This is a genomic window from Dongia sp., from assembly GCF_041909655.1.
Taxonomy (GTDB): Bacteria; Pseudomonadota; Alphaproteobacteria; order Dongiales; family Dongiaceae; genus Dongia.
On the sequence record NZ_JAYRDA010000013.1, the window covers coordinates 1 to 82,876 of the forward strand.

An 82,876-nucleotide genomic window follows, 5' to 3' on the forward strand; every position below is an offset into this window, starting at 1 on the left:
AAGCTTGGAGCGACTTCCTATTTCCCCCTACTTCCATATCCCCTCCCCCTTCAGGGGGAGGGTTAGGGTGGGGGCATGGTAGTGATGAACGGCCGTAGCTATTCTCACCCGACCTTGATCGTGATCTCGCCGATCCCGTCGACGCCGCCGACCATGACGTCGCCCTTCTTCACGGCACCGACACCGGCCGGTGTTCCTGAATAGATGAGATCGCCGGCCTTGAGTTCGAACAAGCCCGAGAGATAGGAGATCATCTCCGGCACCTTCCAGATGAGCTGGTCGAGATCGCCCTTCTGCTTCTCGGCACCATTGACCTTCAGCCAGACGGCACCCTTGGCCGGATGGCCAATCTCACTCGCCGGTACGATCTCGGTGCAGGGGGCCGAATATTCGAACGCCTTGCCGATCTCCCAGGGGCGGCCCGCTTTCTTGGCCTCGCTTTGCAGGTCGCGCCGGGTCATGTCGAGCCCGACCGCATAGCCGAAGACATGATCCAGGGCCTTCTCGACCGGAATGTCCTTGCCGCCGGATTTCAGCGCCACGACCATCTCGAGCTCGTGATGGACGTCATTCGACTTGTCCGGATACGGGAACACCCCGCCCGAGAGCACCAAAGTGTCCGGGTTCTTTTGAAAGAAGAACGGCGCCTCGCGGTTGGGATCATGGCCCATCTCGATCGCATGGTCGGCGTAATTGCGCCCCACGCAATAGATCCGGTGCACCGGGAAGACGCTCCCTGAATTGCGGATCGGCAGATGCGGGACCGCGTGCGGCGGAAAGGCATAGCTGACAGTGGGATTCATCGCGGTCATTGTCTTACTCCTGCGTAATATTCGACGTGGTTATCAAGAAAATCCGTTGGGCGACATCCGCTATCTTTTCGCCGCGTAATAGGCGACGCGGCGCTCGAGATAAGCGAGAAATTCAGAGATGGAGAAGGCCATGGCGAACAGCACCACCAGCACGGCCCAGAAATGTGACATCAGGAAGTTCGAGGAATAGAGCTCGAACAGCGCGCCGAAGCCGACGATCGAAATCAGCAGCTGACCGATAATGACGCCCTTCACCGCGCGGATGACACCGATGCGCACCCCGCCCAGGATTTCCGGCAACGCCGCCCAGAAATAGATCTTGAAGAAGGCTTCCAGCGGCTTCGCCCCGAAGCTGCGGGCCATTTCGACCATGGACCGGTTTATCTGCATGACGCCCGCCCTTGTGTTGAGGATGATGATCCAGATCGCAAACAGCGTCGTCGTGATGATGATCGAGGTCATGCCGAAGCCGAAGAGGACCATCAGCACCGGCACCAGCGCCGTCAGCGGGGCGCTGAGGAAGATGTTGACCCAGGGCAGGATCATTTCGTCGAGCAGGCGGCTCTTGCCAATGAGGATGCCGACGGGAATACCGATCACGATCGATGCAACGACACCGCCGAAGAAGGCATAAGCGGTTTCGGACAATGCCTTCATGAAGGCCGGCGTGCCGATAATCTCGAACAGCGTGACGATCACATGGGACAGGGGCGGGATGAAGAAGGTCAGGTCCATGCGGCCGATGATTTCCCACAGCAACGCCCAAATGACGAGCGACGACATCGCTGGCAGTCTCAGTCCAAATGCTGTCATCTCGTCCTCTACTCGACGTAATTGCGCAGCGACGCCCAGATCCGGTCGATGATATCCAGGTATTCCGGGTCCCGGCGGATGTTGGCGGCATCCTTGTTGCGGAAACTCGTGGGACGGATCACTTCCGATACGCGGCTCGGGCGGGGTAGCAGGACCGCGATCTGATCGGACACATAGACCGCTTCCTCGATGGAATGGGTCACGAAGATGAAGGTCTTCTTCTCGTTCTGGACCAGGGCCAGCATGTCTTCCTGGAATTTGCGGCGGTTCTGCTCGTCGACGGCCGAGAAGGGTTCATCCAGCAGCAGGACCTGTGCGTCCACGGCCAGTGCCCGCGCCAGACCGACGCGCTGGCGCATGCCGCCCGAGAGTTCATGGGGATAGCTTCGCTCAAATCCGGCAAGGCCGACATTGTTGATATATCTCTCGGCAATGGCTTCGCGTTCCGATTTTGCGGTCCCGCGCAGTTCCAGGCCGAAAGCGACATTGCGCATGACATTGGCCCAGGGCAGCAAAGCGAAATCCTGGAAGACGAAGGCCCGGTCCGGGCCAGGCCCTTCGACCCTGACACCATTGACCTCGACCTCACCCGCATTCGCCTTGATCAGTCCGGCGATGATTTTGAGAAGTGTGGTCTTGCCGCAACCTGATGGCCCCAGCAGCGAGGTCAATTGCCCGCGCGGAAATTCAAGCGACAGATTGCGTAGCGCTTCGGTATTGCCATAGCTCTTGGACACGTTGCGCACGGAAACGGCGCTCTCCGGAACGACCACCTGCAGATTTCCGAAGGATTTTTCAGTCTGATGCATAACCACGGTTGTTTCCTGCAAACAAGAAGTTTTCGAATCGCTCAAGCACGTTCAGAAATACGACAGCCAGAGCGATGATCGAGAAAATCGCTGCATACATGCTGGGGTAGTCTGCGATCGAGCGGCTATAGGTGATGATGTCGCCGACGCCTGTGGGTGTGATCTTCAATTCAGCCAGGATCGCCCCGATGAATCCGGCCGAAATGCCCAGCCTTAACCCTGAGAAAATGACCGGGGACGCGGCGGGAATGATGATCTTGAGGATGACGTCCCGATCCCTGGCCAGGAATGACGTCGCCATTTCCTTGATCGATGACGGCGTGTTGCGCACGGCCCCGCTGGTATTGAGGACGATGACCGGCATAGCCATGATGCAGACGACGAAGACCTTCGACGTCAAGCCGATGCCGTAGGCCATTACCAGCAGAGGAATGAGGGCGGCGAGAGGTGCCGCCTGCATGACGATGAAGACCGGCGAGAACAGCCAGTCGAACCGCGCGCTCAAGCCGATCCAGAGTCCCAGGGCGATACCGAAGATCGCGGAGATCGCAATGCCGACCACCAACGGCTTCAGCGTCTCGCCATAGGCGACGAAGATCCTGCCGTCCAAGGTCATGGCAAGGAGGGCCTGCATCGATTCAAGAAATGTCGGAAACGCGAAGCTGACGGGAATTCTGCCCGCAATCTCCCAGGCCCCGAACACCAGCAGTGCCGAGAGGAGCTTGAGGAACAGTGATCTGTGTTTCATGCGTGAGCCAACCTTGTCTTCTGGAAATAGCGGCGGCCATTCCGGCAAAGAAGCCGGTGATGGCCGCCGTTTGTTGCCTACTTCAGCGCGGCATCAAGCGGCGCGAAGTACCAGAAGTCATCGATGTTGAGCGTCTTCGGATCGCCATCGAGTTGGCCGGCGCGGGTATACCATTCGAGATCCGCCGTGGCCGCTTTCCGACCGCCGCCATTGGGGTCATAGAGACCGCCTTCGACGGCTTCCGCATAGAAACCGTCGAGTTCATCCAGGACTTCCTTGGGCAATTGGCCAATGGGACCGTCCGGGTTGGTTTCGCGGCTGATGATGGTGGGATCCTTCGCCATGTCCTGCCAGACGCTGACCAGGGCCTTCACCAGGATATTCACCTGCTCTTCGTTCGACTGGATCCAGTCGAGATTGGCGAACAATGCCTCGTCGCTGGCATCGACATCGAACATCGGCAGGGCATGGAACCGGTCCGGCGCTTCCTTGATGATTTTGTTCTTGTTGGAGATGTCGAGGATGGTTGCCTCGCCCTGACCCGCCAGCAAGGCGGCGACGCGATTGCCGGAGCCCGGCACATAGGAGCGTTCGCCGAACTTGATGCCTTCGCGCTCTTCAATGACGTTGGCGATGGAATCAGTGCCGCCGCCGCGCGAATGCAGCATGATCGGCTCGCCGTTCATGTCCTTCAGCGTGCTGTACTTCATTGTCGTGACCGGGAAGAATTTCAGCTTCGAGAGCTGGAACACGATCCGGACCGGTGCCTTGGAACGCTGCATGATGGCATAGGGCGTGCCGAACCCGATATTCATCTGCCCGCTGAGAACGGCCTGAATGGCCAGTTCCTCATCGGCAAAGGCCGTCCATTCGTAATCCAGTCCATTGGCCTTTGCCCGATCGAGGGCCACAAAGAACGCCGCCATCTCGTCCGACGGCGTTTCCGCCAAAGCGATCCTCAATGTTTCGGCATGCGCCGACGACACCATCAATCCGACCGCAAGCGTGGCCAGACTGACGAACCCCGTGAATTTCTTCAGTAGTCTCTTCATGTTGTCCTCCCGTGGGTGAATTGTTTGTTTTTTTCTTCTCAACTTCCGAATTCGTCATTTTACGAATCCGGCCTTATACGCGCGCCCCTCCCCGGCTCCCCTGCCGGGGTCCGCATCAAGTGCCTCCGAAAAGCCGCTTCGATACCGAATGCAGGTGATTGCTCATGGCCTCATACGCCGCATGTGGATCGCGGGCGCAGATGGCTTCGGCAATTCTTTCATGCTCGATAAAGCTGGAATGATCGGCGGGCGGCTTCGCGTTCTGCCGCTTGACGTTGCCCCAGGCGACCGCGCGGCGGACCAGGTTGAGCTGGTCATGCAAAGCCAGCAGCAACAGATTGTCGCTGGCCTCGGCGATGGCGCGGTGGAAGATATCGTCCTCGACTTCATATGCCTGCCAGCTCGAGGCCGAGCGCGTGCGCTCCATCGCCACCTTCATATGCGTGAGGGCGGCGCTGGATGCGTTGATCGCGGCTTCCTTGGCAATCGCCGGCTCGATCGCAAAACGCGCGCGCATCATGCGGAAAGGGGTGATCTGCTGGCTGATCTCGCTCAGCAAGGTGCCGCTCAGCAACGTGCCGGCAAGCTCCGGGTTGTCGGCCGGTCCGGAAACGAACGTGCCCTTGCCGACATGGCGCCAGATCGTGCCTTCGCGCTCCAGTGATTCCAGCGCCTTGCGCAAGGTATTGCGGGTCATGCCGAGCTGGTCGGTGAGCTCGCGCTCCGCCGGCAATCTCGCCCCTGATTTCAGGCCCTTTTCGGCCACATAGGCCCGCAGCCGCGAAACGGCTTCCACATCTTCCAAAGGTTCTCTTCGCGCCAGCATATGAGCGTCACCCAGCGTTGCGGATCTTGTCGTAAGCCTTCAACCAATCTAGATTGGTTTTACAAAGGCGGCAATAGTCGAATTGATTGCGGTTGATATTGGCGGGTGACTGGCATACCAAATCGGCTGATTTCACCCCATTACGAGGTTCCCATGTCCGGTTTTGTGATTCAGCAGCCACCCATCGTGTCGATACCGGTTGCTGGCGGCGGGGCCTTCCCCGTGCGCCGGGTCTATTGCATTGGTCGCAATTACGCCGCCCATTCCGTGGAGATGGGCGGGGATCCGAATCGGGAAACGCCGTTCTTCTTCCAGAAGAACCCGAACAACCTCGATCCCACCGGCGAATTCCCCTACCCGGCCAATACATCGGATGTGCATCACGAGGTCGAGCTGGTCGTCGCCCTCAAATCCGGCGGCGTCAATATCCCGGTCGAGAAGGCATTGGACCATGTCTGGGGTTACGCGCCCGCACTCGACATGACGCGGCGCGACCTGCAGAACGACGCCAAGAAGGCCGGTCGTCCCTGGGAGATCAGCAAGGCGTTCGAGCGCTCCGGTCCCGTCGGCCTGCTGCATCCCGTTGCTCAGGTCGGTCATCTCGATCGAGGCCGGATCGAGCTGAAGGTCAATGGCAATGTCAGGCAGACCGCCGACATCAACCAGATGATCTGGAAGGTGCCGGAGATGATCGCCTATTTGTCGGAATATTTCGAACTGGCGGCCGGCGACGTCATTTTTTCGGGCACGCCGTCGGGTGTCGGCCCGGTTTCTCGCGGCGACAGGATGGAAGTCAACATCGACGGATTGAAGGGCTTCACCGTCACGGTTGTTTGAACGGCGACATCCGAGGATAGCAAGCGATGCGCGAAACCATGTACCGGGACTGGATCTTGTGAACGTCGCGGCCGCGAGCCCGCGCGACGACAAGAGCGCCCTCGCGCAGCTCCGCGCCTATCTTGCCCGCATGGCGCTCCCCCTCGACAGCCGCCTGCCGCCGGAACGCGATCTCGCCCGGGCGATCGGGGTGAGCCGCGCCGAGCTCAGGAAGGCATTGGCTATTCTGGAATCCGAGGGCCAGCTCTGGCGCCATGTCGGCAAGGGCACCTTCGTCGGCAGCCGGCCGATCGACGACCTCGCCGATATCGCCGCCATGACCCGGCGCACCAATCCGACCGAGGTCATGAAGACCCGCCTGCTGCTGGAGCCGGAAGTGGCGCGCATGGCGGCCCTGATGGCGACCGCCGGGCAGATCGCCGAGATGCGCAATTGCCTCACCAAGATGCGCAGCGCCCAGACCTGGCGCCAATACGAGGCTTGGGACAACCATTTCCATCGGGTCATCGCGGAATCGACCCAGAACGCGCTGCTGCTGGCCCTGCTCGACTCGCTCACGGCCGTGCGCCGCGCGGTGGCCTGGGGACGGCTTCGCGCCGACAAGGTGAAGCCCGATTCCGATCACCACAGCTTCGCCGAACATGACGCCATCCTGGCCGCGATCGAAGCCCGCGACATGGACCGCGCGGCGCAGGAAATGCGCCGGCATCTGGCAAGCGTCGAGCGGAAACTACTGCAAAATCGCGGCGACGACGCCATCTCCGCGAACGATCACGACGAAGGACTGGATTTCGCGGCGCGCTGAACTACGCCGCAGCACCCTTGGCGGCCTTGCCGGCTTCTTCTTTCATCCGCTCGGCGCGTTTCAGCCCGGCGCTCATCATGCTGGAAAGCTTCGCCGCCTGGCCGAGGCGCTTGTCGATCTCGGCCATCGTATGGGCCAGATCCGCACTCTCGTCGCGGGCCCAAGCGCGCAATCCCGCCAGATAGATCGCGATCAACCCCTGCAGGCGCAGATGACCCTTGAGGCCCGAGGCGCTGATCCCCGCCGTTTCCAGCATTAGGCGCAGCGAGCGGCGCATCTGGCAACCCATCGCGGCGGCTTCCAGAGGCGTTTGCGGCAATTCATGCAGCAAGGTCAGATAGGCATCGCGCTGCTGCTGCAAATGATCGAAGCGCCGCATCAACAGGTCGAACAGCCGGTCCTTGGACGTACCGTCCAGCGGATCGTCCCGGAGCGAGGTGAGGATCGCCGCATCGACCGCCCGCGCCAGGCCAACGAGGATCGCCGCTTTGGTGGGATAGGTCGCATGCGCGGCGGCCATGTCGAGCCCAGCCGCCTCGGCAATCTCGGCCAGCGACAGGTCGCGCCAGCCTTGGGTGCCGCAGAGGTCGAGGAGGGCCGCGCGCATCGCTGCGGCGGCATCCGCCGGCGCTGCTTTCCGCGGACCTGCTGGCTTGCCGGTGCCGCCTTTCCTGGCGGCGGATTTGGCGCGTCTCGGTGCCGGCTTCTTGGCAGTCTTGGCCATCGCTCTGCCCTCCCGATATCGTTCTTTCACGCTTCTTTCATCGCCATGATATAGGCCCGCCCCCGACAGCGACAAGCTTCCTACGATGCCGGAATGCGGATGGATTGACTCTCCCCGGCAAAGGGTTCAAACAAACCCCGTTCGCCGCCATTTCTTTACGCTTGGCCTGTCATGACACATTTCCGTCACACCTCCAGCCAGCCACCGAGTAGTACCTGCGACGGCGGGTTCTGCCACGCCGTCCGGAACCTTTAGCGCCGGCCCGACCCAGCGCCCCGGTTCCGCTCAAGCCCTCCCTCATCTTGAGATCGCGACCCGCGGGGTGCCCCATGATCACCGCCTACCGGCATAACGGCCAAAGCTTCGAAAAAATCATCGTCTCCGGCGCGCCCAATCTCGCCGCCGCCGAGCAGCGCCCGCCGGCCGAGATGCTGCCCAGCCATATCCAGGCGGAAAGCGAGATGGCGGCAAGCTTGCTGCCGCCTGACGCGATCTGGATCGACCTCACCATGCCCAAGGCGGCCGAGATCGCGGCCATCGAGCGCGCCTTCGCGATCGAGATTCCTACCCGCGAGGAGATGCACGAGATCGAGGCCTCAAGCCGCCTCTATGCCGATCACGGCGCCCTCTTCATGACGACGCCGGTCCTGCACCGCGCCGCGACCGACGTGCCGGAAAGTGGTGCTGCGACCTTCGTGCTGCTGCCCGACCGGCTCATCACCGTGCGCTTCATCGATCCGCTGCCCTTTGCGACCTTCAGCCGCCGCGCCGAACGCGATCCCGCCATCGCCGCCACGCCGCAGATGATCCTGCTGGGGATTCTCGAAGGGGTGGCCGACCGCCTCGCCGACATCCTCGAAGTGGCGGCGGCCGACATGGAACGGGTCTCGCGCGATGTCTTCCGCAGCACGCCGGCCGGCCATCACCGCCGCGGGCGGCATGCCGAGACGCGGCATTCCAGCCGCCATCTGCAGCAGGTGCTCTTCCGCGTCGCGCGCTGCGGCGATATCGGCACCAAGGCCCGGGATTCGCTCCTCGGCCTGTCGCGTCTGGTGCTCTTTCTCACCGCCCAGGCCGATCTCAAGAAGGACAGCAAGCTGCGCTTGAAGACGCTCACCCGCGACATCGCCTCGATCACCGATCACGCCAATTTCCTTGGCGGCAAGGTGAACTTCCTCCTGGATGCGACCCTGGGCCTCATCAATATCGAGCAGAACGCGATCATCAAGATCTTCACCGTGGCGGCGGTGGCCTTCCTGCCGCCCACCCTGATCGCCAGCGTCTACGGCATGAATTTCAAATTCATGCCGGAGCTCGACTGGCATTTCGGCTATCCCTTCGCGATCGTCCTGATGGTGCTTTCCGCCTTGCTGCCCATCTGGTATTTCCGCCGCCGAGGCTGGCTGTAACGCGCTACTGCGCCGTTACATAGGCGCCTTCGACGCGCCGCGGCGCGCGCGGCTCCTGCGTCTCAACCAGCAGCGCTTTCATGAAGCGTGTCTCCTCGACCGGCGAGCGGCCGAACAGGCGCTTGAACTCGCGGCTGAATTGCGAGGCGCTTTCGTAACCGACCCGCGTCGCCGCCACGGCGGCATTGAGACCGTCCTGCACCATCATCAGGCGCGCGCGGTGAAGCCGCGTCGTCTTCAGATACTGGATCGGCGAGGTCTGCGTCACCGCCTTGAAATGCGCATGGAAGGCGGCCGGGCTCATACCCGCTTCCGAGGCCAGGGCCGCCACGTCGAGATCGTCGTTGAATTCGTGATGGATGCGGCGCAGGGCCTTTGCCACCTTGCCGAACTGGCTGTGATGGGCAAGGGCCGCGCGCAGGGCGCCGCCTTGCGATCCGGTGAGGACGCGGAAATAGATCTCGCGCATGATGGATGGACCAAGCAGCTTGGCCTCGACCGCCGGCCCTGCCAGCACTTCTAGGAGCCGCTGCACCGCATCGCCCAGGCAATCGTCGAGCGGTGTCGCATAGATTCCCTTCGGCATGACTTGGGCATAGGAGCCGGCCTGGTCGAGGGCCATCAGCAATTCCGCGACCACGCTGAGGTCGATGCGGATCGCCATGCCCAGAAGCGGCTCCTTCTCGCTGGCCTCGGTCTCGCTCTCGAAGGGCAGCGGCACCGAGAGCACCAGATATTGCTGGGCGTCATAGACGAACATCTCGTCACCGAGATAGCCGCGCTTCCTGCCCTGCACGATGACGCAGATGCTGGGCTCGTACATGACCGGCGTCCGCGGCATGGATTGGTTGGCGCGCATGAACTTGACGCCGTCGAGCGGCGCCAGGGTAAAGCCAGGATTCGGGGCGAGCTGCCCGATGAGTTCGATCATGCGCTTCTGGCGCGCATCCCAGGAAGGACTTGCGGGGACGGGGCTCGGCATATTCATGTTACATACTCCTTTACCAATCCAACGCAGTATTAGGTTAGCATTCGAGGGTCATAATACTCGTGAAATCGTGCCCGATAGAGGAATAGGCAAAGATATTCCAGCTTCCGACATGGCCGGGTCATGCTTGGGGGCATTGCGTGGCCTGGTGTGGGAGGTCGCTCCATTGCGGTGCCGGGCTGGGCCCCCTACCTATGTCCCTGGATAGAGGCGATCGTTTGAGGGGCAGGGCGGCATGGCATTCTGGAACAACCGGGCGGTTCCCGGCCATACGGGCAATGCCCGCCTTGCCAACGCCATCGCCGCCGAGGAACAGGCCGGCCTCGCTTTTGCCTTCATGGCCCGGACGATCGCCGTCGTCATCGTTGCCATCTGGCTGCCCTTCATCGTTGAGGGTCCGCGCACCTATTACTATCTCGGCCTCGTGGGCGCCTTTTTCCTGCTGGGACTCATCCCCCATCTGTTGCGGCGCTGGCGCCATGCCGAACCGCTCAAATTCGCCTTCATCTTGCTCGACGTTGCGCTCATCACCGCCACCATCATGATGCAGCCGCCCGACCACATCGCCTATGACTGGCCGGTGCAGATGCGCATCCGCTTTGTCGAGTTCCTCTATCTCATGCTGCTGCTGATCGGCTCCGCTCTTTCATACCGGCCCAGTCATGTGGTCTGGACCGGCATCTGCATCATCGTGGTCTGGTCGGCGGGTGTGCTCACCCTTTACAATCTTCCCGACACGGTCCGCTTCTCGGAGACTGGCGGCGAACTGGCGCCGGCCGAGGTCATGGCCGTCATTCTCGATCCACATTATGTCGGCATCTCCAATCTGCTTACCCAGAACGTGCTGACCGCGATCGCGACGGGTCTCCTGGCGGCGGCGGTGGCGCGCTCGCGTCACATGCTCCTGCGCCAGACTCGCGCCGAAGTGGCGCGCGCCGATCTCCGCCGCTACGTCTCGCCCGACGTCGCCGATGCCATGCTGGCCGATGCGCCCGATACCTTCGGCCAGCCGGCGACGCGGCATGTGGCGGTGCTCTTTGCCGATATCTGGCAGTTCACCACCCTGGTCGAGAAGCTGGAGCCGGATCGCGTGGTCTCGCTCCTGCGCAGTTTTCAGGTGCGCGCCACCGCGATCGTGTTCCGCCATGGCGGCACGCTCGACAAATATCTCGGCGACGGCTTCATGGCGACTTTCGGCGCCCTCGACGGCGGCGATGACGGCAAGGTCGCGCAGCGCGCTTTGGCCTGTGCCCTCGATCTGCAGCGGGAAATGGATCGCTGGTGTGAAAAGCGTGCGGCGCGCGGCACGTTCCCCGTGCGTCTCGGCATCGGCCTCCATTACGGCCCGGCCGTCGTCGGCAATGTCGGCAGCGATCAGCGCATGGAATTCACCGTCGTCGGCGATGCCGCCAATGTGGCCTCCAGGATCGAACGGCTGACGCGGAAATTCGATTGCCGCATCGCGGTATCGGATGCCTGTCTGGCTGCAGCGCGCAACGACATCGTCGATCTCCCGGCCTTCGCCGATCTCGGCCTCACGGCCTTGCGTGGTCGCATCGAACCGGTGCGGCTTCACGTCTGGCCGGTTCCGCAAGCGGCGATGTGATCTTCCTCCCATTCCTGGGCGCCTCACCTCGTCACCCTGTGACAATGGGCATATCCTTTAGTAGCACCCCCCAATAGATTTGACATTTCGGTTTGCAAACGGTCGAATTGATCTCGGTTAAGCGATGCATGGAGCATGCGACGCGATCGTGACAGTCCCCCCCGCCGACACGCCGCCTGGCGAATCCGATGACGACCAGGACCAGCCACAGCCGATCGGCGGCGTCGCTGCGCGCATGGCGGAACTCATCCGGCTCAATACCGCCCACCGCCAGAGCGAAGCGCGCTTTCGCCGCGTGGTCGACGCCTCGCCCAGCGCCATGGTGATGATCGGCGATGACGGCCGCATTGAAATGGTCAACACACAGGCCGAGCGATTGTTCGGTCATCCCCGCGCCGAGATGATGGGCCAGCCCGTCGAGATGCTGATACCGGCGCGGTTCCGCGGCCATCATCCGGCGCTGCGACATGGCTTCTCCGCCGAGCCGCGGGCAAGGCCGATGGGGGCCGGGCGCGAGCTGTTCGGCCTGCATCGCGACGGCACCGAATTCCCGATCGAAATCGGGCTCAATCCGATCGAGACCGAAGAGGGCATCAAAGTGCTCTCGGCGATCGTCGACATCACCGCGCGGCGCCGCTCCGAGGAACGCTTCCGCCGTGTCGTCGAAGCGGCACCCAACGCCATGGTGATGATCAATGGCCGGGGCATCATCGAAATGGTGAACGCTCAGGCCGAACTCGTCTTCGGCTATGACCGCACCGAATTGCTGGGGCAGCCGATCGAGGTGTTGGTGCCGGCACGCTTTCGCCCCCAGCATCCCGCTTTGCGCGGGCATTTCTTCTCGGCGCCCGATTCCAGGCCCATGGGGGCCGGGCGCGATCTCTATGGGCTGCGCAAGGATGGCAGCGAATTTCCGGTCGAGATCGGGTTGAATCCGATCGAAACCGATGACGGCCCCATGGTGCTCTCGGCCATCGTCGATATCTCCGATCGCAAGCAGAAGGAAGAAAGCATCCGCCAGGCGCTGCGCGAAAAGGACGTGCTCCTGAGCGAGGTCCATCACCGCGTGAAGAACAATCTGCAGATCATCCATTCCCTGCTCGATCTGCAATCCGGCCAGATATCGGACGAAACCGTGATCGCCATGCTGCGGGAAAGCCAGAACCGCATACGCTCGATGTCACTCATCCACCAGACGCTCTATCAGTCGAAGGATTTTGCGCGCGTTGACTTCTCGAACTTCCTCGATTCCCTGCTGCCCACGCTGATGACATCCTACAGCGTCGCCGCCGACAGGATCGCGCTCGACGTCAAAATCGAGGATGTACATCTGCCACTCAATCAAGCCATACCGTGTGGGCTTATTGTCAATGAATTAATCTCAAATGCCCTGAAGCATGCCTTTCCGGGCGATCGCGGCGGCAGCATCAAGGTGGAATCCCGCTTGCGCTCGGGCGAGGACGTCATACTCTCGGTCAGCGATGACGGCATCGGCATCAGCGAGCAACTGGATTTGGCGAGCACCGCAACCTTGGGCTTGACTCTGGTCCAGCTCCTGGCGGCACAATTGCATGGTCAGATCTATATCCAGCGCGCCCGGCCGACGCGGTTTGAGCTGACCTTCCCCATCGCTTCGGGATGAACACATGAATATGCCGACAACACGCGTGATGGTCGTCGAGGATGAGGGTGTTGTCGCCTTCAATCTTTGCCAGCGCCTGAAAAAGCTCGGCTATGACGTGCCCGTCGTCGTCTCCTCGGGCAAGGCGGCCCTGGCCGAAATTGAAGAGAAGCGGCCCGATATCATTCTCATGGACATCCATATCGACGGCGACATCGACGGCATCGAGACGGCAAGCCGCATCCCCGCGGAGATGATGGTGCCGATCATCTATCTCACCGCCTATTCCGAGGAAACCACGCTCGACCGCGCCCGGGCGACGCGCCCCTATGGCTATCTCCTGAAGCCCTTCTCGGAACGCGAGTTGCACGCCACCATCAAGATGGCACTCGAACGCCGCGCCAGCGACGTCGCGGTGCGCGACAGCGAGGAGCGGCTGCGTCTGGCCCTGGCCGCGGCCGAGATGGGCTCCTGGGAGTTTGATCCAGAATCGGAAATGATCGCGCATCAGCCTTATCGCGGCTGGTTCTCCGCGAATACAGAGGGGCCCGTCACCAAGAGCTTCCGCGATTTTCTGGCCAGGGTTCACGACGATGACCGCGATGCGGTGCAAGCGGCGTTCAAGCAGGTGACCAATAGCGATCAGCTCCGAGAGATCGAATTCCGACAGCAGGTGGATGGCGGAGATACGCGCTGGCTGCGCGTGGTCGGGCGCTCGTTCCGCGAGCCGCCGGACCGGCGCCTGCGCATTGTCGGCGTGGTGCGCGACATCACCGCCCAGAAACTCGCCGAAGCAACGCATCGTTCGTCGGAACAGAGTTATCGCGACATCATCGCCACCATCGACGGCATCGTCTGGGAGGCGGATCGCGACCAGAACCGCGTCACCTATATCAGCGACAGCGTCGAGCGGATTCTGGGCTACACGCCACAACAATGGCTGCGCGACTCGACTTTCTGGGAGGATCACATCCTGCCAGAAGACGCGCCGCTCGCTTTGGCCACCTATGAGCGCGCGATCGCCTCGGGCCGCTCCTACGATACCAGCTACCGCATGATTGCCGCCGATGGTCGGCCGGTCTGGATTCACGAAGTAGTCTCGATGATCCTGCGCGACAACCGCACCAAACTCATTCGCGGCGTCATGGTCGACATCACCAGGCAGAAGGAAATCGAAGCGGAATATCAACTGGCTTCCGAACAATACGCCGAGAGCGAAAGCCGCCTCAAGGCCATCCTCGACACCGCGGCCATAGGCATCGTCACCGTCGACAGCCGTTTCCGCATCACGCGCTTCAACCGCGAGGCCGAACGAATCTTCGGCTACAGCGCCGCCGAGATGATGGGAACCAGCCTCGACCGCCTGATTCCGGACGATCTGCGCAGCCGGCATGGCGAGCACCTTCGGCAATTCGCTGCCGGCGAGATGCGCAGCCTGGCAATCGGCGATTGGCGCACGATCAACGGCCTCACTGCGGATGGCCGCACCATTCCGCTCGACATCGTCATCTCGAAAGTGGCGGTTGGCGGCAAGACCACGCTGACCGCCATCATGCGCGACATGAGCGACACCAAGAGCCGGGAAGAGAAATTGCAGCAACTCCTCGACGAACGGGAGACGGCCTTGCTCCATGCCGAAAATGCCAACAAGGCGAAATCGAGTTTTCTTGCCGTGATGAGTCATGAATTGCGCACACCGCTCAACGCCATCATCGGCTTTTCGGATTTGATGAAGCGCGAGATTTTCGGCCCGATGAGCAATGACCGCTACAAACAATACGCGATCGACATCAACGAGAGCGGCGCCTTGCTGCTCACCATCGTCAATTCCATCCTCGATCTCTCGCGGATCGAATCCGGCCGGCAGGACCTCAAGATCGCGCCGATCTCCTTCGACGATTCATGGACCTCGATCGCCCATGCCCTGGAGGCGCTCGCGGCTCAGAAGGAAATCCGGCTCGATATCGCAGCTCCCAGCGCGCCGCATCGGTTCCAGGGCGATCGCCATGCGGTGGCCCAGGTGCTGACGAACCTCATCTCCAACGCGATCAAATTCACCCCCAATGGCGGGATGGTGGGCGTCTCGATCGCACCCTCCGGCGATTGTTCGGAAATAATCCTCAGCGTGCGCGACACCGGCCGCGGCATTCCCGAAGACCGCCTCGTCGATGTGTTCAAGCCTTTCGTCCAGGTTTCCGATTCCTACGCCCGCGACGTGGGCGGCGTTGGATTGGGCCTCGCCATCTGCAAATCTCTTGTGGAAGCCATGTCGGGCCGGATTGAGATCGAAAGCGAGATCGGGCGCGGCACCTTGGTTCGCATCGCCTTGCCCGCCGCCTAAACCTTCACATCCACCACCTGCCCGCCGGTCACGCGCAGGAGGTCGGCGGGAGTCAGGCGGAAGACCGCATTGGGCGCCCCGGCGGCCGCCCAGATTTCCGCAAACGACAGCAGATCCGCGTCGATCAGCACCGTGACCGGGCCGCTATGGGCGATGGGGGCGACGCCACCGATGGCAAAACCGGTGCGGTCGCGCACGAAGGCGGCATCCGCCTTGCCGATGCTCTCACCCAGCGCCGCCGCCACTTTTGCCTCGTCGATCCGGTTGGCGCCGCTGGCGATGATCAAAACGGCCCTGTCGGTTTCGGTGCCGCGAAAGATCAGCGATTTCGCGATCTCGGCGACCTTGCAGCCGATCGCCGCCGCGGCATCGGCTGCGGTCCGCGTCGAGGCGTCGAATTCCTTGATCTCGGCCACGAGGCCCGCAGCCGCGAGTGCCGCGCGGACGCGGGCGACGCTGCCGCTCTCGATACTCACCCGGCCAGTTCCCGCGAACGATGCGTGGCGGCGGCGATCGCCTTGTTCATCAAAGGCTGGATGCCGTCCGCCGCCATCAGCACCGCGATCGCCTGTTCGGTGGTGCCCTTGGGACTCATCACCGCCTTCCGGAGATCGGCCGCGGGTTCGCTGGCCTGATGGGCAAGCTCCCCCGAGCCACAAACGGTCGAGCGCGCGAGACGCATGGAGAGATCGGCCGGGAGGCCAGCCACACGTCCGGCTTCCGCCAGCGCCTCGATCAGCAGAAAGACATAAGCAGGACCGCCGCCCGAAACCGCGGTCACCTGATGCATCAGCTCTTCGTCATCGACCCAGGCCACCTCGCCTACCGCCGCGAGCAGTGCTCCGCAGAGATCGAGGGTCTTTGCCGGCACGGATGCATCGCGGAAAATGACGCTCATGCCGCGCCCCACCGCTGCCGGCGTGTTCGGCATGGCGCGCACGACATGGACCTGGGTCCCCAGCGATTTCTTGAAATAGGCGACGTTCTTCCCGGCGGCGATGGAAAGGAAGGTGACTCCAGGCTGGGCCAGCATCTCGAGATTCTCGAGCGCCTCGTCCATGAATTGCGGCTTTACCGCCAGAAGAACCAGCGCCGGGATGAGATCGTCCGGCACATCCTCGTAATGGGTAAAGATGGTGACGCCGGCCGCCTTGACGTCGTCGAGGCCCTTGGGCGCCGGATCGATCACGAAGACATCGCTGCCGGCGACACCTTGCGCCAGCCAGCCGCGCAGCAACGCGCCACCCATTTTGCCGCAGCCGACCAGCAGCAGCTTGCCCGGTAATTCCAGTTTGGTCATCTCGGCTCCCGCCCTTTGCAGTGAGGGCGGTCGCCGATTGACTTCAGGCCGTGCCGACTGTTTCCAGCAGCGCCGCCTCGACCGCCTCCTGCGGCTTCTTACCGCCCCAGAGCAGGAATTGGAAGGCGGGGTAGAAACGCTCGCATTCGTTGATCGCCGCTTCCATCAGATCCTCGAGCTGCTCGGAGGTGACCCCGGCCGTACCGCGCAGCAGAATCGTGTGCCGGAACATCGGTGCCCCCTCATCGGAGCAGAGGTCGAAATGGCCGAGCCAGAGGCGTTCGTTGATATGTGCCAGCAATTCGGAGAACTGGGCGCGCTTTGCGAGGGCGATCTTGGTGTCGAAGAGGCAGGAGAAATACATTGCCCCCAGATCTTCCTGCCAGACGAAGAACATGCGGTATTCGCACCACTGGCCGGTGAATTCGACGATCATCTCCTCATCGGTCGAACGGTCGTAACGCCATTCATTGGCGTTGACCAATTCTTCCATCATGTCGAGGGGATTAGCGGTCGGGGCCAGGGTCGACTCTTGGGTAAGCTGCATCGAAAGCGCCCTCCATGCGGGTGGCAACCGGGGCTAACCGGTCGCCAGTAATCGACCAGACTAGAGTGCCGTCGGGGCTCGCCACGCTTGGGGGTGCGCGACCCCTAAGGCTTGATGTGAAACGTTAATTTCCCACCAGATTTAGAGTCGCAAATTTGCGACTCTGGCGCAAGCGACATTTACATTCCTTAACAAAAATATCTCGCGAGTGCGGGAAGGACGGGAAACCCTCACTTTCTTCCCTCCCCCTTCAGGGGGGGGGGGGGGGGGGGGCACGCAAGTGACGGGTCGTGCGAACCCATGCCCCCCTCCCGACCTCCCCCCTGAAGGGGGGAGGTGTAAGGACGGGAAACCCTCACAAATTGGGCTTGTCCGGCATCTCATGGGCCGGGCGGGCGGCGGGTTCGGCGTCTTCGGCCAGCTTCGCTTCGAGGGCGGCGAGGCGCCGGGCGAGCTTGATCTGTTCGGCGCGGGCTTCCTGGGCCACCGCCTTCATGGTGTCGAATTCCTCGCGGCTCACCAGATTCATGCGGCCCAGAAGGCGTTCCAGATGCTGCTGCACCTTGCCCTCGATTTCCTGCTTCAATCCCGTGAGCGAGCCCAGGGCACCGGTCGCCACCTTGGCCATGTCGTCGAGAATCCGGTTGTCGCTCTGCATGGCGGTTTCGTCCCTATGCTTGTGGTCACTATCCTGGGGCTTATATAACCGGTCCGCGCCCGGTTTTCGAGGGCGCCTATCGGCGCAGGCCGAATCAACGCCGATCAATACGGGGCAAACCAGGGCGAATCATGATTTCCGATACCGGCTATTATATCTATCCGGGCTTCGACCCGGTCGCCCTCGATCTGGGTATCCTCCAGATCCGCTGGTATGCGCTCGCTTATATCGCCGGGATTCTGCTGGCCTGGCGCTACATGGTCTATCTCGCCAAGAAGCCGCCTGCCCGGGTGGAGCCCCGCCATTGCGAGGACATGATCACCTGGGGAACCATCGGCATCATCCTGGGCGGGCGCCTCGGCCATGTCCTCCTCTGGAATCCCGGCTACTACCTCTCGAACCCGATCGAGATCCTGAAGATCTGGGAAGGCGGCATGGCCTTCCATGGCGGCCTCATCGGCGTCATCGTGGCGATGCTGCTTTATACGCGGCGCGTGGGGATACCCTTCTTCGCTCTGGCCGATCTCGCCGCCGCGGCGACCCCGATCGGCCTTTTCCTCGGCCGTGTCGCCAATTACATCAATGGCGAATTGGTGGGCCGCGTCACCGATGTACCCTGGGCCATCATCTTCCCCCATGTCGACGGACTCCCACGCCATCCCAGCCAGATCTACGAGGCCCTCACCGAAGGTGTCCTGCTTTTCACCATTCTCGCTTTCTTCGCGCACCGGCAGAAGATCCGCGAACGCTTCGGCACGCTCTCCGGCATCTTCCTCATCGGCTATGGCTGCGCCCGCGTCGTCTCGGAGATGTTCCGCGAGCCGGAGGCCTTCACCGACAGCCTCGTCGCCACCACCTGGGGCCAGTGGCTGAGCGCGCCGATGATCCTCTACGGCCTTTATCTCATCTGGCGCGGCCGGCGCCTCAAGCCAGCCTGATGCAGCAGATCGCGGAAAGCCTCCGGCGCCGCTTGGCCCTCGAAGGCGGCCTCACCATTGCCGCCTATATGGAAACCGTGCTGGCTGGTGCCGGCGGCTATTACCGCGAGAACGATCCCCTGGGCGAAGCCGGCGATTTTATCACCGCGCCGGAAATCTCGCAGATGTTCGGCGAGATCCTGGGGCTTTGGTGCGTCGATACCTGGACGCGCCTCGGCTCGCCCGAAGCGTTCCATCTGGTCGAGATGGGGCCGGGGCGCGGCACGCTGATGCAGGATGCCCTGCGCGCCGCCCGCGTTTCCTCCGCTTTCCTCGCGGCCAAGCAATTGCATCTCGTCGAGATCAATGAAGAGCTCAAGCGCCAGCAGGCCCTGCGCCTCGCCGATCATCAACCCCAATGGCACGCATCGCTTGCGACTTTGCCGCCGGGGCCTGTGCTGCTCCTCGCCAACGAATTCCTCGACGCGCTGCCGATCCATCAATTCATCATGACCGAAAGCGGCTGGCGCGAACGCGTGGTGGTACAGCAGGGTGACAGCTTTGCCTTCGCTCATGCCGCCCCCGGCCCGGCCCTCGCCTTGCTGCGGCCCGCCCATCAAGGCGCCGTCCTCGGCGAGATCGCGGAAGTATCACCCGCCGCGATCGCCCTCATCGACAGCCTCGCCCGCCGCCTCAAAGCGGAGGGGGGTGCCGCCCTCTTCATCGATTACGGCCCGGCGGAAAGCGGACTTGGCGATTCCTTCCAGGCCCTGAAGCGCCACCAGTTTCATGACCCTCTCGCAGATCCCGGCGAGGCCGACCTCACCGCCCATGTCGATTTTGCGAGCCTTGCCGAAGCAGCCCGCCAGGCCGGTGTTCATGCCTATGGCCCCGTCACCCAGGGCGATTTCCTGCGCTCCCTCGGGCTTGAACTCCGTACCGACATGCTGGCCGCCAAAGCCGACGCGGAGACGGCCGAGATTCTCAGGCGCCAGTGCCGGCGCTTGATTGCGCCCGACGAAATGGGCAGGCTGTTCAAAGTGCTTGCCCTCACGGGCGCCGATCTCGAGGAACTGGCCGGCATATGATTGTCACCACTGAATCACTTTCCCGCCTCCCCGGCATCGGCCACGGCTTTCTCACGCGCCGCGGCGGTGTTTCCGACGGCATCTATGATTCCTTGAATTGCGGCCTCGGCACCGAGGACGCAAAGGCGCGCGTGATGGAAAACCGCGCCCGCGCCGTAAAGGCGGCGGGCCTCCGCGCCGAACCCCTCAACACCGCCTATCAGGTCCACGGCAAGAACGTGCTGGTGGTGGAAACGCCCCTCGATCAGGAGAACCGACCCCAGGCCGACGGCCTCGTCACCAGGACGCCCGGCATCAATCTCGGCATCCTCACCGCCGATTGCGGCCCGCTTCTCTTCGCCGATGCCGAGGCACGCGTGGTCGGCGCCTGCCATGCCGGCTGGAAAGGCGCCGTCGGCGGCATCATCGAGGCGACCGTGGAGGCGATGGAAGGATTGGGCGCCAGGCGCGCCGACATCGTCGCCGTCCTTGGCCCCTGCATCGGCCAGGAATCCTACGAGGTCGGCACCGAATTCCCGACACCCTTCATCGACCAGGACCCCGCGAATGCCCGCTTCTTCGCCGCCAATGCCTGCAGGAAGTTCCAGTTCGATCTTCCCGGCTATATCGCCGCGCGCCTCGCGCATCTCGGCCTCGCCGAGGTGAACGTGACCGGCCACGACACCTGCGCACTCGAAGATGATTTCTTCTCCTACCGCCGCAAGACCAAACGTGGCGAACCCGATTACGGCCGGCAAGTCTCGGTGATCGGCCTTACCTGACTCGAAAAGGGAAACGACATGGCGCACCCGTCACCAGACAAGGCACGCTTCACCGGCGAAAAGGGCCGCAAGGTCATCAATATCCGCGAGACGCCCATGGTGCCCTATGACATGGACGGGCCGCTGCAGCACGACATGTCGCTCATCGAGCTTTCCTATGAGCGCGACAACAAACAGGGCGCCTATCTCATCCGCATGGAACCCGGCGCCCAGACCATCGCCCACGAACATCCCTTCCGCGAGGAATTCATCATCCTGGAAGGCGAACTCATCGAAAGCGACGGCACCATCCTGAAGACCGGCGATTACGTCATCTACGAAGCCGGCACCTATCACAACAGCCGCACCGAAAAAGGCTGCCTGCTGCTGGGCATCGATTGGCAGCGGCGGAAGTGACGGCTGAACTGGCTTGGTCAACTCGATTGTCATCCCCGCGAAGGCGGGGATCCACGAGTTTCTTTCTTTAGTCTCAGACAAACTCGTGGATGGTCGGCCTGCGCCGACCATGACACCGAGAGGGTGACAGATGGACGACTTCCTCCCTTATGTCGGCTGGACGGTGGCGACGCTTCTGCCCATCATCAACCCGATCTCGGCCGCCGGCATGTTGATCGGCATCACCGGCAACCTCACCAATGCCGAGCGCAACCGCCAGATCACCATGGCCTGCATCTACATGACCGGCATCCTGCTCAGCTTCCTGCTGGCGGGTGTCCTCATCATGGATCTCTTCGGCATTTCGATCCCGGGCCTCCGCATCGCCGGCGGCATGATCGTCGCCTTCCTCGGCTTCTCCATGCTGTTCCCGCGCGAGTCGCCCTTGGATTCCGATTCCGACATGGAGGCGCGCGCCAAGCTCGACATCTCGTTTACGCCCTTGGCCATGCCGGGGCTTTCCGGTCCGGGCTCCATCGCCCTCGTCATCACCATGTCGACCAGCGTGCAACAATCGGGCGAACTCTCGACGCCGATGACCTATCTGGTGATCTCGGTCGGCATCGTGGTGACCGCGATCATCATCTGGTTCTGCCTGCGTGCGGCCGGCCTCCTCAACCGCCTGCTGGGTGCCAATGGCATCGCCGCCATTTCGCGCATCATGGGCTTCCTGATGGTCTGCATCGGCGTGCAATTCGTCATCAATGGCGTGCAGGATCTCATCCACGATCCCGCCTTCTGGCCGAAATAGATTATTTGCGACCGCGATCCAATGTGGTCGCGACGACGCCGGCGACGATGATCAACCCGCCGCCCCAGGTGAGGAGCGCGTAACGCTCGCCGAGGAACAGCGTGCCGATGACGAGGCTGGTCGCCGCCGCCACATAACCGATCTGCGAAAGATAGACCGGCCCGCCCACGATCTGCAGGCGGAAGAAGAGGGCGAACATCACCGCCGAGACCGCGATCTGGCCGAGCGTGAGGATGGGCGCTTCGCCGAGCATCGCGAAAGGCATCGCACCATCCCAGAACAAGGTCGCCACGAACAGGCACAAGGCTGCCGCCGCGTTGCTGCCCATGGCAAGCACCAGCGGCTTGCCGTTCGCCGGCCAGTCGAGGGTGCGATAGACATTGCCGCTGGCAAGGCTGAGGGGAATGAAGAGCGCCGCGATCAGCCAGACGAGATCGCCGCCGCCAACCTCACCCTTCGAGAGGATGATGGTGAGAGCACCGAGGCAGCCCAAAGCAATACCGGCAAAGCCCAGGAGACCCGGCTTCTTGATCCCCATCAGAATCGAGATCGTGAGCGTCATGATCGGCGAGAGGGTGAGGTAGATCGCGGTCAAGCCCGCCCCCAAACGCGGGATCGCCGCATAGATGAGGAGATTGGGGAGCACATAGGAGAGCAGACCGGCGATCAGGTAATAGCGCAGATGCCGCGCATCCCAGGCGATCCGCATCTTGCGCGCGAGGATGATGCCGAAAATCACCAGCGCACCGCCACCCGAAATCGCGAACGACCAGGCCGGCGGCGAAATCCCTGCCCCATGCGCAAGCTTGCCCAGCGGAAAACTCAGCCCGATCAGAAACCCGGTCGAGACGAGGAGGGAGAGGGCGGTGGTGCGGTTGGGGGGCATGCTCGTGAACTCTTCCGTTCCTTAAAACGTCATGGTCCGCGTAGGCGGACCATCCACGAGTTTGGTGGTTACCCAAAGAAAGAAACTCGTGGATCCTCCGCCTTCGCGGAGGATGACGACATGGAAGACGGTCAGATCACTCACCTGAACGCCGCCAGCACTTCAAGAAAATCGGCACCGTAGCGTTTCAGCTTGCGCTCGCCAATTCCCGGGATGGCGAGGAAATCGTGGAGGGTCGCAGGTTTTCTTTGTGCGATCTCACGCAAGGTGGCGTCGTGGAAGATCACGTAAGGCGGCACGTTCTGCGCACTTGCGAGATCCCGGCGCCGCGCCCGCAGGGCGTCGAACAGCTTGGGGTCGATATCCCCCAACGCTGCCGCCGCCAGGAGCGGATCGCGCTTCCTGCGGTCACGGCGCGAAACCGCGATGGTCGGGCGCCGCAGCATCAGCTTGGTCTCGCCCTTGAGGAGCGGCCGGGCGCCTTCGGCGACACCCAGCGTGTTGAATTCGTCGTTCTGCACAAAGAGATAGCCCAGCGACAGCAATTGCCGCGCGAGGCTCTTCCAGGCATTGGCATCAAGATCGCCGCCAATGCCGAAAACCGGCAATTGCTGGTGGCTGAATCGCAACACCTTCTCCGTGCCCTCGCCCCGCAGCACGTCGATCACATGGGCGATGCCGAAACGCTGGCCCGTGCGCCAGCAGGCCGAGAGCAGTTTCTGTGCCGGCAGGGTCGCGTCCCAGGTCTCCCCCGGCTCCAGGCAGATATCGCAATTGCCGCAAGGCTGCGAGTCCTCGCCGAGATAACGCAGCAATGCCATGCGGCGGCAGTCGGTCGCCTCGCAGAAGGAAAGTAGCGCGTCGAGCTTGCGGCGGCTCACCACCTTGCGCTGTTCGGTCAAATCCGAATCCTCGATGCGGCGCCTGAGCAGCACCACGTCCTGGAGTCCGAAAGCGAGCCAGGCTTCCGCCGGCGCGCCGTCGCGCCCGGCGCGGCCGGTCTCCTGGTAATAGGCCTCGATCGAGGAGGGGAGATCGAGATGCGCCACGAAACGCACATCCGGCTTGTCGATCCCCATGCCGAAGGCGATCGTCGCCACCATGACGATGCCATCTTCGTTGATGAAGCGGTGCTGGTTGTGGGCGCGGGCCTTCTGCTCCATCCCCGCGTGATAGGGCAAAGCCGTCACCCCGCGCGCTTGCAGCCAGGCCGCCACATCCTCGACGCGCTTTCGCGACTGGCAATAGACGATCCCCGCCTCGCCTTTCTGCTCGGCCTCGATGAGCGCCAGCAATTGCTTCTTCGCGTCATGGCGTTCGACCACCTTGTAGCGGATGTTCGGCCGATCGAAGGAGGTGAGATAGACCTCTGCCTCTTCCAGTGCCAGGCGCTCCCTGATCTCGGCGCGCGTCTCCCGGTCCGCCGTCGCGGTCAAGGCGATGCGCGGCACCTCCGGGAATTGTTCATGGAGTGCCGAGAGCTGGATATATTCCGGGCGGAAATCATGGCCCCATTGCGAGACGCAATGCGCCTCGTCGATGGCGAAGAGGGCGATCTTCACTTGGCGCAGCAGATTGAGAAAGAAAGGGGTCAGCAGGCGCTCCGGCGCCACATAAAGCAGCTTCAGCTCGCCCCGCCGCATCTGGCCTTCGATCACCCGCATCTCATCGAGTGAAAGCGATGAATTGAGGCAGGCCGCCGCCACACCCATCTGCTGCAGCGCCGCGACCTGATCCTGCATCAGGGCAATGAGCGGCGAGACGATGATGCCGACACCTTGGCGCAGCATCGCGGGGATCTGATAGCAGACCGATTTGCCCCCGCCGGTCGGCATCAAGACAAGGGCATCGCCCCCGGCAGTCACATGGTCGATGATCGCGGCTTGCGGGCCGCGGAAGGCGGCATGGCCATAGACCCGGCGCAGAATCTCCAGCGCCCGATCTTCTACCGCTGCCAAGCCATCAGCCACCATTAAATCTACTTCCCCGAATCGAAACGGGCGGCAGCCGAGGCCGCCGCCCGTCATTCATTTCAATGCGCTCAAAGCACCTTCAGCACGGCTTCGGCGCTGGATACCTCGAAGGCGCCCGGCGCCTCGACATTCAAGGCCTTGACCACGCCGTTATCGACCACCATCGCATAGCGGCAGGCGCGGGTCCCCATGCCATAGCCGCTGCCATCCATGGTGAGGCCGACCGCCTTCGAGAAATCGGCATTGCCGTCGGCCAGCATCAGCACATTGTCGCCGACATTCTGCGACTTGCCCCAGGCATCCATGACGAAGGCGTCATTCACGGAAAGGCAGGCGATGGTATCGACGCCCTTGCCCTTGAGCGCCGCGGCATTCTGCACGAAGCCCGGCAGGTGCTTCGCGGAACAAGTCGGCGTGAAAGCGCCGGGCAGGGCGAACAGCACCACCTTCTTGCCCTTGAAAATATCGTCGGTCGACAGCGTCTGCATGCCGTCCTTATCCATAGTCTTCAGCGAGACGCTGGGGATCTTGTCGCCAACCTTGATGGTCATGGTGCGTTTCCTTTCCTGGCCTGTCCAAGCGGGTCCTGCCCAACCGGCAAGGCCGCTTTTGCGCTTCTGGGGAATCGTTCTGGGTAGGGCCTAGATATACGGCCTCATCTGGGTCTTTGCCAAGGCGGCAAAGGCCGCGGCCCTATTATGACATTGCCACGTAAGCGGTTATTTCGCCGCTTTGAGGGCATCCATCACAGCCTCGGATGTCAGCAATTCCGGCAGCAGAATGCCCTCCGGCGCCCCCGGCCCATAGACCACGTTCATCGGAATGCCGTAGCGGCCGAACCCGGCGAGATAGGACGAGATGGCGGGATCGGGATCGGTCCAATCGGCCAGCATCGGCGTGACATTCGCCGCGCCCAGCGCGCTCAGCACCGGATCGCGCTTCAGCACGAATTCCTTGTTGGCGCGGCAGGTGAGGCACCAGGCGGCGGTGACGTCGACGAAGACCACCTGTCCCTTCGCCACCTCCGCCGCGATGGCGCTCTCCTCGAACGGCACCCAGGCGATGCCATCGTCATCGGCCTCGCGCTGCCACCAGCCCATCTGCTGGCCCAGCACGAAAAGCAGCCACAAGGCCGTGCCGAGGAGCGACAGGCCGAGGATGCGTTTCAGCCAGCGCATCCACGGTCCCGGCCGCGGCAGCCAGCCAACCAGCGCCGGAAAGGCGGCGATGGCGAGATAGGGTGTGGCGAGGCCCAGCCCCAAGGCGATGAAGATGAACGCGATCTCGAACGGCCCCTGTGCCAGCGCAAAGCCCACGGCGCTGCCGACAAATGGCGCCGAGCAGGGTGTCGCCAGCACCGTCGCCAGCACCCCTTGCAGGAAGGCCGCGCGGCGCGGGCGTTTCGTTTCCGCGCGGTCCGCGGCGGCGGCGATGCCGCCGGCGAAGGCCGGGACCGGCACCTGGAACCAGCCCCAGACATTGGCAGCGAAGACCAGGCAGATCGCCGCCAGAACGCCCAGGAAAACCGGCTGCTGGAACTGGATGCCCCAGCCGATCCCCTGACCGCTCAATTTCAAGCCGATCAGGATCGCGGCCAATATTGCAAAGGCACTGACGATGCCGGCGGCGCTGGCGACGAAACTCGCGCGGAGATCACGTCGCGCTTCACCCGCTTTCTCCAGCACCGAACTCAGCTTCAGGATGAGCACCGGCAACACGCAAGGCATGACGTTGAGAATGAGCCCGCCCAGCCAGGCGATGAGCAGCATTGGCCAAATTGTCGGCAACGCCGGCATCCCGCCTGCCACCCCGACGAAATTTGCCGGCACGACACGCTGCTCCAGCCCATGCGCGCCATCGACCATTGTGAAGACGAGTTCGCTGGTGGCGACATCCGGCGCCTGACCCACGCGCTCGACCGGCAGATCGAAGCGCACCTCATGCCCGCCGCCGGCGATGCGTGTCTCGGGCTTGCCGAACAGCAAACCGCTTGGGCCTTCGACCAGCAGATCGGGTGCCGCAAAGGCATCGCCTTCGCTCCGCGCCGCGACCGAGAGCGTCTCGCCCACGATCTTTACATCGGTCAAGCGCCAGCGCGCGCGCGATCCGTCATCGGGCACCAGAGCTTGCGCCTCGCTGATCGCCGCCGCGTCTTCGCTCAAGGCTGGCGAGCCCGCCGGCAAGGCTAGATCGAGATCGTGTTCATAGGGGATGCAGATCTGCTCGCAGACCAGATAACGGAGATGCGCCTTCAAGTTGACCGCCTCGCCCGGCCGCTGCGGTGTCACGCGCAGAGGGAACACGACCTTCTCGCCATAGCCGAAAGTCTGCAGCCCGAAGAGCTCGAAGCGGTGCGGTGCCGGGAATGCCAGTTCCGCCGCCGCCACATTTTCCGAACCCGCGATCTCCACGCTGGGTGGAAAGCCGGCATCGCCGGGGCTGCGCCAATAGGTCTTCCAGCCGGGCTGCAGAACGATCTCGATTCCGAAGGGCAGGACCGAATCGCTCCCCGCCGCCGTGACCGCCGACATCAGGCGCACGGCGGTCTGGTCGGTCTGCGCGAAATCCCTGGCCACAGCCGGCGCAGGCAGCGCCAGGAGGCCGAATCCCGCCAGAATCAAGGCCTTCAGAAGTCCCGCTCTCGGCCCTGTGATATGTGATCCGCGATTCATCATTTGCCAACTTTCGGGACCAATTATACCTTTGTTACGCGGCGTTCGCCGTCACGAAGTCGTTTCGACCCGGGCGGAATTTCCCGCCTGCGTCATTACGCCGCCCGTTTTGCCGCGCCTCAAGATCCGGATGGTACCAATGAAACAAGGGCTATTACATCAGGGCTTCATGACCGGGCAATTGCTCGTCGCCATGCCGCAGATGCGCGATGCCCGTTTCACCCGCACCGTGATCTATCTCTGCGCCCATACCGATGACGGCGCCATGGGCCTGGTGGTGAACCGCCTGGTGGGCGCCCTTACCTTTCCGGACCTTCTCTCTCAGCTCGGCATCGACACGGCGGGGAATACCGAACATATCCGCATCCGTTCCGGCGGCCCGGTCGAGACCGGTCGCGGCTTCGTGCTGCATTCGACCGATTACGTCGATGACGCCACCTTGCAGGTGGGCGGCGAGATCGGCCTTACGGCGACGCTCGACATCCTGCGTGACATCGCCGAGGGCCACGGCCCCCGCCGCTCGTTGCTGGCTTTGGGTTATGCCGGCTGGGGTCCCGGGCAATTGGATGCCGAGATGCAGGCCAATGCCTGGCTCAACGTGCCGCCCGACGAGGAGCTCGTCTTCGACGACAATCTCAACGACAAATGGGAACGCTGCATCGGCAAATTGGGCGTCAGCCTCACCACCCTCTCTGGCGAGATCGGCCACGCGTAGAATCGACCTCTCACCCCGCCACGAAATCCGCCCGCGACATCGCCGCATTGGCGACGAAATCCTCCGCCAGCATCTGGTGGCAGACATGGTCGCGCCATTGTCCGTTGATCTTGAGGTAAGCTGGCGCCAGGCCGATCTCGTGAAAGCCCATCCGCGCCAATAGCTGGCGGCTGCGGTCGTTCTCGGGAATGCAGGCGGCATCAATACGGTGAAGGCCCAGGCCCCAGCCGGGGCTGACCTGGGCCGGGCTGCCGCCCTCGCCTTCCTCATGGGAAGCAAAGGCAAACGGCAGCAGCAGATTAAGCGCCTCGCGCATCAGCCCCTGACCCGCATAGGGTGCCCCCATCCAATAGCCCAGACTCGCCGATTGCGCCGAGAGGCGCCGCACCTGGTTGAGGTTGATCCCGCCCAGGACCTCGCCGCGCGCGGCGCCGACATGGCCCCTGCCCGTAGCGACGAGGTGAAAGGCATAGCCCTGGTCGCCGTTCCATTCCCGCACCATGCGCGTGAGGCGCGCGCGATAGGTCCGGCGCGAAAGCGCATCGGCGCCCCATTGCGGCTCCCAGGGTTCCAGAAAGGAGCGGCTCACCCGCCTGAGATCGGCCCAGGAAAAATAGTCGATCATCAGGGGCGGGCGCAGGCGCACCCTCTCGCCCACCAGAGGCGGCGGAACCGGTCGATAGCGCGGCTCGAAGAAGAACATGGCGCCCCCAGCAACCTGCGCCTTAAAGTTTAAGACGCTCCTGCAAACTTGCAAGGTCCATGACATTGCCGACCGGCCCCATCGTGGTGAGGGTGGGGGTCGAGGCGATGAGGCGCCGGGCCACCCGGGCAAGATCCGCCCCCGTCACCGCATCCACCTTGGCCACGATCTCGGCGGGCGTGATGAAGCGGCCATGGATCAGGATCTGGGCCGCCAATTGCTCGCAGCGCGCCGAAGTCTTCTCCCGCGACATCAGGATGCCGGCCTTCAACTGCGCGCTGGCCCGGCGTATTTCCTCATCCGAAATATCCTGCGGCAGCTTGAGGAGTTCGTCGCAGACGATCGGCATCAATTCCGCCGCTTCCTTCTCGCCGGTTCCGGCATAGATGCCGAAAAGCCCGGCATCGGACCAGGCGCTGGCGAAGGAATGGATGCCGTAGACGAGGCCCCGCTTCTCGCGCACTTCCTGAAAGAGGCGCGAGGACATGCCGCCGCCGAAAAGCTGCGACAGCACGGCGCTGGCATAATAATCTGGATCGTGAACGCCGATGCCATCGAAGCCCAATACGATATGCGCCTGTTCGAGCTCGCGGGCGAGGCGCAATTCGCCGCCCTGGTAGCGCGCCGGATCCGTCGCGGCATTGCCGCCGGGGGGCAGATGGTCAAAGGCCTTCATCGCCATATCAACCAGGCGCTCATGCTCGATCCGCCCGGCGGCCGAAAGCACCATATTGCCTGGCCGGTAGCGGCTCCGCATATAGCCGGCGATGGCATCCGATTTGAGTTCCGCGATGATCTCGGCCTTGCCCAGCACCGGCCGCCCCATGCTCTGCCCCGGAAAGGCCGTCTCCTGGAAATGATCGAAGACGATGTCGTCCGGCGTATCCTCGGCCTGGCCGATCTCCTGGATGATGACACCGCGCTCGCGCTCCAGTTCCTCGGCATCGAAGGTCGAATGCTGCAGAATATCGGCGATGAGATCGAGTGCCAGCGGCACATCGTCGCTGAGCACCTTGGCGTAATAGGCGGTCTGCTCGCGACCGGTATAGGCATTGAGCACGCCCCCCACATTCTCGATCTCGACGGCGATGTCGCGGGCCGAGCGACGCTCTGTGCCCTTGAACGCCATGTGTTCGAGAAGATGCGAGACGCCGTTCTCCGCCGCCGCCTCATGCCGCGTGCCGATGCCGACCCAGATGCCGAGCGAGACGGTCTCCACTGAATCCATGCGGTCGCTGGCGATGCGGAAGCCGTTCTCCAGCGTCGTGATCTCGACGCTGTCTGTCTGCACATGGGTGCTGCGCGGGGAAATGTTCAAGGAATGGGGTGACCTTACTTGTTGTGGCCGAGGCGCGTATGGGCGAGGACGAAATCCTGCACGCGACGGAGATCGTTGGGAAGCTCGCTCAGGCGTTCTTTCGCCGTCATGAGATGCGCCAGATGCGGCGGCAAGGCAGGGCGGATGCCGGTCGCCTGCTCGACCGCGTCCGGGAATTTCGCCGGATGCGCGGTGGCGAGGGCGATGATCGGTGTCGCGCTATTCTTCTGCCCCTTGCGCGCGTCGAGTGCTGCCGCGATGCCGATCGCCGAATGCGGGTCGACCAGCATGCCGGTGCGCCGGTGGATGTCGCGCATGGCGGCAAGCGTCTGCTTGTCGTCGAGGCGATGCGCCTGGAAGGCCTTCTGCACCTTGCCCCAATGGCGCGAAGGTGCCGTGAACTTCCCCGATTTCCGGAAATCCTGCATGGCGCCCGCGAGCTTCTCGCCCTTCCGGTCGAAGAGATCGAACAGCAGCCGCTCGAGATTGCTGGAGACCTGGATATCCATCGAGGGCGACAGCGAAGGATTAACCGCCGTGATCTTCATCGCCCCCGATTTGAAGAAGCGCGTCAGAATATCGTTGCGGTTCGATCCCACGATCAATTGGTCGATGGGCAGACCCATGGATTTCGCGGCATAGCCTGCATAGACATTGCCGAAATTTCCGGAAGGCACCGCGAAGCTCACCTTGCGATGCGGGGCACCCAGGGCCACGGCGCCGGTCACGTAATAGACGATCTGGGCCATGACGCGCGCCCAGTTGATCGAGTTCACGGCCGCCATGTTGATGCGGTCGCGGAAAACGCTGTCATTGAACATCGCCTTCACCAGATCCTGGCAATCGTCGAACGAGCCGTCGATGGCGATGTTGTGGACATTGCCGGCATCGATCGTGGTCATCTGCCGGCGCTGCACTTCGGAAACGCGGCCCTTCGGGTGGAGGATGAAGATGTCGATGGCGGCGCGGTCCTTGCAAGCCTCAAGGGCTGCCGATCCGGTATCGCCTGAGGTGGCGCCAATGACCGTGATGCGCTCGCCTCGTGCTTTGAGGACCCGGTCGTAAAGCTGCCCCAGCAATTGGAGCGCCACGTCCTTGAAGGCGAGTGTGGGGCCATGGAACAATTCCATCAGCCACAGGCTCTCGTCGATTTCCACGAGTGGCGCCACCGCCTGATGGCGGAAGCTGCCATAGGCAGCCTCGATCGCACCATCGAGGGCCGCCGGCTTGAGTGCGCTGCCGATGAAGGGGCGCATCACCGCGCCCGCCACTTCCGCATAGGGCCTGCCGGCGAATTTCGCGATTTTGGCCGGGCTCATCTGCGGCCAGCTTTCCGGCACGTAAAGCCCGCCATCGCGGGCGAGGCCGGTCAGAAGGGCGTCTTCGAAAGTGAGCTTGGGCGCCTGGCCGCGCGTGCTGATGTAACGCAAGGAAACCTCGTCGGGAATGGATGCCGGCTGCCGGAAATCCCGGCAGGCCCAATGTCACATTTGGGGCCTCAAATTAGAGGCATGCCTCCGCCCTGACAAGCAAGGCCGGGCTCTGGAAACCGCTTCGGGCCTTGCAAAATTGTCATGCTGTTCAGAAGGGTTACTTGCCGGTCATTTTACCGGGGTGCCGAGCGCCGCGCCGGTCTCGGTCTCCGCCGCCGCATCGGCGCCGTCCCGGCCCAGAATCCGCACCCGGATCGCGGGCAGGGTCAGGATGACGCTCGACCCGGCGCCCAGGCGGCTCTCGATCCGGATGGCGCCGCCATGCATGATGGCGAGCTTCTGCGAGATGGCGAGCCCCAGCCCCGTCCCTTCCCGCTTGTGGTGGAAATCGACGCCGCTCCCTTGATAGAAGGGCTCGAAGATGCGCGCCACCGTTTCCGCCGACATGCCGATGCCGCGATCGGTGACGGCGAGGCTGAGATCGCCGCTCTCGGTCCGCGTGACGGCGATGGTGACGATTCCCTTCTCGGCGCTGAATTTGACCGCGTTCGAGATGAGATTGAGCAGGATCTGCCGCACTGCCCGCTGATCCGCGAACAGGCCCAGCCCGGGATAGGGGTTCTCGGTCTCGATCCGGACATTGCGCCGCATCGCCAGTGGCTCGTTGATCCGCACCGAGCTGGCGATGAGATGGCCGAGATCGCCCAGTTCCTCATTGATCTCGAACCGCCCCGCCTCGATCTTCGACATGTCGAGAATGTCGTTGATGAGCTGCAGCAGATGCTGCCCCGATTCCATGATGTCGCCGACATGCTCGCGCTGCTTGGCGGTGAGGCTGCCGAAGGCTTCGGAATTGATCACCTCGGCAAAGCCGATGATCGCATTCATCGGCGTCCGGAGTTCATGGCTCATCGTGGCGAGGAAGCTCGATTTGGCGCGGTTGGCCGCCTCGGCCTGATCGCGCGCGACCTCCAGTTCGCGCTCGCGCTCGGCCAGCACCAATTCGCGGCTTTTCAGGGCCGTGACATCGGTCATCATGCCGCGGAGTTCCAGGCTGCCATCGGCCTTGCGGTCGATGCGGAAGATGTCGCGGATCCAGACCGGCGAACCGTCCTTGTGGACCAGGCGGTATTCCCATTCGTAATCCTGTTCCGGGCGCAACTGGCTGGCGTCGATCGCCGCCATGCGCGGCAGATCCTCGGCATGCATGAAGCGGAACCAGGCCTTGGGCTCGTTCCATTCGGCAAGGCTATGGCCGGTCATCGCCTCGATCCGCTCGCTGATGAAACTGTAGGTAATGAAATCCGGCCCCGGCATGGCATAGGGCGCCACCTTGGTATTGTCGATCAGCATGCGGAGGCGCGTCTCGTTCTCGGCGATGCGGTCCTGCTCGCGGTCCTGCTCGGCGCGCGCGATCGCCACCACCAGCAACCCCAGCTCGATCGCCAGCAGGAACAGGATGAGTGCCGGCAGCACATAGGCCCCGGCCATGCCCGCGAACAGGGTGACGCCCTGGGTGGCACCATTGACGAAGATGAGCGCGAAGAAGAGGCTGGCGACACTGGCGCCGCGCCGGCCATAGCGGGTGAGCGCATAAAAGGCGATCGGGATCCCCAGCAACGCCAGATAGACCGACCCGCCCACCAGCCGGTCGGGCAGCCACCAGACGATGCCAACGAAGACCAGGCCGACCATTGCCAGCCAGCGGAGCTCGCTGGGATGGGGGCCCCGCGCCTGCGATTGCGTGACCCACACGACCACGAAGGGCACGGCGGCCAGCAGCGCCACCGCATTGGCCGCGAGCGCCATCAGCCAGCCGCCCAAAACGCCGCCCGAGGCGGCGATGCCGAAACCCGGACCCAACAGCAGGCCGATAAGGCCCAGCGCACCGGGCACCAGTATCCCCGCCACGAAGGCCAGCCGCCACAGATCGCGCTGGCCGCGGAGCCTGAGATCCATCGGCGCCCAGAAGGCCAGCACCAGCACGGCCAGCACCGCCGCCGCGACATCGCCCAAAGCGGCGAGGCCGCCCATCTCCCAGGAATCGTGGCGGAAGACTTCAAAGGCGAGCGCGGCGATCGCGATCAGCGGCAAGGCGCGCCAGCCCAGCACCAAAAGCGGCCCCAGCAGAAAAGCCGGCGCTCCCCAGAGCAGCGGCAGGAGGTCCGGCCGCAAGCCGGCGATCTCAAGACCGATATGATAGGCGTAAGTCGAGGCGATCAACGCCAGCAGCCCCGCATAGGGCCGTTGCTGCGCTGGGTATTGCCGGGGATTGGAGTTTCCCTTGTTGCGGCCGGCTCGTTTCATGCGACTCCGCTTTGGCCCATGCTGCCAAGCCGGCTCACCCGACTCAAGGGGCCATTATGGCCGTCTCTTCAGGCCGTGCCGAGGTAACGCTGCGTGAGATGCCGCCGGAACAGATCGGCATCGAGCGGCCTCCCCGTGGCGCGGGTGACGATCTCGGCCGTGGTCAGGCTCGACCCCAATCCATGGACGTTCTGGCGCAGCCAGGCGAGGAGCGGCTTGAAATCGCCTCGTCCGATCGCCGCCGGGATGCCGGGCTCGGCCGCGATGGCCGCGGCGAAAAGCTGTGCCGCGTTCATGGCGCCCAGGCTGTAGCAGGGGAAATAGCCGAACAAGCCCTCGAACCAGTGAATATCCTGCAGGCAGCCCTCGCGGTCATTGGCGACGGTGAGCCCTAGGAGCTGCTTCATGCCGTCATTCCAGGCGCCGGGCAGATCATCCAGGCTGAGATCGCCGCTGATCAGCGCCTGTTCCAGCCGGTAGCGCAGGATCACATGGGCGGGATAGGTGACCTCGTCCGCATTGACGCGGATGAAGCCCGGATTGACCTGGGTATAGAGCCGGAACAGGTTCTCGGGATGAAAGGCCGCCGCATTCCCGGGATAGGTTTCCTGGAGCAGCGGCGAGAGGAAGCGGCAGAAATCGACGCTCCGCGCCGCCTGCATTTCGATGAGCAAAGACTGGCTTTCATGGAGCGCCATGCCGCGCGCCTGGCCCACCGGCTGGCGCCGCCAATCGGCGGGCAGGCCGCGCTCGTAAAGCGCATGGCCGGTTTCGTGAATGACCCCCATCAGCGCATCGGCGAACGAGCTCTCGTCATAGCGCGTGGTGATGCGCACATCGTCGGGCGTGCCGCCGCAAAAGGGATGCGCCGAGGTATCGAGGCGGCCATGATTGAAATCGAAACCGATGATCCCCATCAGCTTCTCGCCCAAGGCCTTCTGTGTCGCGATCGGGAACGGGCCTTGCGGCAGGACGGGGGCGCCTTTGGCTTTCTGATGCTCCAGCACACGGCCCAGGAATTCCGGCAGGAAGGCCGCATAGGCATCGAAGATCGGCGTGATCTCGGCCACCCGGGCGCCCGGCTCGTATTCATCCATCAAGGCTTCATAGGGCGAGAGGCCGAGCTTCTCAGCCTTCGCCGCGGCCGCCTCGCGCGCGAGATCGAGCACCGCCTGCAGCTTCCCCTGTACCGCCTTGAAATCGCCGGCCGGCCGCGCTGTACGCCAGACCTTTTCGCAGGCGGCCCGTGCCCGCGTCATCGCCTCGACGAAAGCGGGCGAGAGGGCGGTCGCATGCACATAGAGCCGGCGCATTTCGTTGAGATTGGCCGCCTGCCAGGAATCGAGCCCCGCCCCTTGGGCATTTTCCAGGAGGTCGGCAGTTTCTGGCGCCGTCAGCATTTCATGGGCGATCACGTTGAGGATCGCCAATTGCTCGGCCCGGGCGCCATGCCCGCCTTCCGGCATCACCGCCGCCATGTCCCAATGCAGCATGCCGGCCGCTTCGTTGAGCGCCCCCATGCGCGCAAAGCGCTGTTCCAGGACCTGATAGGCGTTGCTGCTCATGGTTCCTCTTTCCGCGGCGGCGCCTCTGTCCTGGCGCCGTTCATGCTGTAGATGACGTAGATCACGATGAGGGCCAAAGCGAGCGCCCCCCAGGTGATCGCATATTGCAGGTGGTCGTTGGGGAGATAGATCCGCGTCTGCCCGCCGATCGGGAAACCGCCGGGAATATCCGTCTTCACGGCGTCGAAATAGAGGTCCTGGCGCACGGGCAATCCGCTGGAGGCCGCGATCTCGGCGGGGTCCAGATAGAACCAGATATTCTTCTTGGGCTCGTTGTCCGGCTGGAACCAGGCCTTGCGCTGCGGCTGGCGGATGATGCCGTCGAAGGTGACGTCGCCGGCCAGTTGCCCTTCGGCCCGGTTCTCCGGCAGCTTCCGCTCGTCGGGCACCCAGCCGCGATTGACCAGGACCGCGCCGCCGCCATCGCCCAGGACGAAGGGTGTCACCACCCAATAGCCGACATTGCCGTTCTGCGAGCGCGCTGCCAGATAGAATTCGCGCGCATGGTCGAAACGGCCGCTCAAGCTCACGCGGCGGAATTCGGCCGCCGCGACATTGGCGCCCATGGGGGGAAGCGGGATCGGCGCCGCTTCCGAGCGCCCGATGCGCTCGGCGATCATCGCCTCCTTCGCATGGAGGCGCTGCACCTGCCAGACGCAGAGCGCCAGCATGAAAATCACGGCCGGCACGGTGATCAGTGTCGGCCAGAAACTCGGTCGGAAACGTCGGTTCATCATCTCTCGAGATCTGCGGGAAGCGGCCGTCGGGGCGGCTATTCTACCCGATGCTCCGCCGCTTGGTGATGGAATTGCAGCGCGATCATGACCCCTTTCAGGGGCCGCAGCAGGCCGATGGCAGCCCCCAGGACCAAAGGCGGCCACAGGATGATATGCACCCAGAAAGGAGGCTCCAGGCCGAACTCGACCCAGAAGACCAGGGGGGCGAGCACCGCCCCCAGAATAAGGATCACGAAGACCGCCGGGCCGTCGCCGCTATCGGCGGATTTGAGGTCCAGCCCACAGACATTGCAGGTATCGGCGACCGAAAGCAGGCCACGAAAAAGCCTGCCCCGCCCGCAGCGCGGACAACGGCAGGCCAATCCGGTGAGGATGGGCGAGCGAGACGCCGTGGCACCCTGCTCGCCGTCATCCATCTTAGCCATGATAGGGGCCAGGTCCCGAACCCCAGATATAGACGCAGGCGAACAGGAACAGCCAGACCACGTCGACGAAATGCCAGTACCAGGCCGCCGCCTCGAAGCCGAAATGATGGTCCGGGGTGAAATGCCCCTTGAGGCCGCGGATGAGGCAGACGATCAGGAACAGCGTGCCCACCAAAACGTGGAAGCCGTGGAAACCGGTCGCCATGTAGAAGGTCGAGGAATAGATCCCGTCCTTGAAGGCAAACGGCGCATGGACATATTCATAGGCCTGGAAGCCGGTGAAGATGATGCCGAGCACGATGGTAAGCGCCAAGCCCTGGATGAAGCTCTTGCGGTCGCCCTCGCGCAAGGCATGGTGCGACCAGGTCACCGTGCAGCCCGAGAGCAGCAGGATGAGGGTATTGAGGAGCGGGATCTGCAGCGGATCGAGAACCGCCACACCCTGCGGCGGCCAGACGCCGCCGATCGCTTCCTTCGGGAACAGCGAGGAATCGAAGAAGGCCCAGAAGAAGGCCACGAAGAACATGACTTCCGAGGCGATGAAGAGCGCCATGCCGTAGCGGAGGCCGATCTGCACGACGGGCGTATGCGCCTTGTCGATTTCGGCCTCCCTGACCACATCGCGCCACCAGCCGAACATGGTGATGAGGATGAGGGCGAGGCCCGGCAGGACGCCCACCGGGAACGACACCTTGCCGTGCATGTAAAGCACCATGCCCATGAAGAACACGCCGCCGGCAATGCTGCCGACCAGCGGCCACGGACTGGGATTGACCAGGTGATAGGGATGGTTTGGCTTGTGCGCCGCGGCGTCGCTCATGGCTTCAACTCTCTCTTCTCAGACCGCCGGTTGCCCGGGAAACCTCCCTGGGGCCGGCCGCGTTGGACGTCAATCTACTCAACTACCATCGGATTGGCCAGCTTCGACCGGCGCCGGAAGGGCCGGATTCGGGCTCGCCAGATCGGGGCCGACCGCCCCGGAATTCACGGTTTCCGGGTCATTTTCGACCTGGAAGAAGGTATAGGACAAGGTCACGTCGCGGAGCTTCCCGAGATAGGGATCCTGCTCCAGTTCGGGGTCGAGATAGAACACGACCGGCATCTCTACCTTTTCACCCGGCTGCAACACCTGCCGCTCGAAGCAGAAGCATTGCACCTTCACGAAATACTGGCCGAACACGTCCGGCGAGACATTGAAGGTCGATGACCCGGTGATCACCGTGTCGGTCGGGTTCGAGGCCACATAGGTCGCCGTATAGGTCATCCCCGTACGCACAGTCATCTTGTTCTGCGAGGGGCGGAAATGCCACGGCATGCCGGCGGCGAGATCGCCGTTGAAGGTGACGATCATGTCGCGGCTGCCCACCGCATTGCTGGCCTCCGCGGCGCGCATCGGCGTGCCGCCGAAACCGGTCGCCCGGCAGAAGAGGTCGTAAAGCGGCACCGAGGCGAAGGCGAGGCCGATCATGCCGGCGACCAGACCCGTGAGCCACATCATGAGATTGCGGTTGCGGCGCTGGAGATCAGGATTCGCCATCACGCACCGCCCATTTTGACGATCGAGACGATATAGACCAGCACCACGAAGAAGACGAGCGCCGCGGCGAGTGCCCAATTGCGCTGCCTGAGACGCTTCTTCCGCTCGGCTTTGATGTCCATCTGCGGCTTCTGCTCGGCCATGGTCACGCTCCCGCCACAAGGCTGACAAGGCCGGGCGCGCGGTCCAGCATCAGCACCAGGAAATGCAGGAACAGATAAGCGAGCGAAAAGCCGAACATGCGCTTGGGCCAGATCATGTCCTCGGATTTGAGGACTCGCCAGGCGTGATAGATGAAGCCGAGATTGAGCAGGATCGCGGTCCCGCCATAGACCCAGCCGGCGACGCCCAGAAAAACGGGGACCAGCGCGATCGGCGCCAGCAGCAGGGTATAGAGCAGCATCTGCCGCTTGGTGGAATCCATGCCGGCCACGACCGGCATCATCGGCACGCCGGCCTTGGTGTAATCCGGGTTGCGCCACAGGGCCAAGGCCCAGAAATGCGGCGGCGTCCACATGAAGATAAGGGCGAAGAGCGCGATCGAGGCCCAGTCGATGTTGCCGGTGACCGCGGCCCAGCCGATCATCGGCGGGAAGGCACCGGCGGCACCGCCGATCACGATGTTCTGCGGCGTGCGGCGCTTCAGCCAGATCGTGTAGATGACCACATAGAAGAAGATGGTGAAGGCCAGCAGACCGGCCGCCACCGCGTTGACGGCGAGGCCCATCAGCATCACCGCGAAGGCCGAAAGGGCGAGGCCGAAGGCCAGCGCCTGTTCCGGCGCCACATAGCCCTTGGGGATCGGCCGGCCGCAGGTGCGGCTCATGATGCCGTCGATGTCGCGGTCGTACCACATGTTCATGGCGCCCGAGGCCCCGGCGGCGACCGCGATGCACAGCACCGCGACGGCGCCAATCAAGGGATGGATATGGCCCGGTGCCACATAAAGTCCGGCAAAGCCCGAGAACACCACCAGCGACATGACGCGCGGCTTCAGCAGCGCCCAGAAATCGCCGACACGGGCGCCCGCGCCGACCATTTCGGCGGCGAGATCGTTTTCTTCAAGCGAGGTATGAAGCGCGTTTCGACGCACTGTTCTTCGTCCCGAAATTGCTCGTCCAGAAACCTCGGGCGGCGGGATTTCCCCGCCGCCCGGCTTTCATCAGTGATGCTTCACCGGCTCGATCACCGGCAGCTCTTCGAAGGTGTGGAAGGGCGGCGGCGAAGGCAGCGTCCATTCCAGGGTCGTCGCCCCCTCGCCCCACGGATTGGAAACCGTCTTCCGGCCGGCGAAGGCGGCATAGAGCGCCATCACCACGAAGAACAGCGTCGAGGCGAACGAGATATAGGAGCCGATCGACGAAACGTGGTTCCAGAAGGCGAAGGCGTCCGGATAATCCGGGTAGCGCCGCGGCATGCCGGCAAGGCCGAGGAAATGCTGCGGGAAGAAGGTCAAATTGACGCCGATGAAGGTGGTCCAGAAATGCACATGCCCCGCCCATTCCGGATGCTCGCGGCCGGTGATCTTGCTGATCCAGTAGTAATAGGCCGCGAAGATCGAGAACACGGCACCGAGGCTGAGCACGTAGTGGAAATGCGCCACCACGTAATAGGTGTCATGCAGGCCCTGGTCGAGGCCGCCATTGGCCAGCACCACGCCGGTGACACCACCCACGGTGAAGAGGAAGATGAAACCGATTGCCCAGACCATCGGCACGCGGAAGCTGATCGAGCCGCCCCACATGGTCGCGATCCAGGAGAAGATCTTCACACCCGTCGGCACCGCGATGACCATCGTGGCCGCGGTGAAATAGGCGCGCGTGTCGACGTCGAGGCCGACCGTATACATGTGATGCGCCCAGACCACGAAGCCGACGAAGCCGATCGCCACCATCGCGTAGGCCATGCCGAGATAGCCGAAGACCGGCTTCTTCGAGAAGGTCGAGACAATCTGGCTGATGATGCCGAAGCCCGGGAGAATGAGGATGTAGACTTCCGGATGGCCGAAGAACCAGAACAGATGCTGGAACAGGATCGGATCGCCGCCCTGGTCGGGCTTGAAGAAGGCGGTGCCGAAATTGCGGTCGGTCAGCAGCATGGTGATGGCGCCGCCGAAAACCGGCAGCGACAGCAGCAGCAGGAAGGCGGTGACCAGCACCGACCACACGAAGAGCGGCATGCGATGCAGCGTCATGCCGGGTGCCCGCATGTTGAAGATGGTCGTGATGAAATTGATGGCGCCCAGGATCGACGAGGCACCGGCAAGATGCATCGAGAAGATCGCCATGTCGACCGCCATGCCCGGCTGCCCTTCCGAGGACAGCGGCGGATAGAGCGTCCAGCCGCCACCGACACCGCCGTCGACGAAAGACGAGCCGAGCAGCAATGCGAAGGAGGGGATGAGCAGCCAGAAGCTGATATTGTTCATGCGCGGGAAGGCCATGTCGGGCGCGCCGATCATGAGCGGCACGAACCAGTTGCCGAAACCGCCGATAAGCGCCGGCATGACCGTGAAGAAGATCATGATGAGCGCATGGGCCGTGATCACCACGTTCCAGTGCTGGCCGTCGACGGCGCCGTCGCTGGTCATGAAATGCTGCACGCCCGGGTTCATCAGCTCGGCACGCATATAGATCGAGAAGGCGCCGCCGATGAGGCCGGCGCAGATCGCGAAGATAAGGTACATCGTGCCGATGTCCTTATGATTCGTCGAAAACAGATAGCGCGAAAGGCCCGTCGGATGATGGTCGTGATGGGCGTCGTGATGGTGCGTGCTGACGGGGCTCATGGCTCTTGTCCCTAACTCGGATTGGCTCTGCGGCTCTAACTCTGCGGCTTTAGCGTGGCGTCGGATCAGTTGGCCGGAACGGCGGCCGTTTCGGCGGCGGCGACATGGGTGCCTTCCGCGTCCACGGGTGTCCCGTCGATCCGGGCGAACTTGGTCTGCGCCTCGGCGACCCAGGCATCGTATTCCGCCTGAGTGACGGCGCGGATCTTGATCGGCATGAAGGCATGCGCCGTGCCGCACAATTCCGAGCACTGGCCGTAATAGATGCCGGGCTTGTCGATGTTGAACCAGCTTTCGTTGACCCGGCCCGGCACGGCGTCGTGCTTGATGCCGAAGGCGGGCACGGTCCAGGCATGGATCACATCGGCCGCGGTGATCTGGATGCGGATGTTCTTGCCGACCGGCAGGACCACTTCGTTGTCGGTCTCCAGGAGACGCAACTGCCCCGGCTGCAACTGATCGGTCGGCACCATGTTGGCGTCGAAGGTGAAATTGCCGTTATCCGGATATTCGTAGGACCAGTACCATTGCTTGCCGATGGCGCGGATGGTGAGGTCGGTCTGCGGCAGGTCGAGCTGCTTGTAGAGCAGCTTGAAGCTCGGCACCGAAATGCCGATCAGGATCAGGATCGGAATCACCGTCCACAGGACTTCGATGAGCGTGTTGTGGGTGGTCTTCGAGGGCACCGGGTTGCGCTTGGCATTGTAGCGGATCATGACCCAGAGCAGCAGCAGCATCACGAAGACCGTGATCACCGTGATGATCGGCATCAGCACCCAGTTATGGAAGTGGTTGAGATCGACGGCGATCGAGGTGGCCGGCTCCTGCAGGCCCAGCTGCATCGGCTTGGGTGCCCCCAGAACTTCCTGCGCCCAGGCATTTTGCAGGGGGGCGCTTGCCGCCATCGCCGCGCTGCCCGCCAGCGTCATCAGGCCGGTCGCTTTCGCCGCAACTCGGCCGAACATCTGCTTCAGAAACATCTCGATCCCATCCGTCGTTCTGGCAGGGGACCTGGCCGCAGGCCCGGCCCTGTTCCTGCTGGAACATTGCTCGAACGACCCGATTGCCATCCCCGGCTAAATCTACCGGCCTTCCGACAGACGGCGTCCCGGGACCACACCCGCTCCGCTCAATCCGTCGCCAGAACCGGCGTACAAACTGGCCGTGGGCAACCCCAAAGGCCCCCCACAAAGCAGGCTGAAACTACACGGGACCTTGCGGTAACTCAAGCATTGCTAAGGGATTGTCGCCTCGCCCCCACATTGAGACGATGGGCCGCAAGGCCTTTTGGGAGGCGGCCCGGGAGGCAGCTTTGGCATTTCCCTGCGGCGAATGCGGCAATGTGCCGCAAGACCTGGCCTTAAGACTGGTTAACGCCCCATCCATTCCCTCCACCCCGCCCCGATCCGTGCCATAATGGCTCTCGAGCCGGCATTGCGCCGGCCGGTTGAATGCCGCCCCGGCGCGTCCTAAATTCTTCCGCGTATGGCCCCGGGCAGACGACGGGCAGACGGGTAAGTACATGCAATATCGACCGAATTCAGGTGTTTTTCCCAATTCCGCTTCCGGCCAGCACCGCCCGGTCCTGAGCGAGCTCTCGGCGCGCTCGCGCGACATCTTCCGCACCATCGTCGAAGCCTATGTGGAAACCGGCGAACCTGTTGGCTCGCGCACCCTCGCCCGCCGCCTCGGCCAATTGACCGGCGGGCAATTGTCGCCGGCCACGATTCGCAACGTCATGTCGGATCTTGAGGAATTGGGGCTGCTTTTCGCCCCGCATACCTCCGCCGGGCGCCTGCCCACGGATCTCGGCCTGCGCCTCTTCGTCGATGGTTTGATGGAAGTGGGTGGCCTCACCGAGGCGGAACGCTCCTCGATCGACGTGCAATGCGCCACCGCCGGCCGCTCGCTCCCGGAGGTGCTCGACCAGGCGACCTTGATGCTCTCGGGCCTCTCGCGCTGCGCCGGCATGGTGATGGCGCCCAAGACCGACCGGCCCCTGAAACATATCGAATTCGTGCATCTAGGCCCCGGCCGCGCCCTCGTCGTCATGGTGACCGAGGGCGGCATGGTCGAGAATCGGATCGTCGACGTGCCCCTGGGATTGCCGCCTTCGGCTTTGGTCGAGGCCACCAATTACCTCACCACCCGCCTTGCCGGCCGCACCCTGGGCCTCGGGCGCGACCAGATTCTGGAGGAACTGGAATCCGAACGCGCCGCCCTCGACGAACTCACCAAAAAGGTTGTGGCGGCGGGCCTTGCCTCCTGGTCCAAGGAGGACAATTCCGGCGCCCTCATCGTGCGCGGCCAGTCGCATCTCCTTGATGACGTGACCGAGGTGGGCGATCTCGAACGCCTGCGCTCTCTCTTCGCCGCCCTTGAAGCCAAGGAACAATTGCTTAAATTGGTCGAGGCGGCGGAAGTGGCCGAGGGTGTGCAGATCTTCATCGGCGCCGAGAACGACCTTTTCGGTCTGGCCGGCTGCTCGGCGGTGATCTCGCCCTATCGCGACAGCCAGCGCCGGCTGATCGGCGCCATCGGCGTCATCGGTCCCAGCCGCATTAATTACGCGCGCATCATCCCCATGGTGGATTATACCGCCAAGGTCATCGGCCGGATTCTCGGCTGAGGGAAAAAGCGCTGCGCGCGACAGGTTTTGTCTTTTTAGGAGTTAGTGTTCGACATGTCGGCCCAACAGGAAAAGAACGCCGAAACCAATCCGGCGGATCAGATCGACAACCCCGTCAATCCGGGTGCAGAAGTGCCGTTCGAAGCGGTGGCCGATATCGCCGCTTTGCAGGCCGAGATCGCGTCCATGAAGGACCAGCTCCTGCGCGCCGTGGCCGAGACCGAGAATACGCGCCGGCGCCTGACCCGCGAACGCGATGAGACCGCGAAATACGCCGCCAGCAATTTCGCCAAGGAAATGCTGGGTGTGGCCGACAACCTCAACCGCGCCCTCGCTGCCATTCCCGCCGAGGCGCTGGCCAAGGACGAGGCGCTGAAGACGCTCCATGAGGGCGTCTCGGCGACCGAACGGCAATTGGACGCCGCCTTCACCCGCCAGAGCATCAAGCGCATCTGGCCCGAGGGCGAGAAGTTCGACAGCAACCTCCACCAGGCCATGTTCGAAGTCCCCGGCACCGACAAGCCCCAGGGCACCGTCGTCCAGGTCCTGCAGGCCGGCTATGTCATGCATGACCGCCTGCTGCGTCCGGCCCTGGTCGGTGTCGCCAAAGGCGACCCGAAACCCGCCGGCGACACGCCCGATCACGTCGACACGGTGGCGTGAGCGGGCATCTCCTTCTATCTCGTCATGGTCCGCGAAGGCGGACCATCCACGAGTTTCGATCAACCGCGCTGAAGTAAGTCGTGGATCCTCCGCCTTCGCGGAGGATGACGGCGGAGCGCGAACCTCAGAACCCGACCTCTTCCGCCTTCTTCACCGCAATCGCCTTGGTCCCCGCATCGAAGCCGTCGAGCAGACGGTTGTGATGCGCGATGATCTGGTCATAGGTGAGGGCACCTGAATCCGCGGTGGTGTGCCCGTCGGCGACCAGGGTCACGTCATATCCCAGGGTGACCGCGCGCCGCGCCGTGGTATCGACGCAATATTGCGTCATGCAGCCGCCGATCACGAGATGGTCGATGCCGCGTTCCTTCAATTGCTGTTCGAGATCGGTCTCGAAGAAGGAATCGCAGGCGGTCTTGCTGACCAGCACATCGCCGGGCTTGGCCGCGATCTCGTCGCGCAACTCCCAGCCGGGGCTGCCCTTGGCCAGGCGGTGATCGAATTTGTCGTCATGCTGAACGACGATGACCGGGACGCCCGTCGCCCGCGCCTTTTCCTGCAGCCGGCCCAACCGCGCCGCCACATCGTCGAGCGCCTTGTCGAGCACTGCTTGCCGCCCATCCTTGCCGGCGCCTTCGATGATCGCCTTCTGCACGTCGATGATGAGGAGTGCGGTGGTCATGCTTACCTCCCGGGAATGGCGCCGCGCGCCAGCGCGTCGGCGCGCTCGTTCTCGACATGGCCGTCATGGCCCTTGACCCAGATCCAGTCGATCTTGTGCGCTTTCAGCGCGGCGTCAAGACGCTGCCACAGATCGACATTCTTCACCGGCTTCTTGTCCGAGGTTTTCCAGCCGTTCTTCTTCCACCCGTGGATCCAGGTGGTGATGCCGTTCTTCACATATTGGCTGTCGGTATGAAGGCGCACATGAGCCGGGCCTCTCAAGGCCTCCAGCGCGGCAATCGCCGCCATCATCTCCATGCGGTTGTTGGTCGTGTCGCGCTCCCCGCCCGATAATTCCTTCTCGACCGATCCATAACGCAGGATCGCCCCCCATCCCCCCGGCCCCGGATTCCCGGAACAGGCGCCATCGGTGAAGATGTCGACGGTCTTGATGTCAGTCATGCACTCGGTACCACCTTGTCATTCATCACAGCCCATAGGCCGCGACACTCTTCGCCTGCTGGTGAAACCGCAGCTTCTTGAGATATTCCAGCGGGTCCTTGGGCTGCACGAAGGCGCCCGGCGGATGGTTGAGCCAGTCATAGAGGCGCGTCAGCAGGAAGCGGAGAGCGCCGCCGCGCGCCAGGATCGGCAAGGCATCCAGTTCCGCCTGCGGCAGTTTCCGCGCCTTGCCATAGCCCTCGATCATGAGCCGCGCCTTGGTGACGTTGAACTCGCCGGTTTGTTCGAAGCACCAGGCATTGAGGCAGATGGCGAGGTCATAGGCCAGGAAATCGGTGCAGGCGAAATAGAAATCGATGAGGCCCGACAGCCTGTCGCCGAGGAAGAACACGTTATCGGGAAAAAGATCGGCATGGATCACGCCGCGCGCCAGATCCTTGGGCCAGTGACCGCTCAGGAAATCCAGTTCCGTCGTGATGATGGCAGCCAAGCCCGGCTTCACTTCGTCGGCGCGGTCCTTGGTATTGGCGACCAGAATCCGCCAGCCTTCGACCGAGAGATTGTTTGGCCGCGACAGCTTGAAATCGGCGCCCTTCAAATGGAGATCGGCCAGGGCCGCTCCCACCTGCTGGCAATGCTTCTCATTGGGCCGGCGCGGCCACATGCCGTCGAGGAACGAGATGAGCGCTGCCGGCCTTCCGCAGAGTTCGCGCAGCGCGATCCCGTCTTTGGCCTTGAGGGGCGTCGGGCAATTGAGGCCCTTCGCCGCCAGGTGTTCCATCAACCCCAGGAAGAACGGCAGGTCTTCCTTGTGCACCCGCTTTTCATAGAGGGTGAGGATATAACTGCCGGTCGTCGTGTGGAGGATGTAGTTCGAATTCTCGACACCCTCGGCGATGCCCTTGCACGAGACGACCTCGCCGATCCCGTAGGCGGCGATGAAAGCCGCGAGATCGCCATCCGGCACTTCGGTATAGACGGCCATGTCTTAAGTTCCGGATTTTACGCAGTGAGCGCGCGTGGCAGTTTGAAATGCGTCGTCTCGGTGGTGACCGAGACTTCGTCCGTGAGGATGTCGAAGCGGTCCTTCAAGGCGCCGATCACTTCCTGCACCAGGATTTCCGGCGCCGAGGCCCCGGCGGTGATGCCGACGGTCTTGACGCCGTCGAACCACGTCCAGTTGATCTCCGCGGCCTTCTGCACCAGATAGGCTGCGGGGCAGCCCGCACTCACCGCCACCTCGACCAGACGCCGCGAATTCGAGGAATTGGGCGCGCCGATCACCAGCATCAGATCGCATTTTTCGGCGATCGCTTTGACCGCCTGCTGGCGGTTGGTGGTGGCGTAGCAGATGTCTTCCTTGCGCGGCCCGTGGATTTCGGGAAAGCGGCGCTTCAGAACCGAGATGATGCCGATTGTGTCGTCGATCGACAGCGTCGTCTGGGTGATATAGGCGAGATTGTCCGGATCGGCGACGCTGAGCTTCTCGGCATCCTCCGCCGTTTCCACCAGCGTGACGGCGCCGTCCGGCAATTGCCCGATCGTGCCGATCACTTCCGGATGCCCGGCATGGCCGATCAGGATGATGTGCTGGCCGGCCGCGAAATGGCCTTCCGCCTCCCGGTGCACCTTGGAAACCAGCGGGCAGGTGGCGTCGAGATACATGAGTTCGCGCCGCTCGGCGTCTTCCGGCACCGATTTCGGCACGCCATGGGCCGAAAACACGACCGGATACTGGCCGGGAATTTCATCGAGTTCCTCGACGAAAATGGCACCCTTGCGTTCCAGGGCTTCGACCACGTGGCGGTTGTGGACAATCTCGTGGCGCACATAGACCGGGGCGCCGTAACGCTCCAAAGCGCGCTCGACGATCTGGATGGCGCGGTCGACCCCGGCGCAGAAACCGCGCGGGGCGGCCAGATAGACGGTCAGTTTGGACTTCGTCATCGCATCAAGGGTCATGAGTCTCGCGCCGGCCAATTTCCGCATCGCCGCGTGAAGTCATGGCGATGCTCCGGAATATAGGGCTTTCGCCCCCGCAGGCAATCGCAAATGACGCCACTTCACTATTCCCCGGCGCCAGCATAACATCGTGACAAGCCAGCATGTTAACGGATCACGGCGCCGAATCGGGCCGCCATCAGGGGGAGCACGCCATGCCGGAGCCGGAGATCGCTCAGAAATCACCCTTCAAGGTCGCGGTCGAGGCCGGTAAGACCTATTTCTGGTGCGCCTGCGGGCGCAGCAAGAAACAGCCCTTCTGCGACGGTTCCCATCAGGGGACCGGCTTCAGCCCGGTCAAGTTCCAGGCCAATGAGGCGAAAGCGGTTTTCTTCTGCGGCTGCAAGCATTCCTCGAAATCGCCCCTTTGCGACGGCACCCACAACAGCTTATGACAACATCCCAGCGCAGCTTCGGGATTCGCGCATCGGCCATTTCAACGACAGCAATCTGGTATACGCGGGAAGGATGATGATGATCGGCAAGAAAAACTTCGGGCCGGGTGTTCGCTTTGGCGCAATGCTCTCGGCGCTCGGCGCCGCGGCCCTCCTGCTGGCTTCCTGCGCCGACGACAACGTGGCACCGCAAAGCCGCCCTTGCCCTCAGGTCCGCGTTGTCCAGGATGCCTCTTATCTCACCCGCTTCGCCGGCGCCGGCGAGGATCTGACCGATACCTCGTTCGAGGCGCGCATCTCGCGCTCGAAATCACTTTGCTATTACGAAGAGAACCGCGAGACCGGCACCACCGTGGTCCGCTCCGAGGTCCAGGTCGAATTCGCCGCCTCCCGCGGCCCCAACAATCCCGACAGCGCCGCCAAGTTCCGCTACCGCATCGGCGTCACCGGCCCCGGCGGCCAGCTTCTCCAGGGCGATCAATTGCTCGACGTGGAAATCCCCTTCACCGCCTCCAAGGTCCAGGGTGTCGCCCAGGACGAGGTCTTCGTCTACACGCCCCTGCAGCAAGGCGAGAACGGCGATTTCTACCGCATCTGGATCAGCCTCGAAGTGACCGAAAAAGAACTCGCCTATAACCGCCGCAATCCGCTGCAATAGGTCACCAGGGTCCCTCACCCATGCCGCGCCTGCACAAAAAAGTGCCGCCTGCCGGATAGTTCTTGACGAAGCGTCGCCCTGCGGCCCATCTTGCGCGCGGCTAACCCGTCGTCGGGAGAGACTCGCCACCAGCCCCAGCGCCTTGACGGCGCGGCTGTGGGTGGGCGCCGAAGGAGCAACCGCCCCCGGAAACTCTCAGGCAAAAGGACCGTGACGGGCAACAACTCTGGAAAGCGGATGACGCCCCGAACGGGCTGTCGTCCCACCGAAGGAGTAACCTGCCGGTTCCCGTTTCGACCGGTGGCAAATCTCTCAGGTTCCGAAGACAGAGGGGGGTCGCGCGGGTTGTCCTGACAAGGGCTGTCCCGGTCGCGGTCGCCTGATGTCGGAAGGATTTTCTCGCGTGAGTGCCGAACCCGAGGGCCATGGCCCCCTCCACCGCACCGCTCTCCACGATCTTCATGTGTCGCTCGGCGCCAAGATGGTGCCTTTCGCCGGCTATGACATGCCGGTGCAATACCCGACCGGTATCCTCACCGAGCACCAGCACACCCGCGATGGCGCGGGGCTATTCGACGTCTCGCATATGGGCCAGCTCCGCCTCCGCGCGCGGGATTTTGCGACCGTCGCCGCGGCACTCGAGAAACTCTGCCCGGCCGATTTCATCAATCTGAAACCGGGCCAGCAACGCTATTCCTTCTTCCTCGACGACAAGGCCGGCATCCTCGACGACCTCATGGTGACAAGGATGGGTCCCGGCGACAACGGCGATCATATCTTCATGGTGGTGAATGCCGGCTGCAAAGACGCCGACATCGCCCATCTCCGCGCCCGTCTCGACAAATCCTGCGAGATCGAGGTGATCGCCGACCGCTCGCTGGTCGCCCTGCAGGGTCCCAAGGCAGCATCGGTCTTCGCGCGATTCGCTCCGAAGAGCAGTGACCTCAAATTCATGCAAGGGGCGGCGCTCGACGTAGGCGGTGTTTCCTGCCTCGTCACCCGCTCCGGCTATACCGGCGAGGACGGGTTTGAAATTTCGGTGCCGGACAGCGCCATCCACGATCTCACCCGGCGCCTGCTCGATGACGCCGCGGTGAAGCCGGTGGGCCTTGGTGCCCGCGATTCCCTGCGCCTCGAAGCCGGGCTTTGCCTCCATGGCAACGACATCACGCCCATGACCAACCCGGTCGAAGCCAATCTGATCTGGGCGATGCAGAAGCGTCGCCGCGAGGAAGGCGGCTTTCCGGGTGCCGCCATCGTGCAGAAGGAATTGGCATCAGGCCCGAAGCGCAAGCGCGTCGGCATCCTCCCCGAAGGCAAGGCGCCCGCCCGCGCCCATACCGAAATCACGGACATGAACGGCAAGGTGATTGGCGAAATCACCTCCGGCGGTTTCGGCCCCAGCCTCGGCGCGCCTCTTGCGATGGGCTATGTCGAGACGGCCCATGCCGCCGACAACACGCCGATCCAATTGCTGGTGCGCGGCAAGGCCCTTCCCGCCAAGGTGGCGCCGATGCCCTTCGTCCCGCATCGCTATTGGCGGGGGTGAGTGGTGAGCTGTTGCCCTTACCCTCTCCATTGTCATGGTCCGCGAAGGCGGACCATCCACGAGTTTGCGTGCGACTTGAAGAAAGCAACTCGTGGATCCCCCGCCTTCGCGGGGGATGACAACGAGAACAAGGGATGACGGCAGAGTAAGGATCAACAAAACCATGGTCAGTTTCACCGGAGAAAAACGCGACGATCCATCGCGGACGCGCGCCAAGACAGAGGAGATGAGTGGGATGAGCGGACTTCGCTACAGCAAGGAACATGAATGGGTGAAGCTCGAGGGCGATGTCGCCACGGTGGGCATCAGCCCCTATGCCCAGGAGCAATTGGGCGACGTGGTCTTCGTCGATTTGCCGGCAATCGGCAAAAAGGTCGAGAAGGGCAAGGAACTCGCCGTCGTCGAATCGGTGAAGGCCGCCTCGGAAGTCTACGCACCCATCGGCGGCGAAGTGGTCGAGGTCAATGAAGCTTTGGGTGACGCGCCCGGCACCGTCAATGAGGATTCGCTCGGCAAAGGCTGGTTCGCGAAACTCAAGATCGCCAACAAGGCCGAACTCGACGGGCTGATGGATGAAGCCGCCTACAAGGCCTATTGCGAAGGCCTGCACTGAGAAAGGGTTCCACCGATCATGCGCTTCCTGCCGCAGACCGATGCCGACCGCCAGCAGATGCTGGCGAAGATCGGCGCAAAATCGGTCGAATCTCTCTATAACGACGTGCCGGCCGACAAGCTCCTGTCGGCCCCCATCGCCGGCCTCTCTAACCACATGCCGGAGATGGAGGTCGAACGGTTCATCGGCGCCATGGCGGGCAAGAATTTGGGCACCAACCAGGCACCGAGTTTCCTCGGCGCCGGCGCCTATCGCCATCACATCCCGGCGGCGGTCGATCACTTGATCCAGCGCGGCGAATTCCTCACCTCCTACACGCCCTATCAGCCGGAAGTGGCGCAGGGAACCCTGCAATACCTCTTCGAATTCCAGACCCAGGTGGCGCTCCTCACCGGCATGGATGTCGCCAACGCCTCGATGTATGACGGCGCCACCGCGACCACCGAGGCCGTGGCCATGGCCAACCGCGTCACGCGCCGCAAGAAGGCCGTGCTCTCCGGCGGCCTCCATCCGCATTACCGCGATGTCGTCGTGACCCATGGCCGCCATACCGGCTTCGAGACCGTGGTGGCACCTCTGGATTCCGCGGGCAAGGAAGACCTCACCACGCATCTCGGTCCCGACGTCTCCTGCGTTGTGGTGCAGAACCCGAGCTTCTTCGGCCATCTCTCGGATTTCAGCAAATTCGCGGAGGCCGTGCATGCTTCGGGTGCGCTTCTCATCGTCGCGGTGACCGAGATTGTGTCCTTGGGCCTCATCGCGCCGCCCGGCGAGATGGGGGCCGATATCGTCGTCGCCGAAGGCCAGTCGCTCGGCAATCCGCTTGGCTTCGGCGGCCCCTATGTCGGCCTCTTCGCCGCGCGCGAAAAGTTTCTGCGCCAGATGCCGGGGCGCCTCGCCGGCCAGACCGTGGATGTCGACGGCAAGCGCGGCTGGGTGCTCACCCTGTCGACGCGCGAGCAGCACATCCGGCGCGAAAAGGCGACCAGCAATATCTGCACCAATTCCGGCCTCTGTGCGCTTGCCTTCACCATGCATCTGACCTTGCTCGGCGAAGCGGGCCTCACCAAACTCGCCGCCCTCAACCATGCCAAAGCGAGCCAGCTTGCCGATCGCCTCGCCAAGCTCCCCGGCGTGAAGCTCCTCAACGATAGCTTCTTCAACGAGTTCACGCTCCAATTGCCCAAGCCCGCGACGCCCATCGTCGAGGCCCTGGCAAAGAAGCGCATCCTCGGCGGCGTGCCGGTCCATCGCCTGCAGCCGGCACCGGAGACGGCGAACCTGCTGCTGGTGGCCGCCACCGAACTCACCACCGATTCCGACATGACCGCCCTCGAAGCCGGTCTTAAAGAGGTGCTGGCATGAGCGCGCCCAACATCAACACCGATACCATCTCCGGCAATCGCGGCCTCCAGATCGAAGAGCCGCTGATTTTCGAAATGGATGTCGCCGGCCGGTCCGGCGTCGATCTCCCGGACGTGCCCAAACATCAGGAACGCCTCGGCAAGGTGAAGCGCAAAGGCTCAATCGGCTTGCCGGGTTTGGCCGAGCCGCAGGTCGTGCGCCATTACACCAAACTCTCCCAGAAGAATTACGCGATCGACATGTCGGTCTATCCGCTGGGCTCCTGCACCATGAAGCACAATCCGCGCATCAACGAGAAGATGGCGCGGCTTCCCGGCATCGCCGATCTCCATCCGATGCAACCGGTCTCGACCGTGCAGGGAGCCCTGGAACTCATCGACACGCTCGCACACTGGCTGAAGACCTTGACCGGCATGCCGGCCGTCGCCATGTCGCCCGCCGCCGGCGCCCATGGCGAGCTCTGCGGCATGTTGACGATCCGCGCCGCCCATCTTGCCAAGGGCGATGCCCGGAAGCGCATCCTCGTTCCCGAATCAGCGCATGGTACCAATCCGGCGACGGCCGCCTCGATCGGCTACGAAGTCGATCCGGTCCCCGCCGATGCACGTGGCCGCGTCGATCTCAAGGCCTTCAAGGCCAAGCTCGGCCCCGATGTCGCCGGCACCATGATCACCAACCCCAATACCTGCGGCTTGTTCGAGACCGAGATCGTCGAGATCGCCGAGGCCATTCACAGTGTCGGCGGTTACTTCTATTGCGACGGCGCCAATTTCAACGCCATCGTCGGCCGCGTGCGGCCGGGCGATCTCGGCGTCGACGCCATGCATATCAACCTCCACAAGACCTTCTCGACGCCCCATGGCGGCGGCGGTCCGGGTTCCGGCCCGGTGGTGCTCTCCGAAGCCCTCGCCCCCTACGCGCCCTTGCCTTACGTGACCCATGGGCCGAACGGCTTCGATCTCGTGGAGCATGACGGAGACAAGGCCTTCGGCCGCCTCAAGGGTTTCCACGGCCAGATGGGCATGTTCACCCGCGCGCTCTCCTACATCCTCAGCCACGGCGCCGATGGCTTGCGTCAGGTCTCCGGCGATGCGGTCCTCAACGCGAATTACCTGCTCGCCTGTCTCCGCGACGATCTCACCGCCGCCTTCCCCGGCAATTGCATGCACGAGGCGCTCTTCAACGACGACTTCCTGGAAGGAACGGGTGTGACCACGCTCGATTTCGCCAAGGCGATGATCGACGAGGGCTATCACCCGATGACCATGTATTTCCCGCTGGTTGTCCACGGCGCCCTGCTGATGGAACCGACCGAGACCGAAAGCAAGATCGGCCTCGATCGCTATATCGGCGTGGTGAAGGGATTGGCCCAGCGCGCGAAAGCCGGCGAAGCCGAGTATTTCCACGGCGCCCCCTACCACACCCCCCGCCGCCGCCTCGACGAGACGCTCGCTGCCAGGCAACCGATCCTGCGCTGGAAGCCGGAAGAAACGAAAAAGGCGGCGGAGTAAGCTTGCGACCTGCTCAGCTTGTCATGGCCCGCTTTAGGCGGGCCATCCACGAGTTTGGTTGCAACTGAAGAAAGCAACTCATGGATCCCCCGGCCAAGCCGGGGGATGACAACGAGGGCGTACGGCTTTCCAGCGGAAATCAGAACCCGCCCTCACCGCTCCTTGCGGAATTCCCTCGGCGAGACACCGAACGCGGCCTTGAACGCGCGGCTGAAATGGGCGGAATCGCTGAAGCCCCAATGGAAGGCGATCTCGCTCACCCGCGCATGGGGCCGCGCCAGCAATTCGTCGCGGCAGCGCTGCAGGCGCTGGCGCCAGATCCAGCGGTCGAGCGTCACGCCGCCGGCATTGAACAATCGATGCACCTGACGCGCCGAAATGCCGATGGCCAGCGCCACCTGTTCCGGCCCGAGCGCGGGATCGTCGAGATTGGCCAGCACGAAATCCTGGATGCGCGCGCGCAAGGCGCGCTGATAGGCACCTTCCTCCGCTTCCGGCTCAATGGCGGCGATGAGAAGATCGAGCGTCGCGCGCAGAACCGGCGCCTGCAAGGCTGAGGGCAGGTCGCCGCCCTCCCGCGCCAGGGCCCGGAGATGTGTGGCAAACAAGGCGCCGCGCCCGCGTTGGCCGCTGATCGGCCGCATCACCAGATCGGGGGCTTGCGGCAACAGATCGGTGACCGCCCCTTGCGGCAGCAATAACGTGATTTTCTCCAATTCGCCGGGGAGGCCGAAATCGATCGGCCGTGTGCTGTCCCAGAGCGTGAAGGAACCCGCTTCCAGCACGATCTCGCGGCCCGCCTGTTTGAGGCTCTCGCGCCCTTTCAGGATATAGAGCAAACCGAAAGACGGCTCCCGCAACTGCGAGATCTCGGGCCGCCCGCGTTTCCCGTGGCAGGGATCGCAGGCGCATTGCACGATCTGCGCTTGCCCGAAAGCCTGATGGCGGAAGCGCGCGCGGAAATCGCCCACGTCGCGGCGCGGCAGATCCCAGCCGAGATGCGTGTCCGAGACCGCCTCGCGCCACCAATCATATTGGCGGGGGGCCGGCAAAGACGCCGTCGATTGAATGGGACTTTCTTGAACACCCGGCTGCATGGCTGGCCTTTTCGACGGCTTGGGCAGGCTGGAGCAAGTTTCGCGTCCCGCTCCGGCAAGACCGGCCGCAAGGACAAGCGCCATACTGTCCCGCAGAATCCGGGACCAGTCAATTCAACGAGTTCCCGGAACGCACTGGAAGGAAACCGACGATGGCCGACACCCTGCTGGCGGACAGCAATCCCGCCGATATCCTTTGCGAAACCGAAAAGATGGCCTGGATCCCCTTTACCGAGGCCATTTCCTACAAGGTCCTGCGCGTGAGCCCGGAGACCGGCACCTGGACCGTCCTCTTCAAATGCGACAAGGGTTCCAGCTTCGCGCCGCATTTCCATTATGGCGCTGGCGAATACCTGATGCTCAAGGGCGTCATGGATTACCGGGCCGGCATCGCGCGCGCCGGCGATTACGGCTACGAGCCTCTGGGCGTCTATCACGAGCGCACGGAATTCGTCGAAGACACGGTGCTGTGGTTCTCCAATCACGGGCCGGTCGCCTTCGTCAACCCGGACAAGTCGATCATCATGATGCTCGATTGGAAATTCTTCGCCGACGCCCAGGCGAACCAGGCCAAAGCCGCCTGACGCAGTCAGTTCCGTTTATTTCAGGGGAGGCATTGATGCGCCCGTCGCCACAGCAATGGCTCTGGATGTACCAGACCATGGTGAAATCCCGCGCCTTCGAGGAGCGGATCGCCACCGCCTATTTCGAGGGGAAGTCGCCGGTCTTCAACATGGCCAACGGCCCGATTCCGGGCGAGATGCATCTTTCCAACGGCCAGGAGCCCTGCGCCGTCGGTGTCTGCGCGCATCTTGAGACCGGCGATTTCGTCACCGCCACCCATCGCCCGCATCACATCGCCATCGCCAAGGGGGTCGATCTCGACGCCATGGCGGCGGAGATCTTCGGAAAGAAGACGGGCCTTTCAGGCGGGCGCGGCGGGCATATGCATATCTTCGATCCGTCCGTGAATTTCTGCTGTTCCGGCATCATCGCGCAAGGGATGGGGCCGGCGGTGGGGGCTGCCACCGCTTTCAAACTGCGCAATGAGAAGCGCGTCGCCGTCTCCTTCATCGGCGAGGGGGCGGCCAATCAAGGCGCCTTCCACGAATCCCTCAATCTCGCCGCGGTCTGGCAGGTGCCAGTCGTGTTCGTGATTGAGGACAATGCCTGGGGCATTTCAGTCGCCAAGGCGCAATCCACCGCCGTGCCCCACAACGACACCCGCGCCGCCGCCTATGGCATGCCCGGGCACCGCGTCACCGACAACGACCCGGAAGCGATCTTCGCCGTCGCCAGCGAAGCCATCGCCCGCGCCCGCGCCGGCAAAGGCCCCAGCCTCATCGAGATCGAGACCGCGCGCCTTGCCGGCCATTTTATCGGCGATGCCGAAGGCTACCGGCCCAAGGGCGAGAAAGCAGGCCTCGCCGATCCGATCCCGCTCTTGCGCGCAAAGCTCATCGCTGCGGGATTGATGGATGAGGCCAAGGATCTGGCACTGGTGAAGGAAGCCGAGCTTGCCGTCGAACAGGCCATCGCCAAGGCCCGCGCCGCACCCTTCCCGGCACCGGAAGAGGCCTTCGAAAAAGTCTTCGCATAAGGGGAACGCGCCATGACCGCGACCGCCACCATTCGAGAGAACCGCACCAAGCGCAACCTCACCATCGCCAAGGCCATGGCGGAAGGCATCGCGCAGGAGATGCGGCGCGACCCATCCGTGCTGGTAATGGGCGAGGACATCGCGGCCCTGGGTGGCGTCTTCGGCAATACGCGGGGGCTGCTCGAGGAATTCGGCCCTTCACGCATCCGCGACACGCCGATTTCCGAGACCGCCTTCATCGGGGCCGCCGTCGGCATGGCGGCGGTCGGCATGCGGCCGGTGGTCGAGTTGATGTTCGTCGATTTCTTCGGCGTCTGCATGGATGCCATCTACAACCTCGCCGCCAAGAACTGCTATTTCTCCGGCGGCCACGCGCCGGTGCCGATGGTGCTGATGACTTCGGTTGGCGGCGGCTATGGCGATGCCGGCCAGCACAGCCAATGCCTCTATGGCACCTTCGCGCATCTGCCCGGCATGAAGGTGGTGGTGCCCAGCAACGCCTATGACGCCAAGGGGCTGATGGTGAGCGCCATCCGCGACGACAACCCCGTCATCTTCATGTTCCACAAGGCGCTCCAGGGCATGGGCTGGCTCGGCACCGTGCAGGGCAGCATCACCGACGTGCCGGAAGATGCCTATGCGATCCCCTTCGGCCAGGCGGCGATTGCGCGCGCTGGCAAGGACCTCACCATCGTCGGGCTCGGCGCCACCTTGCATCTCGCCCTTGATGCTGCTGCCGAGCTCGCCACATCCGGTATCGAGGCCGAGGTGATCGACCTCCGCTCCCTCGTCCCCCTCGATCGCGCCACCATTATCGCCTCGGTGGCGAGAACCGGACGCCTGCTGGTGGTCGACGAGGATTATTTAAGCTATGGCGTGTCCGGCGAAATCATCGCGAGCGTGGTCGAGGCCGGTGCCACGTTGAAGGCCCCGCCCCGGCGCATCGCCTTTCCCGACATCCCGATTCCGTTCAGCCCGACCCTGGAGCGCCCGGCTCTGCCCAGCGCCGAGAAAATCGTCACGGCGGCACAAGCCATGATGAAGGCCACCCGATGATTCCTGTGGTGATTCCCCCCGATCTCTGGGAAGGTGAAGCCGAAGGTGCCGTCTCCGCCTGGCTCTTTGCCGATGGCGATGCGGTGCGCGAAGGCGATCTCATTGCCGAGGTGATGGTGGAAAAGACTTCCTACGATGTGAACGCGCCGGTCTCCGGCACCCTGCAGATCCGCATTCCGGCGGAACGCCCGTTCAAGCGCGGCGCCATCATCGCCGCGATCGGCTGAAGCGGGCCGCCACCATTTTCGAGATCATCGACCATGTGGCGCCGTCAGCGCCCGAACCTGCTCTGGCCGGCGATACCACGCTCCTGGAAGCGGTGAGCGTCGGCGCGCCGGATACGGCGCGACTCTGGCGCATGACCAACGCGCTCATCGTGCCCTCAAGGGTCTCGTCCCTGCCTGGTTTTACGGAAGCCTCCGCAACATCCGCCGCGAATGATTGGCCGGTTCTGGTGCGTGCCACCGGCGGTGCGCCCGTGCCGCAATTCCCCGGCATGCTGAACATCGCCCTCGCCTATCGTGTGGGGGCGGATCAGCCCTGGTCGATCGACGATGCCTACCGGCATCTCGCCGCGGTGCTCACCGATGCCCTGAAACCCCTTGGCCTCGACGCGGTCACCGGCGAGATCGCCGACGCCTTCTGCCCCGGCCGCTACGATTTGAGCCTCAATGGCCGCAAGATCGCCGGCCTCGCCCAGCGCCGCAAGCGGGCGGAAAAGGGCGGCCAGGCCATCCTCGCCCATGCCTGCCTGCTGGTCTCGGGCGATCTCGCCGGCCCCTTCGGCGCACTCGCTGCCTTCGAGGATGCCTTCATGCCGACGCGCAAGTGGCGCATCGAGGCCGCGACACCGCTAGCGGCGCATCTCTCTTCCGCCGACCCGATGGCGGCCGCGGTCGCTGCGCTCATCGACACTTTGCGTAACCACCCCTCCCCCCTTTAAGAGGGAGGGAGAGCGTGCGGGCTAATCATTGGCAAAGTGACGCAACCAAACTTGTGTTCGAGATTTGTTGCGCGTCTCATAATCCCGGATGGCCTGCCCGAGCTCGCCGACGACCGGCGTTTCCCTGTCGGCGCCGATCTCGGTCAGCCGCATCGTGTACCACGCGGTGATCCCGCCCTCCGGGGCATCGGCGAATCTGGGAAAAATCGGTTCAGGTTTCTGGTCCGCTTTCCAGAGATCGGGAAGTGAAGGCTCAAGGACGAGTGCACGCGCAAGACCGACAATATCAACGGCGCCACTTGCCACGGCCTCCTCGGCTTGGGCGCGCGTCTTGAACCCGCCCGTCAGCATAAGCGGCTTGGTCGTTGCGGCGCGGGCGCGTTTTGCAAATTCGAGGAAGTAGGGGCCGCGTCCCGTTCCGTCGGAGGCAGACTTTGCTCCCGGGAAATAAGTCCCGCCGCTGATGTCAATCAGGTCGATCGAAGACCTGTCCAGGGCGGCCACCACATTGAGCGCGTCCGCGCTGTCGAATCCACCCTCAAGCTGATCCGAAGAGTTGAGCTTCACGGCGATGGGGAAATCCGGTCCGACCGCGGCGCGCGTGGCGTCGATCGCTTCCAGCAGAGGACGCATGCGATTGGCGATGGCCCCACCATATTCGTCGCTCCGCCGGTTGAACAACGGCGAAAGGAACTGGCTCAGCAAGAATCCGTGCGCCGCGTGAATTTGCACACCGGCAAATCCGGCCTGTTGTGCCAGCCAGGCTGTCCGCGCAAACGCCGCGGGCAATTGGCGCATTTCGTCCAAGGTTATTTCCGCGCAGCGCAGGCCCGGTAGATCGAGGGCGCTTGGGCCCTTTGGTTCGCTGGTCGGTGCGTAGGCAAGCGCTCCGGCATGACCGAGTTGCACCCAGAGCCTGGTGCCGTTTTCGCCGCCATGTCGGGCAAGTTCCCGGAACCGGTCAAGGTCGGAGGCATCGTTAAGGACCAGATTGCCGGGATTCTCGGCGTAACCGGCGGTGAGCTGCACCTCGCCGATGATGGATACCGCCACGCCGCCCGCGGCCCAACGCTGATACAACCTGGTCTGTTCGGCGGTCGGATGGCCGGTCCCATCGCCCAGGGAATCCGACATCGCCGATTTCGCAAGGCGGTTTTTCAGGATTAAACCGCAAGGCAGTTGCAGCGGTTCGAACAGGCTTCCACGGTGATGCATTTGACATCCCACAGCCAGGATTCCAGTTTTCATTTTTATCCACGAAAACGCGCGGCACCGCAACATCGCCTGTCGCGCAAACTTGAGCGCCGATCCGGTGGCGGCGGTGCTCACCTCCAGGCTTGCTCTCTCATCACGCACCCGCTTAGATCGCGCATCCGAAGCGAGCCCGTGAGTCTTTTCCCATGTCCAGCACGATGCCAGAACCCATCTCCGCCGAAATCACCTATGACGATTTCCGCAAGGTCGACATCCGCGTCGGCACCATTATCTCGGCCGAGCCTTATCCGGAAGCGCGGCGCCCGGCCTACAAGCTCAGCGTCGATTTCGGCCCGGAGATCGGCGTGAAGCGTTCCTCGGCCCAGATCACCAAACGCTACACCTTGGAAGAACTGCCCGGCCGTCAGGTGGCGGCGGTGGTGAACTTCCCCAAAAAGCAGATCGGCAAATTCATGTCCGAAGTGCTGGTCCTCGGCTTCCCCGATGCGGAGGGCGAGGTGGTGCTGATCACGCCGAGCCTCGACGTGCCCAATGGCGGCAGGATGTATTGATTGCCCTCCTCCCCCCTTCAGGGGGGAGGAGGAAACTAAGGAGGGGAGAAAGCTTCGGCGATTTAAGCGCATTCTATTTTAAAAACTATTTACTTGTTTTATTCCCGGCGCGAGCATGCCTCCTCAAGGAGGATATCCATGGCCTGGATCGATGTCGGCGCCGCTGCTGATCTCAAGAAGACCGGGAAGCTGGTCGTCCGCCATGAAGGACGCCAGATCCTGCTGCTGGAGAATGCCGCCGGGCGTTTCGCCTGTCTTAATCGCTGTCCCCATGAAGGCTATCCCTTGCGCGAGGGAACTATCACCGCCGATGCGGAAAGCTGCGTCCTCACCTGCCAATGGCATAACTGGAAATTCGACCTCGTGAACGGCGCGACTCTGGTGGGCGGCGACCGCCTCACCCGCTTCTCCGTCCGTGCAACGGGTGAGCGGATCGAGCTCGACATCGTCCCGGAAGATCCGGCGGCCAGCCGCCAGCGCCACCTCACCAATCTCGCGGGCGCGCTCACGCAGGCCGACCAGCAGCGCATCATCCGCGAGACGGCGCGGCTGCTCAAAACCGGCGCGACGCCGGGCGAAATCCTGCGTCACGCTTTCGCCTGGGCGCATCCCCGTCTCGAATTCGGCGCCACCCATGCGCTGGGTGCGGCGCCCGATTGGCTGGCCCTTGCCGCCGCCCAGGGCGACGATCCCGAAATCCTGCTTATCGCCCTGGGCGAAATCCTCGGCCATCTCGCCGACGACGCACGCGACCGCACATTCTATCCCTATCCGGACGGCATTGAGGAATGGGACGAGAAAGCCTTCCTCGCCGCCCTCGAGGCACAGGACGAAGCGCGCGCGATCCTGACCTTGCGCGGCGGAATCGCTGCTGGCCTCACCCCGTACGATTGGCAGCGGATCACCGCCCGCGCGGCTCTTTCCCATTACGCCGATTTCGGCCATGCCCTCATCTACAGCGTGAAGACCGCCGATCTCCTTCACGAGATCGGCCCCGATGCCGCGGCACCCTTACTGGAGATGCTGGTGCGCAGCCTCTGCCTCGCCACCCGCGAGGACCTCATCCCGGAATTCCGCCTCTATGCCGAATGCCGCGCGCGCTGGGGCGAAAAGCTGATGGCACCGCCCCCCTTATCCGTCGCGGCCCTGCGCTCTGTGACGCCGCGCACAATCCTGCCGCTGGTCACGACCTGGTCGGCACAGCACGCACCCGGCGCGATCTTCGCGACACTCCTCGACGCCGCTGCGCGGCAAATGCTCCATGCCGACGAGAAACGATTCCGCGCCACCGACAACGCGCTTGCCGACAACGTGAATTGGCTCGATTTCACCCATGCCTTGACCTTTGCCCAGGCAGGCTTGCAGGTGGTGTGGGAAGACCCGTCGCTCTGGCCCGATCTCTTGCTGCAGCTTGGTTGTTTCGTCGGCCGCAACGCTGCCTATGTCGATCACGATATCGATGTAACGCCCTATTTTGTTGGCGATGTCGATGCGTTCTGGCCGGCGCAACTGGATGCCCTGCTGGATCACGGTCGTGGCCGCTTCATCATCTCGTCGCATCTGGTGAAGACATTGACCGCTGCCAGCCAGTTGGCAATCAGCCACCCGGAATTGGCCAACCGCCTCGCTGCGGCCCTCAATCGTTTCCTCTGGGCAGATCTCAAGGAACGCCATGCGCGCCGTGACGCGCGGCAGATGCTGCGCCTGGTGGCCGAAGAATAACCGCGCCAAACCCGTCTCCCGAAAAGGTTCAAGGGCGAAAACGCAAGCGTGATGGCGCGCACTCGACGGAATCCGGCCCGGGACCTATCCTTTGGGCATCAGATTCACGCATCAGAATCACGCCACATGAAACCCGACACCACCCTTCTCCCGCCACCGCGGGCACCCTTGCTTGCGGCCTTGCGCCGGACCTTGCCGCTGCTCGATGCCGCGCGCGATCTCGACGGGCTGGTCGCGGTTCTGCTCGCGCAACTGGAACAGAATTTCCATCTCTCGCATGTCATGTTGTTGATGGCCGAACCTGCCGGCGACCGGCTCTATACGCTGGCCAGCCAGGGCTATCCGGAATCCGGTGTGGGCGCCGAGATCCTGCCGGGCCAGGGCGTCATCGGCATGGCGGCGCGCGAGAAGACGCCGATCCGCCTCACCCATGCGACGGGCGATTATCTTTACGGCCGCGCCATCCGCGACGCGCTCCGCGAAAACCCGCTCGCACCGCGCTTGGAAACCGAGATTCCGCTTCCCGGCCTCGCCACCAGCGGCAGCCAGATCGCGGTCCCGCTTCTCCGTGAGGCGCGGCTCCTCGGCATCCTCTATGCGGAGAGCGCCGAGGAAGGCCGCTTTGGCTATGACGAAGAGGACGCACTGGTCATTCTCGCCGACCGCCTCGCCGCGGCCATCGAGCAATTGCCGAACGAGGCGGATGAGGGCACCGCGCCGTTCGGCACAATCCCGCCGATCGATTCCGGGGCACCGCTCGCCATCCGCCATTACCGCGCCGATGACAGCGTCTTCATCGACGACGCCTATGTGATCAAGGGGGTGGCCGGCGCCATTCTCTGGCTGCTGCTGTCCGAACATGCAAAGAGCGGCCGTACCGAGTTCAGCAACAAGGAACTCCGCCTCTCGCCGCAGATACGTCTGCCGGAATATTCCGAAAACCTCGAAGCCCGCCTCATTCTGCTGCGCCGCCGCCTCGCCGAACGCAGCCCCCATATCGGCCTCGAGAAAGCCGGCCGCGGCCGCTTCCGCCTGATCGTCAAACGCCCGGTCGAACTGATCGAGGTGGAGGTCTAGACGAGAAAGTGGCCTTCACCTCACAGCGGCAATCTCAGCACCGCCCGCAAGCCGCCACCCGGCGCTTCGCGGAGTTCGAGATCGCCGCCATGGCCGCGCACGATGTCGCGGGCGATGGTGAGGCCCAATCCGGTGCCGCCGGTTTCCTGGTTCCTGGATTGCTCCAGGCGGAAGAAGGGCTTGAACACATCCTCGCGCGCGCCCGGCGGAATGCCCGGCCCGTCATCGTCCACCATCACCTCGACATGACGGGGCTTCAAGGCCAGCGTCACCGCGACGCTTTTGGCATAACGCTGCGCATTACCGATCACATTCCCCAGCGCGCGGCGGAAGGCGTCGCGCCGGAGCGGTACGACGATGCCGCGTTCCGGCAGGGTAACCTCGATATCGGCTCCGTGCCGGCGCGCATCCCCCGTCACATCCGCGACCAATTCGGTGATGTCGGTGGGGGCCGCCTGTTCCACGCCCTCGCCGCGGGCAAAGGCCAGATAGGCGCCGATCATGCGTTCCATATCGGCGACGTCTTTCTTGAGATCGGCGATATCGGCGCCGTCCCCCATCATGGCGAGTTGCAATTTCATGCGGGTAAGCGGGGTGCGCAAATCGTGGCTGACCCCGGCCAGCATCTCGGTCCGCTGCACGATCTGGCGGCGGATGCGGTTGCGCATCAGGTTGAAGGCTTGGCCCGCCAAAACCACTTCCGTCGCTCCCGTGGTACGGAAATCCGCGACCTCGCGCCCCTTGCCGAAATCGTCGGCGGCCTGGGCGAGGCTCTTGATCGGCTTCACCTGGTTGCGCATGAAGGAGGTGGCGACGGTGAGGAGCGCCAGCGACGTCCCCACCATCCAGAGCAGGAAGACATAGGTGGTGGAACTGAACAGCCGCCGCCGCTGCACCACCACATGAAGGACGCCATCGGCCAGCTGCACATGGATCTCGATGAATTTCTCGAGGCTGCGGCTGTCGATGATGAAGGGGCGGTCCACCCGCGATTCCAGAGCGCGCGCCAACTGCCGGTCCACAAGGTTCTGGCGCATGATGGTGGGATCGTTGGGCAGGATTTCGCCCGGTTTGAAGACCAGCACCAGATCCATGTCCTCATCGGCGATCTCGAAGATCGGCGACAGATCCTCGGGCGTCGGATAGCGCGGCATCATCCGCACGATGGCGCCGATCTCGCCCGCCACCGATTGCGCCAGGCGCCGCGTCACCGTTTCCCAGTGGCTGTCATAGAACACCCAAGCCGAGACCACCTGGAGGAGCACGATCGGCGTCACGATGATGAGGATCGAGCGGCCGAGCAGGCTCCTGGGCAGCATGCGCTCCAATCCGATCAGCCAGTCCTGGAAGACATTGCGCATCGTCGGGTCCGGGCTCAATCGGGCCGCAGCACATAGCCGATGCCACGCACCGTCTGCAGATAGCGCGGGAAGCGCGGGTCGTCCTCGATCTTGCGCCGAAGGCGCGTCATCTGCACGTCGATGAGGCGCGAGGCCCCGCTTTCGCTGGCGGCGTTCTCGCCGTTCTCCACCTCGCTCGCGGCTTCACCGGAACGGGACAGCAATTCGTCGCGGCTCACCGGTTCGCCGGCGCGGCGCGCCAGCAGCAGCAGGAGATCGACCTCCGCCTCCGTGAGATGCACGATCTCGCCCGATTTATAGAGCCGCCGCCTTTCGATCTCGAAGGCATAGGCGCCGAAGCGCACGGTGCCGCCCGCCGGCGCTTTCGGCGCCGGACCTTGCGCGCGTTTGAGGATGGCGTTGATCCTCAGCACCAATTCCTTGGGTTCGAAGGGCTTGGCCAGGTAATCGTCGGCCCCGCTCTCGAATCCGTTGATGCGGTCCTGCACCTCGCCCATCGCGGTCAGCAGCAGGATGGGCACACCGCTCTCGCTGCGCAGGGATTGGGTGAGTTCCAGCCCCGTCTCCCCCGGCATCATGATGTCGAGCACCAGGAGATCGAAACTGATGCTGGCGAGCTTGGCGCGCGCCTCCTTGGCATCCACGGCGAGCGTCACGCGGAAACCCTGTTCCGAGAGGAACCGGCCGATCAATTCCCTGAGGCGCTTGTCGTCATCGACGATCAGGATATGCGCCGGATGCTGGCTCATACTTTCCCTCAGCGGCCACCGGATCCCCGGAGCGGTGCGTTCCCCAGCGTGCCGGCGCCGCGGAAGCGGGCGCGGTCCTCTTCATTGACCAGGCCCAGAAGCACCTTCTTGAAGCCCTCGACCGCCTCGGCCCCCGCCGCCTTGTAGGCCCTGGCCACCAGCGCCCGCTGATCCTCGGTGAGCTTACGCTCCAGTTCGGCCCCCTTTTCGGTGAGGGAAAGCAATCGCTGGCGCCGGTCCGTGGTGCCGGGCTTCTGCACGATGAAGCCCTCGCGCACCAATTGCGACAACACCCGGCTGAGGCTCTGCTTGGTGATTTTCAGAATATCGAGCAGGTCCGAAACGGTCATGCCCGGGTTGCGGCCGACGAAATAGATCACCCGGTGATGGGCGCGGCCGAAATTGAAGGCGGCCAGGGTCTGGTCGGCCTTGGCGGTGAAATCGCGATAGCCGAAGAACAGCATCTCGATTCCCTGCCGGAGCTCGTCGTCCCGGAGGAACAAGGGGTTAGGCTGCGACTTTGTGTCCGTCATCATTTTATGTCAGGCTTGTTGACTTATCTGAGCGAATATTTTAAACCAGGGTCAATTCGGGTTTCTTTATAACCCGACAAACGACCAAAGCGTGGAGGAATTCATGAGCCTGGTGCCTTTCGATGATCGTGACGGTGAAATCTGGATGGACGGCAAGTTCATTCCCTGGCGGGAAGCGAAGCTGCACGTCCTCACCCATGCCCTCCATTATGCCTCAGCCGTGTTCGAAGGCGAACGCTCCTATAACGGCAAGGTGTTCAAATCGCGCCAGCACACCGAGCGCCTGCATAAATCGGCGGAAATCGTCGGCTATCAGATCCCCTTCTCGGTGGACGCGATCGAGGCCGCCAAGACCGAATTGGTGAAGCGCACCGGCTTCAAGAACTGCTATGTCCGGGCGATCGCCTGGCGCGGCAGCGAGATGATGGGCGTCTCCGCCCAGAACAACACCATCCACCTCGCCATCGCCGCCTGGGAATGGCCCTCCTATTTCTCGCCGGAGCTGCTGGCGAACGGCATCCGCCTGAAATGGGCCAAATACAAGCGCCCGGCCCCGGACACGGCCCCCACCGCCGCCAAGGCCTCCGGCCTCTACCAGATCTGCACCATCTCGAAACACGAGGCCGAGCGTGACGGCTTCCAGGACGCGATGATGCTGGATTACCGCGGGCTCCTGGCCGAAGCGACCGGCGCCAACGTCTTCCTGGTCCAGAACGGCGAATTGCACACGCCCAAGCCCGATTGCTTCTTGAACGGCCTCACCCGCCAGACCGTGATCGAGCTTGCCCAGCGCCGCCAGATCAAGGTGGTCGAGCGCGCGATCCAGCCGGAAGAACTGGGTTCGACCGACGAAGTCTTCCTGGTGGGCTCCGCCGCCGAGGTGACCCCCGTCGGCCAGATCGGCGATTACAAATTCAAAGTCGGCCCCATGACCCGCCAGATGCGCGAAGACTATCTGAAGGAAGTGGGGGCGTAAGCGCTCCTTTAGATTGATGACGTCATCCCCGGGCTCGACCCGGGGATCCACAGCCAACAGCTGCGACAGTGGATGGCCGGGTCTTCGCCCGGCCATGACGCATTTTGGCTCCCACGCGCCACACACTCACCACCTGCCATGTTTCCGGTTCCAGGCATAGAGCCGGTCGGCGAAGCGGTCGTAGAGCCAGCGCATGAAAGGCCGCAGCGGCGTCCACATCATGAAGCGCCCCAGCCAGCGCTGGCCGCGCGTTTCCAGCATGAGGCGCGCGACCGCATCGGCGCCGACGAACACGGCGCCGGTCTCGTCGCGCACATGCAGTGAATGCCGCACCGTGTCGAGATCGGCGCCGATCTCGCAGACGAGGTTGTTGTCTGCGGCGATGTCCTTCCAATCAGCTTCCATGCCTTGCGCGGTCAACCGCGCCCGCTCGGCATTGATCCCCGCATCGCAGACCGGACAGGCTGAATTGTAATAGATCTCGAGCTTCGCCATGGCGCTCGCACCATAGCATGAAAAAAGCGGGGCGTTCCCGAACGAACGCCCCGCTTGAGTTGGAGAGACAGGTCGGAGGAAAAGAAAGACCCCACCTCCAGGGGAAAATTAGAACTTACGCATTCTTCAGATTGACCGCGACGAAGCGGTCGCGGCCGTCGCGGTTGATCAGCATGAGGAGGACCGGCTTGTCGCTGTCCTTCACCTTCAGGGCCGCATTTTCGATCTCCGCGGGGTTGGTCACCAAGGTATCGCCCACCTTGACGATGACATCGCCGGGCTGGATGCCCTGATCGAGCAGCGGCGAATCCTCGGCAAGATCGGCGACCACCACGCCTTCGACATCCTTGGCGAGACCGAATTTCGAGCGCGCCATGTCGTTGAGCGGGGCCAGGGTAGCGCCCAGCACGTCGCTTTCCTCGATGGCATCCGGTGTCGCCGGGGTATCGTTGCTGGCCACCGTTTCTTCCGTCTTCATCTGGCCGATCTCGGCATTCAATGTGCGTTCCTTGCCGTCGCGCAGCACCATCACCTCGGCGGTGTCGCCGGGCTTGGCCGCCGCCACCAGGCGCGGCAGGTCGCGGAGTTCCTTGACGCCGGTCCCGTCGAAACCGAGGATCACGTCGCCGGCCTCGATGCCGGCCTTGCCCGCGGGGCTGGCGGGATCGACATTGGCAACCAGCGCACCCCTGGGTTCGTCGAGGCCCAATCCGGCGGCCAGATCCGGCGTCACCTGCTGGATCTCGACGCCGAGCCAGCCACGCTCGACCGAGCCGTTCTCCTTCAACTGCGCGACCACGTCCCTGGCGAGGTTGCTGGGGATCGCAAAGCCGATACCGACCGATCCGCCGCTGGGGCTGTAGATCGCGGTGTTGATGCCGACGACATTGCCGTTCAAATCGAAGGTCGGCCCGCCGGAATTGCCGCGGTTGATGGCGGCGTCGATCTGGATGAAATCGTCGAACGGACCTTCCTGGATGTCGCGGCCGCGGGCCGAGACGATGCCGGCGGTGACCGTGCCGCCGAGGCCGAAGGGATTGCCGACCGCCATCACCCAATCGCCGACCCGGGCCTTGTCCGAATCGCCCCAGGGCACCGCCGGAAGTTTCCGCGAGCTCTCGACCTTGAGAAGCGCGAGATCGGTCTTGGGATCGGTGCCGATGAGTTTCGCCGGCAATTCGGTATCGTCGTTGAGGGTGACCGTGATTTCGCTCGCCCCCTCGATCACATGATTGTTGGTGACGATATAGCCGGCGGGATCGATGATGAAGCCCGAGCCCAGCGACATCGCCTGGCGCGGCTTCATGCGGCGCGGCTGGCCCTCTTGGTTCTGGCCCATGCCCCCGCTCCCCTCGCCCATGCCATGGCGGCGCTGCTGCTCGAGGAAGGGCTTCAGGAATTCTTCAAAGGGCGAGCCCGGCGGGAAATTGAACGGCATTTCGCCATCCGGCCCCATGCCTTCCGCCCCGTCGACCTTGTGGGTCGAGGAAATGTTGACCACCGCCGGCGCCACTTTCTGGGCAAGGTCGGCGAAACTGCCCGGGCGGTTGTCGAGGCTCGTTACCGGCAATTCAGCCTTCGCCGGATGGAGCTGGGTAAAGGCGATGGCGGGCGGGATCACGGCAAGACCGCCCAGGATCAGCGCCGCCCGGGCCGTACGGCGGTAAAGGCTTTCGCGCCGCCCGGTCCTGGGCGCAAGTTCTGGCGTGTTGCTCATCTATGGCTCCGTTGCATATCCAGGAAGAGGGTCATTGCCCCCGTCGCCAGGGATATTGTTCCGGGATTGCCACAGCGGAATGTCGGGCGGCATGCTATTTGGCAACGTTCTGTGACGGGGGCTTGAGCCGTTACAATCTGTTACCAAATAGCGGCTGCGGGGCGACGGAGAGACTCGCACCATGCCCCCCTCCCAACCTCCCCCCTGAAGGGGGGAGGAGCAGAAAACGCTCCCTCCCTGCAAGAATCCCCTCCCCCTTCAGGGGGAGGGTAGGGTGGGGGCATGCAAGTGACGGATCCTGCCTGTACTGATGACCGAGAAACTGCCTCATATCCTGATCGTCGACGACGACCGCGAGATCCGCGACCTTCTGTCGCGCTTCCTGCAAAAGCATGGATTGCGCGCCAGTGTCGCCGGCGACGGGCGCGAGATGCGCCGCATCCTCGGCGATGCCCGCATCGATCTCATCGTCCTCGATTTGATGCTGCCCGGCGAGACCGGTCTCGCCCTTTGCGCGCAATTGCGGGCCGAGAGCCAGAGCGCGCAGCGGCATCTCCCCATCATCATGCTGACCGCGGCGGGGGACGAGACCGACCGCATCGTGGGCCTCGAAATGGGTGCCGACGATTATCTCCCCAAGCCCTTCAATCCGCGGGAGCTCCTGGCGCGCATCCGCGCGGTGCTGCGCCGGGCCGGCAACGAGCCGGTGCCGATCACCAGCAATGGCGGCGCGCTTCTGTTCGAAAGCCCCGATGCCGGCGAATGGAAGATCGAACTCGGGCCCCGCCGCGTCAGCGGCCCCCAGGGCGAGATCGAGCTTTCCAGCGGCGAATTCGACCTCCTGGTCGCTCTGGCCGAGCGCCCGCAACGGGTCCTCTCCCGCGATCAATTGCTGGACCTCACCAAGGGCCGCGCGGCGCAGCCTTTCGACCGCGCGATCGACGTGCAGGTGGGACGTCTCAGGCGCAAGATCGAAGCCGATCCCGCCGATCCCAAGCTCATCACCACGATACGCGGCGGCGGCTATCTCTTCGCGGCATCCGTGAAGCGGGTGGATTGATGCTGCGCCGTTTCCTCCCCGATTCCATCCTGGCCTGGCTGCTGCTCATCCTGGTCACCGCCGTGCTGGCCAGCCAGGCCGTCACCATGCTGCTCCACAACCTCAACCGCAACGAAATCCTGTTGCGGCTCGAGGATCAGCGCGCGGCCGAGCGCATCGCGGCCCTGGCCACCTTTCTCGATCACACCGCCCCCATCCTCCGCAAAGGTGTCGCAGATGCGATGAGCGGTCCCTCGCTCGATGTGCGCGTGGGATCCGAGCCGCTGGTGGCCCTCCCCGAGACACCGCGCGAATTGGCCCCGCTCGGCGAGGCGCTGGCCGAACGCCTGCAGCGCATCGATTGGCGGGAAATCCGCATCGGTGCCCGCGATCCCAGCGCCGAGCAAAGCGCGGCCGATCTGGTGCCGATCCGCGTCGCCATTCATTTGCGCGACAATGCCTGGCTCAATTTCGAATTTCCCATGGTGGCGGGCCTCCCTTGGGCCAGCCCGCAATTGCTGGGCCTCACCGCGGGCTCGCTCATCGCCGTTCTGGGCCTCTGCCTCTATGCCGTGCTGCGCCTGACGCGCCCGCTCGACCGCTTGACCCGCGCCGCCGAATCCCTCGGCCGCGCACCGCTCACCCGGCTCGGCAATCAGCTCGGCGATCGCGATGCCGACATGCTGCTGCCCGAACAGGGTGTGGGCGAGGTGCGCCGCGCGGCCAGCGCCTTCAATGCCATGCAATCCCGCATCGCGCGGTTGATCGAGGACCGGCTGCAGATGATCGCCGCCATCTCGCACGATCTCAAAACGCCGATCACGCGCCTGCGGCTCCGCGCCGAATTCATGGCCGATGACGAGATGCGCGCCAAGATGCTGAAGGATCTCGACGAGATGGAGGCGATGATCGGCGCCACCCTCACCTTCGCCCGCGCCGAGGGGAATCCCGAACCCGCCGCCGTTTTCGATCTCCGGCAATTGGTCAAGGAAGCCGGCGAACATCACACCGCCCAGCCGTCCGGCGCCTTGCGTTTCTCTTTCGCCGGCCCCGGACCCAGTGCCGGCTTCTGGGAGATGCGCGGCCAGAAACTCGCCATCAAGCGCGCCATCGCCAATCTCATCGACAACGCGATCCTCTATGGCGGCGAGGCGGTGGTGAGCCTCGCCCGCCAGGACCAGCGTTTCGATCTGGTCATCGACGATAACGGCCCCGGCATCCCGCCGGCGGAAATGGAGCGCGTCTTTCGCCCGTTCTACCGCCTCGAACACTCGCGCAACCGGGCCTCCGGCGGGACCGGCCTGGGTCTCGCCATCGCCAGGGCGGCCATCCGCGCCCAGGGCGGCGAGATTGAACTCTACAATCGAAGAGATTCCACCGGCGGTATTGCCGGATTGCGGGTTCACCTGACACTTCCGGCTACTCATGCGGGTGCTTGAGCCTCCGGAGAGGTCGATTTAATGGGCCGATCGGTCAACTCGTTAATTTGAATCGCATTTGATTTACCTTTTATTCACCATTCTCCGTGCTTGTTGATTCTCCCGCGTTGCATTAGTGAGTTCTGCAACCAGAGAATGACCACATGATCCCGGGAAGCGCATTGGCACTTCCCGCCGTGATGGTTGTTCCCATCAACGACCGCCTGGACCGCCTCGGGACAACACCCGATCGGGATATGGGCGAACGGGGCGGGCATAACGGGCATGGTCTCAAGCAGCAGCGAGCTCCTGGAGCTGATGGCGGAGCGCAGGCAGGAAGATGCCTTGCGCGATGCCGAGCAGTTCATCCTGCGGGCCATCGTCGAAGGCCAACCGCTTGCCGAAATCCTCGACACCGCCTGCCGCGCCCTGGAACAGGTGCTGGAAGGTGCCCTTTGCTCGATCCTGCTGCTTGGCGATGACGGCAAGCATCTCCGGCACGGCGCGGCCCCCAATTTGCCGCCAGTCTACTGCAGCGCCATCGACGGCGCCGAAATCGGACCCAAGGCCGGGTCCTGCGGCACCGCCGCCTATACCGGCGAAACGGTGATCGTCGAAGACATCGCCACCGATCCGCTATGGGAAGATTACAAACAGGCGGCGCTGCCGCATGGCCTTCGGGCCTGCTGGTCGATCCCCTTGATGGCCCAGATGGGCGAACGGGAAGGCAGCGCACATCAACGGCCGCTGGGGCGTGTGCTCGGGACCTTTGCCACCTATCACACGGTCCCCTATCACCCCAGCCAGCGCGAACTCGACATCGCGCGCCGGCTAGCGGCTTCCGTGGCCATCGCGATCCAGCGCAAGCTGCTCGACGAGGAGCTGGTCGCGGAAAAGGAAAAGGCCGAATCCGCCAATCGCGCGAAATCGGAATTCCTTGCCAATATGAGCCATGAATTGCGCACACCCTTGAACGCGATCCTCGGCTTTTCCGAACTGATCGAGACGCAGAACCTCACGCCTGCCAAGACCCAGGAATATGCCCGCGACATCCACCGCTCGGGCCGCCAGCTCCTGGAACTCATCAACGACATTCTCGACGTGGCGCGGATCGAGGCGGGCTCCACCCGCATCAACCGCCAGCGTTGCGATCTCCACGCCATCATCGCCGAACAGATCGATCTGGTGCGCCACGCCTTTCCGGATTCCGCGCCGATCACCATCCGCGACGGCAGCGGCTGCCCGGACATCCTGGTGGATCCCCGCGCCATGCGTCAGGTCATCCTCAACCTGGTCGGCAATGCGGCGAAATTCACGCCGCCCGCCGGTTCGATCCAGATCAATCTCGATTGGCAGGCACCGGGCCTCCGCATCGAGGTCAGGGATACCGGCCCCGGCATCGCCCCCGAGGTTCTGCGCGACCTCGGCAAACCCTTCCGTTCCGGCGAGACCGCCTATTCACGCAAATACGGCGGCACCGGCCTCGGCCTCTATATCAGCCGTGAATTGATCAAGGCCCATGACGGCACGGTCGAGATCACCAGCCAATTGGGCCGCGGCACCTCCGTCACCATCGCCCTGCCGGAAAACACCATCCTGCGCCCCGGCGCCCACGGCCCGGGGGAGTAGTTTGCGTTTCCTCCCCCTGGAGGGGGAGACCCCGCTCATTTTCCCTCCCCCTTCAGGGGGAGGGTAGGGTGGGGGCATGCAAGTGACGGGTGGTGCGAACCCATGCCCCCCTCCCGCCGACGCATGTCGGCATGCGCCTCTTCTCCTCCCCCCTGAAGGGGGGAGGAGAAGAGGCGCTCCCCTACTCCGCCGCCTTGCCGCTATCCCAGGCGATCTTCGCCTTGGGCGCCGCCGCTTCCTGGCGCTCCCAATCGAACATGTAATCGCGCGTGATCGGCACCGCGCCGATGCCGCGGCTCATCTGCATCTGGAAGACCATGTTGTAATCGTAGCGGAACGACAATTCGCTGCCGATCAGATAGAACTCCCACATGCGGCAGAAGCGCTCGTCATAGAGGGCGGCGATGCGCGCGCGGTTGCGCTCGAAATTCGCGCGCCAGTGTTTCAGCGTCTCGGCGTAATGCAGGCGCAAAATCTCGATATCGGTGACCCAGAGGCCGGTCTTCTCGACCACCGGCAGGACTTCCGACAAGGCCGGCGAATAGCCGCCAGGGAAGATGTATTTCCTGAGCCAGGGATTGGTCGAGCCCGGCCCGTCGCGCCGGCCGATCGCGTGCAGCAGGGCGACACCGCCCGGCACCAGCAATTCCTCGACCTTCGCAAAAAATTCGGGGAAATGCTTCAATCCCACATGCTCGAACATGCCGACCGAGACGATGCGGTCAAAGCGGCCCGGTTCCAGCCGGTAATCCTGCAGCTTGAACTCGACCTCGCCCTCGAGGCCGGCCGCCTTCACGCGCTGGCAGGCGACTTCGTGCTGCTCCCTGGAAAGGGTGACGCCGGTCACCTTCACCCCGGCGGTCTTGGCGAGATAAATGCCGAGCCCGCCCCAGCCGCAGCCGATATCGAGCAGGCGCTGCCCCGGCTCCAGCAGCAATTTCGACGCGATATGGCGCATCTTCGCCTGCTGCGCCTCGGCAAGGCTCGCTTCCGGCCGCGTGAAATAGGCACAGGAATATTGCATGCTCTCGTCGAGGAACAATTCGAACAGCTGGCGCGACAGATCGTAATGATGCGCCACATGCTGCTGGGCGGCGCCGATCGGGTTGTGCTGATGCCACCAGCGCAGCATCTTGTTCATGACACTCACCACGCGCTGCATCTTGGCGCCCATGATGCCGTTGGCATTCACCATGCCGATATTGATGAGGTCGTAGATCGTGCCTTCTTCGATGGTGAAGCGGCCATCCATATAGGCCTCGCCCACCTTCAGCCAGGGATTGAGGCCGAGCTCCCAATCCACCTTGGCATCGTTCAGCCGCAGCGTGATCTGCGGCCCGTCGCTGCCGATATCCCGGCGCTTGCCCGTGTGGTCGATGATGGAGATCCGGCCGATCTTGATGGTGGCCTGCATGAGACTCGCGAACATTGCCTTCCCCCTCCGAACCGGCTCATCCCATCCCGAGATTCCGGCTCAATGCGAATTCTGGCCTAAATTCAAGCGCTGTCATCTTGGTTAAGAATAGGAAAGGATTGTTTCCTGCGTCAATTGCCGAGATCGCCCGGATGACCGACGTGACGCAGATGTTTCGGCATCTTTTTATGCGCTGCAACAGCGACATCTCATTGAAACTGGAAGCTTTACAAAGAACTGCGAGCGCTTCTCAGGCCACCCATTCCAAACGCGCCGAACTGTCATGCTCGGAAGGGATGGCAGCGGGCGCCCGCCTGGCCCATTCGGCCGGCGCCAATTGCCGGAGCGCCCAGATGGCCGCCCCGCGCACGATAACTGCCGGATCGGCCAATCGTTCCAAGACGCCGGGCAGCAGCGCGGGATCGCCGCTATTCCCCATGGCAATGAGGACATTGCGGACAAAGCGGTCGCGCCCGATCCGTTTGACGGCCGAGCCGGAGAAGAAGGCGCGGAAGGCAGCATCGTCGAGCTGCGCGAGGTCGGCGAGGGCGGGGGCGCGCAGATCATCGCGCGCTGTCAATTGCGCCTCATGGGCGAGGCCCGCGAACTTGTTCCAGGGGCAGATTGCGAGGCAATCGTCGCAGCCATAGATGCGGTTCCCCATCGCTGGCCGGAATTCAGCCGGAATCGGCCCGGCATGTTCGATGGTGAGGTAGGAGATGCAGCGCCGCGCATCCAGCTGATAGGGCGCCGGGAAGGCCGCCGTGGGACAGATGTCGAGGCAGGCGCGGCAGGACCCGCAATGATCCACTTCCGGCGCATCGGCGGGGAGATCCAGCGCCAGATAGATCTCGCCCAGGAACAGCCAGGATCCGAATTGGCGCGAGACCAGATTGGTGTGCTTGCCCTGCCAGCCGATCCCGCCTTGCGCCGCCAGCGGCTTCTCCATCACCGGCGCCGTGTCGACGAAGACCTTGATCTCGATCTGGTAAGTCTCGGCGATCCAGCGCCCGAGGCTTTTCAGCTTCTTCTTCACCACGTCATGATAATCGCGGTTGCGTGCATAAACCGAGATGCCGCCCTTGTCCTTCTGCGCCAGCACGCGTAGCGGATCTTCATCGGGGCCATAATTGAGGCCCAGCACCAGGATGGAACGCACGTCCGGCCACAGCACTTTGGGATCGCCGCGCCTTTCCACCTTCTCGGCGAACCACCTCATCTCCCCATGCCGGCCTTCGCCGATATAGCTCGCCAACCGCCCGCGCGCCGCATCCGGCAATTCCGCCGCCGCAAACCCCACCGCGTCAAACCCCTCCAGCAACGCGCGTGCGCGAATATCCGCCTTGATGGCGGCGGGGTCGTGAGGGGTACCGGGTTTCATACGTGAAACAGAAACTGGCATGCCGTCGCACCGCCGTCCTTTGCAAACCTGATTGTCACCCCCGCGAAAGCAAGGGTCCATCTATCCAGCAACTCGTTCCATGGATCCCCGCTTTCGCGGGGATGACAATAAAAGTCGGGTACATCTTACCTGTCATTCCCGCGAAAGCGGGAATCCATCCATCCGACGCAATTGCGCATCCAGGCATGCCCCGTCACTTGAGCAATCCCTCATAGAGATCATCCCAACGCGGATTGTCCCGCTCGATAAGCTCAATCTTCCAGTCTCGTCGCCATTTCTTCAGATGCTTCTCGCGCTGGATCGCCGCGTTAATGTCATCGTGGCTTTCGAAATAGGCCAGCCGCTTGAGGCCATGCTGTTTCGTAAATCCGGGCAACGCGCCCGTGCGATGCTCCCAGACCCGCTTCACCAGGTCTGTCGTGACGCCCACATACAACGTGCCATTCGGTGCATTCGTCATGATGTAGACCCAGGCGTAGTGCATTCTCTCCATCCACCCGGTACGCCGCCCCATGGATCCCCGCTTTCGCGGGGATGACAAGTGAGATGTACGCCCAATTTTATTGTCATTCCCGCGAAAGCGGGAATCCATTTCTCCGGCGCACGATCACCGCCTCACCCCACCACATCCCCCAGCGCCTGCTCTCGTTCGAATGCCGCGATGAAATCCGCGAGGGACCCTCGTTCGATCGCGTCGCGCATGCCCTGCATCAGTTCCTGATAATAATGCAGATTGTGCCAGGTGAGCAGCATGGCGCCGAGAATTTCCTTGGTCTTCATCAGATGATGGATATAGCCGCGCACATAGGATGTGCAGCAGGGGCAGGTGCATCTGGGATCCACGGGCCGGTCGTCGGTGGCATGCCGGGCGTTCCGCATATTGAGATCGCCATAGCGCGTATGGGCAAGCCCCGTGCGGCCGGAGCGTGTCGGCATCACGCAATCGAACATGTCGATGCCGCGCGCGACCGCGCCCACCAGATCGCCCGGCCGACCGACGCCCATCAGATAGCGGGGTTTGTCGGCGGGGAGGTAATCCGGCGTGTAATCGAGGACGCCGAACATCTGCTGCTGCCCCTCGCCGATGGCAAGGCCCCCGATGGCATAGCCATCAAAACCAATGGCGGTCAGCGCCTTCGCCGATTCTTCGCGCAAATGCGGATAGATGCCGCCCTGCACGATCCCGAAGAGGAGATAGCCCTCGCGGTCACGGAAGGCGACGCGGCAGCGTTCCGCCCAGCGCATCGAGCGGCGCATGGAATCCGCCGCCTGCTCCGGTGTCGCCGGAAAGGCGGTGCATTCGTCGAGCACCATGGTGATGTCGGAATCCAAAAGATCCTGGATCTCCACCGAACGCTCCGGCGTCAGCATGTGTTTCGAGCCGTCGATATGCGAGCGGAACTCGACCCCTTTCTCGCTCATCTTCCGGAGATCGGACAGGCTCATCGCCTGGAAGCCGCCACTATCGGTCAGGATCGGCCCCGGCCAGTTCATGAACTTATGCAGCCCGCCGAAGGAGGCCACACGCTCGGCACCCGGGCGCAGCATCAGATGATAGGTGTTGCCCAGCACGATCTCGGCACCGGTCGCCTTCACTGATTCCGGCAGCATCGCCTTCACCGTTCCCGCCGTCCCCACCGGCATGAAGGCGGGCGTGTTCACCACCCCATGCGCCGTGTGGATGCGCCCGCGCCGCGCCTTGCCGTCGGTGGTGATGAGCTCGAAACGTCCGCTCATGATGCGCGCTCCAGCAAGCTCGCATCGCCATAGGAGAAGAAGCGATAGCCGTTCTCGATCGCGTGGTTGTAGGCGGCGCGCATGCGCGCCCGCCCGGCAAAGGCCGAGACCAGCATGAAGAGAGTCGATTTCGGCAGATGGAAATTGGTCATGAGCATATCGACGATCTGAAATTGGTAACCGGGCGTGATGAAGATATCGGTCGAGCCTTGAAAGGGCAAAAGCCGGCCGTCTTGCGCCGCACTTTCCAGGAGGCGCAGGGAGGTCGTCCCCACCGCGACGATGCGCCGTCCCGCGCGCTTCGCGGCATTGATGGCCTCGGCCGTCCTCTCGCTCACCTCGCCATATTCCGCATGCATCTTGTGCTCGGCGATGTTCTCGACCTTGACGGGAAGGAAGGTGCCGGCGCCGACATGGAGCGTCACCCGATGCTGCTCGACTCCCAGCTTGTCGAGAGCCGCCAGCAAATCCGGCGTGAAATGGAGGCCCGCCGTGGGCGCTGCCACCGCCCCCGCATGCCGCGCGAAGATGGTCTGGTAATCGGCATCGTCGCCCTTCCCGACCGCACGTGATTTGCGGATATAGGGCGGCAGCGGCATCGATCCATGCTGCGCCAGGCCTTGCGCGAAGGCGGCGGGATCGCTGCCGAAATCGAACAGGATCTCGCCTTCGGGCTTCTTCTCCACGACCAGGGCCGAAAAGCCCGCGCCGAACGTGACCGTATCGCCCACCTTCAGTTTCTTCCCCGGCTTGGCAAACGCCCACCAGCGCACGCGCGACCCATCGCGGGAATCCTCAATCAGTGTGACCTCGACCCGCGCTTCGCCCCGTTTCCCTTCAAGCTGGGCAGGGATGACCTTGGTGTCGTTGCTGACCAGCACATCCCCTTCCCGCAGCAGCTTGGGGAGGTCGGCGACCCGGAAATCCCCGAAGCCGTCGCCGATTTCACTGGGGAAGGCCGGCACATAAAGAAGCCGCGCCGAATCCCGCGGGCTCGCCGGGTGGAGCGCGATCCGCTCCGGCGGGAGGTCGAAATCGAAATCGGATAAGGTTAACGGGCGGGCTTTGTCGGTCATGGCTGGGTTTTAGCCAGCCCGCCCCGCCCCCGCCATCGGATTCTATGGCGGAAACAACAGGGCAAGACCCGTCACCTGCATGCCCCCACCCCACCCTCCCCCTGAAGGGGGAGGGAAAACAAGGGGGCCTCCCCCTGAAGGGGGGAGGGAAAACGTGCTCGGAACGTGATTGGCCGACGCCCCCTCCCCCCTTCAGGGGGGAGGTCGGGAGGGGGGCATGGGTCGGCACGATCTTGGGGAGGGGTATGCAGGACACCACCTTGTCCCCCCAGCCCCCCGGGTTTATAACCCCCGCCAAATCCTGACCCATTCCGAGATCCGAGAGACCCGCAATGCCCGTGACCGGCCCCCAAAACGACGCCACCCGCCACTCGACGCTGTTCGTCCTGGTGGTGGCCCTTTTTGTTACCAATCTGCTGATCTCGAACGTGATCGCGGCCAAGGCGATCCTGATTTTCGGCTATCCGCTCCAGGCGGCCGATCTCATCTTCCCGATCTCCTATATCCTGGGCGACGTGCTGACCGAGGTCTATGGCTTCAAGCGCGCCCGCCGCGTGATCTGGATCGGCTTTGCCTGCAACCTCTTTGCCGTCACGGCGATCGGCCTCGGCCAGGCCCTCCCCGCCCATCCCGATTGGGGAGATCAGGCCTCCTATGACGCCATCCTCGGCAACCAGCCGCGCATCCTCGCGGCCTCCTTCGCCGCCTATCTGGTGGGCGAGTTCGTGAATTCGACCGTGCTTGCCAAGATGAAAGTCTGGATGGCGGGCAAACATCTCTGGATGCGCACGATTGGTTCGACGATATTGGGCCAGGGCTGCGACACCGCGATCTTCCTCACCATCGCCTTCTACGGTGTCTGGCCCAACGATCTCCTCCTCTCGGTGATGCTGAGCCAATGGCTCTTCAAGATCACCTATGAGGCGCTCGCCACCCCCTTCACCTATCTCATCGTCAACAAGTTGAAGCGCGCCGAAGGCATCGACGTCTACGACCGCGACACCAAGTTCAGCCCGTTTGCCTGGGGGAAGTAGGCGCGGCGTCTGGCCAGTTAATCTGTTCAATCCGCATTTTATTGCTTGAGCAGCGGTTCCAGGCAGCTTCGCAACTCGCGTCCATCGCTCGTGGATATGGTGGATATCTCTAAGGCAAGAGACCGACGCACAGCCCAATAGCTGTCGCCCATGATCGGGTTGCTTCCTCTGGCGCGGTCCGTGAACAAGGCCGCGAAGTCGAAATCAAACTCTGGATGGATCGGCGAGAAATCTCTGACAGCCGCAATTAGGTTCCGATCCGCAGTCGTGCATTTTTTTTGAGCACCATCTGCGGAAGGTTTCCTTTCCGACACATAGAGCGTGATCAGAATGAGTTCCGGATCGAGCGAGGCTATACCATCTACATGGAGTGGCTCGATATTGGGAAAACGCTCTCGCAGCGCCGGAAACATGCCGGTGATCAACATTTCCATCCGGTAAAGGCCGAGGTCGAGATACGTGACAGGCTGGCGCGCCAGTTTTGTCAACGACCCACGCGTTTTAGCGCGTTCCTCATGTTGCTCGAGGATTGCCAATGGGTCCCCCGATGTCGATGGCAACGGCGCAGGCTTTCCCTGCTTGGCCTCCTCTAGCGCCTGGACAACTTCTGGCGGGACATCACCGTCAAGCTCTTGACCTTGAGCGCCATGCATGAATGCTGAAAAACTGCTCAAGGCACATGCGAACACGATCACGTGCCAAAAGGTCTTGTGGTTTCGCCACACTTTTCCGCACCCCCGTCAGTTTTCCCAAAAGCGATCGTTGCCCAATTTGGCCACAAGTTAAAGATGAAACCGCAAAGCTCACAGTACAGACACTCTACTCCATCCGTTCCAACCCGATCCCCGCGAGGTGATAATCGATGCACCATTGCGTGAAGGGCTCGATCCGCGCGGTTTCGTAATGTTTGCGCGCTGACGTGAGATCGCCTTCATGCTCCGCGAGCAGACCGGCGAGGCGGTGATAGAGTGCCAAATTCTCGGCGCGGATGCCCCAGGGCTCGCTTTCGAGGCGGGAGACAAGCTCGACGGCCTGCGCCCGCCCATTGAGGATCTCCCAGGCGAGCGTCACCCAGCTCTGCGGCGCTTCTTCAAAGGCGGCGCTCACTTCCCGGCGCTGACCCACGCGCCCTCCGACATGATCGAGCACGCCGAGGCGCAAGGCCTCGTCCATCCCCATCACGGAACCATCGCTGGCGCGAAAACCCGCCGCCGCATCGAGGGCCGCCGCCATCTTCGCCCCGTCGCCGGAGAGGCGCGCCAGTTCCGCCGCCGACAAGGCAAGACGGCGGCGGTATTCCGGTTCGCAATCCATGAGTTCCGGCCCGTCTTCGGCGACCTGCCCGGCCTCCGCGATCCGGCCCAGGGCCACCCCGAAGGTGACGATGGCCTGGCTCGCGAAAGCCAGATCCTCGCCGGCTTTGGCGGCCTCATGCATGGCCCCGACCGCGGTATCGAAATCGCCTTGGGCGGCGCGGGCGAAAGCGAGGCGCCGCAAGGCTTCATGAGGATGGCCGCAGTCACCCGCCAAGGCGGCGCGGAATTCCTCTTCCGCCGCTGCCGCCTCGCCCTGGTCGAAGAGATGCGCGCCCAGGATCACCTGATAATCGCCGCGCATCTCGCAAGGCGGACAGAGCGCGATCGCCTCCCGGTAGACCGCGATCCCGCCCGCGCTGTCACCCATCTTGAGGACCTCATCCGCTTCCGCGGTCTTCAGGATTGCGCCCATGAAGCGCATCTTCTCTTCTCTGGTGGCGTTCTTCAGTGCTTCGAACATTCCGGCCCTCCCGTCTGCCGATTTCCGCCATGTGTTCCGTAAATGTTCCATACACTTTTTCAGAAGTAAAGATGGATTCTCACCACCCTAAACTGTATCCCCCTCACTCCAGTTCCAGCCGTTCCCGTTCGCTGGCGGCGAGGGCGCGGTAGGTGGCGTCTTCGGCGCAGGTTTCGTCGGCCTTGTCGAGGAGGGCCACGGCAAAGCGTTTCTCGCCGTCATTCACCGCGAAGGCCGCGGCATAGAAGGAGAGCTCGCACAAACGCGCTTTCTTGGCCTCGGATGAAATCCCCGCATGGCGGATCGCATTGGCGACCTGCTGCAATTCCTTGAGGCCCAGCAGGTAATCGATCACCGGACGCGGCCAGGACCCGTCCTGGCTGTCGCCCACCGCCATGCCGAGAAGTGCGCGGCCATCGGCGGCGTTGCCGCCATCCCCTGCCATGCGGCTGGCGATGAGACCCTGGAACAGGATCAGGCGGTTGAAATCTTCGGGATTGGCCGAGGTGATGGCGGCGCGGATCGATTCATCGGCGGCGCCATAAAGGCCGTCCATATATTGCTCCTGGGCCGTCCGCTCCAGAATGGCCAGATCCTGCGCCATGGCGGCACCCGCCATCAATACCAGTGAGATCCCCGCCGCCAGATCGCGCGACCAGCCCATTCATTCCCCCGCACCATAATCCGCGTGCCCCTCACGCGCGCCTGTTGCCGCTCCCGCGATTGCCCACGAGGCCCAGCCCGGCAATGGCGACAAGGATAAGCCCCATCCCCACCCCTTCGACAAGCCCCGGAATTTCGCCGAGCTGCAACCCGGAGAGAACGATGCCGAGGAGCGGCGTCAGCATGATGCTGAGCGAGGCGAGGCCGGCAGGCAGGCGGCTGATGAGGGTGAACCAGATGACATAGGCCAAGGGTGTCGCCGGCCCGATATTGTAGAGGATCGCGGCGATGAAAGCGGGCGTCCAGTTGATCGGCGGTTCGGGCACCAGGAGCGCCACGGTACAAAGGATCACAGCGCCCACCAGCATCTGCCAGGCGGTGAGCGCCATGGTATCCATCGCGCCGAATTTCATCGCGCGCTTGGTGACGATGACGCCGATGCCCCAGGTGAGGCCGGCCGCCAGGGCGAGGCCGATATTGAAGAGATTGCCGGTCTGCCCGCCGGCAAAGACGATGCACAAGATTCCGATGAGGGCGAGGCCCGCCGCCGCCCATTGCACCGCCGGCACCTTCTCGTGGAGAAAGGCTGCCGAGAAGACCAGCACCCAGAAAACCATGGTGTAATTGAGGATGGCGGCACGCCCCGCCGTGCCGGTCGAGATCGCCCAGGTGATGAGGCCGAAGCAGCAGGCGGTCTGGAAGGTGCCGACCAGCACCACTGTCTTCCAGCGCTTGGCCATCGCCCGCCAATGCAGATTCCGCCCCATCAGCTTGAAGGTCGCCATCAGCACGATGGCACCACCGAGGAATCGCAAAGCCGCGAAGGCAAAGGGTGGCGCGTCATGCACTGCCACCTTCATCATCACCCAATTATACCCCCAAATGAGCGAGAGCGCCGCGATGAGGGCGAAAGCCTGCCAGGGCTTGAGGGCAGCGTTTTTCTGATCGGTCATGAACGGAATGAACCTGTGCGTTGATCGCCCACCCTAACGCCCGAGCGCGTGCCCGAGAGTCCCGAATTTCACACGCAACGCCCACGCAAACGCATGGCTTCCGCTTTACTCCTCCCACCTTCAGGGGGGAGGTCGGGAGGGGGGCATGGGTTCGCACCATCCGTCACTTGCGTGGCCCCCCCCAACCCCCCCCCCCAAGGGGGGGGGGTCATTAATACCCATTGACA

At 63.3% G+C, this 82,876-nt stretch carries 82 protein-coding genes and 2 riboswitches; of the genes, 33 read left to right on the plus strand and 49 right to left on the minus strand.

What is annotated here, in order from left to right; all coding sequences use genetic code 11:
* Positions 1 to 104: 104 nt before the first annotated feature.
* The 6 genes from ACE3PR_RS19075 to ACE3PR_RS19100 all read right to left on the minus strand — a co-directional run bounded on the left by ACE3PR_RS19075 (position 105) and on the right by ACE3PR_RS19100 (position 5,060).
* Positions 105 to 812, minus strand: a complete 708-nt coding sequence (locus ACE3PR_RS19075) for a fumarylacetoacetate hydrolase family protein (RefSeq protein ID WP_374375309.1) — start codon at positions 810 to 812, stop codon at positions 105 to 107.
* A 60-nt stretch (positions 813 to 872) separates the two neighbouring features.
* Positions 873 to 1,595 carry an ABC transporter permease gene (locus ACE3PR_RS19080; RefSeq protein ID WP_374375311.1) on the minus strand — a complete coding sequence of 241 codons (723 nt, stop codon included), beginning with the start codon at positions 1,593 to 1,595 and terminating at the stop codon, positions 873 to 875.
* A gap of 38 nt (positions 1,596 to 1,633) precedes the next feature.
* A complete protein-coding gene (locus tag ACE3PR_RS19085) occupies positions 1,634 to 2,434 on the minus strand; it encodes an ABC transporter ATP-binding protein (protein ID WP_374375313.1) in 801 nt (266 codons plus the stop codon).
* Entirely contained in the window at positions 2,421 to 3,230 is an 810-nt protein-coding gene (locus ACE3PR_RS19090; protein WP_374375316.1) for an ABC transporter permease, read from the minus strand. The genes ACE3PR_RS19085 and ACE3PR_RS19090 overlap by 14 nt, the downstream gene beginning before the upstream one ends.
* 29 nt (positions 3,231 to 3,259) lie before the next feature.
* A complete protein-coding gene (locus ACE3PR_RS19095) occupies positions 3,260 to 4,234 on the minus strand; it encodes an ABC transporter substrate-binding protein (protein WP_374375319.1) in 975 nt (324 codons plus the stop codon).
* Between the two features lie 115 nt (positions 4,235 to 4,349).
* The gene (locus ACE3PR_RS19100) at positions 4,350 to 5,060 is read right to left on the minus strand and encodes a FadR/GntR family transcriptional regulator (RefSeq protein ID WP_374375321.1); all 711 of its coding nucleotides are present in this window, start codon (positions 5,058 to 5,060) and stop codon (positions 4,350 to 4,352) included.
* A gap of 153 nt (positions 5,061 to 5,213) precedes the next feature.
* On the opposite strand from ACE3PR_RS19100, the gene ACE3PR_RS19105 reads away from it, so the two are divergent.
* Complete coding sequence (locus ACE3PR_RS19105) at positions 5,214 to 5,897, plus strand: fumarylacetoacetate hydrolase family protein (RefSeq protein WP_374375324.1); 684 nt, start codon at positions 5,214 to 5,216, stop codon at positions 5,895 to 5,897.
* Between the two features lie 58 nt (positions 5,898 to 5,955).
* The gene (locus ACE3PR_RS19110; RefSeq protein ID WP_374375326.1) at positions 5,956 to 6,702 is read left to right on the plus strand and encodes a FadR/GntR family transcriptional regulator; all 747 of its coding nucleotides are present in this window, start codon (positions 5,956 to 5,958) and stop codon (positions 6,700 to 6,702) included.
* 1 nt (position 6,703) lies between these two features.
* On the opposite strand, the gene ACE3PR_RS19115 is transcribed toward ACE3PR_RS19110, so the two are convergent.
* Entirely contained in the window at positions 6,704 to 7,426 is a 723-nt protein-coding gene (locus tag ACE3PR_RS19115) for a TetR family transcriptional regulator (RefSeq protein WP_374375328.1), read from the minus strand.
* A gap of 329 nt (positions 7,427 to 7,755) precedes the next feature.
* Between ACE3PR_RS19115 and ACE3PR_RS19120 the strand changes: the two genes are divergently transcribed.
* Complete coding sequence (locus ACE3PR_RS19120) at positions 7,756 to 8,835, plus strand: magnesium transporter CorA family protein (RefSeq protein ID WP_374375330.1); 1,080 nt, start codon at positions 7,756 to 7,758, stop codon at positions 8,833 to 8,835.
* 4 nt (positions 8,836 to 8,839) lie between these two features.
* Here ACE3PR_RS19120 and ACE3PR_RS19125 read toward each other — a convergent pair whose 3' ends face one another.
* Complete coding sequence (locus ACE3PR_RS19125) at positions 8,840 to 9,823, minus strand: AraC family transcriptional regulator N-terminal domain-containing protein (RefSeq protein WP_374375333.1); 984 nt, start codon at positions 9,821 to 9,823, stop codon at positions 8,840 to 8,842.
* Between the two features lie 235 nt (positions 9,824 to 10,058).
* On the opposite strand from ACE3PR_RS19125, the gene ACE3PR_RS19130 reads away from it, so the two are divergent.
* The 3 genes from ACE3PR_RS19130 (at position 10,059) to ACE3PR_RS19140 (ending at position 15,391) form a co-directional block, all read left to right on the plus strand.
* Positions 10,059 to 11,429 (plus strand): adenylate/guanylate cyclase domain-containing protein, encoded by a 1,371-nt coding sequence (locus ACE3PR_RS19130; protein ID WP_374375336.1) that lies wholly within the window; start codon positions 10,059 to 10,061, stop codon positions 11,427 to 11,429.
* A 148-nt stretch (positions 11,430 to 11,577) separates the two neighbouring features.
* Positions 11,578 to 13,071, plus strand: a complete 1,494-nt coding sequence (locus ACE3PR_RS19135) for a sensor histidine kinase (RefSeq protein WP_374375338.1) — start codon at positions 11,578 to 11,580, stop codon at positions 13,069 to 13,071.
* A gap of 4 nt (positions 13,072 to 13,075) precedes the next feature.
* Positions 13,076 to 15,391, plus strand: a complete 2,316-nt coding sequence (locus tag ACE3PR_RS19140) for a PAS domain S-box protein (protein WP_374375341.1) — start codon at positions 13,076 to 13,078, stop codon at positions 15,389 to 15,391.
* On the opposite strand, the gene ACE3PR_RS19145 is transcribed toward ACE3PR_RS19140, so the two are convergent.
* The 4 genes from ACE3PR_RS19145 to ACE3PR_RS19160 form a co-directional block, all read right to left on the minus strand.
* Positions 15,388 to 15,867 (minus strand): YbaK/EbsC family protein, encoded by a 480-nt coding sequence (locus ACE3PR_RS19145; protein WP_374375344.1) that lies wholly within the window; start codon positions 15,865 to 15,867, stop codon positions 15,388 to 15,390. The two genes, ACE3PR_RS19140 and ACE3PR_RS19145, sit on opposite strands and share 4 nt — an antisense overlap.
* Positions 15,864 to 16,691: a pyrroline-5-carboxylate reductase gene (gene proC / locus ACE3PR_RS19150; protein ID WP_374375346.1), complete on the minus strand. Its 828-nt coding sequence runs from the start codon at positions 16,689 to 16,691 to the stop codon at positions 15,864 to 15,866. The genes ACE3PR_RS19145 and proC overlap by 4 nt, the downstream gene beginning before the upstream one ends.
* A 43-nt stretch (positions 16,692 to 16,734) precedes the next feature.
* Positions 16,735 to 17,238: a YbjN domain-containing protein gene (locus tag ACE3PR_RS19155; protein ID WP_374375348.1), complete on the minus strand. Its 504-nt coding sequence runs from the start codon at positions 17,236 to 17,238 to the stop codon at positions 16,735 to 16,737.
* 355 nt (positions 17,239 to 17,593) lie between these two features.
* On the minus strand, positions 17,594 to 17,896 hold the full coding sequence (locus ACE3PR_RS19160; protein WP_374375350.1) for an accessory factor UbiK family protein: 303 nt from the start codon (positions 17,894 to 17,896) through the stop codon (positions 17,594 to 17,596).
* 131 nt (positions 17,897 to 18,027) lie between these two features.
* Here ACE3PR_RS19160 and lgt point away from each other — a divergent pair, with 131 nt between their 5' ends.
* From lgt to ACE3PR_RS19185, 5 genes are all read left to right on the plus strand, one after another.
* Positions 18,028 to 18,834, plus strand: coding sequence for a prolipoprotein diacylglyceryl transferase (gene lgt, locus ACE3PR_RS19165; protein WP_374375352.1), 807 nt, complete (start codon positions 18,028 to 18,030; stop codon positions 18,832 to 18,834).
* A complete protein-coding gene (locus ACE3PR_RS19170; protein WP_374375355.1) occupies positions 18,834 to 19,901 on the plus strand; it encodes a class I SAM-dependent methyltransferase in 1,068 nt (355 codons plus the stop codon). The genes lgt and ACE3PR_RS19170 overlap by 1 nt, the downstream gene beginning before the upstream one ends.
* Positions 19,898 to 20,662 carry a peptidoglycan editing factor PgeF gene (pgeF, locus tag ACE3PR_RS19175; RefSeq protein ID WP_374375357.1) on the plus strand — a complete coding sequence of 255 codons (765 nt, stop codon included), beginning with the start codon at positions 19,898 to 19,900 and terminating at the stop codon, positions 20,660 to 20,662. The genes ACE3PR_RS19170 and pgeF overlap by 4 nt, the downstream gene beginning before the upstream one ends.
* Positions 20,663 to 20,680: 18 nt before the next feature.
* The gene (locus ACE3PR_RS19180; RefSeq protein WP_374375359.1) at positions 20,681 to 21,058 is read left to right on the plus strand and encodes a cupin domain-containing protein; all 378 of its coding nucleotides are present in this window, start codon (positions 20,681 to 20,683) and stop codon (positions 21,056 to 21,058) included.
* 130 nt (positions 21,059 to 21,188) lie between these two features.
* Positions 21,189 to 21,848, plus strand: a complete 660-nt coding sequence (locus ACE3PR_RS19185) for a MarC family NAAT transporter (protein ID WP_374375361.1) — start codon at positions 21,189 to 21,191, stop codon at positions 21,846 to 21,848.
* Between the two features lies 1 nt (position 21,849).
* Here ACE3PR_RS19185 and ACE3PR_RS19190 read toward each other — a convergent pair whose 3' ends face one another.
* The 4 genes from ACE3PR_RS19190 to ACE3PR_RS19205 all read right to left on the minus strand — a co-directional run bounded on the left by ACE3PR_RS19190 (position 21,850) and on the right by ACE3PR_RS19205 (position 27,328).
* Positions 21,850 to 22,734: a DMT family transporter gene (locus ACE3PR_RS19190; protein ID WP_374375363.1), complete on the minus strand. Its 885-nt coding sequence runs from the start codon at positions 22,732 to 22,734 to the stop codon at positions 21,850 to 21,852.
* A 140-nt stretch (positions 22,735 to 22,874) separates the two neighbouring features.
* Positions 22,875 to 24,692, minus strand: coding sequence for a DNA helicase RecQ (gene recQ / locus ACE3PR_RS19195; protein WP_374375365.1), 1,818 nt, complete (start codon positions 24,690 to 24,692; stop codon positions 22,875 to 22,877).
* Positions 24,693 to 24,775: 83 nt separating this feature from the next.
* Positions 24,776 to 25,258, minus strand: coding sequence for a peroxiredoxin (locus tag ACE3PR_RS19200; protein WP_374375367.1), 483 nt, complete (start codon positions 25,256 to 25,258; stop codon positions 24,776 to 24,778).
* A 168-nt stretch (positions 25,259 to 25,426) separates the two neighbouring features.
* Entirely contained in the window at positions 25,427 to 27,328 is a 1,902-nt protein-coding gene (locus ACE3PR_RS19205; protein WP_374375369.1) for a protein-disulfide reductase DsbD family protein, read from the minus strand.
* 190 nt (positions 27,329 to 27,518) lie between these two features.
* Between ACE3PR_RS19205 and ACE3PR_RS19210 the strand changes: the two genes are divergently transcribed.
* A complete protein-coding gene (locus ACE3PR_RS19210) occupies positions 27,519 to 28,094 on the plus strand; it encodes a YqgE/AlgH family protein (RefSeq protein ID WP_374375371.1) in 576 nt (191 codons plus the stop codon).
* A 10-nt stretch (positions 28,095 to 28,104) separates the two neighbouring features.
* Here the strand turns inward: ACE3PR_RS19210 and ACE3PR_RS19215 are convergent, their stop codons facing one another.
* From ACE3PR_RS19215 to coxB, 13 genes are all read right to left on the minus strand, one after another.
* Positions 28,105 to 28,797, minus strand: coding sequence for a GNAT family N-acetyltransferase (locus ACE3PR_RS19215; protein WP_374375373.1), 693 nt, complete (start codon positions 28,795 to 28,797; stop codon positions 28,105 to 28,107).
* A gap of 22 nt (positions 28,798 to 28,819) precedes the next feature.
* Positions 28,820 to 30,088 carry a M16 family metallopeptidase gene (locus tag ACE3PR_RS19220; protein ID WP_374375375.1) on the minus strand — a complete coding sequence of 423 codons (1,269 nt, stop codon included), beginning with the start codon at positions 30,086 to 30,088 and terminating at the stop codon, positions 28,820 to 28,822.
* A 41-nt stretch (positions 30,089 to 30,129) separates the two neighbouring features.
* Positions 30,130 to 31,545: a threonine synthase gene (gene thrC / locus ACE3PR_RS19225; protein ID WP_374375377.1), complete on the minus strand. Its 1,416-nt coding sequence runs from the start codon at positions 31,543 to 31,545 to the stop codon at positions 30,130 to 30,132.
* Between the two features lie 171 nt (positions 31,546 to 31,716).
* Entirely contained in the window at positions 31,717 to 33,855 is a 2,139-nt protein-coding gene (locus tag ACE3PR_RS19230) for an ATP-binding protein (protein ID WP_374375380.1), read from the minus strand.
* A 68-nt stretch (positions 33,856 to 33,923) separates the two neighbouring features.
* On the minus strand, positions 33,924 to 35,420 hold the full coding sequence (locus ACE3PR_RS19235; protein ID WP_374375383.1) for a carboxypeptidase M32: 1,497 nt from the start codon (positions 35,418 to 35,420) through the stop codon (positions 33,924 to 33,926).
* A complete protein-coding gene (locus ACE3PR_RS19240) occupies positions 35,417 to 36,157 on the minus strand; it encodes an SURF1 family protein (protein ID WP_374375385.1) in 741 nt (246 codons plus the stop codon). Before ACE3PR_RS19240 ends, ACE3PR_RS19235 begins: the two co-directional genes overlap by 4 nt.
* A gap of 35 nt (positions 36,158 to 36,192) precedes the next feature.
* Positions 36,193 to 36,582, minus strand: a complete 390-nt coding sequence (locus ACE3PR_RS19245) for a DUF983 domain-containing protein (protein ID WP_374375388.1) — start codon at positions 36,580 to 36,582, stop codon at positions 36,193 to 36,195.
* A complete protein-coding gene (locus ACE3PR_RS19250) occupies positions 36,575 to 37,402 on the minus strand; it encodes a cytochrome c oxidase subunit 3 (protein WP_374375390.1) in 828 nt (275 codons plus the stop codon). Before ACE3PR_RS19250 ends, ACE3PR_RS19245 begins: the two co-directional genes overlap by 8 nt.
* 78 nt (positions 37,403 to 37,480) lie before the next feature.
* Positions 37,481 to 38,119 (minus strand): cytochrome c oxidase assembly protein, encoded by a 639-nt coding sequence (locus tag ACE3PR_RS19255; protein ID WP_374375392.1) that lies wholly within the window; start codon positions 38,117 to 38,119, stop codon positions 37,481 to 37,483.
* On the minus strand, positions 38,119 to 38,262 hold the full coding sequence (locus ACE3PR_RS19260; RefSeq protein WP_374375394.1) for a hypothetical protein: 144 nt from the start codon (positions 38,260 to 38,262) through the stop codon (positions 38,119 to 38,121). The genes ACE3PR_RS19255 and ACE3PR_RS19260 overlap by 1 nt, the downstream gene beginning before the upstream one ends.
* A gap of 2 nt (positions 38,263 to 38,264) precedes the next feature.
* Positions 38,265 to 39,158 (minus strand): heme o synthase, encoded by an 894-nt coding sequence (gene cyoE / locus ACE3PR_RS19265; RefSeq protein WP_374375488.1) that lies wholly within the window; start codon positions 39,156 to 39,158, stop codon positions 38,265 to 38,267.
* Positions 39,159 to 39,281: 123 nt separating this feature from the next.
* The gene (gene ctaD, locus ACE3PR_RS19270) at positions 39,282 to 40,907 is read right to left on the minus strand and encodes a cytochrome c oxidase subunit I (protein WP_374375397.1); all 1,626 of its coding nucleotides are present in this window, start codon (positions 40,905 to 40,907) and stop codon (positions 39,282 to 39,284) included.
* A 65-nt stretch (positions 40,908 to 40,972) separates the two neighbouring features.
* A complete protein-coding gene (coxB, locus tag ACE3PR_RS19275; protein WP_374375399.1) occupies positions 40,973 to 41,887 on the minus strand; it encodes a cytochrome c oxidase subunit II in 915 nt (304 codons plus the stop codon).
* 542 nt (positions 41,888 to 42,429) lie between these two features.
* On the opposite strand from coxB, the gene hrcA reads away from it, so the two are divergent.
* Together hrcA and grpE are read left to right on the plus strand one after the other, a co-directional pair.
* Entirely contained in the window at positions 42,430 to 43,536 is a 1,107-nt protein-coding gene (gene hrcA, locus ACE3PR_RS19280; RefSeq protein WP_374375401.1) for a heat-inducible transcriptional repressor HrcA, read from the plus strand.
* Positions 43,537 to 43,590: 54 nt separating this feature from the next.
* Positions 43,591 to 44,199 carry a nucleotide exchange factor GrpE gene (gene grpE / locus ACE3PR_RS19285; protein ID WP_374375403.1) on the plus strand — a complete coding sequence of 203 codons (609 nt, stop codon included), beginning with the start codon at positions 43,591 to 43,593 and terminating at the stop codon, positions 44,197 to 44,199.
* 124 nt (positions 44,200 to 44,323) lie between these two features.
* On the opposite strand, the gene ACE3PR_RS19290 is transcribed toward grpE, so the two are convergent.
* The 4 genes from ACE3PR_RS19290 to ispH are packed head-to-tail and all read right to left on the minus strand — an operon-like array spanning position 44,324 to position 47,271.
* Positions 44,324 to 44,881 (minus strand): cysteine hydrolase family protein, encoded by a 558-nt coding sequence (locus tag ACE3PR_RS19290; protein ID WP_374375405.1) that lies wholly within the window; start codon positions 44,879 to 44,881, stop codon positions 44,324 to 44,326.
* A gap of 2 nt (positions 44,882 to 44,883) precedes the next feature.
* Positions 44,884 to 45,324, minus strand: coding sequence for a ribonuclease HI (gene rnhA, locus ACE3PR_RS19295; protein WP_374375407.1), 441 nt, complete (start codon positions 45,322 to 45,324; stop codon positions 44,884 to 44,886).
* A 25-nt stretch (positions 45,325 to 45,349) separates the two neighbouring features.
* The gene (locus ACE3PR_RS19300) at positions 45,350 to 46,309 is read right to left on the minus strand and encodes a homoserine kinase (RefSeq protein WP_374375409.1); all 960 of its coding nucleotides are present in this window, start codon (positions 46,307 to 46,309) and stop codon (positions 45,350 to 45,352) included.
* 17 nt (positions 46,310 to 46,326) lie between these two features.
* Positions 46,327 to 47,271, minus strand: a complete 945-nt coding sequence (gene ispH / locus ACE3PR_RS19305) for a 4-hydroxy-3-methylbut-2-enyl diphosphate reductase (RefSeq protein WP_374375411.1) — start codon at positions 47,269 to 47,271, stop codon at positions 46,327 to 46,329.
* Positions 47,272 to 47,480: 209 nt separating this feature from the next.
* Here ispH and ACE3PR_RS19310 point away from each other — a divergent pair, with 209 nt between their 5' ends.
* From ACE3PR_RS19310 to gcvPB, 6 genes are all read left to right on the plus strand, one after another.
* On the plus strand, positions 47,481 to 47,720 hold the full coding sequence (locus tag ACE3PR_RS19310; protein WP_374375413.1) for a CDGSH iron-sulfur domain-containing protein: 240 nt from the start codon (positions 47,481 to 47,483) through the stop codon (positions 47,718 to 47,720).
* 73 nt (positions 47,721 to 47,793) lie between these two features.
* Positions 47,794 to 48,378 (plus strand): hypothetical protein, encoded by a 585-nt coding sequence (locus tag ACE3PR_RS19315; protein ID WP_374375416.1) that lies wholly within the window; start codon positions 47,794 to 47,796, stop codon positions 48,376 to 48,378.
* A gap of 101 nt (positions 48,379 to 48,479) precedes the next feature.
* Positions 48,480 to 48,599, plus strand: a riboswitch (glycine riboswitch).
* Positions 48,600 to 48,714, plus strand: a riboswitch (glycine riboswitch).
* 46 nt (positions 48,715 to 48,760) lie between these two features.
* Complete coding sequence (gene gcvT / locus ACE3PR_RS19320; protein WP_374375418.1) at positions 48,761 to 49,927, plus strand: glycine cleavage system aminomethyltransferase GcvT; 1,167 nt, start codon at positions 48,761 to 48,763, stop codon at positions 49,925 to 49,927.
* A 235-nt stretch (positions 49,928 to 50,162) separates the two neighbouring features.
* Complete coding sequence (gene gcvH, locus ACE3PR_RS19325) at positions 50,163 to 50,540, plus strand: glycine cleavage system protein GcvH (protein WP_374375421.1); 378 nt, start codon at positions 50,163 to 50,165, stop codon at positions 50,538 to 50,540.
* Between the two features lie 18 nt (positions 50,541 to 50,558).
* The gene (gene gcvPA, locus ACE3PR_RS19330; protein ID WP_374375423.1) at positions 50,559 to 51,905 is read left to right on the plus strand and encodes an aminomethyl-transferring glycine dehydrogenase subunit GcvPA; all 1,347 of its coding nucleotides are present in this window, start codon (positions 50,559 to 50,561) and stop codon (positions 51,903 to 51,905) included.
* A complete protein-coding gene (gene gcvPB, locus ACE3PR_RS19335; RefSeq protein WP_374375426.1) occupies positions 51,902 to 53,416 on the plus strand; it encodes an aminomethyl-transferring glycine dehydrogenase subunit GcvPB in 1,515 nt (504 codons plus the stop codon). The genes gcvPA and gcvPB overlap by 4 nt, the downstream gene beginning before the upstream one ends.
* 152 nt (positions 53,417 to 53,568) lie before the next feature.
* Here the strand turns inward: gcvPB and ACE3PR_RS19340 are convergent, their stop codons facing one another.
* Positions 53,569 to 54,468: a helix-turn-helix domain-containing protein gene (locus tag ACE3PR_RS19340; RefSeq protein ID WP_374375428.1), complete on the minus strand. Its 900-nt coding sequence runs from the start codon at positions 54,466 to 54,468 to the stop codon at positions 53,569 to 53,571.
* Between the two features lie 197 nt (positions 54,469 to 54,665).
* Between ACE3PR_RS19340 and ACE3PR_RS19345 the strand changes: the two genes are divergently transcribed.
* From ACE3PR_RS19345 to ACE3PR_RS19365, 5 genes are read left to right on the plus strand one after another with little or no spacing between them, the layout of a single operon-like run.
* Positions 54,666 to 55,097, plus strand: coding sequence for a 2,4'-dihydroxyacetophenone dioxygenase family protein (locus tag ACE3PR_RS19345; protein WP_374375430.1), 432 nt, complete (start codon positions 54,666 to 54,668; stop codon positions 55,095 to 55,097).
* Positions 55,098 to 55,132: 35 nt separating this feature from the next.
* Positions 55,133 to 56,113, plus strand: a complete 981-nt coding sequence (locus ACE3PR_RS19350) for a thiamine pyrophosphate-dependent dehydrogenase E1 component subunit alpha (protein ID WP_374375432.1) — start codon at positions 55,133 to 55,135, stop codon at positions 56,111 to 56,113.
* 12 nt (positions 56,114 to 56,125) lie between these two features.
* A complete protein-coding gene (locus ACE3PR_RS19355) occupies positions 56,126 to 57,169 on the plus strand; it encodes an alpha-ketoacid dehydrogenase subunit beta (RefSeq protein WP_374375434.1) in 1,044 nt (347 codons plus the stop codon).
* On the plus strand, positions 57,166 to 57,396 hold the full coding sequence (locus tag ACE3PR_RS19360; protein ID WP_374375436.1) for a lipoyl domain-containing protein: 231 nt from the start codon (positions 57,166 to 57,168) through the stop codon (positions 57,394 to 57,396). The genes ACE3PR_RS19355 and ACE3PR_RS19360 overlap by 4 nt, the downstream gene beginning before the upstream one ends.
* A 35-nt stretch (positions 57,397 to 57,431) precedes the next feature.
* Positions 57,432 to 58,112: a biotin/lipoate A/B protein ligase family protein gene (locus tag ACE3PR_RS19365; RefSeq protein ID WP_374375438.1), complete on the plus strand. Its 681-nt coding sequence runs from the start codon at positions 57,432 to 57,434 to the stop codon at positions 58,110 to 58,112.
* Between the two features lie 21 nt (positions 58,113 to 58,133).
* On the opposite strand, the gene ACE3PR_RS19370 is transcribed toward ACE3PR_RS19365, so the two are convergent.
* Positions 58,134 to 59,441: an NADH:flavin oxidoreductase/NADH oxidase family protein gene (locus tag ACE3PR_RS19370; protein ID WP_374375440.1), complete on the minus strand. Its 1,308-nt coding sequence runs from the start codon at positions 59,439 to 59,441 to the stop codon at positions 58,134 to 58,136.
* Positions 59,442 to 59,512: 71 nt separating this feature from the next.
* Here ACE3PR_RS19370 and ACE3PR_RS19375 point away from each other — a divergent pair, with 71 nt between their 5' ends.
* The 3 genes from ACE3PR_RS19375 to ACE3PR_RS19385 all read left to right on the plus strand — a co-directional run bounded on the left by ACE3PR_RS19375 (position 59,513) and on the right by ACE3PR_RS19385 (position 62,677).
* The gene (locus ACE3PR_RS19375; protein ID WP_374375442.1) at positions 59,513 to 59,878 is read left to right on the plus strand and encodes a tRNA-binding protein; all 366 of its coding nucleotides are present in this window, start codon (positions 59,513 to 59,515) and stop codon (positions 59,876 to 59,878) included.
* Between the two features lie 138 nt (positions 59,879 to 60,016).
* Positions 60,017 to 61,600, plus strand: coding sequence for a Rieske (2Fe-2S) protein (locus ACE3PR_RS19380; RefSeq protein WP_374375446.1), 1,584 nt, complete (start codon positions 60,017 to 60,019; stop codon positions 61,598 to 61,600).
* A 126-nt stretch (positions 61,601 to 61,726) separates the two neighbouring features.
* On the plus strand, positions 61,727 to 62,677 hold the full coding sequence (locus ACE3PR_RS19385; protein ID WP_374375449.1) for a GAF domain-containing protein: 951 nt from the start codon (positions 61,727 to 61,729) through the stop codon (positions 62,675 to 62,677).
* A 20-nt stretch (positions 62,678 to 62,697) separates the two neighbouring features.
* On the opposite strand, the gene ACE3PR_RS19390 is transcribed toward ACE3PR_RS19385, so the two are convergent.
* Genes ACE3PR_RS19390 through ACE3PR_RS19400 form a run of 3 tightly spaced genes read right to left on the minus strand, consistent with a single transcriptional unit; the run spans position 62,698 to position 65,320 of the window.
* Positions 62,698 to 64,038, minus strand: a complete 1,341-nt coding sequence (locus tag ACE3PR_RS19390) for an ATP-binding protein (RefSeq protein ID WP_374375451.1) — start codon at positions 64,036 to 64,038, stop codon at positions 62,698 to 62,700.
* A gap of 14 nt (positions 64,039 to 64,052) precedes the next feature.
* Positions 64,053 to 64,787, minus strand: a complete 735-nt coding sequence (locus tag ACE3PR_RS19395; protein WP_374375453.1) for a response regulator — start codon at positions 64,785 to 64,787, stop codon at positions 64,053 to 64,055.
* An 8-nt stretch (positions 64,788 to 64,795) separates the two neighbouring features.
* On the minus strand, positions 64,796 to 65,320 hold the full coding sequence (locus ACE3PR_RS19400; protein WP_374375490.1) for a MarR family winged helix-turn-helix transcriptional regulator: 525 nt from the start codon (positions 65,318 to 65,320) through the stop codon (positions 64,796 to 64,798).
* Between the two features lie 103 nt (positions 65,321 to 65,423).
* On the opposite strand from ACE3PR_RS19400, the gene ACE3PR_RS19405 reads away from it, so the two are divergent.
* A complete protein-coding gene (locus ACE3PR_RS19405) occupies positions 65,424 to 66,296 on the plus strand; it encodes a branched-chain amino acid aminotransferase (RefSeq protein WP_374375455.1) in 873 nt (290 codons plus the stop codon).
* Positions 66,297 to 66,422: 126 nt separating this feature from the next.
* Here the strand turns inward: ACE3PR_RS19405 and ACE3PR_RS19410 are convergent, their stop codons facing one another.
* Both ACE3PR_RS19410 and ACE3PR_RS19415 read right to left on the minus strand, forming a co-directional pair.
* Entirely contained in the window at positions 66,423 to 66,791 is a 369-nt protein-coding gene (locus ACE3PR_RS19410; RefSeq protein WP_374375457.1) for a DUF393 domain-containing protein, read from the minus strand.
* A 115-nt stretch (positions 66,792 to 66,906) separates the two neighbouring features.
* On the minus strand, positions 66,907 to 68,508 hold the full coding sequence (locus tag ACE3PR_RS19415; RefSeq protein ID WP_374375459.1) for a DegQ family serine endoprotease: 1,602 nt from the start codon (positions 68,506 to 68,508) through the stop codon (positions 66,907 to 66,909).
* A 310-nt stretch (positions 68,509 to 68,818) separates the two neighbouring features.
* Here ACE3PR_RS19415 and ACE3PR_RS19420 point away from each other — a divergent pair, with 310 nt between their 5' ends.
* The 3 genes from ACE3PR_RS19420 to ACE3PR_RS19430 all read left to right on the plus strand — a co-directional run bounded on the left by ACE3PR_RS19420 (position 68,819) and on the right by ACE3PR_RS19430 (position 72,594).
* On the plus strand, positions 68,819 to 69,568 hold the full coding sequence (locus tag ACE3PR_RS19420; protein WP_374375461.1) for a response regulator: 750 nt from the start codon (positions 68,819 to 68,821) through the stop codon (positions 69,566 to 69,568).
* Positions 69,568 to 70,986, plus strand: coding sequence for an ATP-binding protein (locus ACE3PR_RS19425; RefSeq protein ID WP_374375464.1), 1,419 nt, complete (start codon positions 69,568 to 69,570; stop codon positions 70,984 to 70,986). The genes ACE3PR_RS19420 and ACE3PR_RS19425 overlap by 1 nt, the downstream gene beginning before the upstream one ends.
* Before the next feature lie 264 nt (positions 70,987 to 71,250).
* The gene (locus ACE3PR_RS19430; protein ID WP_374375466.1) at positions 71,251 to 72,594 is read left to right on the plus strand and encodes an ATP-binding protein; all 1,344 of its coding nucleotides are present in this window, start codon (positions 71,251 to 71,253) and stop codon (positions 72,592 to 72,594) included.
* Positions 72,595 to 72,775: 181 nt separating this feature from the next.
* Here ACE3PR_RS19430 and ACE3PR_RS19435 read toward each other — a convergent pair whose 3' ends face one another.
* The 5 genes from ACE3PR_RS19435 to queA all read right to left on the minus strand — a co-directional run bounded on the left by ACE3PR_RS19435 (position 72,776) and on the right by queA (position 78,223).
* The gene (locus ACE3PR_RS19435) at positions 72,776 to 74,023 is read right to left on the minus strand and encodes a class I SAM-dependent methyltransferase (RefSeq protein ID WP_374375468.1); all 1,248 of its coding nucleotides are present in this window, start codon (positions 74,021 to 74,023) and stop codon (positions 72,776 to 72,778) included.
* 235 nt (positions 74,024 to 74,258) lie between these two features.
* Positions 74,259 to 75,389, minus strand: a complete 1,131-nt coding sequence (gene queG, locus ACE3PR_RS19440) for a tRNA epoxyqueuosine(34) reductase QueG (RefSeq protein WP_374375471.1) — start codon at positions 75,387 to 75,389, stop codon at positions 74,259 to 74,261.
* A gap of 214 nt (positions 75,390 to 75,603) precedes the next feature.
* Complete coding sequence (locus ACE3PR_RS19445) at positions 75,604 to 75,894, minus strand: GIY-YIG nuclease family protein (protein WP_374375473.1); 291 nt, start codon at positions 75,892 to 75,894, stop codon at positions 75,604 to 75,606.
* A 131-nt stretch (positions 75,895 to 76,025) separates the two neighbouring features.
* The gene (gene tgt / locus ACE3PR_RS19450) at positions 76,026 to 77,147 is read right to left on the minus strand and encodes a tRNA guanosine(34) transglycosylase Tgt (protein ID WP_374375475.1); all 1,122 of its coding nucleotides are present in this window, start codon (positions 77,145 to 77,147) and stop codon (positions 76,026 to 76,028) included.
* Positions 77,144 to 78,223, minus strand: a complete 1,080-nt coding sequence (gene queA / locus ACE3PR_RS19455; RefSeq protein WP_374375477.1) for a tRNA preQ1(34) S-adenosylmethionine ribosyltransferase-isomerase QueA — start codon at positions 78,221 to 78,223, stop codon at positions 77,144 to 77,146. The genes tgt and queA overlap by 4 nt, the downstream gene beginning before the upstream one ends.
* A gap of 338 nt (positions 78,224 to 78,561) precedes the next feature.
* Here queA and ACE3PR_RS19460 point away from each other — a divergent pair, with 338 nt between their 5' ends.
* Entirely contained in the window at positions 78,562 to 79,257 is a 696-nt protein-coding gene (locus ACE3PR_RS19460) for a queuosine precursor transporter (protein WP_374375479.1), read from the plus strand.
* A 38-nt stretch (positions 79,258 to 79,295) separates the two neighbouring features.
* Here the strand turns inward: ACE3PR_RS19460 and ACE3PR_RS19465 are convergent, their stop codons facing one another.
* The 4 genes from ACE3PR_RS19465 to ACE3PR_RS19480 all read right to left on the minus strand — a co-directional run bounded on the left by ACE3PR_RS19465 (position 79,296) and on the right by ACE3PR_RS19480 (position 82,649).
* Positions 79,296 to 79,952 (minus strand): hypothetical protein, encoded by a 657-nt coding sequence (locus tag ACE3PR_RS19465; RefSeq protein WP_374375481.1) that lies wholly within the window; start codon positions 79,950 to 79,952, stop codon positions 79,296 to 79,298.
* 124 nt (positions 79,953 to 80,076) lie between these two features.
* The gene (locus ACE3PR_RS19470) at positions 80,077 to 81,033 is read right to left on the minus strand and encodes a hypothetical protein (protein ID WP_374375483.1); all 957 of its coding nucleotides are present in this window, start codon (positions 81,031 to 81,033) and stop codon (positions 80,077 to 80,079) included.
* A gap of 103 nt (positions 81,034 to 81,136) precedes the next feature.
* The gene (locus ACE3PR_RS19475; protein ID WP_374375484.1) at positions 81,137 to 81,697 is read right to left on the minus strand and encodes a hypothetical protein; all 561 of its coding nucleotides are present in this window, start codon (positions 81,695 to 81,697) and stop codon (positions 81,137 to 81,139) included.
* A 31-nt stretch (positions 81,698 to 81,728) separates the two neighbouring features.
* Positions 81,729 to 82,649, minus strand: coding sequence for a DMT family transporter (locus tag ACE3PR_RS19480; RefSeq protein ID WP_374375486.1), 921 nt, complete (start codon positions 82,647 to 82,649; stop codon positions 81,729 to 81,731).
* Positions 82,650 to 82,876 lie beyond the last annotated feature (227 nt).

Coding starts and splice junctions, on each gene's coding strand:
- ACE3PR_RS19075 (WP_374375309.1), bottom strand. CDS start 812: ATGACCGCGATGAATCCCACTGTCAGCTATGCCTTTCCGCCGCACGCG.
- ACE3PR_RS19080 (WP_374375311.1), bottom strand. CDS start 1,595: ATGTCGTCGCTCGTCATTTGGGCGTTGCTGTGGGAAATCATCGGCCGC.
- ACE3PR_RS19085 (WP_374375313.1), bottom strand. CDS start 2,434: ATGCATCAGACTGAAAAATCCTTCGGAAATCTGCAGGTGGTCGTTCCG.
- ACE3PR_RS19095 (WP_374375319.1), bottom strand. CDS start 4,234: ATGAAGAGACTACTGAAGAAATTCACGGGGTTCGTCAGTCTGGCCACG.
- ACE3PR_RS19100 (WP_374375321.1), bottom strand. CDS start 5,060: ATGCTGGCGCGAAGAGAACCTTTGGAAGATGTGGAAGCCGTTTCGCGG.
- ACE3PR_RS19105 (WP_374375324.1), top strand. CDS start 5,214: ATGTCCGGTTTTGTGATTCAGCAGCCACCCATCGTGTCGATACCGGTT.
- ACE3PR_RS19115 (WP_374375328.1), bottom strand. CDS start 7,426: ATGGCCAAGACTGCCAAGAAGCCGGCACCGAGACGCGCCAAATCCGCC.
- ACE3PR_RS19120 (WP_374375330.1), top strand. CDS start 7,756: ATGATCACCGCCTACCGGCATAACGGCCAAAGCTTCGAAAAAATCATC.
- ACE3PR_RS19125 (WP_374375333.1), bottom strand. CDS start 9,823: ATGAATATGCCGAGCCCCGTCCCCGCAAGTCCTTCCTGGGATGCGCGC.
- ACE3PR_RS19130 (WP_374375336.1), top strand. CDS start 10,059: ATGGCATTCTGGAACAACCGGGCGGTTCCCGGCCATACGGGCAATGCC.
- ACE3PR_RS19140 (WP_374375341.1), top strand. CDS start 13,076: ATGAATATGCCGACAACACGCGTGATGGTCGTCGAGGATGAGGGTGTT.
- proC (WP_374375346.1), bottom strand. CDS start 16,691: ATGACCAAACTGGAATTACCGGGCAAGCTGCTGCTGGTCGGCTGCGGC.
- ACE3PR_RS19155 (WP_374375348.1), bottom strand. CDS start 17,238: ATGCAGCTTACCCAAGAGTCGACCCTGGCCCCGACCGCTAATCCCCTC.
- ACE3PR_RS19160 (WP_374375350.1), bottom strand. CDS start 17,896: ATGCAGAGCGACAACCGGATTCTCGACGACATGGCCAAGGTGGCGACC.
- lgt (WP_374375352.1), top strand. CDS start 18,028: ATGATTTCCGATACCGGCTATTATATCTATCCGGGCTTCGACCCGGTC.
- ACE3PR_RS19170 (WP_374375355.1), top strand. CDS start 18,834: ATGCAGCAGATCGCGGAAAGCCTCCGGCGCCGCTTGGCCCTCGAAGGC.
- pgeF (WP_374375357.1), top strand. CDS start 19,898: ATGATTGTCACCACTGAATCACTTTCCCGCCTCCCCGGCATCGGCCAC.
- ACE3PR_RS19180 (WP_374375359.1), top strand. CDS start 20,681: ATGGCGCACCCGTCACCAGACAAGGCACGCTTCACCGGCGAAAAGGGC.
- ACE3PR_RS19185 (WP_374375361.1), top strand. CDS start 21,189: ATGGACGACTTCCTCCCTTATGTCGGCTGGACGGTGGCGACGCTTCTG.
- ACE3PR_RS19190 (WP_374375363.1), bottom strand. CDS start 22,734: ATGCCCCCCAACCGCACCACCGCCCTCTCCCTCCTCGTCTCGACCGGG.
- ACE3PR_RS19200 (WP_374375367.1), bottom strand. CDS start 25,258: ATGACCATCAAGGTTGGCGACAAGATCCCCAGCGTCTCGCTGAAGACT.
- ACE3PR_RS19210 (WP_374375371.1), top strand. CDS start 27,519: ATGAAACAAGGGCTATTACATCAGGGCTTCATGACCGGGCAATTGCTC.
- ACE3PR_RS19215 (WP_374375373.1), bottom strand. CDS start 28,797: ATGTTCTTCTTCGAGCCGCGCTATCGACCGGTTCCGCCGCCTCTGGTG.
- ACE3PR_RS19230 (WP_374375380.1), bottom strand. CDS start 33,855: ATGAAACGAGCCGGCCGCAACAAGGGAAACTCCAATCCCCGGCAATAC.
- ACE3PR_RS19235 (WP_374375383.1), bottom strand. CDS start 35,420: ATGAGCAGCAACGCCTATCAGGTCCTGGAACAGCGCTTTGCGCGCATG.
- ACE3PR_RS19240 (WP_374375385.1), bottom strand. CDS start 36,157: ATGATGAACCGACGTTTCCGACCGAGTTTCTGGCCGACACTGATCACC.
- ACE3PR_RS19245 (WP_374375388.1), bottom strand. CDS start 36,582: ATGGCTAAGATGGATGACGGCGAGCAGGGTGCCACGGCGTCTCGCTCG.
- ACE3PR_RS19250 (WP_374375390.1), bottom strand. CDS start 37,402: ATGAGCGACGCCGCGGCGCACAAGCCAAACCATCCCTATCACCTGGTC.
- ACE3PR_RS19255 (WP_374375392.1), bottom strand. CDS start 38,119: ATGGCGAATCCTGATCTCCAGCGCCGCAACCGCAATCTCATGATGTGG.
- ACE3PR_RS19260 (WP_374375394.1), bottom strand. CDS start 38,262: ATGGCCGAGCAGAAGCCGCAGATGGACATCAAAGCCGAGCGGAAGAAG.
- cyoE (WP_374375488.1), bottom strand. CDS start 39,158: ATGGTCGGCGCGGGCGCCCGTGTCGGCGATTTCTGGGCGCTGCTGAAG.
- ctaD (WP_374375397.1), bottom strand. CDS start 40,907: ATGAGCCCCGTCAGCACGCACCATCACGACGCCCATCACGACCATCAT.
- coxB (WP_374375399.1), bottom strand. CDS start 41,887: ATGTTTCTGAAGCAGATGTTCGGCCGAGTTGCGGCGAAAGCGACCGGC.
- hrcA (WP_374375401.1), top strand. CDS start 42,430: ATGCAATATCGACCGAATTCAGGTGTTTTTCCCAATTCCGCTTCCGGC.
- grpE (WP_374375403.1), top strand. CDS start 43,591: ATGTCGGCCCAACAGGAAAAGAACGCCGAAACCAATCCGGCGGATCAG.
- ACE3PR_RS19290 (WP_374375405.1), bottom strand. CDS start 44,881: ATGACCACCGCACTCCTCATCATCGACGTGCAGAAGGCGATCATCGAA.
- rnhA (WP_374375407.1), bottom strand. CDS start 45,324: ATGACTGACATCAAGACCGTCGACATCTTCACCGATGGCGCCTGTTCC.
- ACE3PR_RS19300 (WP_374375409.1), bottom strand. CDS start 46,309: ATGGCCGTCTATACCGAAGTGCCGGATGGCGATCTCGCGGCTTTCATC.
- ispH (WP_374375411.1), bottom strand. CDS start 47,271: ATGACGAAGTCCAAACTGACCGTCTATCTGGCCGCCCCGCGCGGTTTC.
- ACE3PR_RS19310 (WP_374375413.1), top strand. CDS start 47,481: ATGCCGGAGCCGGAGATCGCTCAGAAATCACCCTTCAAGGTCGCGGTC.
- ACE3PR_RS19315 (WP_374375416.1), top strand. CDS start 47,794: ATGATGATGATCGGCAAGAAAAACTTCGGGCCGGGTGTTCGCTTTGGC.
- gcvT (WP_374375418.1), top strand. CDS start 48,761: ATGTCGGAAGGATTTTCTCGCGTGAGTGCCGAACCCGAGGGCCATGGC.
- gcvH (WP_374375421.1), top strand. CDS start 50,163: ATGAGCGGACTTCGCTACAGCAAGGAACATGAATGGGTGAAGCTCGAG.
- gcvPA (WP_374375423.1), top strand. CDS start 50,559: ATGCGCTTCCTGCCGCAGACCGATGCCGACCGCCAGCAGATGCTGGCG.
- gcvPB (WP_374375426.1), top strand. CDS start 51,902: ATGAGCGCGCCCAACATCAACACCGATACCATCTCCGGCAATCGCGGC.
- ACE3PR_RS19345 (WP_374375430.1), top strand. CDS start 54,666: ATGGCCGACACCCTGCTGGCGGACAGCAATCCCGCCGATATCCTTTGC.
- ACE3PR_RS19350 (WP_374375432.1), top strand. CDS start 55,133: ATGCGCCCGTCGCCACAGCAATGGCTCTGGATGTACCAGACCATGGTG.
- ACE3PR_RS19355 (WP_374375434.1), top strand. CDS start 56,126: ATGACCGCGACCGCCACCATTCGAGAGAACCGCACCAAGCGCAACCTC.
- ACE3PR_RS19360 (WP_374375436.1), top strand. CDS start 57,166: ATGATTCCTGTGGTGATTCCCCCCGATCTCTGGGAAGGTGAAGCCGAA.
- ACE3PR_RS19375 (WP_374375442.1), top strand. CDS start 59,513: ATGTCCAGCACGATGCCAGAACCCATCTCCGCCGAAATCACCTATGAC.
- ACE3PR_RS19380 (WP_374375446.1), top strand. CDS start 60,017: ATGGCCTGGATCGATGTCGGCGCCGCTGCTGATCTCAAGAAGACCGGG.
- ACE3PR_RS19385 (WP_374375449.1), top strand. CDS start 61,727: ATGAAACCCGACACCACCCTTCTCCCGCCACCGCGGGCACCCTTGCTT.
- ACE3PR_RS19390 (WP_374375451.1), bottom strand. CDS start 64,038: ATGCGCAATGTCTTCCAGGACTGGCTGATCGGATTGGAGCGCATGCTG.
- ACE3PR_RS19395 (WP_374375453.1), bottom strand. CDS start 64,787: ATGAGCCAGCATCCGGCGCATATCCTGATCGTCGATGACGACAAGCGC.
- ACE3PR_RS19400 (WP_374375490.1), bottom strand. CDS start 65,320: ATGACGGACACAAAGTCGCAGCCTAACCCCTTGTTCCTCCGGGACGAC.
- ACE3PR_RS19405 (WP_374375455.1), top strand. CDS start 65,424: ATGAGCCTGGTGCCTTTCGATGATCGTGACGGTGAAATCTGGATGGAC.
- ACE3PR_RS19410 (WP_374375457.1), bottom strand. CDS start 66,791: ATGGCGAAGCTCGAGATCTATTACAATTCAGCCTGTCCGGTCTGCGAT.
- ACE3PR_RS19415 (WP_374375459.1), bottom strand. CDS start 68,508: ATGAGCAACACGCCAGAACTTGCGCCCAGGACCGGGCGGCGCGAAAGC.
- ACE3PR_RS19420 (WP_374375461.1), top strand. CDS start 68,819: ATGACCGAGAAACTGCCTCATATCCTGATCGTCGACGACGACCGCGAG.
- ACE3PR_RS19425 (WP_374375464.1), top strand. CDS start 69,568: ATGCTGCGCCGTTTCCTCCCCGATTCCATCCTGGCCTGGCTGCTGCTC.
- ACE3PR_RS19430 (WP_374375466.1), top strand. CDS start 71,251: ATGGTCTCAAGCAGCAGCGAGCTCCTGGAGCTGATGGCGGAGCGCAGG.
- ACE3PR_RS19435 (WP_374375468.1), bottom strand. CDS start 74,023: ATGTTCGCGAGTCTCATGCAGGCCACCATCAAGATCGGCCGGATCTCC.
- queG (WP_374375471.1), bottom strand. CDS start 75,389: ATGAAACCCGGTACCCCTCACGACCCCGCCGCCATCAAGGCGGATATT.
- ACE3PR_RS19445 (WP_374375473.1), bottom strand. CDS start 75,894: ATGCACTACGCCTGGGTCTACATCATGACGAATGCACCGAATGGCACG.
- tgt (WP_374375475.1), bottom strand. CDS start 77,147: ATGAGCGGACGTTTCGAGCTCATCACCACCGACGGCAAGGCGCGGCGC.
- queA (WP_374375477.1), bottom strand. CDS start 78,223: ATGACCGACAAAGCCCGCCCGTTAACCTTATCCGATTTCGATTTCGAC.
- ACE3PR_RS19470 (WP_374375483.1), bottom strand. CDS start 81,033: ATGTTCGAAGCACTGAAGAACGCCACCAGAGAAGAGAAGATGCGCTTC.
- ACE3PR_RS19475 (WP_374375484.1), bottom strand. CDS start 81,697: ATGGGCTGGTCGCGCGATCTGGCGGCGGGGATCTCACTGGTATTGATG.
- ACE3PR_RS19480 (WP_374375486.1), bottom strand. CDS start 82,649: ATGACCGATCAGAAAAACGCTGCCCTCAAGCCCTGGCAGGCTTTCGCC.